59 protein-coding genes, 3 pseudogenes and 1 riboswitch (1 of these 63 cut by a window edge) are annotated in these 84,432 nt (G+C 71.2%); of the genes and pseudogenes, 18 read left to right on the top strand and 44 right to left on the bottom strand.

Translation table 11 applies throughout. The features are described 5' to 3' along the window. Positions 1–658, bottom strand: the 5' portion of a protein-coding gene (locus AC5P1B_RS25600) for a sulfurtransferase (protein ID WP_493890016.1). Its footprint begins 230 nt before the window's first position; 658 of the gene's 888 nt are visible here — the first part of the coding sequence; it begins with the start codon at positions 656–658; its stop codon lies beyond the left edge, outside the window. Positions 659–1,078: 420 nt separating this feature from the next. Between AC5P1B_RS25600 and AC5P1B_RS25605 the strand changes: the two genes are divergently transcribed. Continuing rightward, on the top strand, positions 1,079–1,810 hold the full coding sequence (locus AC5P1B_RS25605) for a VOC family protein (protein WP_493890087.1): 732 nt from the start codon (positions 1,079–1,081) through the stop codon (positions 1,808–1,810). 45 nt (positions 1,811–1,855) lie between these two features. Here the strand turns inward: AC5P1B_RS25605 and AC5P1B_RS25610 are convergent, their stop codons facing one another. From AC5P1B_RS25610 to AC5P1B_RS25625, 4 genes are all read right to left on the bottom strand, one after another. After that, positions 1,856–2,650, bottom strand: a complete 795-nt coding sequence (locus tag AC5P1B_RS25610) for a thymidine kinase (protein ID WP_493890017.1) — start codon at positions 2,648–2,650, stop codon at positions 1,856–1,858. A gap of 206 nt (positions 2,651–2,856) precedes the next feature. Beyond that, entirely contained in the window at positions 2,857–4,095 is a 1,239-nt protein-coding gene (locus AC5P1B_RS25615) for an alkaline phosphatase family protein (protein ID WP_493890018.1), read from the bottom strand. Continuing rightward, positions 4,095–4,682, bottom strand: a complete 588-nt coding sequence (locus AC5P1B_RS25620; protein ID WP_493890019.1) for a DUF5998 family protein — start codon at positions 4,680–4,682, stop codon at positions 4,095–4,097. The genes AC5P1B_RS25615 and AC5P1B_RS25620 overlap by 1 nt, the downstream gene beginning before the upstream one ends. A gap of 195 nt (positions 4,683–4,877) precedes the next feature. Then, a complete protein-coding gene (locus tag AC5P1B_RS25625; RefSeq protein ID WP_493890020.1) occupies positions 4,878–7,877 on the bottom strand; it encodes a bifunctional acetate--CoA ligase family protein/GNAT family N-acetyltransferase in 3,000 nt (999 codons plus the stop codon). 148 nt (positions 7,878–8,025) lie between these two features. Between AC5P1B_RS25625 and AC5P1B_RS25630 the strand changes: the two genes are divergently transcribed. Next, entirely contained in the window at positions 8,026–8,307 is a 282-nt protein-coding gene (locus AC5P1B_RS25630) for an HPr family phosphocarrier protein (RefSeq protein ID WP_493890021.1), read from the top strand. Between the two features lie 127 nt (positions 8,308–8,434). Here the strand turns inward: AC5P1B_RS25630 and AC5P1B_RS25635 are convergent, their stop codons facing one another. From AC5P1B_RS25635 to AC5P1B_RS25650, 4 genes are all read right to left on the bottom strand, one after another. Continuing rightward, positions 8,435–9,121, bottom strand: coding sequence for a GntR family transcriptional regulator (locus AC5P1B_RS25635; RefSeq protein ID WP_493890022.1), 687 nt, complete (start codon positions 9,119–9,121; stop codon positions 8,435–8,437). Positions 9,122–9,364: 243 nt separating this feature from the next. Then, positions 9,365–10,240 carry a M23 family metallopeptidase gene (locus tag AC5P1B_RS25640; RefSeq protein ID WP_493890023.1) on the bottom strand — a complete coding sequence of 292 codons (876 nt, stop codon included), beginning with the start codon at positions 10,238–10,240 and terminating at the stop codon, positions 9,365–9,367. Positions 10,241–10,254: 14 nt separating this feature from the next. After that, positions 10,255–10,417: riboswitch (cyclic di-AMP (ydaO/yuaA leader) on the bottom strand. A 348-nt stretch (positions 10,418–10,765) separates the two neighbouring features. Continuing rightward, positions 10,766–12,133 carry a M16 family metallopeptidase gene (locus AC5P1B_RS25645; RefSeq protein ID WP_493890088.1) on the bottom strand — a complete coding sequence of 456 codons (1,368 nt, stop codon included), beginning with the start codon at positions 12,131–12,133 and terminating at the stop codon, positions 10,766–10,768. A 77-nt stretch (positions 12,134–12,210) separates the two neighbouring features. After that, complete coding sequence (locus AC5P1B_RS25650) at positions 12,211–13,608, bottom strand: M16 family metallopeptidase (RefSeq protein ID WP_493890024.1); 1,398 nt, start codon at positions 13,606–13,608, stop codon at positions 12,211–12,213. Between the two features lie 226 nt (positions 13,609–13,834). Between AC5P1B_RS25650 and AC5P1B_RS25655 the strand changes: the two genes are divergently transcribed. Beyond that, positions 13,835–16,285, top strand: a complete 2,451-nt coding sequence (locus AC5P1B_RS25655) for a DNA gyrase/topoisomerase IV subunit A (protein WP_493890025.1) — start codon at positions 13,835–13,837, stop codon at positions 16,283–16,285. A gap of 140 nt (positions 16,286–16,425) precedes the next feature. Here the strand turns inward: AC5P1B_RS25655 and AC5P1B_RS25660 are convergent, their stop codons facing one another. Together AC5P1B_RS25660 and AC5P1B_RS25665 are read right to left on the bottom strand one after the other, a co-directional pair. Further along, complete coding sequence (locus tag AC5P1B_RS25660) at positions 16,426–17,496, bottom strand: CobW family GTP-binding protein (protein WP_493890026.1); 1,071 nt, start codon at positions 17,494–17,496, stop codon at positions 16,426–16,428. A gap of 11 nt (positions 17,497–17,507) precedes the next feature. Continuing rightward, entirely contained in the window at positions 17,508–18,668 is a 1,161-nt protein-coding gene (locus AC5P1B_RS25665; protein WP_493890027.1) for a citrate synthase/methylcitrate synthase, read from the bottom strand. A 116-nt stretch (positions 18,669–18,784) separates the two neighbouring features. On the opposite strand from AC5P1B_RS25665, the gene AC5P1B_RS25670 reads away from it, so the two are divergent. The 4 genes from AC5P1B_RS25670 to AC5P1B_RS25685 all read left to right on the top strand — a co-directional run bounded on the left by AC5P1B_RS25670 (position 18,785) and on the right by AC5P1B_RS25685 (position 24,411). Continuing rightward, the gene (locus AC5P1B_RS25670; RefSeq protein ID WP_493890028.1) at positions 18,785–20,194 is read left to right on the top strand and encodes a citrate/2-methylcitrate synthase; all 1,410 of its coding nucleotides are present in this window, start codon (positions 18,785–18,787) and stop codon (positions 20,192–20,194) included. Between the two features lie 216 nt (positions 20,195–20,410). Beyond that, positions 20,411–21,589, top strand: a complete 1,179-nt coding sequence (locus AC5P1B_RS25675; protein WP_493890029.1) for a ferredoxin family protein — start codon at positions 20,411–20,413, stop codon at positions 21,587–21,589. A gap of 540 nt (positions 21,590–22,129) precedes the next feature. Further along, a complete protein-coding gene (locus AC5P1B_RS25680; protein ID WP_493890090.1) occupies positions 22,130–23,722 on the top strand; it encodes an ATP-binding protein in 1,593 nt (530 codons plus the stop codon). Further along, positions 23,719–24,411 carry a response regulator gene (locus AC5P1B_RS25685; RefSeq protein ID WP_493890031.1) on the top strand — a complete coding sequence of 231 codons (693 nt, stop codon included), beginning with the start codon at positions 23,719–23,721 and terminating at the stop codon, positions 24,409–24,411. Before AC5P1B_RS25680 ends, AC5P1B_RS25685 begins: the two co-directional genes overlap by 4 nt. Before the next feature lie 94 nt (positions 24,412–24,505). Here the strand turns inward: AC5P1B_RS25685 and AC5P1B_RS25690 are convergent, their stop codons facing one another. Continuing rightward, positions 24,506–26,626, bottom strand: a complete 2,121-nt coding sequence (locus AC5P1B_RS25690) for a DNA gyrase/topoisomerase IV subunit B (protein ID WP_493890033.1) — start codon at positions 26,624–26,626, stop codon at positions 24,506–24,508. Between the two features lie 430 nt (positions 26,627–27,056). Here AC5P1B_RS25690 and AC5P1B_RS25695 point away from each other — a divergent pair, with 430 nt between their 5' ends. Beyond that, positions 27,057–27,293: a DUF7455 domain-containing protein gene (locus tag AC5P1B_RS25695; RefSeq protein ID WP_493890035.1), complete on the top strand. Its 237-nt coding sequence runs from the start codon at positions 27,057–27,059 to the stop codon at positions 27,291–27,293. 123 nt (positions 27,294–27,416) lie between these two features. On the opposite strand, the gene AC5P1B_RS25700 is transcribed toward AC5P1B_RS25695, so the two are convergent. The 7 genes from AC5P1B_RS25700 to AC5P1B_RS25730 all read right to left on the bottom strand — a co-directional run bounded on the left by AC5P1B_RS25700 (position 27,417) and on the right by AC5P1B_RS25730 (position 38,322). Beyond that, positions 27,417–28,235 (bottom strand): S1 family peptidase, encoded by an 819-nt coding sequence (locus tag AC5P1B_RS25700; protein ID WP_493890036.1) that lies wholly within the window; start codon positions 28,233–28,235, stop codon positions 27,417–27,419. 134 nt (positions 28,236–28,369) lie between these two features. Then, the gene (locus AC5P1B_RS25705; protein ID WP_493890037.1) at positions 28,370–29,932 is read right to left on the bottom strand and encodes an RNA polymerase sigma factor; all 1,563 of its coding nucleotides are present in this window, start codon (positions 29,930–29,932) and stop codon (positions 28,370–28,372) included. Positions 29,933–30,288: 356 nt separating this feature from the next. Further along, positions 30,289–31,176 carry a FadR/GntR family transcriptional regulator gene (locus AC5P1B_RS25710; protein WP_493890038.1) on the bottom strand — a complete coding sequence of 296 codons (888 nt, stop codon included), beginning with the start codon at positions 31,174–31,176 and terminating at the stop codon, positions 30,289–30,291. A gap of 203 nt (positions 31,177–31,379) precedes the next feature. Beyond that, complete coding sequence (locus AC5P1B_RS25715; protein WP_493890039.1) at positions 31,380–33,350, bottom strand: ATP-binding cassette domain-containing protein; 1,971 nt, start codon at positions 33,348–33,350, stop codon at positions 31,380–31,382. Between the two features lie 120 nt (positions 33,351–33,470). Beyond that, a complete protein-coding gene (locus tag AC5P1B_RS25720) occupies positions 33,471–34,232 on the bottom strand; it encodes an NUDIX hydrolase (protein WP_493890040.1) in 762 nt (253 codons plus the stop codon). 123 nt (positions 34,233–34,355) lie between these two features. Then, positions 34,356–36,347 (bottom strand): glycogen debranching N-terminal domain-containing protein, encoded by a 1,992-nt coding sequence (locus tag AC5P1B_RS25725; RefSeq protein WP_493890091.1) that lies wholly within the window; start codon positions 36,345–36,347, stop codon positions 34,356–34,358. A gap of 349 nt (positions 36,348–36,696) precedes the next feature. Further along, the gene (locus AC5P1B_RS25730; protein ID WP_493890041.1) at positions 36,697–38,322 is read right to left on the bottom strand and encodes a DUF4192 domain-containing protein; all 1,626 of its coding nucleotides are present in this window, start codon (positions 38,320–38,322) and stop codon (positions 36,697–36,699) included. 144 nt (positions 38,323–38,466) lie between these two features. Here AC5P1B_RS25730 and AC5P1B_RS25735 point away from each other — a divergent pair, with 144 nt between their 5' ends. Both AC5P1B_RS25735 and AC5P1B_RS25740 read left to right on the top strand, forming a co-directional pair. Next, positions 38,467–40,632, top strand: coding sequence for a RecQ family ATP-dependent DNA helicase (locus AC5P1B_RS25735; RefSeq protein ID WP_493890043.1), 2,166 nt, complete (start codon positions 38,467–38,469; stop codon positions 40,630–40,632). Positions 40,633–40,844: 212 nt separating this feature from the next. After that, a complete protein-coding gene (locus AC5P1B_RS25740; RefSeq protein ID WP_493890044.1) occupies positions 40,845–41,468 on the top strand; it encodes a hypothetical protein in 624 nt (207 codons plus the stop codon). A gap of 107 nt (positions 41,469–41,575) precedes the next feature. On the opposite strand, the gene AC5P1B_RS25745 is transcribed toward AC5P1B_RS25740, so the two are convergent. From AC5P1B_RS25745 to AC5P1B_RS25755, 3 genes are read right to left on the bottom strand one after another with little or no spacing between them, the layout of a single operon-like run. Continuing rightward, complete coding sequence (locus tag AC5P1B_RS25745; protein ID WP_493890045.1) at positions 41,576–42,214, bottom strand: hypothetical protein; 639 nt, start codon at positions 42,212–42,214, stop codon at positions 41,576–41,578. Between the two features lie 47 nt (positions 42,215–42,261). After that, positions 42,262–42,984 carry a ribonuclease HII gene (rnhB, locus tag AC5P1B_RS25750; RefSeq protein ID WP_493890046.1) on the bottom strand — a complete coding sequence of 241 codons (723 nt, stop codon included), beginning with the start codon at positions 42,982–42,984 and terminating at the stop codon, positions 42,262–42,264. A gap of 27 nt (positions 42,985–43,011) precedes the next feature. Then, positions 43,012–43,635, bottom strand: a complete 624-nt coding sequence (locus AC5P1B_RS25755) for a TetR/AcrR family transcriptional regulator (protein WP_493890047.1) — start codon at positions 43,633–43,635, stop codon at positions 43,012–43,014. A gap of 117 nt (positions 43,636–43,752) precedes the next feature. Between AC5P1B_RS25755 and AC5P1B_RS25760 the strand changes: the two genes are divergently transcribed. Then, positions 43,753–45,306, top strand: coding sequence for an MFS transporter (locus tag AC5P1B_RS25760; protein ID WP_493890048.1), 1,554 nt, complete (start codon positions 43,753–43,755; stop codon positions 45,304–45,306). Positions 45,307–45,456: 150 nt separating this feature from the next. On the opposite strand, the gene AC5P1B_RS25765 is transcribed toward AC5P1B_RS25760, so the two are convergent. The 3 genes from AC5P1B_RS25765 to abc-f form a co-directional block, all read right to left on the bottom strand. Further along, positions 45,457–46,350, bottom strand: coding sequence for an ADP-ribosylglycohydrolase family protein (locus AC5P1B_RS25765; RefSeq protein ID WP_493890049.1), 894 nt, complete (start codon positions 46,348–46,350; stop codon positions 45,457–45,459). Beyond that, positions 46,340–47,020, bottom strand: a complete 681-nt coding sequence (locus AC5P1B_RS25770) for a histidine phosphatase family protein (protein WP_493890050.1) — start codon at positions 47,018–47,020, stop codon at positions 46,340–46,342. Before AC5P1B_RS25770 ends, AC5P1B_RS25765 begins: the two co-directional genes overlap by 11 nt. Positions 47,021–47,163: 143 nt before the next feature. After that, a complete protein-coding gene (gene abc-f, locus AC5P1B_RS25775) occupies positions 47,164–48,795 on the bottom strand; it encodes a ribosomal protection-like ABC-F family protein (RefSeq protein WP_493890052.1) in 1,632 nt (543 codons plus the stop codon). A 44-nt stretch (positions 48,796–48,839) separates the two neighbouring features. On the opposite strand from abc-f, the gene AC5P1B_RS25780 reads away from it, so the two are divergent. Beyond that, positions 48,840–49,568, top strand: a complete 729-nt coding sequence (locus AC5P1B_RS25780; protein ID WP_493890093.1) for a TetR/AcrR family transcriptional regulator — start codon at positions 48,840–48,842, stop codon at positions 49,566–49,568. 338 nt (positions 49,569–49,906) lie between these two features. Here the strand turns inward: AC5P1B_RS25780 and AC5P1B_RS25785 are convergent, their stop codons facing one another. Together AC5P1B_RS25785 and AC5P1B_RS25790 are read right to left on the bottom strand one after the other, a co-directional pair. Then, the gene (locus AC5P1B_RS25785; protein ID WP_493890054.1) at positions 49,907–50,512 is read right to left on the bottom strand and encodes a YdbC family protein; all 606 of its coding nucleotides are present in this window, start codon (positions 50,510–50,512) and stop codon (positions 49,907–49,909) included. A gap of 33 nt (positions 50,513–50,545) precedes the next feature. Beyond that, positions 50,546–51,490, bottom strand: a complete 945-nt coding sequence (locus tag AC5P1B_RS25790) for an arylamine N-acetyltransferase family protein (RefSeq protein WP_493890056.1) — start codon at positions 51,488–51,490, stop codon at positions 50,546–50,548. Between the two features lie 370 nt (positions 51,491–51,860). Between AC5P1B_RS25790 and AC5P1B_RS25795 the strand changes: the two are divergent. Then, positions 51,861–52,222: pseudogene (locus tag AC5P1B_RS25795) on the top strand (response regulator transcription factor); the annotation flags it as partial. Positions 52,223–52,374: 152 nt separating this feature from the next. Here AC5P1B_RS25795 and AC5P1B_RS25800 read toward each other — a convergent pair. Further along, a complete protein-coding gene (locus AC5P1B_RS25800) occupies positions 52,375–55,236 on the bottom strand; it encodes a vitamin B12-dependent ribonucleotide reductase (protein WP_493890057.1) in 2,862 nt (953 codons plus the stop codon). A 136-nt stretch (positions 55,237–55,372) separates the two neighbouring features. Next, positions 55,373–55,810 (bottom strand): annotated as a pseudogene (gene nrdR / locus AC5P1B_RS25805) (transcriptional regulator NrdR); the annotation flags it as partial. 507 nt (positions 55,811–56,317) lie between these two features. Here nrdR and lexA point away from each other — a divergent pair. After that, complete coding sequence (lexA, locus tag AC5P1B_RS25810; protein ID WP_493890059.1) at positions 56,318–57,106, top strand: transcriptional repressor LexA; 789 nt, start codon at positions 56,318–56,320, stop codon at positions 57,104–57,106. A gap of 354 nt (positions 57,107–57,460) precedes the next feature. Here the strand turns inward: lexA and AC5P1B_RS25815 are convergent, their stop codons facing one another. The 4 genes from AC5P1B_RS25815 to AC5P1B_RS25830 all read right to left on the bottom strand — a co-directional run bounded on the left by AC5P1B_RS25815 (position 57,461) and on the right by AC5P1B_RS25830 (position 65,030). Next, a complete protein-coding gene (locus AC5P1B_RS25815) occupies positions 57,461–59,518 on the bottom strand; it encodes an ATP-dependent DNA helicase (protein ID WP_493890061.1) in 2,058 nt (685 codons plus the stop codon). 37 nt (positions 59,519–59,555) lie between these two features. Beyond that, the gene (locus AC5P1B_RS25820) at positions 59,556–61,631 is read right to left on the bottom strand and encodes an IucA/IucC family protein (RefSeq protein WP_493890063.1); all 2,076 of its coding nucleotides are present in this window, start codon (positions 61,629–61,631) and stop codon (positions 59,556–59,558) included. A 30-nt stretch (positions 61,632–61,661) separates the two neighbouring features. Then, the gene (locus AC5P1B_RS25825; RefSeq protein WP_493890094.1) at positions 61,662–62,504 is read right to left on the bottom strand and encodes a GNAT family N-acetyltransferase; all 843 of its coding nucleotides are present in this window, start codon (positions 62,502–62,504) and stop codon (positions 61,662–61,664) included. Between the two features lie 345 nt (positions 62,505–62,849). Beyond that, positions 62,850–65,030, bottom strand: coding sequence for an IucA/IucC family protein (locus AC5P1B_RS25830; protein ID WP_493890065.1), 2,181 nt, complete (start codon positions 65,028–65,030; stop codon positions 62,850–62,852). A gap of 214 nt (positions 65,031–65,244) precedes the next feature. On the opposite strand from AC5P1B_RS25830, the gene AC5P1B_RS25835 reads away from it, so the two are divergent. After that, positions 65,245–65,493: a hypothetical protein gene (locus AC5P1B_RS25835; RefSeq protein WP_493890066.1), complete on the top strand. Its 249-nt coding sequence runs from the start codon at positions 65,245–65,247 to the stop codon at positions 65,491–65,493. Here AC5P1B_RS25835 and AC5P1B_RS25840 read toward each other — a convergent pair. After that, positions 65,440–66,954, bottom strand: a complete 1,515-nt coding sequence (locus AC5P1B_RS25840) for a diaminobutyrate--2-oxoglutarate transaminase family protein (protein WP_493890068.1) — start codon at positions 66,952–66,954, stop codon at positions 65,440–65,442. The genes AC5P1B_RS25835 and AC5P1B_RS25840 overlap by 54 nt on opposite strands. Before the next feature lie 317 nt (positions 66,955–67,271). Here AC5P1B_RS25840 and AC5P1B_RS25845 point away from each other — a divergent pair, with 317 nt between their 5' ends. Further along, a complete protein-coding gene (locus AC5P1B_RS25845; RefSeq protein WP_493890069.1) occupies positions 67,272–68,498 on the top strand; it encodes a trypsin-like serine peptidase in 1,227 nt (408 codons plus the stop codon). Positions 68,499–69,011: 513 nt separating this feature from the next. Here AC5P1B_RS25845 and hflX read toward each other — a convergent pair. The 6 genes from hflX to miaA form a co-directional block, all read right to left on the bottom strand. After that, on the bottom strand, positions 69,012–70,529 hold the full coding sequence (gene hflX, locus AC5P1B_RS25850; RefSeq protein WP_493890070.1) for a GTPase HflX: 1,518 nt from the start codon (positions 70,527–70,529) through the stop codon (positions 69,012–69,014). Positions 70,530–71,009: 480 nt separating this feature from the next. Next, positions 71,010–72,614, bottom strand: coding sequence for a M1 family metallopeptidase (locus tag AC5P1B_RS25855; protein WP_493890071.1), 1,605 nt, complete (start codon positions 72,612–72,614; stop codon positions 71,010–71,012). A 264-nt stretch (positions 72,615–72,878) separates the two neighbouring features. Further along, positions 72,879–76,277 (bottom strand): HD domain-containing protein, encoded by a 3,399-nt coding sequence (locus AC5P1B_RS25860; protein ID WP_493890072.1) that lies wholly within the window; start codon positions 76,275–76,277, stop codon positions 72,879–72,881. A 217-nt stretch (positions 76,278–76,494) separates the two neighbouring features. Then, positions 76,495–77,418: a diaminopimelate epimerase gene (dapF, locus tag AC5P1B_RS25865; protein WP_493890073.1), complete on the bottom strand. Its 924-nt coding sequence runs from the start codon at positions 77,416–77,418 to the stop codon at positions 76,495–76,497. A 155-nt stretch (positions 77,419–77,573) separates the two neighbouring features. Further along, positions 77,574–78,068, bottom strand: a complete 495-nt coding sequence (locus AC5P1B_RS25870) for a hypothetical protein (RefSeq protein ID WP_493890075.1) — start codon at positions 78,066–78,068, stop codon at positions 77,574–77,576. Between the two features lie 108 nt (positions 78,069–78,176). Further along, positions 78,177–79,127, bottom strand: a complete 951-nt coding sequence (gene miaA, locus AC5P1B_RS25875) for a tRNA (adenosine(37)-N6)-dimethylallyltransferase MiaA (protein WP_493890076.1) — start codon at positions 79,125–79,127, stop codon at positions 78,177–78,179. Positions 79,128–79,444: 317 nt separating this feature from the next. Here miaA and AC5P1B_RS25880 point away from each other — a divergent pair, with 317 nt between their 5' ends. Both AC5P1B_RS25880 and AC5P1B_RS25885 read left to right on the top strand, forming a co-directional pair. Then, positions 79,445–79,648, top strand: a complete 204-nt coding sequence (locus AC5P1B_RS25880; protein WP_493890077.1) for a gliding motility protein — start codon at positions 79,445–79,447, stop codon at positions 79,646–79,648. 33 nt (positions 79,649–79,681) lie between these two features. Next, a complete protein-coding gene (locus AC5P1B_RS25885) occupies positions 79,682–79,924 on the top strand; it encodes an antitoxin (protein ID WP_493890079.1) in 243 nt (80 codons plus the stop codon). A gap of 320 nt (positions 79,925–80,244) precedes the next feature. On the opposite strand, the gene AC5P1B_RS25890 is transcribed toward AC5P1B_RS25885, so the two are convergent. The 4 genes and pseudogenes from AC5P1B_RS25890 to AC5P1B_RS25905 form a co-directional block, all read right to left on the bottom strand. After that, complete coding sequence (locus AC5P1B_RS25890; RefSeq protein ID WP_493890080.1) at positions 80,245–80,958, bottom strand: class III extradiol dioxygenase subunit B-like domain-containing protein; 714 nt, start codon at positions 80,956–80,958, stop codon at positions 80,245–80,247. 9 nt (positions 80,959–80,967) lie between these two features. Next, the gene (locus tag AC5P1B_RS25895; RefSeq protein WP_493890081.1) at positions 80,968–81,246 is read right to left on the bottom strand and encodes a hypothetical protein; all 279 of its coding nucleotides are present in this window, start codon (positions 81,244–81,246) and stop codon (positions 80,968–80,970) included. Positions 81,247–81,353: 107 nt separating this feature from the next. Continuing rightward, the gene (gene miaB / locus AC5P1B_RS25900; protein WP_493890095.1) at positions 81,354–82,874 is read right to left on the bottom strand and encodes a tRNA (N6-isopentenyl adenosine(37)-C2)-methylthiotransferase MiaB; all 1,521 of its coding nucleotides are present in this window, start codon (positions 82,872–82,874) and stop codon (positions 81,354–81,356) included. A 690-nt stretch (positions 82,875–83,564) separates the two neighbouring features. Continuing rightward, positions 83,565–84,029: pseudogene (locus AC5P1B_RS25905) on the bottom strand (recombinase family protein); the annotation flags it as partial. Positions 84,030–84,432: the final 403 nt, after the last annotated feature.

The raw sequence follows: 84,432 nt of genomic DNA on the forward strand, positions 1-84,432 counted from the left end.
CGACGTTCTCGCTGGTGGGAGCGGAGACCGCGCCGGGGATATGGCCGCCGACCCGGTCGATGGGCTCCACCTCACCCCGGTACCGCTGGCCCGCCCGCGCGTCCAGCAGCACACCGCGCCGCGCCAGTTGAGCGGCGCCGTCGGCGTCCAGCAGGGGAAGCGCCCCCGGGCGCGGGGTGAAGTCGCCCGCCGCCTGCTCGGGGATCTCGGTGGTGACCGGCCCGTCGGCGGCGATCCACTCGGTCAGCCCGCCGTCGAGGACCCGCACCGAGGGATGCCCGGCCCAGCGCAGCAGCCACCAGGCGCGCGCCGACGCCCAGCCGCCGGTCTGCGTCGGCAGACTGCCCGCCCCACCGTCGTACACGACGACCGGGCGGTCCTCGCTCACGCCGGCCCGCCGCATCGCCGCACCGAACGTGTCGGGAGCAGGAAGCGGATGGCGGCCTCCCGCTCCGGGCGGGCCCGCGAGTTCGGTGTCGAGGTCGACGAAGACGGCGCCCGGCAGATGGCCCGCCTCGTAGGCGGCGCGGCCCGGAGGCTCATCGCCGGTCTTCACCGCCCCTGGCTGCGTCAACTGCCAGCGGATGTCCAGGAGGAGCGGCGGCCGCGCACCGGCCAGCTCGGTCGCGAGTTCGGATGCGGTAATCGTGGCATGCATGCCGTCCATCCTTCCGTACGCGCGACTGCGCCGTCCGCACGGCGCGGAACCCGGCACCGGACTGATCAGCTCCGGAAGGCCCGGGCGCTGAGCGGGGTGGGGGATGTCAAACCGGGCATTCTCGAAGAGGAACCCCGTGAATTGCGGCGCGGCCGGGGAGCGCGCCGCGACAGGTGGTGCGAGCATCTGTGCGGACCCGCCCCGTTACACCCCCGCGTGCCGCCCGGCGGCCCGGGAAGTCAGGCCACACGACGACGCTCCGAGGAGACAGTGACGATGACCGAGGCACGGCGGTCGGCCCAGGGACACCTCCCTGGGAGCACCACCCGGGGGACGCTGCCCAGCCACGGGTTGGGGGAGGCGCCCGGAGGCGGCGGCCCCACCCGGCGCACCCCTGGCACGCCCTGCTGGACGAGCCTGATGGTGCGCGACCTCGCGGCGACACAGAAGTTCTACCAGGGCTTGTTCGGCTGGGAGTTCCGGCCTGGGCCGAGCCAGTTCGGCCCGTATGTGCGGGCGTTGCTCGGTGGGCGGCGGATCGCCGGGCTCGGCGAGCTGGCCCCCGGCGTTCATCTGCCGGTGGCCTGGACGACGTTCCTCGCCACGGATGACGCCGACGCCACGGCGGAGCAGATCCGCTGCTGCGGCGGGACGGTGGCGGTGGGTCCGCTGGACGCCGAGGACGAGGGCCGGATGGCCATCGCCTCCGATCCGCTGGGCGCGGTGTTCGGCGTGTGGCAGGCGCGCGGCCACTTCGGCGGCGAGGGGACCGGGGAGCCGGGCACACCGGTGTGGACGGAGCTGCTGACCCCGGACACCGGATACGTCGGCAAGTTCTACCAGACGGTCTTCCACTGCGAGATCGACCCGGTCGTGTCGGCCGACTCCGACTACATCACGCTGACGGTGCGCGACCAGCCGGTCGCCGCGATCCGCGGCGTGGGCAACACGCTCCCCCGCGACCTGGGCCCGCACTGGGTGACGTACTTCGCGACCGCGGACCCGGACGTGGCGGCGCGCCGGGTCACGGAGCTGGGCGGGCGGGTCGTGCACGGCCCCGAGGACACCCCGGCCGGACGCCGGGTGACGGTCGCCGACCCGGAGGGCGCCGTCTTCATGCTCGTACGGTCGCGGCCCGACGACGGCACCTGACTTGGCGTCACGGGTGCGGTCGGGCAGCGCGAAGGCGGCCTGGACTCACCGTTCCCCTCCTACCGGACTCGCGGACCGGCCCGCCGGGTGGTGCGGGCCGGGCCCGGCGTCCGCGCCAACCGGGGCCGTCCACCGCGGTCCCGCGTCCGCCGAGCGGCCCGCGAGGGTGTGGTCGACGGGCAGGACGTCGGGGGACAGCGCACTGGCGCGGGCGGTCGCGGCCGTCATCCGCCGCCGGTGATGGCGGCGGCACAGCACCTCGTAGCCGACCTCGGCGGTGCCGTCGTCCGCGGCGCCCCGCGAATCCGCCTTGCGCACGTCGCCGACGACGACCTGCGCGCCCTCGACCACCATGCTCCCGCCGAGGGTGCGCGCGTTGTGCGTGGCGCGGGAGCCGCACCAGCACAGCGCCTCGACCTGGAGCACCTCGATCCGGTCGGCCAGTTCGACCAGCCGCTGCGAGCCGGGGAAGAGCTTGCTGCGGAAGTCGGTGGTGATGCCGAACGCGAAGACGTCGAGTCCGAGGTCGTCCACAACGCGGGCGAGCTGGTCGATCTGCTCGGGCGCGAGGAACTGCGCCTCGTCGGCGATGACGTAGTCCGCCCGGCCGCCCGCGGTGAGCCTGCCGACGACGTACGCGTAGAAGTCGAAGCCCTCCCCCGCCTCTATGGCATCGGTGGCCAGCCCGAGCCGTGAGGACAACCGGCCCTCCCCCGCCCGATCGTCCCGCGTGAAGATCATCCCCTGGAGCCCGCGCGCCGAGCGGTTGTGCTCGATCTGCAGAGCGAGGGTGCTCTTTCCGCAGTCCATGGTTCCGGAGAAGAACACCAGCTCGGGCATGGGGAGGCACTGGCCTTTCGGTCGTGGCTGCGGGGGGGCGGCTGTGAGGAGCGTGGTGGTCGGGACGTACGGCGTGGACCAGCGTCGCATGGCGTGGTCCGGCGGCCGCGAGGTGGGCCGCGGTGCCGGTGCGCCCCGGCCGCGGGGAGTGGTCCGGCGTCCGGGGTGTCGTACCCCGTGGCGAACGCCGTACGCCACCGGTGGACTCAGGTGCGCACTTCGAGGAGCGGCACGAGCTGTTCGACGGGGGTCATCGAACCGTGCAGGCCGATCATCGAGGACTCGTTCGGCTCGGTCCGTGAGGCGACGATCGCCACGTCGTCGCAGGCCGCGGCGACGACATCGCCGATCCGCCCGTACACCCGGTCGTCCACACCGGCGCCGGGCGGCCCGAACCAGCCCGCCGCCACCGCCTCGTCCCTGCCGGCGACCCACATCCTGTCCCCCAGCACCTCACGCCAGACGGCCAGGACATCGGCTGCCGCGCCGGGGACCGCGTACACATGCCGGGCGCGCCCCTCTCCGCCGAGGAAGGCCACGCCCGCGCGCAGCTCCCAGTCGTCGTCGAAGTCGATCCGCGCGTCGGGGTCGAAGGGCAGGTCGATCATGCCGTGGTCGGCGGTGACGTAGAGGGCGGCGTCCGGCGGCAACTGCTCGGCCAGCCGCTGCGCGAGCCCGTCGACATACATCAACTGGCCACGCCATTCGTCGGAGTCCACGCCGAAGCGGTGACCCTTGCCGTCTACCTCGCTGTAGTACGTATAGACGAGGGTGCGGCTCGCGGCGCCGGTCTGGGCGGCGGCGAAGTCCATCCGCTCCTCGCCCGAGAGCCTGCCGTGGAAGGTGCCGCCGCTCAGGGCGACCTTCGTGAGCGGGGTGTGCTGGAAGGAGGGGGCTGAGACCTGGCAGGTGTGCACGCCTGCCGCGTCGGCCAGCTGGAAGACGGTCGGATACGGCTGCCAGGCGTGCGGGTCGGTCCACGGCTGCCAGCGCAGCTGGTTCATCAGCCGCCCGGTCGCCGGGTCGGCGACCGTATAGCCGGGCAGGCCGTGCGCGCCGGGCGGAAGGCCGGTCCCCACGGAGGCGAGCGAGGTCGCGGTCGTGGAGGGGAAACCGGCGGTCATCGGCCGGCCGGTGCCGTTCATGGACGTGCCGAGCAGCGACGTCAGGAACGGCGCCTCGGAGGGGTGCGCGCGCAGCATCTCCCAGCCGAGCCCGTCGATGAGGAAGACGCACACGCGGTCGGCGGGGGCCAGCGCGAAACCGCCGCCGCCGGAGAAGCCGGGGACTCCCTGCCCGGCGGCTATGGCGGGCAGCAGATCACTGAGCGAGCCCGTGCCGTAGCGGGGAGCCGGGGCGCTCGCCGGGTCGAGGAGCGGTCCCCCGGGCTCCGGCTCGGGCCAGGCGGAACTGGTGGCGGTGGGGCCCGCGCTGGAACCCGCCATCAGCGGGTGGCCGCGGTGGTCGCCTCGGACAGGGCCTGGGAGAACTCCAGGGTCTGCCGGACGCTGTCGGGGCCGTCACCCGCCTCGCTGACGCGCAGCGAGAGGTCGTCAGCGGTGGAGGAGCCGGTGTAGCCGTGGTCGGCCTCACAGTTGGGGTCGCCGCAGCTGGCGGGCTCCAGGTCGAGCCGGCTGACCGCGCCCCAGCCGATGGTGAGCACGACCTCGCGCGGCAGCGTGCCCGGTGTGTACGACTCGGGGTTGGCGACGACGCGGCTGAGCACGACGGAGGAGATCCGGTCCAGCTTCACCGACTCGGTGGAGGTCGTGGCATACGGCGTTGCGGAGCTGTCGTCGGCGGCCTGCTCGTCGGTGTGGCTCACGATGAAGCGGGTGGCGGTGAGCACGAGGACCGTCACATGCCGGCGGACCTCGTTGGAGTCGAACGTCGTCTCCTGGTGGACCAGGAAGGCCACGACTGGATCGCCGCCCACGGCGGCCTCAACCGCTTCGGCAACGAGGGCCGGGTAGTAGCCGCTGCGCTCGATTGCCGCGCGCAGCCCCTGGGTCGTCGTACCGGTCTTCGCCATGCCCCCCATCTTACGGGGCGGTGCGGGCCCTGATCCCCTCACCTGCCGCGCCCGGTGACGGGCGTTCGCCGCGAACGGGGCCGCGCGGGGGCCCGTAAAGATCATCCGCGACGCCCTTCCGGTCCGCGGGCCTGATGCCGTCTCCGCGGGCTCTCGGCGCTCACGCCCGTGCGGGTGCCCGGCCCGCGCGGCGCTTCAGTACGCGGGCAGATGGCGCGGGCCGAGGTCCGTGCGGACCGGGGGCGGCGCCAGCCGCAGGGACGCGCCCAGGACGGACAGCCCGCGCGGGGCGACGACCACGGGCTCCAGATGGACGGCCACCACCTCGGGGTGGTCGCCCACCAGGCGGGAGACCCGCAGCAGCAGTTCCTCAAGGGCCGGGGTGTCCACGGGCTGCGAGCCGCGCCAGCCGAACAGCAGCGGCGCGGTCCTGACCGAGCGGATCAGCTCGGCCACATCCCGGTCGGTGGCCGGGATCAGCCGGTGCGCGGTGTCGCCGAGCAGCTCGGAGGGGGCTCCGGCGAGGCCGAAGGAGAGCACGGCGCCCGCCGCCGGGTCGATCGCCGCCCGTACGACCGTGTCCGCGCCGCGCGGGGCCATCCGCTGCACGACCAGCCGCAGTTCCTCCGGCTTGCCGAGGAGGCTGGTCAGCTCCGCGTACGCACGGCGCAGCTCCGCCTCGCCGCCCAGGTCGAGCCGGAAGGCGCCCAGGTCGGCCCGGTGGCGCAGATGGGGCGCGGTGGGCTTGATGGCGACGGGGTAGCCGAGGCGATCGGCGGCTCGCACGGCGCTGTCGGGGTCGGGGGCGGGGAGGGCGGGCAGCACGCTGATGCCGTAGCGGGCCAGCAGGCGCTGGGCGTCCGGCGCGGAGAGCGCGAAGCTCCGCGCCGCGCGGCGGCCGGTGTCGCGCACACCGCCGGGGACGCGGCCGCCGACGGGCGCGGTGGGCGCCGCGGCCTCCTCCGTGGCCTGTTCGTGGGCGGCGAGGAGGATGTCGATGTCGGCACCGGCGCCGGGCTCGTCGATGTCGTCGTACTCGGGGACCCGGCCCGGCTCGGCGGCCTGCCGCCGCCAGTGCGCGTACCGCACGGCCTCGGCCAGCGCCCGCACCGCGCGCTCGGCGGCGGGGTAGGCGGGCACCCGGCACTCCTTCACCGGGCGGGCCCCCGGACCACCCGCCCCCTCGGCGCCTTCGGCACCCTCTGAGGTCTCTGCCGCACCGGGCGCGTCCATCGCGCCGGGGGCGTCCGTCGCACCGGGCGCGTCCATCGCGCCGGGACCCGGGGCGCACGGCGTACCTGACGCGTACGGCTGGGCCAGCGCGGCGGCGAGGCCGGGGATCTCCAGATGGACCACGGCCACCGGCTTCGCCGTGGGGCTCACGGCCGCCGCTTCCCTGATCGCGGCCGCGAGACCGGTGGCCGACTCGTCGCCGACCCAGGGGATGGCGGTCACGACGACGGCGTCGCACAGGTCGTCGTCCAGGGCCTCGGTCAGCGCCCGGCGGAAGTCGGCGGGCTCGGCGGCCGTCGTCAGATCGCGCGGCGGGAAGGGGCGCAGCCCGTCCGTGAGGCAGGCGTCGTACGTGAGCAGACCCAGCGACTCGGAGTTGCCCAGGATCGCCACGCGGGGCCCGCGCGGCAGTGGCTGGGACGCGAGGAGGAGGCCCACGTCCGCGAGTTCGGTGACGGTCCCTACCCGGATGACGCCCGCCTGCCGCAGCAGCGCCGAGACCGTGGCGTCGGGGATGCGGGTGGTGGGGACGGCGTGGCCCGCGGGCTCGCTGCCGCTGTGCCTGGCCCCCTTGACGACGACGACCGGCTTGACGGCGGCGGTCCGCTTCGCGAGGCGGGTGAACTTGCGCGGGTTGCCGATGGACTCCAGGTAGAGCAGGGCGACATCGGTGTCGGGGTCGTCGTGCCAGTACTGGAGGAGGTCGTTGCCGGAGACGTCGGCCCGGTTTCCGGCGGAGACGAAGGTCGAGACGCCGAAGAGCCCGGAGCCGCGCCGGTGGAGTCCGGACAGCAGGGCGATCCCGATGGCGCCGGACTGGGTGAACAGCCCGATCCGCCCGGCGGGCGGCATCTGCGGCGACAGCGACGCGTTGAGCTGGACCCGCGCCGCGGTGTTGATGACGCCGAGGGCGCCGGGGCCGATCAGCCGCATGCCGTACGAACGGGTCTGCCGTACGAGCTCGCGCTGCCGGTCCCTGCCCTCGGGGCCGCTCTCGGCGTAGCCGGAGGAGACGACGACCAGGCCCTGCACCCCGTGCTCGCCGCAGTCGGCGACCACGGCGGGCACCTGCTCGGCGGGGACGGCGACGACCGCGAGATCCACCGGGCCTTCGACGTCACGGATGGAGCGGTACGCGGCGACGCCCGCGGCCGTGCGGGGCGGGGGCGGCTCGGCGAGGTCGGGGCCGGTCAGGCGCGAGCGCCCCGGCGGGAACGCCTTGTTGACCGCGTGCACCTCGCCCGTGAAGCCGCCGCCCAGCAGGTCACGCAGCACGGCGCGGCCGACGCCGCCGGGCTCGCGCCCCACACCGATGACGGCCACCGAGCCCGGGGCGAGGAGGCGCTGGACGGAGCGCGCCTCGGCGCGCTGTTCGCGGGCGCGCATGACGGCGAGGGACCGCGCGGTGGGTTCGAGGTCGAATTCGAGTCGGACGACGCCGTCCTCGAAGCTGCGCTGCTGGGTGTAGCCCGCGTCCGTGAAGACCTTGATCATCTTGCTGTTGGCGGGCAGCACCTCGGCGACGAACCGGCGGATGCCGCGCTCGCGGGCCACGGCGGCGATGTGCTCCAGGAGGGCGGAGGCGACGCCGCGGCCCTGGTGGGCGTCCTGGACCAGGAAGGCCACCTCGGCCTCGTCGGCGGGCGCCGAGGAGGGCATCCCGCGCTCGTTGATCCGGTCGTAGCGGACCGTGGCGATGAACTCGTCGCCGACGGTCGCCGCGAGGCCCACCCGGTCCACGTAGTCGTGGTGGGTGAAGCGGTGCACATCGCGGTCGGAGAGGCGGGGGTAGGGCGCGAAGAACCGGTAGTACTTGGATTCGTCGGAGACCTGCTCGTAGAAGCTGACGAGGCGCCGCGCGTCGTCGGGAGTGATGGGGCGGATCTGCCCGGTGCCGCCGTCGCGGAGCACGACGTCCGCTTCCCAGTGGGTCGGATACGCGTGATCGGCGGACTTCTCCATGGGCCCCAGCGTAGGCGGGGGGACCGACAAGTGTCCGGCTCGCGCGCACCCTTGTGGCGGGGCAGGCTGTGGGGAGGTCCCGCCCGGGGCATTCCGCACGCCGTGAGAGACTGGTCTAGACAACAGTAACGACCTGAAGGGCAACACCATGGTTGAGCGCCGCGTCACCGTCGGCTGGGCCGAGGGCCTGCACGCCCGCCCCGCGTCGATCTTCGTCCGCGCCGCGACCGCCGCCGGCGTCCCCGTGACGATCGCCAAGACGGACGGCACCCCGGTCAACGCCGCGTCGATGCTCGCCGTGCTCGGGCTTGGCGCCCAGGGCGGCGAGGAGATCGTGCTGGCCTCCGAGGACGACGCCGCCGAGGCCGCGCTCGACCGCCTCGCGAAGCTGGTCTCCGAGGGACTTGAGGAGCTTCCGGAGACGGTCTGATTCGCTTTTCCACTCACGACACGGCCGCGGCGACCAGAATTCAGGTCACCGCGGCTTTGTTGTTTATTGGCGCGGAATGACCTGAGGCCGACGCGCGAATTACTGTGCGTTGTATACGGGACGGCCGTTAATGGTGAGCACTCGCGGTGTTGACAACATGTTTCGAATAACTCACCTGGACCGCGCTGCGAAGCCGGTACCCGGCCCGCGCGCGTTCCGCTTGCGCCGTGACGAGCGAGCGGGCCCGCTCCGGGTCGCTCCGTCCCACGGCGTCCACCAGCGCCCCGTACTCCGTCCACGACTGGGTGGCGCGCACCGGCGGCTGGACCGCGTACAACCAGGTGATCTTGCGGCGCAGCTGGGTCAGCAGCGCCGCGAGGCTGGGGCTGCCCGACGCCTGGGCGAGCGTCTCGTGGAACCACTCCCCCAGCGGCCTCAGCTCGCTCAGCTGCCCCCGCTGGGCGCGCTCCTGGCCGAGCCGGACCAGCCCCCGCAACACCTTGAGGTGCGCCTCGGTGCGGCGCTGCGCCGCACGGGCCGCGCCCAGCGGCTCCACCAGCGCCCGCAGTTCCAGCAGATCGGCGGCCTCCCGCTCGGTGGGCCGCGCGACGCACGCGCCCGCGTGCCTGCGCGTGGCCACGAAGCCCTCCGACTCCAGCGTGCGCAGCGCCTCGCGCACCGGGACCCGGGAGACTCCGTAGCGCCGGGCGAGCAGCTCCTCGGTCAGCCTGCTGCCGGGGGCGAAGGTCCCTGACACGATGTCGTCGCGGATCGCCACGCATACCACGTGCGCGGAAATCGTACGGTCCCCCATTGTCGAACCTCCGCTTTAATCCCCGCGAAACTCGCCCTTTTGATGTCTGTCCAGCAACTGTATTCGAAGGCGGCGGTATTTCCGACGGACCCGGGGATTTCATGGATATTTTTTGGCCATGGCGACGCCGAAGGCCCCGGCTGGGGAGCCGGGGCCTTCGGTGAGCGGAGCGGGTGGCGAGGGGGACGCCTCGCGGGTGGCTGCCGGCGGGACGGGCGCGTGCCGGACAGCCGCCTGGGCCGGTCAGACGCTGACGCCGTGCGACCGCAGGTACGCCACGGGGTCGATGTCCGAGCCGTACTCGGCGGAGGTGCGGGCCTCGAAGTGCAGGTGCGGGCCGCTGGAGTTGCCCGTGCTGCCGGAGAGGCCGATCTGCTGGCCCGGGGTGACCGTCTGGCCGACCGAGACGCCGACGGACGACAGGTGGCCGTACTGGGTGTACGTGCCGTCGTTCATCTTGATCACGATGTTGTTGCCGTACGCGCCGCCCCAGCCCGCCTCGACGACGGTGCCCGAGCCCACAGCGCGGACCGAGGTGCCGGAGGCGGCGTGGAAGTCCACACCGGTGTGGCTGCCGGAGGACCAGGCACCACCGGACGCCTGGTACTGGGTGGAGACGTAGCTGCCCGCGATCGGGGAGACGTACGAGCCGAGGGCCGGGCGCTCGGCGGAGCGGGCGGGACGTGCGGTGTCCTCGGAGCGCTCACTGGCGGCCTCGGCGGCGGCCTTCTTCGCCGCGGCCTTCTTCTTCGCGGCCTCGGCGGCGGCCTTGCGCTTGGACTCGTCGGCCTTCTTCTTGGCCTCGGCGGCGTACTCCTTGGCCTGCTCGCGCGCCTCTTCCTCGGCCTTCAGCTTGGCGGCGGCCTGCTCGGCGGCCGTGTACTGGGCGTCGGCCTGGGCGCCGATCTGGTCGGCGATGGCCTCGTCGACGGCGATCGCCTGGTGGAGGCCGGTGTCCTCGGCCTCGGTGGTGTCCGGTCCTGAGGCGGCCATCGCGGGGGCGGCGATACCGGCGACGACTCCGGTGGCGGCGAGGGTGGCTATGCCGGCGACGCTCGCGGTGTTACGGGACAAGCGGCTGGGACGGCGATGCCGACCGGGGGCACGGGTGAACGCCATGGGCAGGCGTACTCCTTTCCTTCCTTCTCGCCTACCGGGTTAGCTGACGGGTTCGGAGCAGGAAGGTCTCCTACGGGCACCACACCCTCGCGGGATGGTGACCGATTCACCCCAGGGGACATATGGGTCCCCGGCTCCCCTGGCTCGCGCCGTACGGGGACTCGGCGATGGCTGCCCGGCGCCACGGTTGTGACTGGTTTCTGACGGACAACCGGATTGACGCTAAGCGGGACGTCTTTCGAACGGCAAACAGAACAGGCTGTTTGTTGCGTACGCCACACGGCAGACAGGCAGCCTCTCCAGCAAACCGGACATACCGAAGGCCCTGGTGTCGCGTACGACACCAGGGCCTCCTCGCCCGCTTTGTCCCGCCGCCCACCCCGACTGCCGCTGAGCGCGCGCCGGTACGACACCTCCGGACCGGGTCGGAACGGAGCGCCGGACGGCCCGGAGGCGGCCCGCCGCGGCAGCCGGACAGGGCGAGAGAGGGCGGCCCGCCAGGAGCCGCCCCGGGCGGGCCAGGGGTCAGCCCGTGACCACCCGCACGTCGCCGATGCCCAGCGCCTTGACCGGCTCCTCGATGACCGAGGCGTCACCGACCAGCACCGTCACCAGGCGGTCCACCGGGAAGGCGTTGACGACAGCGGCCGTCGCCTCGACCGTGCCGGTCTGCGCGAGTCGCGCGTACAGCCGGGCCTGGTAGTCGTCCGGCAGATGCTGCTCGACCTGGTCGGCGAGGGTGCCCGCGACGGAGGCGGCGGTCTCGAACTTCAGCGGGGCGACGCCCACGAGGTTCTGCACGGCCACATCGCGCTCGTCGTCGGTCAGACCCTCGGCCGCCAGGGTGCGCAGCACCTTCCAGGCGTCGTCCAGGGCCGGTCCGGTGACCTCGGTGGCCACCGAACCGCTGAGGGCCAGCAGCGACGCCCCGGAGCCGTCCGGGGTGGAGCGCATGACCTGGGCGAACGCGCGGACGCCGTAGGTGTAGCCCTTCTCCTCCCGCAGCACCCGGTCGAGACGCGAGGTGAGCGTGCCGCCGAGGCAGTACGTGCCGAGCACCTGGGCGGGCCAGACCTGGTCGTGCCGGTCCGCGCCGACCCGGCCGATGAGCAGCTGCGTCTGGACGGCGCCGGGGCGGTCCACGATGACGACACGGCCGGTGTCGTCGGCGGACACGGCGGGCACGGGCCGGGGCTCGGCCATGTCCCCCGTCCAGGCGCCGAGGGTGTCGGCCAGCGCCTCGTCGAGGTCGACGCCGGTCAGGTCGCCGACGACCACGACGGTGGCCGTCGCCGGGCGCACGTGCGCCGCGTAGAAGGCGCGCACGGCGGCGGCGTCGATGTCCCGCACGGTGTCCTCGGTGCCCTGGCGGGGCCGGGACATCCGGGAGTCGGCCGCGAACAGCTCCTTGGACAGGGCCATCGCGGCACGGCGGGCCGGGTTGGCCAGCTCATGCGGGATCTCGTCGAGCCGGTTGCGGACCAGCCGCTCGATCTCGCCGTCGGGGAAGGCGGGGGCGCGCAGCGCGTCGGCGAGCAGGCCGAGCGCCTTGTGCAGCCGGGACGCCGGGACCTCCAGGGAGACGCGGATGCCGGGGTGGTCGGCGTACGCGTCGAGCGTCGCACCGCAGCGCTCCAGCTCGGCGGCGAAGTCCTCGGCCGCGTGCTTGTCGGTCCCCTCGGACAGCGCCCGGGCCATGATCGTGGCAACGCCGTCGAGCCCCTTCGGCTCGGCTTCGAGCGGCGCGGCGAGGTTGACCTCGACCGCGACGACCTGCTGGCCGGGGCGGTGGCAGCGGAGCACGGTGAGGCCGTTGGGCAGCCCGCCGCGCTCGGGGGCGGGGAAGGCCCATGGCCTGGCCTCGCCCGGCTGTGGCTGGGGGTGGAATTCCATGCTGGTCACGGCTGTGTCCGTCGCGTTGGTGGCGTTGGTCGCGTTCGTCTGGGTCGCGGTCGTGGCTGCGGCGTCGCTCACCGGTCGGCCCCTTCTTCGCTCGCTGCGTTGTCATCGGCCTCGACCACGTCGGTCGGCTCCGTCGGCTCGGCCGCCTCGGGTTCCTCGGCCGGTGTGATCGGCTCGTAGACCAGCACCGCGCGGTTGTCCGGGCGCAGCCGGGCCTGGGCGACCGCCCGTACCTCCTCGGCGGTGACGTCGAGCACCCGGCTCACGGCGCTCAGCGCCAGCTGCGGGTCGCCGAACAGCACCGCGTACCGGCACAGTTCGTCGGCGCGGCCGCCGACCGTGGCGAGCCGGTCCAGCCATTCGCGCTCCAACTGCGCCTGCGCGCGCTCCATCTCCTCTGGGGTGGGCCCCTCGGCGGCGAAGCGGGCCAGCTCCTCGTCGACGGCGGCCTCGATGCCGGGCACCTCCACTCCGCCGGAGGTCTTCACGTCGAGCCAGCCGAGCGAGGGCGCGCCCGCGAGGCGCAGCAGCCCGAAACCGGCGGCCACGGCGGTGCGGTCGCGGCGCACCAGGCGGTTGTGCAGCCGGGAGGACTCGCCGCCGCCGAGGACGGTGAGCGCCAGGTCGGCGGCGTCCGCCTCGCGGGTGCCGTCGTGCGGCAGGCGGTAGGCGGCCATCAGCGCGCGGGCGGGGACGTCCTCGCGCACCTCCTCGCGCAGCTGCTCGCCCATGATGTCGGGCAGGGACCCGTCGCGCGGCGGCTGCTTGCCGTCGTGCCCGGGGATGCTGCCGAAGTACTTCTCGATCCACGCCAGGGTCTGGTCGGTGTCGATGTCGCCGACGACCGAGAGGACCGCGTTGTTCGGCGCGTAGTACGTGCGGAAGAACTGGCGCGCGTCGTCCAGGGACGCGGCGTCCAGGTCGGCCATCGAACCGATCGGCGTGTGGTGGTACGGATGGCCCTCCGGGTAGGCCATGGCGGTCAGCCGCTCGAAGGCGGTGCCGTAGGGAACGTTGTCGTAGCGCTGGCGGCGCTCGTTCTTCACGACATCGCGCTGGTTCTCCATGCTCTCCTCGTCGAGAGCGGAGAGCAGCGACCCCATGCGGTCCGCCTCAAGCCACAGCGCCAGCTCCACCTGGTGGGTGGGCATGGTCTCGAAGTAGTTGGTCCGCTCGAAGCTGGTGGTGCCGTTGAGCGAGCCGCCCGCGCCCTGCACCAGCTCGAAGTGCCCATTGCCGGGAACCTGCTTCGAGCCCTGGAACATCAGGTGCTCGAAGAGGTGGGCGAGGCCTGTACGCCCCTTGACTTCGTGGCGGGAGCCGACGTCGTACCAGAGGCAGACCGCGGCGACCGGGGTCAGGTGGTCCTCGGAGAGCACCACTCGCAGGCCGTTCGCCAGGCGGTGCTCGGTCGCTGTCAGGCCGCCGGAACCGGCCTGTTGCGTGGCCGTGTGACCCATGGGCATGTACGTCCCTTCGATCGCGCGATCTATCGCGTGTTGAGCAGTCCTGTCACTGTATGCAAGCGCGCTGACATCTGGCGAAGTTCCCGGGCGAAGCCACCCGCACCGCGGGGGGCCGGCGAGCCGCTGACGGCCCCGGCAGCCAGGTCGTGGTCGGCGTTGTCAGTGCGGCGGTCCACAATGGTCCGCGTCAGCACCCGCATCCGCAGTTGAAGGAGCCGCAGCCGCGATGGCCCGCCGCAGCACGAAGACCCCGCCGCCGGAGGCTTTTGAGGAACGCATTCTCGATATCGACGTCGTCGACGAGATGCAGGGCTCCTTCCTCGAATACGCCTACTCGGTCATCTACTCGCGCGCCCTGCCCGACGCCAGGGACGGGCTCAAGCCCGTGCATCGCCGCATCCTCCATCAGATGAACGACATGGGCTTGCGCCCCGAGCGCGGTTACGTCAAGTGCGCCCGCGTCGTCGGCGAGGTGATGGGCAAGCTGCATCCGCACGGTGACGCGTCCATCTACGACGCCCTGGTGCGCATGGCGCAGCCGTTCTCGATGCGGCTCCCGCTGGTCGACGGACACGGCAACTTCGGCTCGCTCGGCAACGACGACCCGCCCGCGGCCATGCGGTACACCGAGTGCAAGATGGCGTCGGCGACCTCGCTGATGACCGAGTCGATCGACGAGGACACCGTCGATTTCGCGCCGAATTACGACGGCAGCGAGCAGGAGCCGGTCGCCCTGCCGGCCGCCTACCCGAATCTCCTGGTCAACGGCGCCTCCGGGATCGCCGTGGGCATGGCGACGAACATGCCGCCGCACAACCTGGGCGAGGTCATCGCGGCGGCCCGGCATCTGATCAAGCACCCGGCCGCGGATCTCGACACCCTGATGCGCTTCGTGCCAGGACCGGACCTGCCGACCGGGGGCCGCATCGTCGGCCTCACGGGCGTGCGTGACGCGTACGAGACCGGGCGCGGCACGTTCAAGATCCGCGCGACGGTCACCGTCGAGGACGTCTCCCCGCGCCGCAAGGGGCTCGTCGTCACGGAGCTGCCCTTCGCCGTCGGCCCCGAGAAGGTCATCGCCAAGATCAAGGACCTGGTCGGCTCGAAGAAGCTGCAGGGCATCGCCGACGTCAAGGACCTCACCGACCGCGAGCACGGCCTGCGTCTCGTCATCGAGGTGAAGAACGGCTTCAACCCGGAGGCCGTGCTGGAGCAGCTGTTCAAGCTGACGCCGATGGAGGAGTCCTTCGGCATCAACAACGTGGCGCTGGTGGACGGCCAGCCGCTGACGCTGGGCCTGAAGGAGCTGCTTGAGGTCTATCTCGACCACCGCTTCGAGGTGGTGCGGCGGCGCAGCGAGTTCCGGCGCGGCAAGCGGCAGGACCGGCTGCACCTGGTGGAGGGGCTGCTGACGGCCCTGCTCGACATCGACGAGGTCATCAGGATCATTCGATCGAGTGACAACGCCGCGCAGGCCAAGGAGTCGCTGATCGCGCGGTTCTCCCTCTCGGAGATCCAGACCCAGTACATCCTCGACACCCCGCTGCGCCGCCTGACCCGGTTCGACCGCATCGAGCTGGAGGCCGAGCGGGACAGGCTGACCTCGGAGATCGCGGAGCTGACCCGCATCCTCGACTCCGACGCGGAGCTGCGGAAGCTGGTCTCGGGCGAACTGGCGACGGTGGCGAAGAAGTTCGGGACCGACCGGCGGACGGTGCTGCTGGAGTCGGCGGGCTCCCTCGTGGCCTCGGTGCCGCTTGAGGTGCCGGATGACCCGTGCCGGGTGCTGCTGTCCTCGACCGGCCTGCTGGCCCGTACCGCGAACGGCGAGCCCGGGGACCACGGCTCGGAGAGGCGCGCCAAGCACGATGTGATCGTCTCCGCGGTCCCGGCGACGGCGCGCGCCGATGTGGGCGTGGTGACCTCGGCCGGGCGGCTGCTGCGGATGCCCGTGATCGACCTGCCCATGCTCCCGGACACGGCCTCGGCCCCCAGCCTGACCGGCGGGGCGCCGCTGTCGGAGTTCCTCACGCTGGCCGACGGGGAGCGGGTGGTGTCTCTCACCACGCTTGACGAGTCCTCGCCCGGCCTCGCCATCGGCACCGCGCAGGGCGTCGTGAAGCGGGTGGTGCCGGACTATCCGGCGAACAAGGAGGAGTTGGAGGTCATCAGCCTCCGGGGCCAGGACGAAGTCGTCGGCGCCGTGGAACTGCGGACCGGTGAGGAGGATCTGGTCTTCATCACCGACGAAGCGCAGCTCCTGCGGTATCCCGCGGCCCAGGTCCGCCCGCAGGGCCGGGCCGCCGGCGGTATGACGGGCGTGAAGCTCGGCGCGGGCGCGAAGGTGATCTCCTTCAGCGCGGTGGACCCGGCGGCTGACGCGGTGGTGTTCACCGTCGCCGGTTCGCACGGCACGCTCGATGACTCGGTGCAGACGGCGAAGCTCACGCCGTTCGACCAGTATCCGCGCAAGGGCAGGGCAACGGGCGGGGTGCGCTGTCAGCGCTTCCTGAAGGGCGAGGACTGCCTGGTCATGGCCTGGGCGGGGGCGTCGCCCGCCCGCGCGGCCTCGAAGACCGGGGCCCCGGTGCCGCTGCCGGAGATCGACCCGCGCAGGGACGGCTCGGGCCTGCCGCTGGAGAAGCCGGTCGCGGTGGTCGCCGGCCCGGCCTCGTGAGCCCGCTCACCGCGCCGGGGGTGAGCCCGGCGCGGTGAGCGAGCCTGGCGCGGTAAACGTCCCAGACGCGCGAGCGGGCCCGGCGCGGTGAATGACCCAGGCGCGGTGAGTGAGCCCGGCGTCGTGGGCTGAGGAGGGCGCTACTCCTCGTCCTGCTCGCGGTCCTGATGCTGTACGTAGCGCAGGACGCCCCACATGCTGTGCGTGTCGGCGGCGTCCCGCGGGGCGGGCTCGGCGTCCCGCTGCGCGGTCTCCTGGCAGGCGGCCAGCCGCCCGTGCAGCGCTGCCGCGTCGAGCCCGGAACCGATCAGGACGAGCTGCGTCAGCCTGGGCTCGCCGCGCGGCCAGGGCTCCGGGTAGAAGCGCAGGAACCGGCCGACCGCGTGGACGGTGTACCGGTTGCGCGGATCGGCGGCCCCGAAGTCGACAAATCCCTTGATGCGGTAGAGCCCTTCGGGCCTGGTGTCGAGGAAGTCCATGAGCGGGCGCGGCCGCATGGGCGCCTGACCGGTGAAGGCGACGCTCTCGTACGCGGCGTGCAGATGCCCCTGGTGATCGTCGTCGTCGCTGTGCAGGTCGTCGAAGGAGAGCTGGCGCACCGCCGCCTCCTCGCGGGGACGGCAGTCGAACAGCAACTCAGGGTCGACGCGCCCGTGTTCCGCCTCGATGACCGCGGTCCCCGCACTCAGTTCGGCGAGGGTGCCGAGGATCTCCTTCCGCTCGGGCCCCGGCACCCGGTCGGTCTTGTTGAGCACGATGAGATCGGCGATGGCCAGATGGCGGTCGATCTCCGGGTGCCGCTCGCGGGTCGCACCGAACTCGGCGGCGTCCACGACCTCGACCAGACCCCCGTAGACGACGCGCGGGTTGTCGCTGGCGAGGACCATGCGGACCAGTTCCTGCGGCTCGGCGAGTCCGCTCGCCTCGATGACGATGACATCGAGGCGAGCGGCGGGCGCGGTGAGCTTGTCCAGGTAGCCGTCGAGTTCGCTCACGTCGACGGCGCAGCACAGGCAGCCGTTGCCGAGCGAGACGGTCGAGCCGACCTGTCCCGCCACGCTCATGGCGTCGATCTCGATGGACCCGAAGTCGTTGACGATGACGCCGGTCCTGGTGCCTTTGCCGCGCCTGAGCAGATGGTTGAGCAAGGTCGTCTTGCCTGACCCCAGGAAGCCCGCGAGGACGACGACCGGGATCTGCTGCTCACTCAACGGGGGACCTCTCAGACGGCGGGCACTGGCTGCGGCGGTGGCGGACCGGCATAGCGGGCCGCCGGGCGGATGATCTTCGAGTCCTCCGCCTGCTCCAGGATATTGGCGCTCCAGCCGACGACGCGGGCGGCCGCGAAGGTCGGGGTGAACATGGTGCGCGGCAGCCCGCACAGCTCCATCACGACACCCGCGTAGAACTCGACGTTGGTGTGCAGCTCACGGCCGGGCTTGAGCTCGGCGAGTATGGCCTCGACCTGCGCCTCGACCTGGACGGCGAACTCCACGAGCGGGCCGCCGAACTCCTCGGCGACGCCGCGCAGCATCCGCGAACGCGGGTCCTCGGTGCGGTACACGGGGTGCCCGAAGCCCATGATCCGCTCCCCCGCCAGCACCCGTTCCCTGATCCACGGGTCGATGCGGTCCGGGGTTCCGATGGCGTCGAGTGTGTCGAGCGCCCGGCTCGGCGCCCCGCCGTGCAGCGGCCCTGACAGGGCGCCGATGGCGCCGACGAGACAGGCGGCGAGGTCGGCGCCGGTGGAGGCGATGACGCGGGCGGTGAACGTCGAGGCGTTGAATCCGTGGTCGATGGTGGAGATGAGGTACCTCTCGATGGCGCGGGCCCGCGCCGGTTCCGGCTCGGCGCCGGTGAGCATGTAGAGGTAGTTGGCGGCGTACGGCAGGTCATCGCGCGGCGCGATGGGCGAAAGCCCCTCGCCGAGCCGGTGCAGCGCGGTCAGCAGCGTGGGCACGGCCGCACAGGCGGCGAGGGCGTCCGCGCGGCGGCGCTCCACACCGATGTCGTACAGCGGCCGCAACCCCGCCGAGGCGCCGAACAGGGACAGCGCGGAGCGCAGGGCGGCGAGCGGGCCGGAGAGCGCGCTGGCGCGGGCGATGCCCGGCAGCGCGGCCCGTACGTCCTCGGGCAGGTGGCGCAGGGCGGCGGTCTCAGCGGTGAACGCGGCGCGCCCGGCCGCGTCGGGCAGCTCACCGTGGAACATCAGATGCCATACGTCCTCGAAGGTGCGGCTCTCGGCGAGCTCGACGGCCGAGTACTGGCGGTAGTGGTAGAAACCCTCGCCGCCGCGGACGTCACCGAGCGCGGTGCTGGTCACGACGACTCCCGCGAGGCCACGGGGGACGTCGACGGGGGCGTTCTTCTCCTGGGTCGGCATCTGGCTCTCCTCCTCGTATGTTGATTTGAATGTCCATGATTGACTCAATGACTGTCAACATTGATTGAATCAATGCCGATCTCGATGGATACACCTCTGCGGATACGGTGTTCGCCATGGCGGATTCGGGAGACGGGCAGCGGCTGACGACACGGGAGGCGGCCGAGCGGCTGGGGGTGAAACCGGAGACGGTCTACGCGTACGTGAGCCGGGGCCAGCTGACGAGCCACCGCGCACCGGGCGGCCGGGGCAGCACCTTCGACGCCAAGGAGGTCGATGCCCTGCTGCGGCGCGGCAGGCGCGAGTCCGCGCCGCAGAGCCCGGCGGACGCGGCCATCCACACGGGCATCACGCTCATCGACAAGGACCGCTACTACTACCGGGGCGTCGACGCGACCGCTCTCGCCGAGTGCCACGGTTACGAGGAGACGGCCGAGTGGCTGTGGACCGGGCGACTGCGGCCCGGAATCCGGTTCACCGCGCCGGAGGAGACCCACACGGCCGCGCGCCGGGCGGTGGCCGCGCTGCCCCCGCGCAGTGGCCCGATGGACCAGCTGCGCGTCGCCGCCATCGCGGCGGCCGCCGCCGACCCGCTCCGCTTCGACCTCAGCGAGGACACGGTCCTCGCCACGGCCCGCAGCCTCATCGCGACCCTCGTGGACGCGCTACCGGTCGTCACCCGACGCGACGGGGCGCCAGGCGCCGGGGAGGACGGGGCGCGAGGCACGGGGCAGGGCGGGGCACGGAGCACGGGGCGGGCCGGGGCCCCGGACGCCGGGGAAGACGGGGCACGGAGCGCGGAGCAGGCAGCGGGGCGGCAGGTCTCCGCGGGGCGACGCGGCACGGCGGGTGGCTCGGCCGCGGGCCAGGTGGACGCTCCGGATATCGCCCACCAGCTGTGGGCGCGGCTCTCGCCGCATCCGCCCGGCACCGCCTCGTTGCGGGCCCTGCAAACCGCCCTCGTGCTGCTCATCGACCACGACCTGGCCGCCTCCACGCTGGCCGTGCGGGTGGCCGCCTCGGCGCGGGCCCACCCGTACGCGGTGGTCTCAGCGGGGCTCGGCGCCATCGACGGCCCGCTGCACGGCGCGGCCAGCGGACTCGCCCACCGGATGTTGACGGAGGCGCTGGAGCGGGGCAGCGCGGCGGTCGTGGCCGACCAGCTGCGCGCGGGGAACCGGGTGCCCGGCCTCGGCCACCGGCTCTACCCGGCGGCCGATCCGCGCGCGCAGGCGCTGTTCACGCTGCTGAAGGACGTCCCGGAGGCAGCGGACACCCTCGCCGTCGCGCGCGAGGTGGCGGCGACGGCAGCCCGCCGGACCGAGCTGCACGCCAATGTCGATCTGGCGCTGGCGGTGCTGACCGTGTCGGCCGGGATGCCGAGCGAGGCTGGGGAGACGGTGTTCGCCGTCGCCCGAACGGCGGGCTGGATCGCGCACGCGCTGGAGGAGTACGGCGAGCGCCCCCTGCGCATGCGCCCCAGCGGCCACTACCGGGGACCTCGACCACCGCAGCCCGTCCCGTAACACCTGCACCGCCCCACCGCTCCACCCAGGCGACGGGGAAACAGCGGGGCTGTCCTGCGCGCTGGTGCCTCCACCCGGCTCCGCGCCCGCACCGACGCGCCCGTCGACCGAGCCCCGCGCGCCCTTTACCTCACCCCGCGAGCCCCATGGCCACAAAGCAGCCAGTCGCCTCAGCTCGCCCGTGACGAAGGCGTCGATCAGGTTAGGCTCACCTGTGTGAGCACCTGTGCCACCCGTTCACGGGAGCTGGCCGAACCCCTCGCGGGGACCGCGGCCACCGCCCGGACCTGGGTTCTGATCGAGCAGCCCGGCCCCTGGGGCGCCAAGGCCCTCACCGCCAGCCATCTCGGCCCGGGCGTGGGCGGCGCGCTGGAGCGGGCGGCCGAGGGCACCGGCGTCCGCGTCGCCCTCATCCGGCGCCCCGGTCGGCACGCCGACTGCCATGGCCGGACCCCGCAGCGGGTGTTCGTCGCACACACACTGCCCGGCCGCTCGTGGATGCGTACGACAGAGCTCACCGACCCCTCCGTCCTGCTCGGCATGGACTTCACGGCCCTGGGCGCGGGCGACCTACGCGGCCTGGAACCCGCGAAACACCTGGTGACGACCGTGCCGGACCCAGCGCACCAGCCCGTCGGGCGCGAGCGTCCCGGGCCCGGCGCTCGCCCATCAGCCGCTCCCGGGCCGCACTCCGGCGCGGGCCCGCGCTGGGTCCCGTATCAAGGCGAGCCGATCGCCTTCGTCTGCACCAACGGCAAGCGCGACCGCTGCTGCGCGCTGCTCGGCCGCCCGCTCGCCGCCGAACTGGCCAGCGGCGGAGCCGTGGTCTGGGAGATCACGCACATCGGTGGGCACCGCTTCTCCCCCACCCTGCTGGTGCTGCCGTACGGGTACGCCTACGGCCGCGCCTCAGCGCACGCTGTCAAGGACGTCCTCGCTTCGGCGCGGGGCGGCCGCATCACGACCGAGGGCTCGCGCGGCCGGTCCGCGTGGGACCGGCCGGGGCAAGCCGCCGACCTGGCCGTGCGGGAACTGACCGGCGAGAACCGGGCGGACGCGCTGACGATCTCCGACAGCGCCGGGGTCCCGGACTGCCTCTCCCCGGAGTGGCGGGGCCCCCATACCGCGCCGCCCACCCCGCAGGCGCACGCCCGGCCGCTGACCGCCGAGCAGGCGGAGACACCGGAGACACCGGGCAGGGCGGCAGCGCTGGCGCCGGAGGCGGCGGTGCCCGGCTGGACGGTGACGGTCACCCACCGGGACGGGCGCGCGTGGCGGGTGGTCGTCGCCCGGGCCGCTTCCGAGCCTCCTCGCCCCGAGAGCTGCGGGGCCGCGCTCGGCAGCCCGGCCCGGATGCGGGTCATCGCCGTCGATCCGGTGAGCCCGCCGGACTGACGGCGCGCGCCGGGCGGGAAAGCCCCACCGGGGGCGCGTAGGCGGGGAAACCCGAGGGGGCCCGGTAGTTGTGCCGACTGGCCCGGGCGTGCGCCCCAGTGCCGCTTCAGTCGCCGTGACGGCCGTGCCCAGCCGACCTCCACCACCCCGCACCTCGGCGGCCCCCGCATCCGTTGGCCACCGCGGGGGCATGTCACGCCGTACGTCCACACCGCGGACAGGGACGGCCTGGTACCCACCCGCGGCACAGCGCACGGGGACGGGGACAGGAACGGGTCTCCGCTGCCGCCGCCACAGGAAAGCCCCCAAAGCCGCCCCGGCCAGGCAGTACCGGTCAGGACTTCGGGGCCGAAACGGGCCTGGCCCCCTGTTGCGCGCCTTTTGCTCACGCTAGAACGGACATCAAAAACCTCACCGAGCGCGGCACGGGCACCATCACCCCTTACGTTCGTACCCATGAGCGAAACGGAAGGGCAGGCTCCGCCCGGCCGCACCGGGCGGCGCCCCAGCGGCGACGGGGGACGAAGCAGAGGGGGACGGATGCGGATCGGCTGGCCCCGGCGCGTCTTCTCACAGGTGCTGCTGATGCAGCTGGCCATCGCCACCGGCGTCACCGCGCTCGCCACCGGACTCTTCCTCGCTCCGCTCAGCTCACAGCTGGACGACCAGGCCATGCGCCGTGCGCTCGCCATCGCGCAGACCACCGCCGCACGGCCCCAGCTGGACAACGAGCTGCTGACCACGCGCCCCTCCCCGCACGGCCCGGTCCAGGCCGAGGCCGAACGCATCCGCCGCTCGACCGGCGCGGAATACATCGTGATCATGGACGAGCGCGGTGTGCGCTGGTCCCACACCTCGCCCGGCCAGATCGGCAAGCGCGTCTCCACCGACCCCAGCGAGGCCCTCGCCGGCCACGAGGTCATGCAGATCGACAAGGGCACCCTCGGCCGTTCGGCCCGGGGCAAGGTCCCGCTGCGCGACGAGCACGGGCGGATCGTGGGCGCCGTCTCCGTCGGCATCGCGTACGAGAACGTCCAGGACCGGCTGCTCGCCGCGGTACCCGGGCTGCTCGCCTACGCCGGTGGCGCGCTGGCCGTGGGCGCGCTCGCCGCCTACCTCGTCTCCCGCAGGCTCCAGCGCCGCACCCACGACCTGGCCTTCTCCGACATCTCGGCGCTGCTCGCCGAACGTGAGGCGATGCTGCACGGCATCCGCGAAGGCGTACTCGCCCTCGACGAGCGGGGACGCATCCGCCTCATCAACGACGAGGCTCAGCGCCTGCTCGACCTGCGCGCGGAGGACACCGGTCGCCCCCTGGACGACGCGCTGCCACCGGGCCGTACGACCGAGGTGCTCGCCGGCCGGGTCACCGGCGCCGACCTGCTGACCGTCAGCGGCGGCCGGGTCCTGGTCGCCAACCGCATGCCCACCGACGACGGCGGCGCGGTCGCCACCCTCAGGGACCGCACCGAACTGGAACGCCTCGGCCGCGAGCTGGACGGCACGCGCGGCCTGATCGACGCGCTGCGCGCCCAGGACCACGAACACGCCAACCGGCTGCACACCCTCCTGGGACTGCTCGAACTCGGCCTGTACGAGGAGGCGGGGGAGTTCATCACCGAGGTCGTCGGCGTGCACCGGGCCACCGCCGAGCAGGTCACCGAACGCGTCCACGACGCGCTGCTCGCCGCGCTGCTGGTCGGCAAGGCCACGGTCGCAGCCGAACGCGGGGTGTCCCTGCGCATCGCCGAAGGCACCTGGCTGCCCGACCGCGTCGTGGACCCCCCAGGGCTCGTCACGATCGTCGGGAACCTCGTCGACAACGCGCTGGACGCGGCACCGGCGGCGAGCAACGCCTGGGTGGAGATCGCACTGCACGCCCAGGGGCGCGAGCTGGTCCTGCGGGTCACTGACACCGGCCCGGGCGTCCCCGCTGACCAGCGGGAAATGGTCTTCACCGAGGGCTGGTCCACCAAAGAGCCACCGGCCCACGGCAAACGCGGCATCGGCCTCGCGCTCGTCCGCCGGCTCTCCGAACGCCAGGGCGGCAGCGCGCGGGTCGCCGAACACGTGGGCGGCGGAGCCGAATTCACCGTCGTCCTCCCCGACGCACTCACCGAGGAGCCGCGATGACCGACGCAGTGATCAACGTGCTGGTCGTGGACGATGACGTCCGCGTGGCCGAGATCAACGCCGCGTACGTCGCGAAGGTCCCCGGTTTCACGGTCGTGGGCCGCGCGCACACCGCCGCCGCCGCGCTGGCAGTCGTCGAAAGCACCCCGGTCGACCTCGTACTCCTGGATCACTACCTTCCGGATGAGACCGGGCTCGCCCTGGTCCGGCGGCTGCGCGAGCTGGGCCACCACACCGACGTGATCATGGTGACCGCCGCGCGCGACATCGCGACCGTGCAGGCGGCCATGCGGCACGGAGCGCTGCAGTACCTGGTCAAGCCGTTCACGTTCGCCGGACTGCGCGTCAAGCTCGACGGCTACGCGGCGCTACGGCGCGCCCTCGACAGCGGCGGCGAAGCCGGGCAGGACCGGGTGGACCGCATCTTCGGCGCCCTCGGTGGCGCCTCGGCTGGCCCCGCCGAGCTCCCCAAGGGCCACTCCGTGCTCACCGCCGATCTCGTACGCGAGGTGCTGCGCGGCGCTGAGGGCCCGCTGTCGGCCCAGGAGGTGGCCGAGCGGTCCCAGCTCAGCAGACAGACCGCGCAGCGCTATCTGAAGCTGCTGGAGAGGGCGGGCCGGGTGCGCCTGAGCCTGCGCTACGGCGAGACCGGCCGCCCCGAGCACCGGTACATCTGGCACACACCGTGACCCCGCTCCCCCACCGGCCCGCACGGTGCCCGGCGACCGGCCCGCTCCCGCTGGACCGGCCACTGGGCCACCCCCTGGACCGGCGGGAAAGCGCCTAGGCGTCGATCCGGGAGCGGTCCAGCGTCGCGGCCGAGCTCGTGATGAATTCCTTGCGGGGCGCGACCTCGTTCCCCATGAGGAGGTCGAAAGCCCGCTCGGCCGCTTCCAGATCGCTGATGTTGATCCGGCGCAGGGTACGGAAGCGCGGGTCCATGGTGGTCTCGGCGAGCTGGTCGGCGTCCATCTCGCCCAGGCCCTTGTAGCGCTGGATGCCGTCCTTGTAGCGGACCTTCTTGCGCTCCAGCTCCAGCAGCGTCTGCCGCAGCTCCTCGTCGGAGTAGGTGTAGATGTACTTGTCCTGGCCCTTCTTGGGCTGCGTCAGCTCCACCCGGTGCAGCGGCGGCACGGCGGAGAAGACCCGGCCCTGCTCGACCATGGGACGCATATAGCGCTGGAAGAGCGTGAGCAGGAGGCAGCGGATGTGCGCCCCGTCCACATCGGCGTCCGCGAGGAAGATGACCTTGCCGTAGCGCGCCTGGTCGATATCGAAGGTGCGGCCGGAGCCCGCCCCTATGACCTGGATGATGGCTCCGCACTCGGCGTTCTTCAGCATGTCCGTCACCGAGGACTTCTGGACATTGAGGATCTTGCCGCGAATCGGCAGCAGCGCCTGGAACTCCGAGTTCCGCGCGAGCTTGGCGGTCCCGAGCGCGGAGTCGCCCTCGACGATGAACAGCTCACTGCGGTCCACGGCGTCGCTGCGGCAGTCCGCGAGCTTCGCCGGCAGCGAGGAGGACTCCAGGGCGGTCTTCCGGCGCTGCGCGTCCTTGTGCTGCCGGGCCGCGATCCGCGTACGGGCCGCGGCGACCACCTTGTCCAGCACGGCCCTCGCCTGCTGCTTGGCATCCCGCTTGGTGGAGCCGAGGAACGCCTTGAGCTCCTTGGCGACGACATTGGCGACGATCCTGGAGGCCGCCGATGTGCCCAGCACCTCCTTGGTCTGGCCCTCGAACTGCGGCTCGGCCAGCCGGACCGTGACGACCGCTGTGAGCCCCTCCATGGCGTCGTCCTTGACCACGTCGTCCTCGGAGACCCGCAGCACCTTCGCCGAGCGCAGCGCCTCGTTGACGGTCTTGGCGAGGGACCGCTCGAAACCGGAGACGTGGGTCCCGCCCTTGGGGGTGGCGATGATGTTGACGAAGGACTTCACGGTGGCGTCGTAGCCGGTGCCCCAGCGCAGGGCGATGTCGACCGCCAGCTCCCGGGTGACCTCCGTGGGCGTCATGTGGCCCCGGTCGTCCAGCACGGGCACGGTCTCCTTGAAGGAGCCCTGACCGGTCAGTCGCAGCACATCGCAGACTGCCTTGTCCTGCGCGAGGTACTCGCAGAACTCGCTGATCCCGCCGTCGTAGCGGAAGGTCTCCTCGACCGGCTTCTCGTCATCCAGGCCCCGCTCGTCCCGGACGACGAGGGTCAGACCGGGCACGAGGAAGGCCGTCTGCCGGGCGCGGCCGTACAGGGTCTCCAGGGAGAGCTTGGCGTCCTTGAGGAAGATCTGCCGGTCCGCCCAGTACCGCACGCGGGTCCCGGTGCGGGCCTTGGGAACGCGCTTGACCTTGCGCAGCCCGTTCGCCGGGTCGAACGGGCTGTCCGGGCCCGATTCGGTGAAGATGCCGGGGACCCCGCGCCGGAAGCTGATGGCGTGGGTGGACCCGTTCCTGTCGACCTCGACGTCGAGCCGCGCGGACAGGGCGTTGACCACGGAGGCGCCGACGCCGTGGAGCCCGCCGGAAGCCGCGTACGAGCCGCCGCCGAACTTGCCGCCCGCGTGCAGCTTGGTCATCACGACCTCAACACCCGAGAGGCCGGTCTTGGGCTCGACATCGACGGGGATGCCGCGCCCGTTGTCCTTGACCTCCACCGAGCCGTCCTCATGCAGGACGACCTCGATGCGGTCGCAGTAGCCGCCGAGCGCCTCATCGACCGAATTGTCGATGATCTCCCACAGGCAGTGCAGCAGGCCGCGGCTGTCCGTCGAGCCGATATACATGCCCGGACGCTTGCGCACCGCTTCAAGCCCTTCAAGGACGAGCAGGTGCCGCGCGGTGTAGTTGGAGCCGCCCCGGTCTGCTCCGGTCAGCAGCGCAGTGGACGGCACAGACATCTCGGCGGTCACGCGGTTCGCTCCTCGCTGAATTTCAGGCTGGCCCTGGGACGGGCACAGGGTGGCTGGGTCGCCGCCAGAAGCGTACAGAGGCCTGGTAGAGCCTTTGTGCAGCCACCCGTGAGAACGCCCATGCTAGTCCAGGGTCGCTCGTACGTTCGATCCCTCGATGGGGTGACGCGTACATCACGTTCCCTTCGAGGCATGAACCATTTAGGCTCCGGGCACGTCCTGAAGAACAACCGGCAATCCAGCCGGCGGGACAAGACCGACAAGCGACGTGAATCCGTAAGCCAGCGCAATACGGCTCATTCGCCGCCAACCGTCATCATCCGGCCGACTCGGAAGAAAGTTTCGAGGAAAAGCCACCTGCGGGAACGTTTTCGGCCTGGTTGGATGTTGACCCTGGTACGACAGCTCGTCGAGCTAGAGAAGAGGCGACGTGACTACTGTTCTGACCCCCGCGAGCCCGCTGACGGCCGCTGACCGCTGCGACCGCTGCGGCGCCCAGGCATACCTGCGCGTCGTTCTGACGAGCGGTGGTGAACTGCTCTTCTGCGCCCACCACGGACGCAAGTTCGAGCCAGAACTCAAGAAGATCGCCGCGGAAATACAGGATGAGACGGAGCGGCTGACCGCTGCCCCGGCGTCCGCGTCCGCGTCCGAAGAGGAACGCTGACACGCGACGCATCCACGACGAGCGAGGACCGGCTAAGGCCGGCGATGGGCGGTCACCCCAGTTCAGGGGCGACCGCCCGCCTCGTATCCGCACGGCGCGATCTGGCGTGAGATCTGGCTGAAATCAGCCGTGCCGGTCCACCAGCGGCGCCACCGCCGAGACCCGGGTGTACACCCCGGGGCTGCCCGGCTGCGCGCATCCACTTCCCCACGAGACGAGTCCGACCAGACGGCCCCGGGCCACCAGAGGCCCGCCGCTGTCGCCCTGGCAGGCGTCCCGCCCGCCGCGCGGCTCCCCCGCGCACAGCATGGTGCGGGCCTCGTAGGTGCCCTCCGCGCTGCCCGGGTAGGCCCGCTCGCAGCGCTTGTCGTCGAGCACCTGGACCCCGGCCGCCATCAGCTTGGCCGAGTAGCTGCCCTTGCCGTCCGTGTCCCCCCAGCCGTACACCATCGCCTTGATCCCGGGCTGGTAGGCCCGGTCCCCCCTCTTCGCCATCGGGAGCACGCGCTCGGCGGGCACCGCCCGCTCCAGCGTCAGCACCGCGATGTCCCCGGCGTTCGTCTTCGGGTTGTATTCCGGGTTGGCCCACACCTTGCGCAGCGGGACCTCCTCGCCCTCGTTCCCGCCCAGGTCCCCGCGGCCGACGATCGCGCGCAGGTCCCCGACCGCGCTGCGGTCCACGCCGAGCACTTCACGGCTCATGCAGTGTGCTGCCGTGATCACCGTGGTGCGGGAGACCACCACCCCGCCACAGAACTGACCTGAGCGGGTGCCGCCGAACCGGTCACGGCTGCTCAGCGCCACTACCCATGGCGCGTCCTTGGCCTCTACGGGATGACCACCGATAACGATGCCGTCCGCGACCGCCGACCCTGGCACCACCAGCGCCCACGCGAGCGCCGCGAGCAACGGGGTGTACAGCCGAGAGAGCAGAGTACGCATGCGGCCTCCTGACCTAGCGGAGCGAGCTGTGCGCCAAGAGTCACCCAGACGGGCGCTCACCGCATCCGGACAGCACGGAGGCCGGGATCGCCCAGAGCGGCCCCGGCCTCCGAAGGCCCAACGTGCGGGGCCGGTCAGTCCAGGTAGTCCCGCAGCACCTGCGAACGGGAGGGATGGCGTAGCTTCGACATCGTCTTCGACTCGATCTGCCGGATGCGCTCACGCGTCACGCCGTAGACCTTGCCGATCTCGTCCAGTGTCTTCGGCTGGCCGTCCGTGAGACCGAAGCGCATGGAGACCACGCCCGCCTCACGCTCGCTGAGCGTGTCGAGGACAGAGTGCAGCTGCTCCTGCAGAAGCGTGAAGCTGACCGCGTCGGCGGGCACGACCGCCTCGGAGTCCTCGATCAGGTCACCGAACTCGCTGTCCCCGTCCTCGCCCAGCGGCGTGTGCAGGGAGATCGGCTCGCGACCGTACTTCTGGACCTCGATGACCTTCTCCGGGGTCATGTCGAGTTCCTTGGCCAGCTCCTCCGGGGTGGGCTCGCGGCCCAGATCCTGGAGCATCTGCCGCTGCACCCGCGCGAGCTTGTTGATGACCTCGACCATGTGCACCGGAATACGGATGGTGCGGGCCTGGTCGGCCATAGCGCGGGTGATCGCCTGGCGAATCCACCAGGTCGCGTACGTCGAGAACTTGTAACCCTTGGTGTAGTCGAACTTCTCGACCGCGCGGATCAGACCGAGGTTGCCCTCCTGGATGAGGTCCAGGAAGAGCATGCCGCGACCGGTGTAGCGCTTGGCGAGCGAGACGACGAGCCGGAGGTTGGCCTCAAGGAGGTGGTTCTTGGCGCGGCGACCGTCCTCAGCGATGATCTCCAGCTCGCGCTTGAGCTTCGGCGCCAGCTTGTCGGCGTTGGCCAGCTTGTCCTCGGCGAACAGGCCCGCCTCGATCCGCTTGGCGAGCTCGACCTCCTGCTCGGCGTTGAGGAGGGGGACCTTGCCGATCTGCTTGAGGTAGTCCTTGACCGGGTCGGCGGTGGCACCCGCGGCGGCGACCTGCTGGGCCGGGGCGTCATCCTCGTCATCGTCGGAGAGGACGAAGCCCTGGTTCTCGGGCTCTCCCTCTCCGCCTTCGGTCTTACCCGCCGCCGGGGTCTGCGGCTCATCGCCCGACTCATCGCCGTCGATCAGCTCGTCCGCGTCCTTCTTGGACGCGGTCTTCTTGGCGGTGGCCTTCTTCGCGGTGGCCTTCTTCGCCACCGTCTTCTTGGCCACGGTCTTCTTGGCGACGGCCCTCTTCGCGGGGGTGACCTCGTCGGTCATGCTCTCGTCGGCCTCGGCCGACGAGGCCGTCGCCGCGGCGGTGGCCTTCTTGGCCGCGACTGTCTTGGCGGCGACCGTCTTGGTGGCGGTGCGCTTCGCGGGGCTCTTCGCTGCGACGCTCTTGCGGGTGCGCTTGGGCGCCTCTGCGGCACTGACCATCAGCGTCACACCCTCCTCGTCGAGGACCTGGTTGAGGCTGCGCAGAACATTCTTCCACTGGGTTGGCGGAATCTGGTCAGCCTCGAAGGCCCGACGCACGTCGTCGCCGGCGATCTGCCCCTCAGCCTTTCCCCGCTCGATGAGCGCCATGACAGACTCGGATTCGGCGATCTCCGACGGGAGCGTACGGGATGTGCTGGCCGACACGAACAACCTCTCGGAACGATGGAAACGGCTTCCGGCTCCGTCCGTGGCGGACCGGAGCCGACGACCACCGGCAAGGATGAACCGGCGGCGCGGGTGGAAGTGCGAAGGGCAACAGCGTCGTGAACGACGTCCGTATTCCTTCAGCGGCTACCACCTCTTTAGTCATCGCGCTGCCTCAAAGAGTGTTACGCCCAATCCTCGTGGCCCGAGTCACACCCCATACCGGCCGCAAACCGCACCCAAGGGGACAGATCATGACGCGTCGCCGAACCCAGCGGTCGGTTTCGGTCGCCCGACCAGGGTTCGGCGACGCCGCCGCTCGCCCGAGGCGAGGTCAGCATCCGTTCCGTCTGCGGCCGAGCTCAGTGCTCGCGGGGCGCGGGGACCACGCGGTCGACCTCGGGGTGGACCGTGAGCAGTTGGCACATCGCCGCTTCCGCGCCCGCCCCGTCCCCCGACCCGACCGCGTCGATGATCCGGCGGTGCTGGCCGACACCCGCCTCGGTGGCCCGGTCACACCCGATGACCGGTCCGCCGGAGACATGGAGCGCGGCGGCGACGATGCCCGCCAGGTGCTCCAGCATCCGGTTGCCCGCGATCTGCAGCAGCACCGTGTGGAACTCCGCGTCGGCCCGGGAGAAGGTGAGGGCGTCCCCCTGCCCCAGGGCGTGGCTCATGATCTCGACGACCTCGGCGAGCCGCTGCTGGGCGTCCTCGCGGCCGTGTCCGGCGGCGAGCCGCGCGGCGAGGGGCTCGATGGTCCAGCGCAGCTGGCACAGCTCCCGGCGCTGGTCGTCTCGCTGCGGGCCGAAGGCCCGCCACTCGATGATGTCCGGGTCGAGAAGGTTCCAGTCGCTGACGGGCCGGACTCGCGTGCCGACGTTGGGCCGGGCGCTGACCAGGCCCTTGGCCTCCAGGACGCGAAGAGATTCCCGCACGACGGTGCGGGAGACCTCGAATCGCTGGCCGATCTCCTCCGGCACGAGTGGGCGATCGGCGCCCAGATCTCCTGAGACGATCATTTGTCCGAGCTGTTGGACGAGTTGGCCGTGCAGGCCGCGGCCGCGGCTGCTGGCCGAGCGCCGGCCCACTCGGCCCAGCTCCGCGTCGGCGGCGTCCCAGGACGGGGCGGCCACGCGATCGGCGCCGGGAGCCTCGGCGTAGGGGTAGCGGTCAAGCTCGCCCGAGCCTGCGAGGCCGGAATCGACGGGGCGAGCCGCGGTCGTGGTGGTGTGCGCAAGGGTACTCACGCATCCTTTGTCGGCGACGCCCCCAGAGCCCTTAAGGTCTTTGGTGAAAAGCACACGAAAGGGTGATCGCGCATTACCTCACAATTGACGTCCAATCGGACAGAAGTGAGCGGGCTGCGCGAAGTTGCGGCCACTTCCCACGCCCCCTACGCGCCCTCGTGGTCGCTGCCCACACCCGTACTCCGGCGCACCTTCTGACCGTGTCACTTCGCACGCTGGGCTCGTACGACCCGTCCCGGTCTCGGTCGGCCACGCAGCGCGGTGAGCGCGTAGGCGCACAGCAGCACGGCGATCGACAGCACCATCACCTGCCCGACGGGCTGAGCCACCAGCCGCACCGCGAGCGCCACACCCCGGTCCGATTCCGCCGGCCATTCGACCAGCGCGGCCGACCGCAGCCGCTCGGGCATCCCGATGACCGACCGCGCCGACGGCTCATCGAGCGCCCGCCGCACCAGCGGAAGCATCAGGATGGGCACGGCGAGCGCGGCGGCGAAGCCCGCGAGGGTGGACCGGAAGACCGCAGCGGCGAGCAGCCCGGCCCAGGTACACCCGGCCGCGAGCGCGCACCAGCCGGCCAGCAGTGCGGGCCAGCCGCTGGGCAGCGGAGCCGCGTCAGCGCCGAACAGCAGCCACAGCGCCGGGCCGTTGACGAAGACGACCAGCAGTGCGAGCAGCACAGCGACCCAGGACCAGACCAGCGCCTTCGCCGCCAGCAGGGCGAGCCGGCGCGGGGCCGCGCCCTGCGTCGGGGCCAGCGCCGGGTAGCGGTATTCCTGGCCGAAGGCGAGGGCGCCGAGCAGCCCGGCACCCACGGCGACCGGTGGCAGCGGCAGCGCGTCCGGCCACCCGGCCAGCAGTCTGGGCGCTCCCGCGCCGGTACGCGCGAGCAGCACGGCGGCGGCGAGGGAGGCCGCGAACGTCACGACGACCACGTACCAGGCGGTGCGAATCCCGCTGGCGCGGCGGAGTTCGTAGCGCACGGGCCAGGCCGGGCCCGGCGGCGGAAACCGGGGCAGCGCGAGGGCCCGCGAGGCGGGCACCGTCTGGGGCTCCGGGGCTGGCTCGTCCGCCGGTGTCGGCCACGGGCTGCCGTCCGCTTCCCGCGACGCGTGGACCGGGCCGTCCCGGCCGAGGGAAGCGCCCCAGCCGGCCGCACCGACGGGGAGGGGCAGGCCACCGCCCTGACCGTTCTCGTGCTGCGGCGGCGCGACCCCGGCTTGGGTCAGCTGGGCCGGCTGGCCGGGAGGCGGCGCAGGGGTGTGGCGACGCCCGTCGGCCCGGTTGAGCGGGGCCACTGGTCCCGAGTCGACGACCTCGTCAGCGAGCCGGTGCACGAGGATGCCGTGGCGGTAGGCGATCTCGCCCACGGCCGCGCAGCTGCTGCCGTAGACCGAGATACGGCCGCCCTCTTCCCGCACCACCTCGACGTGCTCGCCCGCCGACCGCGCCTCCTGAGTGAGGAGAACGCTGAGACGGTCCGCCAGCGGGGAGCGCACGGCGACGCGCGGCCGCAGGCGAGTGCGGACGAAGTCGGCGGCCGGCTGGTCGGCGACCAGCCGGCCGCTCTCGATGGCCACGACCCGGTCGGCCAGCTTGTCGATCCCCTTGGGGTCGCTCGCAGTGACGAGTACGGCGCCGCCCTGCGCCACGTAGCCCCGCAACAGCCCGTTCAGCCAGGCGGTCTCGCGAGGCGACAGCCCGCGGGCGGGCTCGTCGAGGACGAGCGAGTGCGGGTCGCCCAAGAGGGCCGCCGCCAGGCCGAGCCGCCGGTCCATGCCGCGCGAGTAGTCGCCGAGCCGCTGGTCGGCGAGGCCACTGAGGCCCACCAGTTCGAGCACCTCATCAGCGCGGGCGGCAGGCACCCCGGCTGCCGCGGAAAGCATCCGGAGGTGGCTCCGCGCGGTGCGGCCGGGATGCCCCGGGACGTCACCGAGCAGCACACCGACCTCACGGGCGGGGTGCGGCACGCTGTGGAGCGGGCGCCCCCGGAAGAGGGCGAGACCGCGGCCGGACTCCAGTTGCAGCAGCAGACGCAGCGCGCCGCTCTTCCCCGCGCCCGGGGCACCGAGCAGGGCGGTGACATGGCCGGGACGGGCTTCGAAGGTGAGGTCGTCGACGGCGGGCGGCTGGTTACGGCGGGGGGCGCTGGTCAGCCCGATGGCCTGGATCATGACTTCTCTCGCGGGGGCGTGAGACCGCTCAGCGGAGCGTGAGGGACAGGGGCTACCGCAGAAAGGTAACCCGATCTGTCCTATTTTCAGCGCACATATGATGCGCGTGCCGCCGCCGTGTCATACCTCGGGGCGCAGCATCGGCGGGTTGAGCACCGTCGCTCCCCCAGCCCGGAACAGCTGCGCGGGCCGACCGCCCTGCCGCGTCGTCGTTCCTCCCGTGGGCACCAGGAAGCCCGGCGTGCCGGTCACCTTGCGGTGGAAGTTGCGGGGGTCCAACGCCACCCCCCACACCGCCTCGTACACCCGGCGCAGCTCGCCGACGGTGAACTCCTGCGGGCAGAAGGCGGTGGCGAGCGAGGAGTATTCGATCTTCGAACGGGCTCGCTCCACGCCGTCCGCGAGGATGCGCGCGTGATCGAAGGCGAGGGGGTCGGCCTGCCCCTCCTCACGTCCGAACGCCGCGTCCTGGTCCAGCAGCGAGTCCACAGGGGCCCAGCGCGCGCTGTGCGCGTCACCGCCCGCACGCGGGGCGGGCAGGTCGGGGGCGAGGACGAGATGCGCGACGCTGACCACGCGCATCCTGGGGTCACGCTTCGGGTCTCCGTACGTCGCCAGCTGTTCGAGGTGCGCGCAGTTGGGCGGCGCGGGAACCGTCGGCTCCTGAGCGAGCAGGCCCGTCTCCTCCACCAGCTCGCGCGCGGCGGCCACCGCCAGGTCCTCGTCGGCCCGTACGAAGCCACCAGGTAGCGCCCAACGTCCCTGGAAGGGCGGCTCACCGCGACGGACGGCGAGGGCGCACAGCGCGTGCCGCCGCACGGTGAGCACGACCAGATCGACAGTGACGGCGAAGGGCGGAAAGGCCGACGGGTCGTAGGGCATGAGGGGATCATAGTCGTCTGCTTGACGATAAAAAGGCTCTTGCGCAGCCCCGTCAGCGTCCATCTCAGCACCGCTGAGATCGCCGCCCTCAGCCCACGCGCCCCATCGGCCCATCCCCCCACGTCACACCCCCAACTGCAGTCCGTCGGCGGCTTCCTCAACCATGCCGAGGCCGAGCTTGCTGACCCGGACGGAAAACGGCTGCTCCGCCACGCGCAGTCCGGTGAACTGCGACGGTCCGAGAGGCGCGGTGGGCAGGGGCCGCACGGCGACGGTCCCTGCCGGCACATCGGGCCTGACACCCGCGAGTGAGGTGAGGAGCTGCACGCCGCTCGCCGCGGCGACAGCGGCCGGGCGGCAGGCCGCGGGGTGCGGCGCCGGTACACCGCCCGCGCGGCGCTGCTCCCCCGCGTACATCTCCGGCAGGCGATAGCCGAACGCCTCCGCGGCGCCGAGGACGCCGAGCAGCAGCGCGCCCGCCTCACGCGCGTGCCCCGCGGCGGCGAGCCCGCCGACGGCCACCGCCGTCTCATGCACCCGCACCGCGCCGCTGCGGTGTCCGAACGGGTTGTACTCCGGTTCCTTGATGCCGAGGCCGCGCAGCCCCCAGCCGGAGTCGAGAGCCGGCTCGGCCAGGCGCCGGGCCAGTTCCCCGGTCAGTTCAGGGTCCAGCAACCCGGGGGCGAACTCCCCGTCCCCGAGCAGACCGGTGTCGAGGAGATGGGCGCTGGAGCTGCCCAGATACGGAACCGGCCGCCCTTCGGGCGTGATTGCCGCCGCCGGGCGCCCACCAGCGTGGTCCTCCACCCAGAAGTCCGCTGGGAAGCCGCCCCGCAGCCGCTGTGCCCATTCCTCCCAGCGATCGGTCTCCGCGTGGCCGAACGCCCGCAGGAGATCAGCGCCGAGCACCGCGGCCCGGTGAGCGTGCGCCTGCGTCTCACAGCGGTACGGGCCGCCCGGCGCCGGGTCCGGCAGATACCCGTTGGGCCCCGCACTCTTCAGCAGCCACCGCAGGCAGCGCTCCGCCGCCGGCATCAGTGGCTCCACTTCTCGCTCGGGCAGACCCCAGCGGCGTGCTTCGGCGAGCACTACGGGAAACAGGAGGGTGGCCTCCACTCCCGTACAACCGGGCGGGAGTCGGGGCCCCGAGTGGCGCAGCGCACCAGCGATCCGCCCCGTATCCGTGCTTCCGTCGGTGAGGTGGCGACGGGCGAGGGTGCGGAGGGTGCCCGCGGCGAGCCCGGTGCCCAGCGGCAGCGTCATACGGGCCGCCCACAGGGATTCGGCGGGAGCGAGGCCGCAACGCCACGGCACTCCCGCCGCGAGATGGCAGTCAGCCGGCTGGTCGGGATCGCGCACCAGCAGCGCCCCCAAATCATCAAGGCTGGTGCGCAGCAAGGTCTCGGCCCTGGGGTCATCGCACTCGGCTCGCGCTGTCCGCCAGGACTGGCCCGTACTGTCCGCGCGCGGGCCGGGCACGAGGAGGCTGGGCGATGGCCGCAGGAGTGCGGGCCGTTCGTGCCGGACCCGCACCGGCCGCCGCTGCCCCGCTGTCGCCGACCGCTCCAGCCGGACCCGCAGCTCGACGGTCTTGGAAGCGCCGGGGCCCAGCTCCATCTCCCACCGCAGCAGCCCGGTGGCGGCCAGCAAGTCCTGCGGTGCGGGGTCCGCCGCGACGACGGCATGGACGGTGTCCGCGGACCATCGCAGCCCCAAGCCGCAGACGCTGGCCTTGAGTTCCCGACCGGCTCGGCCGGTGGCGGCCGCCGCCAGCTCGGCGAGGTCCGTCCCCAGGACCAGCTCCAACGGCAGCCGTACGGAGCGGACGGCGTGACTGCGCACGGTGACGCGCTCGCGGCCGTCGGCGGACCGCAGCCGCTCGACACTGACCGCGGGGTCCGGCCCGTGGTCCCCCAGGCCGCGGACCGTGGCGACGAAGCGGGCGGAGTGCGCCGAGAGCAGCCGCCCCTGCACGGGAAGTGGTTCCCGCCCGCCGATCCGTAACAGACAGCGGGCCAGCACTCGCCGCCCGTCGCGGTAGAACCCGTTTATGCCGTGCCCGGTCAGCTGTCCGTGCTCTTCCGAGATCACGAGTCCGGGCAGCGCCACACACATCAGCGCTGTGTGCACCGGCTGCGGTTCGGGCGGCGGCCCGTCGTCGGTTCGCCGGGCGGGGAATCCGCTACGGCCCGGCTGGCCTGCGGGGTAGCGCCGACCAGCGGGCGCGCCGGGACCCGGCGGCAGGTCGTGGCCGACGATGGCCTCGGCACCGGCGAAGCCTGTCTGCCTGGTCGAGCCCTGGGCACCGCTCGGGGTGCCGGGCCCGGTCTGGGCGTCGCCTTGCATCCTCTGACCTCCTTCGAGAGTGCTGGGGCGGGAACGGTCTCGCCAGAGGGTGAACGGCGCCGTCACGGTCCAGGTCACGTGCACGGCCGCCCGGGCTGCCGGCCGGGCGGCCCAGCGGTCACGTCCTGCCGTCTGCTCCCCGTGACCCGCCACGGCGGCGGGACCGGGGCTTGTCAGCCGGGCCGCGGCTGTCCGCGACACCGCGCCCGGTGCCCGGTCGGCTCTGAGTACCGGACTGCGGCCGGGCGCGCCGCCGCTGGCGCGGCACCGCCACCGGCGCACCGGGCGCAGGCGGCGTCTTCCGCGCTCCGGCTGCCAGGCGCGGAGTCCCCTCTTCGCCACGCTCACGGCGCGTGTCGTCCTGCCGGGCCGACTGGGGCTCCCGCGCGGGCCACGCTGCCTCCGGCGGCCGCGTCTCGGTTTCCCTCCGTCGCTCAGGCGGCGTCGGCGAGGTCCGCGCCCTCAGTTTCTTCGTCAGCTTCAGCGGCCTCAGTGCCTGGGGAGTCATACGGGCGGAGCCGAGGCGCTCCAGTTCGTCGTGGACGGCGATGTGCAGCGCGCTGTCCGCGGCGCGGCCGGTGCGTTCATGCCGAAGGCAGCGGCGCAGCTGCTCCGGGTCGATGCCTTCGTTGCACGCCTGGTGCAGCAGCTGCGCGAAGACATACCCAGGGTCCGCGTGCAGGGCTCGGCTGAGCGCGACCCTGGCCTCCGGCTCATCGCCCAGCGACCACGCGACCCACCCCGCCAGCGTGAGCGGAGCCGCCGCGTGATCCTCGTAGGAGCCCACGCAGCGGCGGGCGAGCGCGCGCCACAAGCGGAGGGCGGGCTCCGCCTCCGGGCCTTCCATCCACCCCGCTGCCCGGTCACGCGTGGCGCGGTCCTGAAGCCCGAGGATGATCGCCGCGGCCTCGTCGAGCGCGAGGAGGTCGTCGTCTCGTACGTCGGCAGCCGACCGTCCCGCGGCCGACGGGGACTTCGCGAAGCGGACGAGGACCCTGCCCGCGAGATCCAGGGTGTCAGCCCGCACCCCGGCGCAGTCGGTGTCGCCGAGCATGCGCGGCACGAGATCCATGGCGGCCGCGTCCAGGGCTTGCTCCTGCTCGGCGGCGCGTGCCGTGGTCAGTGGCATCAGCCGGTCCTCCATCTGACGCAGCGAACCCCGCACCTGGATTCCGGCGTACGCGGCTGCCGCGGCCATCACTGACGTGCCGGACGGTACAAGTGGTGTGCCTTCTGGCGGGCAACAGCGCTGGTCAGGGCAGCAGTATGACCAGAAGCTCCCTTCGGAGACGCACAGCGCTTCGTAGATGGGCGCCTGCAGCGTCCCGCACGACAGGCGCAGACGCTGGGCGAGGGGGCGCAGCCGCTCCATGACATCGCGCCCGGTCTCTCCCTGCTTCGGCTCCTGGCAGAGGAAGAGGACGATGCCGCTGGGCCGGTGACCACGCTTACGACTGCCCGCGACCAGACATTCAGCGAGCTGGTCGCAGACCTCCGGCCAGTCCTGGCTGGCGGGGGGAATGCCCAGTCGGAGGCGGCCGCCGAAGCGGCCGCGCTCGCCGTGCAGCGCGATCATCACGATGCTGTCGGTGGGGTGGAAGCCCAGAAGGTAGGGCAGGGCGTCGGCGAGTTCGGCCGGACTGCGGAGGGTGATCTGCTCGATCGCGGCCGGGTCGGAGGCGCCGGCCGGGCGCGGCGATCCGGAGGTGCCGGACGGGCTGAATGGTTCGTTGCGGTTCGTCATGGCCCGACGATCCCGCGGTCCGTCCAGCCGCCACCAGGCCTGTGGATAACCCGCAGATTGTCGTACTAATGCTGTGGACGGCGGTTATCCACAGGCCGCCCGGCCCATTCGCGCAATGTCAGTGGCATCGGGTTGCATGGGGGCATGACCAACGAAGAACTCCGCGTCTCAGCTGATCGCGTCTTGGCCCGCCTCGTCGGCGACCCGACGGGCGCCGCACAGTTGCGGGAGGACCAGTGGCGCGCCATCGAGGCGCTGGTCGCCGACCACCGCCGAGCGCTGGTCGTGCAGCGCACGGGCTGGGGCAAGTCCGCGGTGTACTTCGTGGCCACGGCTCTGCTGCGTGAGCGCGGCAGTGGACCCACGGTGATCGTCTCGCCGCTGCTCGCGCTGATGCGCAACCAGGTGGAGGCCGCCGCGCGCGCCGGTATCCGCGCGCGCACCATCAATTCCGCCAACACGGAGGAATGGGACACCGTCCAGGCCGAGGTCGCCGCCGGTGAGGTGGATGTGCTGCTCGTGAGCCCGGAGCGGCTGAACAATCCCGATTTCCGTGACCAGGTGCTGCCCAAGCTCGCCGCGGCGACCGGCCTGCTCGTCGTGGACGAGGCGCACTGCATCTCCGACTGGGGTCACGACTTCCGGCCGGACTACCGCCGCCTGCGGACGATGCTCGCCGACCTGCCGCCGGATGTGCCCGTGCTCGCCACCACGGCGACGGCCAACGCGCGGGTCACCGCCGATGTCGCCGAGCAGTTGGGGACCGGGGAGGGCCTGGCGGAGACGCTGGTACTGCGTGGGCCGCTGGACCGGGAGAGCCTGAGCCTGGGCGTGCTCAACCTGCCCGACGCGGCGCACCGCCTGGCCTGGCTCGCCGACCATCTGGGCGAGCTGCCGGGCTCCGGCATCATCTACACCCTCACCGTCGCGGCGGCTGAAGAGGTCACGGCTTATCTGCGCCGGTGCGGACACACCGTGGCCTCCTACTCGGGCAAGACGGAAGACGCGGACCGGCGGGTGGCCGAGGCGGATCTCCTGGCCAACCGGGTCAAGGCGGTGGTCGCCACCTCCGCGCTGGGCATGGGGTTCGACAAGCCCGACCTCGGATTCGTCGTCCACCTCGGCTCCCCCTCCTCGCCCATCGCCTACTACCAGCAGGTCGGCCGTGCGGGGCGCGGAGTGGAGCACGCCGAGGTGCTGTTGCTGCCAGGCCCCGAGGATGAGGCGATCTGGCGCTACTTCGCCTCGCTCGCCTTCCCGCCGGAAGAGCAGGTGCGCCGCACGCTGGATGTGCTGGCGGCGGCTGGCCGGCCGCTCTCCCTGCCCGCGCTCGAACCGCAGGTGGAACTGCGCCGCTCCCGCCTGGAGATCATGCTCAAGGTGCTCGATGTGGACGGTGCCGTACACCGGGTGCGCGGTGGCTGGACGGCCACCGGGCAGCCCTGGGCGTATGACGCCGAGCGGTATGCCTGGGTGGCCCGCCAGCGTGAGGCCGAGCAGGAGGCGATGCGCACGTACGCCGCGACGACGGAATGCCGGATGGAGTTCCTGCGCCGCCAGCTCGACGACGAGGCGGCGGCCCCGTGCGGGCGCTGTGACAACTGTGCGGGGCCCCGGTTCACGGCGGAGGTCTCCCCGGCCGCGCTGGACGCGGCGCGCGGTGAGCTGGGCAGGCCGGGCGTGGAGGTGGAGCCACGCCGCATGTGGCCCACGGGACTTCCCTCCGTGGGCGTCAACCTCAAGGGCCGGATTCCGGCCGACGAGCAGGCCTCGCCAGGACGGGCCCTCGGCCGCCTGTCCGACATCGGCTGGGGCAACCGGCTGCGGCCCCTGCTCGCGCCGCAGTCGCCGGACGGTGAGGTGTCCGGCGAAGTGGCGGACGCTGTGGTCACGGTGCTCGCCGACTGGGCCAGGGGGCCAGGCGGTTGGGCCTCGGGGGAGCCCGGCGCACCGGCCCGCCCCGTGGGCGTCGTCACGCTGTCCTCGCGCACCCGGCCCCGGCTGATCCAGTCATTGGGCGAGCGGATCGCCACCATTGGCCGGATGCCACTGCTCGGCTCCATCGAGCACCAGGACGACGGGGTCGACACCCGCGTACCCCGCACCAACAGCGCTCAACGGCTCAGGGCACTGCACGGGGCCCTGACTGTGCCTCCGGCCCTGGCTGACGCGCTCTCGGCGACGGACGGCCCGGTGCTGCTGGTGGACGATCTCACCGACACTGGCTGGACCCTCGCGGTCGCCGCCAGGCTGCTGCGGCACGCAGGCGCGCGGGAGGTGTTTCCCCTGGTCCTCGCGATGCAGGGATGACAAGGACGGTCAGACGGCGGCAACGAGCAGAAATATAAGGGATATACAGCCCAGGAGTGGCCAAATTCGGCAGCTGTTCATTGCCGCCCGCCAGTGTGGCCGCGAGAATTGCAGGAGTTCCCCGGCCTGCCCAGCACACAACTGGGCGCTTCCGTGGTGTGCGCCACGCCTGGCGCCGTCTCCGGCTCAGGCGTTGACACGAAGGGAGGACCGTGACCTTCGGCTTCGCCTCGCCTCCTCCGGCCGACCCCGCTCCCCGTCTCGGCCGCGTACTTGAGCCCGCCGAGTGGGCAGCCGCCAACATCCCCTTACTGCCCAACCCCCGTGAACTGGTCAACGGCCTCCACGAGCGCCATCGCCCCGCGCCGTCGACGGCGGTCGTGGGGGTGCTGGACCAGAAGGGACGGCTTACCGCGAGCGCCTCGTTCCGGCAGCACGACGGGGACGCGGACGGCTGGGAGCTGCGCAACGGCCTGCTGGCGCGGCTGCGCCGGATCATCCCGCACGACCTGCGGCTGCGTACACCAGTCCGTACGGCGGTGCTGCTCTACTGCCGTGAGGGCGACGGGCGGTGGACGGAGGAAGACGGCGCGTGGATGTGGGGCCTGCGGGACGCGTGCACACTGCACGGCTTGCGCTGCGGGGCGTACATCACCCTCACCCGAGGAGGCTGGCAGGTCCTCGGGGAAGGCAGGAGCGGTCGGCGGCCGTGTTCCCTCTCGCGGCAGGAAACCGCGATCCCGGAAGAGCGGAAAGCGGCCGGAGAGGAGACGACCGTACGGCGGGCGGGCGGTGGGCCCACGACAGGCGGGCTGCGCCACTCGGCCGCTTGCTGACCGGCTGACCGGAAACCGGAAGCGCCGATAGCCGGACGACCCCTCAGTGCTGGGGACGTCCGGCTGGGAGCACCAAAACGATCGCGCTCTGTGGCTATGGGAGCGGGTTAAACGCCCACGCCGAGCATGCTGTTGATGCGCTGAGGGTCGCCACAGACGATCAGCAGAGCACCAGCGCGGCTCATCGCCGCGGGCAGCAGACGGGCCACGGCTTCGTCGTCGCCACCGTTCACCGCCACGACGACGACCGGACGGCCGGCAGCGCGACCCGCGTCAGCGGCGGCGTAGAAGACATCGTCTGCCGCATCGTGCTGCGCCCAGTACGACGCCTCACCGAAGGACAGCTCATGCGCTGCCCAGGGGTGCGGGTCGCCGGTCGTGAGCACCAGCACCTCGCCGGGCGCACGGCCGGATTCGAGCAACAGGTCGACGGCCTCGTCAGCGGCGTCCAGCGAACCCTGCTCGGAGGCGGGGATCAACTGGACTTGCGGAGCGGCCGCCGCGTTGGAGGAGGCGGGCGGGGCAGCGGGGGCGGACGCGGACCGCGCCGCGTCACCCGGGGTGCGCTGCGCGGGGGTCGTGGCCGACCCTCGGTTCGGGCCGGGGCGTGCGGGCCGCATGGGGCCGGGCCGGGGGCCAGGGCCTGGGACAGGACGAGGGGTCGACGCGGTACGGCCGGGGGCCGGCGCTACGCGGGGACCCGGGACACTCTCGTGAATCTGAGGCTCCTCGGGGATGAGAGGCATGTGCTGATGTCTATCAAACGCCGACGCGAGGCGCGTCGGCGGGTGGCCTATTGGGTGGCCTGGACCGCTGAGAAGTCGAAACCGAGCTGGCCTTCGTCCTCCAAGTCGGGGATTTCGGGAGCGACACGGGGCCGCTTGAGGTGCTGCCAGCGAGGCAGCGAGTCCAGGTAGGCCCAGGACATCCGGTGGTGCGGAGTCGGGCCCAGCTCTCCCAGGGCGGCGCGGTGCGCGGGCGAGGGATAGCCCGCGTTGTCCTCGAAGCAGAAGTCGGCACACCCGGAACCGAGTTCGGCCATCATCGCGTCACGCCGCACCTTGGCGAGCACGGAGGCGGCGGCCACCGCCACACAGGACTGGTCGCCCTTGATGACCGTGCGGACCTGCCAAGGGTCACCGAGGTAGTCGTGCTTACCGTCGAGGATGACCGCGTCAGGCCGTACGGGCAGCGCGTCGAGGGCACGCGACGCGGCCAGCCGCAGCGCCGCGGTCATGCCGAGTTCGTCGATCTCGCCCGGTGAGGCATGACCGAGGGCGTGGGCGGTGACCCAGGGCGCCAGCTCCGCGGCGAGCGCCGTCCGGCGAGCCCGGGTCAGCAGCTTGGAGTCAGTGAGCCCGACCGGCGGGCGGCGAAGCCCGGTGACGGCGGCGCAGACGGTGACAGGCCCGGCCCACGCTCCGCGTCCGACTTCATCGACGCCAGCGACGATCTTGGCTCCGGTCGTGGCACGCAGTGAGCGTTCGACGCTGTGAGTGGGCGGTTCGTAGGCCATGGCGTTGCCAAGACTACGCCGACCGGGTCAGCGGGTGTGCACCCGGAGCAGGGGAAGCATGATGCCATCGACGATGGCCTCGGTGTCTTGCCGGGTCAGGCTGCCCGGACGCATCTTCGAGCGGTACATCATGAGGGCCGGTATGACTTCGGAGACGACGTCCTCGATGGCGTCCGCACGCACCTCACCGCGCTCGATCCCACGCCGCACAATCTCCCGGAACAGCAGCTTGCCGGGGCGCAGGACCTCGTTCTGGATGAGATCGGTGAACCGTTCGGCCTCGGCGTCGTCGCATTCGTGTATGACGGCGCGGAGCGCCACGCCGGACGGCGAATACATCGCGGCGAGGGTGCCCTGGCAGAGACTGAGCAGGTCCTCGCGCAGAGTGCCGAGATCGGGCGTTTCGAGAGGAGCGGGCAGCCCGGCGCGCAGCGCGTCGATGACGAGATCTCCCTTCGAGGGCCAGCGGCGGTACACGGCGGCTTTGCCGGTGCGGGCCCGGGCAGCGATCCCCTCCATGGTGAGCCCCTTCCACCCGACCGCGGTCAGTTGCTGCACGGCGGCATCGAGAATGGCGCGCTCCAGTACGGGGCCGCGACGACGCAGCGGTTCGGGGGGCGGGGTGTGCGCCGAGGAGCACGAACTGGCCATGGCCAACTCTCCGTTGAGTCGTTAAAGGAGCGCGTGGGCTTGCGCTCCGCTATCCGAAATCACTACCGTCATCCAAACAGTGAACGCCATCGTTCACTAACCCTCTGGGGACAGATTGTGACAACCTCTCCTCTGACAACCGACAGGAAGCCGGGCGCCGCCCGGCGCGAGGGGCGTCCCAATGTCGCCCTCGTCATCATCGCCCTGTGCCAGCTCATGGTGGTGCTCGACGCCACAATTGTGAACATCGCCCTGCCGCACATCCAGCGGGCGCTCAGCTTCTCCACCACCGATCTCTCATGGGTGGTCACCGCCTATACGCTCGCCTTCGGCGGGCTTCTGCTTCTCGGCGGCCGGGCCGGCGACATCCTCGGCCGCAGGCGGGTCTTCGTCTTCGGCATCGTGCTCTTCACACTCGCCTCGCTGCTCGGCGGATTCGCCCAAGAGCCCTGGCAACTGCTCGCCGCACGCGCCATGCAGGGTGTCGGCGGGGCCATCGCCTCGCCAACTTCCCTCGCCCTGATCGCGACAACGTTCCCCGAGGGACCGGAGCGCAACCGGGCCTTCGGCGTCTTCGCGGCCGTGTCAGCGGGCGGAGGTGCCATCGGGCTGCTGGCGGGCGGAATGCTCACCGAGTGGCTCAACTGGCGCTGGGTGCTCTTCGTCAACGTCCCGATCGGCATCCTCATCGCCCTCCTGGCACCGCTGTACATCAGCGAGTCGCAACGGCACACGGGACGCTTCGACGCCGTCGGCGCGCTCACCTCCACGGGCGGCATGGTGGCACTCGTCTACGGGTTCATCCGGGCCTCCGAGGACGGCTGGGGCGACAACGTCACCCTGGCGTCATTCGGCGTCTCCCTGGTGCTTCTCGTCATCTTCACGCTGATCGAGCGGCGGGCAGCCGAACCGATCACTCCCCTGAAGATGTTCGCCGACCGCAACCGCTCGGGCACATACGTGATCATGCTGTCGCTCGCGGCGGCCATGTTCGGCATGTTCTTCTTCATCGTGATCTTCGTGCAGAACGTGCTGGACTACAGCCCCATCAAGGCTGGTCTCGCGTTCCTGCCGGTCAGCGCGGCGATCGTGGTGGGTGCGGGGCTCTCCCAGCGGCTGCTCCCGGTCCTGGGGCCCAAGCCGTTCCTCATCGCCGGTACGGCTATCGCCGGCATCGGCATGGCCTGGCAGATCGCGATCACTCCCGACAGCTCGTACGTCGGGAGCATTCTGGGCCCGATGGTCCTCTTCGGCGTCGGCATGGGGCTGAACTTCGTGACGGTCACACTGACCGCTGTCTCCGGTGTCGGACAGCATGAAGCGGGCGCGGCGTCCGGCCTGCTGAACGCGACACAACAGGTGGGCGGTGCGCTCGGGCTCTCCCTCCTCATGACGGTCTTCACGTCCGCCAGCCGGGACGAGGCGAAGGAACAACTCCCGTCCTTCATGGCCGAAGCGACCCGCGAGCAGAAGGCCGAGATGGCCAAGACGCACGACCTGCCCGCGCCCTGGGGTCATGAGGTGCTCACCCATGGCATCTCGCACACGTTCATCGCGGCCACCGCGCTGGTGGCCGCGGCGCTGGTCGTCGCGCTTCTTGTGATCAAGGTGCGCAAAAGCGACCTGGACGCCCTCAGCGGCACGGCGGCCGCCGCCGGACCGGCGGCTTGATCAGCAGCGGCAACGTCAGCGGTGTGGTGGTCCCCCAGCCTGGCACCACGGGACCACCACAGGCACGACCAGCACAGGAGCCACGGCGCGCGACAGCGACCGGCGACCGCTCTGGGCCCGGGCGGGCACCGGCGGGCATTCCGTAACGCGTCAGCCCGTGGCCACAGGAATCCAGGTCGGAAGTGCCTCCGTGCTGTCGCACCACTCGCTGGGCGGGGTACCCGCCGGGCCAGCCGCGACGACGCCTCCGGCGATCGCGCACGTGGTGTCCACGTCACCGCCCACCTGGGCCGTCGTCCAGAACGCCTGCTCGAAGGAGCCGAGGTTGCGCGCCGCGGCCCACAAGGCGAACGGCACCGTGTCGTGCGCGCTCGTACGGCGGCCGCAGCCGAGCACGGCGGCGACGGTGACCGGGTCCGCGAAGTCGAGCATGTCGCGGGCACGGCGCAGCCCCGCCTGTACGGCGCTGCGCGGCACAAGCGCCACGACGTCGTCCAGCAACTGCTCCGGGCTCCCGGTGCCGGCGGGGTCGGCGACGAGCGCTGCGGCTGCCGCGACCGCCATCGCCCCGGCCACCGCCTCCCGGTGCTGGTGCGTGGTGTAGGCGGAGATCTCCGCCTGGTGTGTCGCCTGCTCCGCGTCACCCGCGTACCAGGCGCCCAGCGGGGCGATTCGCATCGCGGCGCCATTGCCCCAGGAGCCCTGGCCATTGAAGAGAGCGGATGCCAGTTCGCGCCAGTCGGCTCCCTCTCTGACCAGACGGAGCATCCGGTTCACCGCGGGCCCGTAACCGCGGTCGAAGTCGTGGTGAGCGGCGAACGAAGCAGCGAGTGCGTCCTGGTCGATCCGGCCGTGGGTCACGAGGACGGCCAGCACGGAGGAGGCCATCTCCGTGTCGTCGGTCCACTGCCAAGGGCCGGGCGGCAGCTCACACGCTTTGAGGGAGGGATAGTTGGCGGGGACGAAGAACTGGGAACCGAGGGCGTCGCCCACGGCCAGACCACGCAAGCTCGCGTGGGCACGGCGGAATCGGTCAGCGGTCATCGCAGCGAACTCTAACGGGTAGCGGGTACGGCTCAGGAGTGCACCAGCGCTCGAATGGCCGGTCAAGGCGGTACCGCCCGTCGGCGCCGAGCACCAGCGCCCGGTGCTCCGCGTTGCCAGGGTTCGACAGGGACTCGAACTCGGCGACGCTCCAGTGGAACCACCGCATGCAGAACAGCCGCATGGTCAGGCCGTGGGTGACCAGCAGGACGTTCGGCGGGTGACCCGGGTCTTCGAAGCTCCGCCACAGGCTCTCCAGGAACGCGCCCACCCGGTCATACACGTCCGCGCCCGACTCGCCCTGGGCGAACCGGTAGAAGAAGTGGCCGTACGCGTCGCGGTACGCCTTCTGCTTGCGTACATCATCGCGGTCCTGCCAGTTGCCCCAGTCCTGTTCCCGCAGCCTCGGCTCCTCTCGCACCCGGGTCCGGGAGGGATTCAGCCCCAGCAGATGAAAGGTCTCGTGCGTGCGGCGGTACGGGGAGACGTAGGCGGAGACCGGTTCACCCGCGAACGTCTTCCGCAGCGCGGCACCCGCCTCCGCCGCCTGCTGCTGCCCCCGCCCCGTCAAGCTCAACGCATGATCAGGCTCCCTCTCATAGACAGTGTCATCGACGTTCCCCTCGGATTCGCCGTGCCGGACAAGGACGATGCGCTGGGGTCGTGCCATATAGCCCACCCTAGATCGGCCATCCGGGTAACGCCTCGGGCCCAGTGCCCCAAGTACCGCCTGCGCCTCACCGCCCCGTAACCCGTGGTCCCTCTCTCCCCCGCCTCTCCCCCCACCCCCCCGCTCCCGCTTCGTTCGCCGGATCAGTCGGCCGTCAGCCGCCCGTCGCGTAGCTCGCGGTGCTGACCGGCGAAGCGGCTGCGCAGCAACCGGTCGTGGGAGACCACGACGAGGGCGCCAGGCCACTCGGCGAGGGCCTGCTCCAGCTGTTCGACCAGGCCGAGCGCGAGGTGATTCGTTGGCTCGTCGAGCAGTAGCAGGTCAGCGGGCCTGGCCAGCAGGCGGGCGAGCGCCAGGCGGCGGCGCTGCCCGACGGAGAGCGCGCCCACGGGCACATGCAGGTCGCGCGCGCGGAACAACCCGTACGACAGGAGCAGCTGGGTGTGCTCCTCGGGCACCCCGGGCAGGCCGCGGCCGAACGCCGGCAGCAACCGTTCCTCGGGGTGGTCCGCCGGGATCTCCTGGGCGAGGTAGCCGATTCGGCCCCGGCGTATGACCTGCCCCTCGTCGGGTGGGAGCACCCCGGCCATGACCCGTAGCAGGGTGGACTTCCCGGCGCCGTTGGCTCCGTGGATGAGCAGCCGCTCCCCTGCGCCGACCGTGAGGGAGTCGACCGCGAGCCGGTCCCCGACGCGGACACCGTCGAGGCCCACGAGGACGCCGCCCGTGTCTCCCAGCGCCGGGCGGGCGGCGAACCGCAGCGGATCTGGCGGGCGGGGCACCGGATGCTCCCGCAGCCTGCGCAGCCGTTCCTGTGCGTTGCGGACCCTGCTGGACACCGAGGACTGCACGCGGCCCTTGTCCCGGTCGTACGCGACCTTGTTGCCGTCTTTCCTGGCCCGGCCGGGGGCGACCCGCGGGGCCACGGTCGCCGCGGTTTCGGCCAGCGCGGCGGTGTCCGCGCACCACTGCTCGTAGGCCTGCTCCCAGCGGTGGCGGGCCACGGCCTGCTCCTCGGTGAATCCCGCGTAGCCGCCGCCGTAGCGCACGAGGGTGCGGCGGTCACCGTCCACCTCCAGGATCGCGGTGGCCACCCGTTCCAGGAACACCCGGTCGTGCGAGACGGCGAGCACCGTGCCCGGATGCGCGCGCAACGCCTCCTCCAGCCAGCTGAGGGCCGTGGCGTCGAGGTGGTTGGTCGGTTCGTCGAGCAGCATCACCTCGGGCGCCGCGGCGATCAGGCAGGCCAGCCCGAGCCGTGCCTGCTCACCGCCGGAGAGGCTGCCCAGGCTCCGGTCGCGAGCGATGTGCGCGAGACCCAGGCCGTGCAGGGCTTTGTCGACTCGGGCATCGGCCTCATAGCCGCCGCGCGCCTCGAAGGCGGTGAGCAGCTCACCGTATGCGTCAAGCTCCTCGGGCCCGGCGTCGCCGAGGGTCGGCTCCAACGCGCGCAGCCGTCGCTCCATGCCCCGCAACTCCTCCAGGGCCTGGTCTATCGCGTCACTGACCGTCCGGTCCTGGGGGAGCTCGGGGGCCTGCCCGAGATGAACGGCGCCGCCTTCGGCGACGGTGACGACCACTCCTTCGTCAGGCTGGTCGGCTCCCGCCAGCAAGCGCAGGAGGGTGGACTTTCCCGCACCGTTCTCCCCCACGATGCCGATCCGTTCGTCGGGCCGTACGGAGAAGGACACGTCGTCGAGCAGCAACCGGTCCCCACGGGAGACGGTGACACCGCGCAGTGAGAGCTGAGTGGGCAAACGGATACCTCCAAGCATCAGCGGCGAGCTTCAAAGGCAACCCGAGTCGCGTTACGATGAGCATGGCACACCCGGCCGATCTAACGCAACAGGAGTTGCAATTGAACGATGAGACCGCCGACCAGGCCCCTGGCACCGTGCGCCCCGGCGGGCGCACCGCCCGCACCCGTGCCGCCGTCCGTGACGCCGTGCTCACCGGCCTCGCCGACTACGGCTATCCGGGGCTGACCGTCGACTATGTCGCCGAGCGATCGGGGGTGCACAAAACCACGCTCTACCGGCGCTGGGGCAGCGTCGACGGGCTCCTCGTGGACGCCCTCGACCTGGCGGGCGAGGACTCCTGGACGCCGCCCGACACCGGCACACTCGAAGGGGATCTGCACGCCCTCGCGGACGAGGTCGCCACCACCTTCGGCGACCCGGAGACGGCCGCGGCGCCCGCCGCCTTCATCGCGGCGGCCTTCCAGTCGGAGCGCGCCGCCGAGGCGCTCCACGACTTCTACCGCGAGCGGTTCGCCCGCTGCGGGCCTGTCGTCAGCCGGGCCGTCGAGCGCGGTGAGGCGCCGCCGGGCACCGACGCGGGCGCGGTCTCGCGAGCCGTCTCCGCTCCGCTGTTCTTCCGCGTGTTCATCACCCGCGAGCCACTCGAAGCGACGCACGCGGAGCAAGCCGCCGCGGCCGCCCTCGCCGCCACGCGCGCCGGGGTCTACGCCGGAAAAGCCGCGGCCCCCACCGCCGACCCGGGCGGCCGCACACACACCCTCGATCCCGGTGACCAGCCCGTCGCGTGACACGGCGGCCCACCGCCACGCGGCTCCGGCCCGAGCCCGACGAGGCAAGCCGCCCACCCCCGTGCCGGCCCATGTCCGTATGGCCTACGCCGTGCGGCCGACGCCCGTGCGCCCAGCACCCGCACGCCCCGTATCCGTACGACATGCCCGTACGACATCTGCCCGTACGAGGTTCATCAGGCCACGCACGGCAGCGTCAAGCCGGGCCGCCGCGCCGCAGACCTCGCCGTGGAGAGCTCGCGACCGGTGCGTCGCTCGTTCCCGGACCGGACGCACGCCCCGCCGGTTTGGTTTCAGCACACCCCGGTCCAGGCCGTCGCGGTTCAGGACACCGCTGTTCAGACCGTCCAGGACGGCTCAATGGCCACGACATCGCCCGCCAGCGCCGCCAGGTCGGTGTCGACCTCGGCGCGGGAGCCGAGCCGCTGCACGCGCTCCGCCCGGTACTTGCCGCGCTCGGCCGCGGAATCCCACATCGACAGGACAAGGAACTCATCGCCAGGTGCCCGGCCGAACACCCCGCGCAGCATGCCCGGCGAGCCTGCCATCGCCGGGTTCCACACCTTCTCCTGCATGAGCGTGAAGTGCTCCACCCGGTCCTCGTGCACCTGGCAGTGCGCCACACGCACGACGTCCACATCGGTGAATTTGGGCTGAAATCCCACCTTCACATCGAACTGCCGCTCAAAGAGGAGCACTTGGTTGTCCCTGTACGTGCCCGCCTGCGCGGCCGCGAGCCGGTCGTGCGACCGCGCCATGAAGGAGTCGTAGAACGCCCGGCTCTCCCAGAAACCGAAGATATGCGCGACGTCCGGGCGCCCCCGGCTCCACCCGCCGCCCTGTCCGCGGAAACCCGGTTCGCCGAGCAACCCCGCCCATTTCCGCTGTCCGCGTTCAAACCCTGGACGGTCCACGACCCCGCAGCGAATCCACTTGACCAGCACCGCGCCATCGTACGGCCAGGGCGATGGCCGCCGTCACGAACCGGAGAGGTACCCCTGGGCGAGCTTCTCGACCTCTGCCTCGCCCAGTTCGATGCCGAAGCCCTCCCGCAGCACGTCAGCCAACTCTTCGGCGCTGATCTCGCGTGTGTCCTCCGTGCCATCGGGGCGTGCGTGCGTGAGCCGCGCGCCCACCAGGTTGCGGCGGGCGCCGGGCTCGGTCTGCTGCACCACCGGCCGGGAGACGAAGGGGGAACGCTCGTGCGTGGAGATGTAGTAGTTCCGCACCATGTAGTCGACCGGATAGCGCTTCTCCAGCGTGAACGCGTACAGATCGAACCAACCGTCCGGATGCAGCGACCGCAGCGACCACACCCCGTCCGGCTCGGCCGCGACGCCGAACGTCCAGTCGCCCTGCTGCGCCCGCAAACCCTCCACGAACGGCAACGGCTCCAGCAGCCCCTCGCCGCCGAAACCCACGTCCGCGATCCACTCCTTGCCGTCCAGTGAGACCCGCAGCAGCATGTGGGTCTCCGGGAGCAGCTTGTCCGAGCCCATGCGCACCCGCGCCCCCAGCCCGGTGAAGCTGAAGCCGATCCGTTCCAGCACGGCGGCGAAGAGCAGGTTCTGCTCGTAGCAGTAGCCCCCGCGCCGTTGGCGCACCATCTTGTCCTGCAATGCCTCGATGTCCAGCAGAACCGGGCGGCCCAGCAGGACCTCCAGGTTCTCGAACGGGATCGCCGCCACATGTGCCCGGTGCAGGGCCCGCAGCGTCGCCAGGTCCGCCGGCAGCCGCTCGCCGGCACCGGCGGTCGGCGACCGCTCTCCGTCGCCGACCGCCTGGCCCGGCGCCGTCCCGGCCCCGCCCGGCGAACCGGCGGAGTCCGCCGTCCCCTCGGCGTTCTTCGCCTCAGCGAAGCCGATACGGGTCAGGTACGCGTCCAGATCCAGCCGGTCGCCGCCCCACATGGACTCGCTCATGCGTCTTCCCTCTCCCCGTTTCCTTACATCTTGCCCAGCGCCCTGACCCACACGGCCACCGTGGGCACCTCACACGTCCCACGCCTACTCGGCGCACGCCCGTCCAGCGCACCCGTGCGCCCGCGCGTGGAGGTGCCGGTCGGGTCTGCATCCGTACGAGACTCAGCATCTTGTCAAACACGCAAGCCCCGCTACACACCGAGAGCCACCGCCCCGCCAGGAGCGCGCCGAGACGGGCGTCGGCCACCGTCACGCGCGGGGCGGTGGCATCGGAAGACCCGACTCCACCGCCTGAACAGCGCTTGTGCGCAATGCGGTACGTGGGGCTGGTTCCGGAGGACCCGTGCCACGGCCAAGGCCGGTGATGGAGAGCGGCTTCCTCCGCAAGGACGTCTCCGCCGACGCACTCCTCGACGGCATCCACACCGTGGCCTCCAGTGACGCGCTCCTGTCCCCCGCGGCCACGCGCTCCCCCATCGCCCGCTTCCTCGCCACCTCCGAGCCCGGCGCCGACACGGCGCTCCCCGGGCGCCTGGCCGCCCTCACCGCCCGCGAGCGCGAGGTGGTGGCCCTGGCCGCGGACGGCGAGTCCGACATCGAGATCGCCGAGGAGCTGTTCGTCAGCCCGCTGACCGTACGCACCCACATCCAGCGCGAAAGGTGAAGCTGGGCGACCGCGCCCAACTGGTCGTCTTCGCCTACCAGTCCGGTCTCGTGCGGCCCCCGCGCTGACGGGGTGAGCGCACTCCGTTCCGCACGCCGGGAGGCGGCTTGAGACGGACCCAAGAGCCAGGCCGGACGCCACCAACGCCGAAGGCGGTGGCGCCGGGGAACCCAGCACCACCGCCTTGAACAGCGCTTTTACGCCCGGATGGCGCCCGGGATCAGCTGCACCCGCTCGTCGAGCCGCAGCCCTCGCACAGGTAGCAGCTGCCCGCGCGGCGCATCTTCGTGCCACAGGAGAAGCACAGCGGAGCGTCGGCGTTCAGCCCCAGCTGCATCTCCACCAGCTCGGTGGAGTTGTGGGCCTGCTTGGGCGCCGGTACGGCGGCCACCTCCGGTCCGGGGGTGGTCTGCTGGGGCGCCGCGAACTGACGGGGCGCGGACTGGGCCAGGCCCTCGACGTCCACGTCGTCCTCGTTCGTCTCGTACGAACCGGTGTCCAGGTGCCGCTGACGCTCCTCGGCGGAGTGGATGCCGAGCGCGGACCGGGTCTCGAAGGGCAGGAAGTCCAGCGCCAGGCGGCGGAAGATGTAGTCGACGATCGACTGCGCCATCCGCAGGTCCGGGTCGTCCGTCATGCCCGCGGGCTCGAAGCGCATGTTGGTGAACTTCGAGACGTAGGTCTCCAGCGGCACGCCGTACTGGAGGCCGACCGAGACCGCGATCGAGAAGGCGTCCATCATGCCCGCGAGGGTGGAACCCTGCTTGGACATCTTCAGGAACACCTCGCCGAGACCGTCGTCCGGGTAGGAGTTCGCGGTCATGTACCCCTCGGCGCCACCGACCGTGAAGGACGTGGTGATGCCGGGGCGGCCCTTGGGGAGACGGTTGCGGACCGGGCGGTACTCGATGACCTTCTCGGTCTCCACCGGAGCCTTGGCCTTCTCCTTCTTCTTGGCGGAGAGCGGCTGGCCGACCTTGCAGTTGTCGCGGTAGATCGCGAGCGCCTTCAGGCCGAGCTTCCAACCCTCGAAGTAGACCTCTTCGACCTCTTCGACGGTGGCCGACTCGGGCAGGTTCACGGTCTTGGAGATCGCGCCGGACAGGAAGGGCTGCGCCGCCGCCATCATCCGTACGTGGCCCATGGCCGAGATCGCCCGCTCGCCCATCGCGCAGTCGAACACCTCGTAGTGCTCCTGCCGCAGCCCGGGGGCGTCGATCACATTGCCGTGGTCGGCGATGTGGGCGACGATCGCCTCGACCTGCTCCGGCTGGTAACCGAGCCGCTTCAGCGCCTTGGGGACCGTGTTGTTCACGATCTGCATGGAGCCGCCGCCGACCAGCTTCTTGAACTTGACCAGGGCGAGGTCGGGCTCGACGCCGGTGGTGTCGCAGTCCATCATCAGGCCGATGGTGCCGGTCGGCGCGAGCACCGACGCCTGGGCGTTGCGGAAGCCGTTCTTCTCGCCGAGCCGGATGACGTCCTGCCACGCCTCGGTGGCCGCGGCCCACACCGGGGTGTCGAGGTCGTCCACGCGCTTGGCCACGCCGTTGGCGTCGGAGTGCTGCTTCATGACGCGCTTGTGGGCGTCGGCGTTGCGGGCGTAGCCCTCGTACGGGCCGACGACGGCTGCCAGCTCGGCCGAGCGCTTGTAGGAGGTGCCGGTCATCAGCGAGGTGATGGCACCGGCGAGCGCGCGGCCGCCGTCGCTGTCGTACGCGTGGCCGGTGGCCATCAGCAGGGCGCCGAGGTTGGCGTAGCCGATGCCCAGCTGACGGAAGGCGCGGGTGGTCTCGCCGATCTTCTCGGTGGGGAAGTCGGCGAAGCAGATCGAGATGTCCATCGCGGTGATGACCAGCTCGACGGTCTTCGCGAAGCGCTCCGCGTCGAACGCCTGGTGGCCCTGGTCGTCGTCGCGGAGGAACTTCATGAGGTTGAGCGACGCGAGGTTGCACGAGGAGTTGTCCAGGTGCATGTACTCGCTGCACGGGTTGGACGCGGTGATGCGGCCCGACTCCGGCGAGGTGTGCCAGTGGTTGATGGTGTCGTCGTACTGGATGCCGGGATCGGCGCAGGCCCAGGCGGCCTCGGCCATCTTGCGGAACAGGCCCTTGGCGTCGACCTCGTCGATGACGTCGCCGGTCATCCGGCCGCGCAGGCCGAAGGAGGAGCCCGCCTCGACGGCCTTCATGAACGCGTCGTTCACGCGGACCGAGTTGTTGGCGTTCTGGTACTGGACGGACGTGATGTCGTCGCCGCCCAGGTCCATGTCGAAGCCCGCGTCACGCAGCGCGCGGACCTTCTCCTCTTCCTTCACCTTGGTCTCGATGAAGGCTTCGACGTCCGGGTGGTCCACGTCGAGGACGACCATCTTGGCCGCGCGCCGGGTGGCGCCGCCCGACTTGATCGTTCCGGCGGAGGCGTCCGCTCCGCGCATGAAGGAGACGGGGCCCGAGGCGTTGCCGCCGGAGGAGAGGAGTTCCTTGCTGGAGCGGATGCGCGAGAGGTTCAGACCGGCGCCCGAGCCACCCTTGAAGATCATCCCCTCTTCCTTGTACCAGTCGAGGATCGACTCCATGGAGTCGTCGACGGAAAGGATGAAACAGGCGCTGACCTGCTGCGGCTGCTTCGTTCCGACGTTGAACCAGACCGGCGAGTTGAACGAGAAGACCTGGTGGAGCAGCGCGTACGTCAGCTCGTGGTCGAAGATCTCGGCGTCTGCCGGAGAGGCGAAGTAACCGTTGTCCTCGCCTGCCGCGCGGTACGTACGCACCACGCGGTCGATGAGCTGCTTCAGGCTGGACTCGCGGCCGGGAGCCCCGACCGCGCCACGGAAATACTTGCTGGTGACGATGTTGACCGCGTTCACCGACCAGAAGTCGGGGAACTCGACGCCACGCTGCTCGAAGTTGACCGAGCCGTCGCGCCAGTTGGTCATGACGACGTCCCGGCGCTCCCATACCACCTCGTCGTACGGATGCACGCCGGGGACGGTGTGAACACGCTCGATGCGCAGACCCTTGCTCGACTTGTTTCCCTTGGAGCGGGAACCTCGTGCCGGGCCGCTCGTCGTCTCTGTCATTCCGCCTCCCTGTGCGGGCGAAAACGCCCTATTGCGCCTATTTGTTCCGTGGCGCGATGCCTGTCTGTTGCCCGAGTGCGCGGCGCGCCCCGGGCAGATCTTGCGTGACCGCTCAGTCGGCGGCGAGGGCCGCTTCGTCGCGCAGTTCCGCGACCGCCGCCTCGAAGTCCTCAAGCGACTCGAAGGCCTGGTACACCGAGGCGAACCGCAGGTAGGCGACGAGGTCCAGCTCGCGCAGCGGCCCGAGTATGGCCAGTCCGACGTCGTGCGTGGACAGCTCGGCGCTGCCGGTGGCGCGGACGGCCTCTTCGACGCGCTGACCCAGCTGGGCGAGGGCGTCCTCGGTGACCGGCCGGCCCTGGCACGCCTTGCGTACGCCCGAGATGACCTTGTCGCGGCTGAAGGGCTCGGTGACCCCGCTCCGCTTGATCACCATGAGTGACGCCGTTTCCACGGTGGTGAACCGGCGGGAGCAGTCAGGACACTGCCGTCGCCTGCGGATCGAACAGCCGTCGTCTGTGGTGCGGCTGTCGACCACGCGGCTGTCGGAGTGCCTGCAGAAGGGGCAGTGCATGGCTTCCTACCCTTCTCGCCTTGAAAACGGCGTACGACTCCCAGCGTGAACGGCCTCGACAGGCCCGCTGACGGACCCCTCGAAGCAGCCACAATCATAGGCGAAGACCTGGGCGAGGAATCACCCGGGAACACAACCTGTAGGTGGCTGACGCCAATCAAACCACTAGATCTGGTGCCCGGCGGTCAACAACAGCGAGGGCGTGTCGTGGCGCGGCGGCAGCCATGAGAGTACGGGAAGCGGTGCGATCGCGAAGCCACCGGGGCGGGAGTGACAGACTGGGCGGCACTCCGGAGATCACCGGTGGCGCCTCGCGCGCACCCCCGGCGGCCGCCGCCCGCACGGCCAGGGGTACCGTAATGCACCGAATTGATCTTCGGCCTATACACCTGGCTCGGCGCTCGCGTCAGCTAATCTGCGAATTTTCACTCGAACGTGTGTTTGGCGCAACCTTTCGAAAGCAACTACCGTTGGCTAACTAGGGAGAACATATCGAGAGGGGCCGACGTGACCACCACCGCAGACAGCGCCACCATCACCGCCCAGGACCGCTCCCGGACCCGAGTCGAACCGGCACACACGATGAGTGAAGCAGTCACAAACCCCGAAGGGCAGCGGCCCGCCCGCTCCCTACCAGGTCGGCCCCCAGGCATCCGCGCGGACAGCTCGGGCCTGACAGATCGGCAGCGGCGCGTCATCGAGGTGATCCGGGACTCCGTGCAGCGGCGGGGATATCCACCGTCCATGCGGGAGATCGGGCAGGCCGTGGGCCTCTCCAGCACCTCGTCCGTCGCCCATCAGCTGATGGCGCTGGAGCGCAAGGGCTTCCTGCGCCGGGACCCTCACCGCCCCCGGGCGTACGAGGTCCGCGGCTCCGACCAGCCGAGCAGCGCCCAGCCCGCGGACACCGCGGGGAAGCCCGCCGCTTCCTACGTCCCGCTCGTCGGCAGGATCGCCGCCGGAGGGCCGATCCTCGCCGAGGAATCGGTCGAGGACGTCTTCCCGCTCCCCCGCCAGCTGGTGGGAGACGGCGAACTGTTCTGCCTCAAGGTGGTCGGCGACTCCATGGTCGAGGCCGCCATCTGCGACGGCGACTGGGTCACCGTCCGTCGGCAGCCGGTCGCGGAGAACGGCGACATCGTCGCCGCGATGCTCGACGGTGAGGCGACGGTCAAGCGCTTCAAGCGCGAGGACGGTCACGTGTGGCTGCTGCCGCACAACGCCTCGTATCAGCCGATCCCCGGCGATGAGGCGACCATCCTCGGCAAGGTGGTGGCAGTGCTGCGCCGCGTCTGACGCACCCTCCTGACGCCTGGCCCCGGGACCACCGCACCGGTTTCCGGGGTCGCGTCATGCACGGGTCCTGACGTGATCGGACACTTCTCGCGGCGGGGGCGAGCCGCCCGGCCCAACCGGCCAGGCGGGGGCTGGGCGCACGTTTTCGCCCGGCTGCCCCAGTACCGACCGTCTGCCGGTGGTGGCCCTTGGTGGCCGCCGCCCATGCTGCTGACTCCGCCCGCCTACGCCACGTACGTACGTACCGCCGACGAGGAGGCCGGGGCGCCCCTCGGCCAGCCCGCCGCACGCCGGGGCGGGGCAGCGCTCAGCTCCTTCGGCCGCTGTGCGGCGGCGACCTCGTCTGGTACTCGTCTAGCCCTCCGCCGCCCGGGCGGCGGCGTCGATCGCCGCCAGCGAGCGGCGCGCCTGGTTCCGGTCGGTCGTGTACCAGAAGCCCGGCATGGAGGCCCGCAGGAAGCTGCCGTACCGGGCCTTCGCCAGGCGGGGATCGAGAACGGCGACGACTCCGCGGTCTCCCATCGCCCGTACGAGGCGGCCCGCGCCCTGGGCCATCAGCAGCGCGGCGTGTGTCGCGGCGACCGCCATGAACCCGTTGCCGCCGCCCTCTTCCACCGCCTTCTGCCGGGCGCTCATCAGCGGGTCGTCGGGCCGCGGGAACGGAATCCGGTCCATCACCACCAGCTGGCAGCTCGCGCCCGGCACATCGACGCCCTGCCACAGCGACAGCGTGCCGAACAGGCAGGTCCGCGGGTCGGCGGCGAAGGCGCGGATCAGCTCGCCGAGCGTCTCCTCACCCTGGAGCAGAATCGGCGTGTCGAGCCGCCCGCGCAGCTCCTCGGCAGCGGCCTGCGCGGCACGCATCGACGAGAAAAGCCCCAGCGTCCGGCCACCGGCGGCCTCGACCAGTTCGGTGAGCTCGTCGAGCATGTCGGTGCGGCTGCCCTCCCGGCCGGGCTGGGCCAGGTGCTGGGCGACGTACAGAATGCCCTGCTTGCGGTAGTCGAACGGGGAGCCGACGTCGAGGCCCTTCCAACGCGGCATCGCCGGGTCGTCGCCGCCCGACTTCTCGGCCATGCCCTCGGGGGCGAGACCGAGGGACGCGCCGACACCGTTGAAGTCGCCACCGAGCTTCAGCGTCGCCGACGTCAGCACCACCGAGCGCTCGGCGAACAGCTTCTCGCGCAGCAGCCCGGAGACCGACATCGGTGCGACGCGGAGCGAGGCGCCGAACCGGTCATGCCGCTCATACCAGACCACGTCGTACTCGGAGCCCTCCACGATGCGCTCCGCGACCGCGTGCACGTTCTCCACGGCGGCCAGCGCCTGCTTGCGGACCGCGTCCTCGTCCTGCACGGACTTGTCGCGGGTGCTGCCAAGAGCGGAGATGACCGTACGGGAAGCGTCACGCAGCGCCATCAGGGCGTAGCCGAGGTCTTCCGGGATCTCTTCGAGGCGGCCGGGCAGCGCGAGCTCCATCAACCGCTCGAAGCTCTCCGCGGCCGTCTGCAGCGCGTCGGCGGCTTTCTCGTTGACGAGCTTCGCCGCACGGCGCACGGCGCGGTTGACCTGGCCGGGAGTGAGCTCACCAGTCGCGACGCCGGTGACCCGGGAGACCAGTTCATGCGCCTCGTCGATGATCAGGACCTCGTGGCCCGGCAGCACCGGGGCGCCCTCGATGGCGTCGATGGCGAGCAGCGCGTGGTTGGTGACGATGACGTCGGAGAGCTTGGCGCGCTCGCGGGCGGCCTCGGCGAAGCACTCGGCTCCGTAAGCGCACTTCGAGGCGCCGAGGCACTCCCTGGAGGAGACGGACACCTGCGCCCAGGCGCGGTCGGAGACGCCCGGCGTCAGGTCGTCGCGGTCGCCGGTCTCCGTCTCGTCCGCCCAGTCGCGCATACGCAGCAGATCCTTGCCCAGCTTGCTGCTGGCCTGGGCGGGCTGGGCGGCGGCCTCGAACTGGTCGAAGAGCCCGTCCTCCTCTTCCTGCGGGACGCCCTCATGCAGCCGGTGCAGGCACAGGTAGTTCGAACGGCCCTTGAGCATCGCGAACTCGGGGCGGCGGCGCAGCAGCGGATGCAGCGCCTCGACCGTGCGCGGCAGGTCACGCTCGACGAGCTGGCGCTGCAGGGCGAGCGTCGCGGTGGCGATCACGACCCGCTCGCCGTGCGCGATGGCGGGCACCAGGTAGCCGAGGGACTTCCCGGTGCCCGTGCCGGCTTGGACGAGCAGGTGAGAGCGGCCTTCTATCGCCTCGCCCCCGCCCCCTTCCCGGCCTGTGGGCGCGGCGCCGCCGATCGCCTCGGCGACGGCTTGGGCCATGCTGACCTGCCCGGGGCGCTCGGTGCCGCCGACGGCGGAGACGGCGGCGTGCAGCAGGTCGGTGAGCGACGGTGAAGGCGAATGAGTCATAGGAAGGCCAGCCTACGACGCACCACTGACAACGCCGTCACGGACCGTGCAGAGGGTTGGGCACCCTGCCGTGCACGGCGGCGTGCGGGCGGGTGGGGCGGTCGCGGTATCCGTCGAGGTGCAGCCGGTTCCGGTTCAGGCACAGCCGCTCGATGCTGGGCTTCAGCAGATCGAAGAGATCGAAACGCTCCTTGAGGGTGGGGAAACGCTGGTGGTGGCGGAGGATCTCGGCGCGCACCAGGGACCAGAATCTCGCCTCGGGCACGCCCAGTTGTGTCTCGCAGAGCGGCGCGAGGTAGCGGAAGACGCCGACGAAGAGGCCGGAGTGGATGAACTGGGTGAGGAAGTCCGGCGGCTCGGTGAGCAGGACGGCGCGTACGTCGTCCGGCATCGCGGCGAGCTCGGGCAGGGGGCGCGCGCTGACGTTGATGTCATCGACGAAGTCCTTGACGGCGAGGCGTACGGGGATGTCGTTCTCGTCGAAGACGACGATGGCGTTCTCTCCGTGCGGCGAGAAGACGGTGCCGTAGCGGTAGAGGAAGTGGAGTAAGGGAGGGAGCAGGGCGGCGAAGAGGCCGCGCAGCCAGGTCGCCGGGGCGAGTCCGGAGCGCGCCACGAGTTCGGCGGTGAACGCGCGCCCCTCCGGGTCGGTGTGCAGCAGAGCGGCCAGGGTGCGGGCGCGCTCCCCCGGGGCCAGCTGGGGGACCAGCGGCTCGCGCCAGATGCAGCCGAGCAGTTCTTTGTACTGGTAGGGGACACCGGCCAGCCGGTCGTACAGCGGGTGCTCGACGGTGACGGAGGCGGTCTCCCCCAGCAGGATCACCCGCGTCTCGTCGCGGAGGAACGGGTCGCTGTCGCGCAGCGAGTGCACCCATGAGGTGACGGCGGGCGCGGCGAGCGTGCGCTCGGTGGGGAGCCCGCGCCAGACGAGGGTGTTGAGCACGGACAGCGGGAGCTTGACCGTGCGGGCGTGCGGACGGCTGGCGTTGAGGAAGGTACGGATGGACTGCTGCGGCAGTCGCAGGGCGTTGTCAGTGGGGAGGGGGATGATGGTGGCGTCGGCGAGCTGCGGCGCGAAGAGGGGGGCGATGACCTCGTCCCATTGCCAGGGGTGGACGGGGAGCCAGAGGTAGTCGGCGGGGTCGCGGCCGTGGTCGGTGATGGTGTGGGTGAAGGCGGTGCGGGTGACGTCGTCGAGTTCGTCGCTGTAGAGCCGGTCGGGGGTGGCGAGCGCGGGCACCCCCCGGTAGTGGGCGAGGTCGCGGTGGACGGCCAGCCAGGGAAGGAGGTGCGTACGGCGGGCTTCGGGAGCCCAGCGTTCGGTGTCGGCCGCGGAGAAGCCGAGCCGGCCCTTGTTGGCCACTAACCAGGGGTGGCCGATCTGGTGGCCTTCGAGTTCGGCGTAGCCGAGGTCGGCCAGTTCGGCGGCGGTCAGCGCGGTCCCGTCCAGCCGTACGTCGGCGGCCAGCGTCGCGGTCAGCTCGCGGATGAGGTGCCCGGTGGTGTCGCCGCTCAGACCGAGCAGGGTGTCGTGGGCCCGGGCGAGGAAGCGCAGCGGGTCTCCGGAGGGGGTGATGGACGCGGGGTCGACGTGCCAGTGTCCGTACGCGCCCCGGCGTGCGCGGAACCGATACGTCACGCCGTCGACAGCCGGCAGGCGGTAGGAGAGCTCTTCCCCCGTTCGCCACAGGTCCGGGGTGTCGGCGGCGTCTGTGGGTTCCGGGCGGTGAGCGGCCTCCGCAGGAGCGGCGGGGGCCGCGGCGTCTGGGAGGGGAGCGGAGTCGGGAGCTGGAGGCGGGGCGGCGGAGCCGCGCGCTGTGGGGGGAACGGCGGAGTCGTGAGCCGCTGTATGGGGGATGGGGTGGTCGGCGGAGGGGGTGGTGGTGGAGCTGGAGTGAGGGGCCGGGGTGGAGTGGGGCGTGGGGCTGGAGTGGGAGGTGGTGTGGTCGGCGGGTGTGGTGGCGGAACCGGGGTGGGGGGCTGAGGCTGAGGCGGGAGTCTCTCGCTCAGGTGTCAGCGCGCCTTCGTAGCTGAACTCGGCGAGCATCTTGGCCAGCATGCGGCGTGCGGCGTGTTGCCAGGCCGTCTGCTGGGGCTGCGGTGAGGGACGCAAGGGTGGACTCCTTGATGCCAGGGGTGGTGGTCAGAGGAGGTTGCGCAGCGCCCGGTCCCGGATCATCAGGGCCGCGCGTTTGTCCGGCAGGTCGACCTCGGCAGCGAAGCGGAAGCCCGCGCTCAGGAAGGCCGCCACGGAGGGGGTGTTGCGGAGATCCGGTTCGGCGATGACCCGGCCACAGCCCGGTCGGCGGTCGAGAACGAGGTCCGCGGCGGCTCGGAGCAGGGCCGTGCCCAGGCCACGGCCCCGGTCGGCCACGCCGCCGATCAGGAGGTGCAGACCGGTGTCGTGCGGGCGCGCCGGGTAGTACCGGGCGACCGGGTCAAGATCGGCGCGGTAGATCTCCCAGTAGCTCATCGGTACGCCATCGAGTACGCCGAGGCAGGGCACACTGCGGCCGTCTCCGCCGAGTTGGTCGCGCAGATGGCGTTCCGTGACCTGCTGGGAGCCGGCCAGCTCCCAGAACGTGTCGACGGCGGGATCGTTCATCCAGCGGGTGATGAGCGGTACGTCCCGCTCGATGCGGACCGGGACGAGCTGAAAGGTGCCCGCCGGTGTCTCGGCGGAGCCCCAGCAGGCGACATCGTCGAGCAGGTCACTTCCGCCGAGCGGGGCGGAGGCTGTGTCCTGTTCGTCGGCGAGATGCTCCTCCAGCCCCTCGGACAGCCACCAGTCATCGGGGAGCCGCAGATCAACGGTGTCCTCGGGGCTGGGCTCGGGGCTGAGCTCGGAGTCGGGTGCTGAGTCGGGTTCGGAGCCGGGTTGAGGTTGCTCTCCGGGGGCGGGCTCCAGGGCGGGGGCGTCGCCGGTGGTTGTGGGGGTGCTGGTGGTTGTGGGGGCGGTCGTGGGGGTGTCGGTGGTCGTGGGGATGTCGGTGGTCGTGGGGGTGTCGGTGGTCGTAGGGGTGTCGGTGATTGGGTTCGTGCTGGTGCTTGTGCTGGTGGCTGTAGGTGTGTCGGCGCCGGGGGTCGTCTCCGTATCGGTGCTGGGGGTCGTCTCCGTATCAGTGGCGGGAGTCGTCTCCGTGGGCGTGATGGTGGGGGTACTGGTGGTCGTGTTCGGGGTCGTGCCGGTGGGCGTGTCGATGCCGGAGGCCGTGTCCGGGGTGGTGTCGGCGCTGGTGGCCGTGTCTGTGGTGGTGTTGCTGCTGGTTCCGGGGTCGGTGGGCTGCATGTGTGTCTCTCGGCTGACAGGGTTTCTCTCGGCTGGTGCGGCTCAAGTCGCGGGCTCGGCCAGGGGGTTGTCGATGGCGACGTAGACGGACTGGGTGTCGACGGGACCCACCAGCTCGTCCAGCCCCCGCAACCGGGTCAGCAGGTTGGCCTTGCAGCGCAGGGTGGGCGTTTCGAGCAGGCGTGCGGCGAGCGAGGAACGGAAGGGCGCGGGACCGCGAGCCGCCTCACCGAGGAAGCGGCGGAAGGCGGCCAGCAACAGGCGTTCATCCCCCAGCCGTTGTGCGCCGAGCGCCCCGATGACGCCGAGGACGTTGTTGACGCCCAGGTAGTACGCGAAGCGTTCGTCGGTGACCTCGTCGGAGACGAAGGTGTCGCTTCGTACGCCGATGCCCGGCAACCTCCGGTCGAGTGCCGCGCGCCGGGACTCACGAAAGTAGTAGCCCTGGTTGTCGCGGTAGCGCCCTCCTACGGGCCAGCCCGCGGGGTCGAGCAGCACCAGAGTGTTCTGCTGGTGCGCCTCCAGGGCGATCCCGGCTGCGGCGTCGAGCCAGAGCAGGGGCCGTACGACCGCGTTCAGATAGCGAAGGAACCACTCGGTGGACACCGCTCCGAGGGGGCGTCCCGTGCGGGCCGCGAGCCGGGCGACGAGGTACGCGAGACGTGAGCGCATCGCCGGATGGCCAGGCCACGGCCGGGGGGAGACCAGCCCCGCGACGCACACGGCGTCGTCCTCCGGGTTGAACGGGTTGTGCCGGATGACCGCGTCGAGGCCCGTCAGCGGCTCGCCGTCCGCCCCGTCGACCGCGAGCCACGCCGGATCGCGGACGATGTCGAAGCCGGGCACCCCCGGGCAAGCCGCCTGCCACTCCTTCGCCAGCCCGCTCCTCAGCAGCCGATGCACCTCGACTCCGCGCTGGAGCTCCTTACGGAGGTTCTCCCGCCGGGAATTGGTGATGCGCACACCGAGGGAAAGCTTGAGCATCGCTGTCGCGCCGGGCCGGTAGACGGTCCGTACGGACGAGGTGGGGTACCACGGCTCACCGAACGAGCCGAGATCGTGCAGCAGGCCCGCGTCGAGCAGCGCCGTGACGGCGGGGCGGAGCCGGACCTCGCGCGCCTGCCACGGGTGCAGGGGCAACGGCACCGTATCCGCGGGCAGCCGCAGCCCGGCACCGGCGAGTGTGGCGGTGAGCCGGTCAGCGGGTACGCAGCGGCCGCGCTCGGTCCACGCCGAGTCGGAAGACAGTACGGACTGGTCGACGGCGAACCAGTGCAGTGCGAACGAGCCGCGCAGCTCAGGGGAATACGCCCGCACTTCGCCGTCCGACAGTCCCTGGCGGCTCTTCGCCGTGGGATGAAAGGCATGACCGAGCACCAGCGACTGTTCACCGGTCAGGAACGGCCCATCGGTGCCAGGGTCGACGGCCGCGAGGCGACGAGCTGTAAGAAACACAGCGGTACAGCGCACTGAGTCCGCCACACGCCCGACGAGCTCGGCCCCGTCAGCGTCGCTCTCCAGGTCCTGCGCCCCGGCCATGCTGTCCACGTCGGCCGTGGCGCTGTCCGCGCCGTCCGCGCCGTCCGCGCCGTCCGCGCCGTCCAGCCTGTCCGGCCTGTCCGTGCTCTTCGCCGTCTTCGCGCTCTCCGCGGTCACGTGTGCTTCCGCTACGCGCCCCGCGCCCTGTGGCCCCTCCGCGCTCGCCGAAGCCACTGCGCTGTCTGCCCCGCGTAAGGCGATGCCGCCGGACCCCGCCTCGTGGCGGTGGTGGCCGGTAGGCCCCGGATACGCGGCCCCGGATCGCCCGGCCGCGGCGTATGCCGCTTCCCGGCTGAGCAGGGAAGCGAGGGTGACCGCGTCCACGGTGGGTGCGTCGGACGGGGCGCTTTCCAGGACGGGGCGGCCGAAGCGATGCCAACCCGTCGCTGACCAGTAGCGCACTGGGACGCGTAGGGCGGTCCCGCTGGCCGTGAGGACGAGGCGTAACGAGTCGCTGCCGGGTCGCGCCGTGTTGTTCTCACGTACCCAGCAGCGCAGCAGGTTCTCACTGGTCGCGGTGTCCGCCGCCGCGCGGGGGTCCGGGTCATCGAGCGGGTCCGGCCCGTCTGGCAGACCACGGCCGGCGGCTGATGACTCGATGGACGCCTCACCGCGACGGCCCTGCTCGGGAACTGTCGGTGAGGCGGTGCCTGGCGGCGCGTCGGCTCCGGAAGTTGCGTTCATGCGGTGTACGGCGCACGCCTCGCGGCGGTCAGGCCGGGACGAAGGCGCCTTCCTCCTTCGTCGGCTGTCCGTGCGGCTCTACGCCAACTGAGAAGGCGCCGCAGGCGTGCTGATGTGACTGAGAGAGCTGCGGGTACTGCTTGGCACTGCTGGCACTGCTGGCACTGGGGCGCGGCTGCCGCTGCTGGGGCGGTCGTCCATGACGGTGCTTCCGGTGTCATCGCTCGTGCTGTGGGAGCCGCTACTGACGGTGCTGCTGGCGGGTTTGCTGGGTCTGGTGGGTCTGGTGGGTCTGGTGGGCCAGATGGCTCTGGTGGTTCTGCTGGCTCGCACGCGGGCTGCCGTCCTCGCGCCTTGGCAGGTCGCGCGTTCGCTCGCCGTCTCGTCGGAGCGGCGGCACACTGGGGTCTCACGTCTGCCGCCCTCCCGTCAGTGGGCCGACCGGCTGACGGTCCGGCAGTGACCGCGCCGCCTCCAGCGCGTCGGCGAGGCGGTCGAGAATGGCCTCAGCCTGTTCGTCGCTGATGGTCAGCGGCGGCAGGAGGCGCAGCACGCTGCCGTGGCGTCCACCGAGTTCGACGATCAGTCCACGGCGCAGGCACTCCTGCCGGACGGCTGCGGCGAACTCGGGAGCCGCGGCCGCCCCGTCGCTCCAGCCGCCCCCGGCGCCCAGCCCCGCACCGTCGCCCTCGCCCCCTCCATCACAGCCGTCGGCTCCGTCCGCTCCGTGGCCGAGCTTGGCTCCGTTGGTGGCATTGGTGGCATTGGTGGCGATGGTGGCGTCGGCCCGGGCGGGACTGACGAGTTCGAGGCCGATCATCAGCCCTCGTCCGCGCACCTCCCCCACGTACGGGTGCCGCTCGGTGAAGCGACGGAGCCGCGCGAGCATGCTCTCGCCGAGCGTCGCCGCCCGCTCCGCCAGCCCGTTGCGCCGCACGTAGGCGAGGGTCGCCGTGCCCGCCGCCATCGCCAGCTGGTTCCCGCGGAACGTGCCCGCGTGGGCGCCGGGCTCCCATACGTCGAGGTCCTGGTGGTAGACGATGACGGCGAGCGGCAGGCTGCCGCCGATGGCCTTGGACAGCACCATGACGTCGGGCGTGATGCCGCTGTGCTCCACGGCCCAGAACGCGCCGGTCCGCCCCACACCCGTCTGCACCTCATCGACGATGAGCGGGATGTTCCTGGCCGCGGTGATCTCGCGCATGCGCCGCACCCAGCTGTCCGGCGCGGGGATCACCCCGCCCTCGCCCTGCACCGGTTCGAGGATCATGCCCGAGGGCGCCGGTACACCGCTTTTTGCGTCGTCGAGCAGGCTCTCTGTCCAGCGGGCGGAGAGACGTGCGCCTGCCTCGCCGCCGACACCGAACGGGCAGCGGTAGTCGTACGGGTAGGGAAGCCGCGCGACTCCGGGGCCGCGGGCGCCGCCGGACGCGGCCAACGCGCCCGCCGTCATCCCGTGGTACGCGCCGGTGAACGCGAGCAGTCCCGTACGGCCTGTCGCGGCGCGTACGAGAGTGAAGGCCGCTTCGACGGCGTCGGTGCCCGCCGGTCCGCAGAACTGGATTTTGGCTTGCTCGGCGAAGGCGCGCGGCAGGGTGGCGAAGAGTTCGGTGGTGAACGCGTCCTTGACGGGAGTGGCGAGGTCGAGGACGTGCAATGGGGCGCCTGAGTCGAGGACGGATCTGATCGCCTCAAGCACCACGGGGTGGTTGTGGCCGAGGGCCAGGGTGCCCGCGCCGGACAGGCAGTCGAGATAGCGCCGTCCGTCAGCGCCTTCGATGGTCAGGCCACGGGCGCGTACGGGAACGACCGGAAGGGAGCGGGCGTAGGTGCGGGCCGCCGATTCACGCAGGGTCTGGCGCCGCAGGATGCCGTTGTGTGTCACGTCGGCGGAGGTCTGCTGCGGGAGCTGGGTCACGGCCACGGGCGTCCGGCCTCCTCGTTCATGACCATCTGTCTCCCTTACCACCTGCCGCTTGCCGCCGCGGCTTGCTGCGTGCCGCGAGCTGCTGAATCCTGCTGCTGAACACCGGTTGGGCGCCCCCCGTACGTACCAACGACGCCGTGGGCGGCGAATCACGGCCCAGCGGCAGATCGCCGTGGCAGATCCATGGCGCGTGGGAACCGGGGACCCGCGTGAGGCCGTCGTACGCGGCACCGGCATAGTGGGGGACCGCCCTCCGCCAGGGCGGTGCATGACAAGTTCAGAACAAACCGAACATTTCAGGGGGAGTTCCACCCATGCCATCGAATCGCCCATCCACTGCTCGCCGACGTGCCAAGTGGCAGGGCCTGCGCGCGCGGAACTCCTCGTCCGCGATGGCTGCGGCCGCCATCACCGCCGTCCTGGCGCTGACCGTCACCGCTTGCGGCCCCTCGGACGACGAGGGCAGCGCTGACCCCACCACGTCCGCTGACCAGCAGGGGTCGAACGACCTCGCCCTGCCGAGTGACCTCAACGACAAGCTGAAGGACCTCGGGCTGGACCTGGACAAGTGGAAGGACGGAGCCTGGCGGGACTTCGAGAAGGACTGGCTCCGCGAGGCGGGCGACTTCATCAACCCGATCATCGAGGACCTGTGGGACCCGGACCGGATGAAGGACGCCGAGGAGCCGGACCAGCCGGTCGAGGAAGATGACATCTCCGACGACCAGGGCACGACCGACCCCGAGCCGCAGCCGGTGGACGCGCAGCAGGTGAAGACCCCGTACAGCACGAGCGTGCCCGAGGCGGGCAAGGTCTTCTTCGACGGCCCGGACGGCTCGATGGTCTGCTCGGCGACCGTGGTGAAGGACCCCGCGAACCCGGGCAAGTCCAACATGGTCTGGACGGCGGGCCACTGCGTGCACGCGGGCAAGGGCGGCGGCTGGTATCGCAACGTCATGTTCGTGCCGTCGTACAACGACAGCGGCCTGTCGGCGGCGGAGCTGGAGAACGCGCCCAAGGAGAGGGTGGCCCCCAAGGGCCTGTGGTGGGCCGAGTGGGCGCAGACCTCTGACCAGTGGATCGCGGACGGCGCCAACGTCGGTGGCAAGGGCGCTCCGTACGACTTCGCCGTACTGAAGGTCAAGCCGGAGGGCGGCAGTGGCAAGTCGCTGGAGGAGACGGTCGGCGGGGCGCTGCCGGTCGAGTTCGACGCTCCGGCCACGAAGTCCATCAAGGACATGACGGCCACCGGCTACCCGGCGGCGGCACCGTTCGACGGGCAGTCGATGCACCAGTGCACCGACAAGCCGGGGCGGCTCTCGCTCGACGCCGCGCAGCCGACGATGTACCGCATCGGGTGCCGCATGACGGCCGGTTCGTCCGGTGGCGGCTGGGTCGCCAAGGGTCGGGACGGCCAGCCCGCGCTGGTCTCCAACACCTCGATCGGCCCGGTCACCGCTACCTGGCTGGCCGGTCCGCACCTCGGCAAGGAAGCGAAGGGCGTCTACGAAGCGGTGAGCAAGAAGTTCGCCAACAACTGAGCGCCGGACGCTCGCCCGCTCGACGGGCGGACGCCTGAGGCGCGTGCGTGACGACGCGAGCGTGACGACGCGTGATGAGAGGGCCCGGTCCCACCGGCGTGGTAGGGGCGGGCCCTCTCGTCAGCTCCGCGCTGCGGATTGGCTGGGGGGTGGGTCGGGGCGGCGCGGCGCGGGCCGCGCTGGGTTTGGTCTGGTTTGCTCTGGCTTGAACTGACCTGGTTTGGCTTAGCTCTGCACTGCCGCTGCCGCCGCAGGGGTCTGGTGGCCTGGCGCCGTGCCGACGCGGTTGGCTTCCCGCGTCGGGGGCGGTTGGCTCCGTGCCGCCGGGCTCTGTCCACGAACCGGCAAGCTGGCACTCCGAGGACGACCGAAGCCGCCCTCAGTTGACCGCAGACGACCGAAGCCGCCCGCCCGATGTGGGCGGGCGACTTCGATGCCGTCCGTTTCGCCTTCAGCGTCGGCGTACGTGCGCTGTGGTGCTGGTGTGGTGCCTCTGCTTCGGCGGCCGCTGGCTCAGGCGGGGACCGCTGGGCCGCTGCCCACCGCGCTGTACGGGTGCAGCTCGGCCGCCAGCTCGGCGTGCACGCGCGCCTTCAGCAGGGTGCCCTCCGCGGTGTGCTCCTCGGAGATCACCTCGCCCTCGGCATGCGTACGCGAGACCAGGCCGCCCCGCGTGTACGGCACCAGCGCCTCAATCTCGACGCTGGGCCGCGGGAGGTCCACGTCGATCAACGTGAGCAGCTCGTCGATCCCCTGACCGGTACGCGCCGACACGGCGATGGCGTGCCGCTCCGCGCGCATCAGCCGCTGGAGGACGAGCGGATCGGCCGCGTCCGCCTTGTTGATGACGACGATCTCCGGCACGTCCACGGCGCCCACCTCGCGGATCACCTCGCGCACCGCGGCCAACTGCTCCTCCGGCACCGGATGCGAGCCATCCACCACGTGCAGGATCAGGTCGGAGTCACCGACCTCCTCCATGGTGGAGCGGAACGCCTCGACGAGGTGGTGGGGCAGGTGGCGCACGAAGCCGACGGTGTCGGCCAGGGTGTAGAGCCGACCGCTGGGCGTCTCCGCCCGGCGCACGGTCGGGTCCAGCGTGGCGAACAACGCGTTCTCCACCAGGACGCCCGCGCCCGTAAGGCGGTTGAGCAGGGACGACTTTCCCGCGTTGGTGTATCCGGCGATCGCGACCGACGGCACCTTGTGGCGCTTGCGCTCCTGCCGCTTGATGTCGCGGCCGGTCTTCATCTCCGCGATCTCCCGGCGCATCTTCGCCATCTTCTCGCGGATACGGCGCCGGTCCGTCTCGATCTTGGTCTCACCGGGACCACGCGTGGCCATGCCGCCACCGCCGCCGCCACCCATCTGCCGGGACAGCGACTGGCCCCAGCCGCGCAGTCGCGGCAGCATGTACTGCATCTGCGCGAGCGCCACCTGCGCCTTGCCCTCTCGGGACTTGGCGTGCTGGGCGAAGATGTCGAGGATCAGAGCCGTCCGGTCGACGACCTTGACCTTGACCACGTCTTCGAGGTGGATGAGCTGACCGGGGCTGAGCTCACCGTCGCAGACGACGGTGTCCGCACCGGACTCAAGCACCATGTCGCGCAGTTCCTGCGCCTTACCCGAGCCGATGTACGTGGCCGGGTCGGGCTTCGGGCGACGCTGGATGACTCCGTCGAGAACGAGGGCGCCCGCCGTCTCGGCGAGGGCGGCCAGCTCAGCGAGTGAGTTGTCCGCGTCTTCCGCCGTACCGGACGTCCAGACGCCGACCAGCACCACGCGCTCAAGGCGCAGCTGCCGGTACTCGACTTCGGTGACGTCCTCCAGCTCGGTGGACAGTCCCGCGACGCGGCGCAGTGCGGCACGCTCGGAGCGGTCGTACTGGTCGCCGTCGCGCTCCTCATCGATCTCGTAGCTCCAGGTGACGTCCTCTTCCATCAGGGCGTCGGCCCGAAGGCTCTCGGGGAGGCGCTGCTTGTCCGAGGTATCCGCGGCGGGGAACGACTGCTGCTGGGAAGGGGTTGTCATTGGTTCCTTACGTCGTATGAGAAGAGTCAACGTCGATAACGCTCGGCTGCCCCGAAACATTCCCGGGCGCCGCGCCGACGACCCCTTGATGGTCGCATGGTGCGCCGCGGCGGTCACTCGGGTTTTCGGCGGGTCGCCGACCTGCACTCCGCCTTACGAACGATTCCCGGCGACGGGGGGCGGGCGGTTGCGCTCCGTATCCGCCCGTGCCCCGCGGCTCCGCAGCTCCGCAGGGGCAGTCCCGGCGCCCCGTAGGAGGCAGCCCCGGCGCCCCCGTGCCCCGTGCCCCATAGAGGGCAGTCCCGGCGCCCCGTGCCCCGTCCGGCTCCGATACCGCATGACCCTATGGGCACGGGGCACGGGGCACAGAGAACAGAGAACGGAGCACGGGGCAGGAGCCACCTGGCCACGCGCGCGGCACCGTCATGCCAGACACCGGCTCCCCCAGCCCGGGGCTCCCTACCGCGGCGCGCCATCGGCCTATGTGGCTTTGGCCGCTCCGTGCTTCGTCTCGGGCCTGTCACCGGCGGTGGGCTTCCAGTCGGGGTGGCCGGGCATGGGTGGGGGCTTCTTGCCGTAGAGCCACGGGCGCAGGAAGCCGGTGAGGTCGCGACCGGCGGTGTCGCTGGCGAGCTTGATGAAATCCTTGGTGGAGGCCGTACCGTCACGGTGCGTGGTCACCCAGGCCCGCTGAAGGCGTTCGAAGGCGCGTGGGCCGATCTTCTGCCGCAGCGCGTAGAGGACGAGAGCTCCGCCGTCGTAGACGACGGGCCGGAAGATGCCGGTCTTGTCGTTCGCCGCGGCCCGCTTGGGAGCGGCGGGCGGGCCGCCGTCCCCCCGCATGCGGGGGGAATCCTCGTACGCCTGGCGCATCCGAGCCTTGAGTTTTCCGTACCCGCGCTGTTCCGCGTACAGCATTTCGTACCAGGTGGCGTGGGCTTCGTTGAGCCACAGGTCGGACCAGCGGCGCGGGCTGACGCTGTCGCCGAACCACTGATGGGCCAGCTCGTGCACCATGAGCGATTCGACGTAGGCCTTGGGGAACTCACGCCCCGTGAAAACGCGCCGTTCGAAGAGTGAGAGTGTCTGCGTCTCCAGCTCGAAGCCGGTCTCCGCGTCGGCTACGAGGACGCCGTACGTCTCGAAGGGGTACCGGCCTACCCGGCGTTCAAGCCAGGTGATCTGGGCGGGGGTCAGCGCGAGCCACTTCTCCAGCCGCTTACGGTCGGCGGCGGGCACGACGTCACGTACCGGCAGACCATGCGGCCCTCGTCGGTGCACGACGGCGGAACGGCCGATGGACACCTGGGCCAGCTCGGTGGCCATCGGATGGCCCACACGGTAGGACCAGGTCTTCCGGCCATCGGGGCGGGTGCGCGGCCGTTCCAGGGGAAGGCCGCTGGCGACGACGGTGAGCTTCTTCGGCGCGGTGACCCGGAAGGTGAATCCGGCCTTGTCCGACGGGTGGTCATTGCTGGGGAAGACGCGGTGCGCGGCATCCGCCTGGTTGGCCATGACGAGCCCGTCCCGGGTCCGCACCCATCCCTTGCCGGTGCCGCGGCGCGGGTCACTGGTGTGCCGGACGGTGACCCGGAAAGAGGCCCCGTGGGCAACAGCGGCGGGCGGGGTGATCACCAGGTCCTGCCCGGCCTTGGCGAACTTGGCGCGGTGGCCGTTGACTTCCACGGACCGCACGGTGCCCGCCGCGAAGTCGAGATTGAAGCGGTCGAGCGCGTCGGTGGCGCGAGCGTTGATCGTCGTAACGGCGTCCAGGGGCCGGTTGTTCCGGTGGTAGTCGAAGGCGATGTCGTACGCGGTGACGTCGTAACCGGGATTGCCGAGATGCGGGAACAGCCGGTCTCCGATCCCCGTCGGCTTGGCGGACGGCGCTGGAGCCGCCGCGATGAGGGCCGCGAGCGCTGTCGAGATCAACGCGGCCTGGCGCGCCTTTCCCGTCCCGCGCACGGCAGCACGCCGCGACGCCGGAGGGCACGGGACGGCCGAGGCCTGCGTGACCGGCGAGGACTGTGGTGCCTGGGGGGCCTGGGGGCGGTTCGGCGGGTGTGCTTCGGATGAGCGCTGCATGAGGTACGGCTACCAGCGAGCCTCGGGAAGTCGCCGTGACGCGGCGGGAGTGCACTCGAACGGGGCTCTCCGGTACGTCCTGGCGGCGTCCGCGCCCCTCCCCCGGCACACCCACAGCAAGCCCACCCCAGGCCAGACCCGGCGGGCTTACGGCTGCGGCGAGGACTCTTGTCCGCTCCAGCGACTCGCGGCAAGAAACGACGACGAGCCTGACGACTGGGGCCGCCCAGCCACAGCAGCGATCAGCAGCGACCGAGGGGGCTCCTACACGGCGCCCGCCGCCGCCATCTCGTGCCCCGCGCGCGTGACGTCGTAGACGCTCGGAACCTGCCGCATGGCGCGCATCAGTGCAGGCAGACGCCCCGCGTCGGGCAGTTGCAACGTGTAGGTGTGCCGGACGCGCTGTTCGTACGGCGGCTCAACGGCTGCGGAGATGACTGCCGCGCCCTGGGCCGCGATGGCTTCGGTCAGGTCAGCGAGCAGATGGGGCCTGCTGAACGCCTCCGCGCACAGGGTTACGCGGTAGTCGACCGTCGGCGCGTCACCGTCCTCCTGCCAGCGCACCTCGACCGGCTGGCGCCCGGCGTCGGTCATGCGCGTCACAACGGGGCACGGCGCCCGGTGCACGGTGACCACCCCGCCCCGTACGGCGAAACCGGTGACCGCGTCCGGCGGCACGGGGGTGCAGCACCCAGCCAACCGGACGGCCGCACCGGGCACGCCCGCGATCACTCCCGAACCCCGGCGCTGACCGGCCGCAGAGACGGGCGCCGCGCCGGGCGCTAAGGCTTCCCGCACCGCTCCGTCCGCCGGGCCCGGGGCTCCGTCCGCTCCCCGCGTCCGGTGCGCTCCGGCTGCTTCACGTGCTGGCGGTGCTCCGGGCGCCCCCTCAGCTCCGCCCGCCCCCTCTGCTCCGTCCTCCGACGTGCTGGGCGACAAGCCCTTGCCTCCGTGACCACCCCGCTCCGCAGCGGCGTCTGCGCTGTCGGCAGCCGCACCGCTGCCATCCGTCATGGGGGAAGGCCGCGCTACGCCGCCGCTCTCCTTGCCACCTTTTACGCCCCGTCCACGGCCGCCCCTGGTCTCGGTTCCGCGGTCGCCGCCACCTTGGGTTTCCGCATCACGGCCATCACCATCGCCGCCAGGAGCCTCATCCTCCGGAGCGTGGGCGGCAGAACCGGCAGGACCGTCGGCGCTACGGCTGTCACCACGATGACCGGCAGCGTCGTCACGGCCGGACTGCCCTGTGTCGGCGGTCGGCCGGGCGGCTCCCGAACTCTCGGTTGCCCAACCACTGGCGGTGCCTGCCGGGGACTGGCCTTGGCGGGCTTCCGAGGCGCCGGACGCGGCTGGAAACGGAGCCGGGGGCGGGGGCGGGTCGGCGGTCACGGCCGTCGGCGGGGTCGGTGTGCGGTCGCATGGTGTTACAGCGCCTCGTACGTCCCGCTCCGTGGCTTCACGGTCAGCGGGGACGGAGCCGGACGCCTCCGGGGGCGGGGCGGCTCGACGGGAAGCGGAACCGTCAGTGCGGCCGTGATCCGGTGCGGCCTGGAGAGACGAGAAGCGGCGAGCCGCGTCCCCTTCCGCCGCGTCAGTGCCCCGGGCGCCGCGCCCCGTGTCCGCCGCGTGAGCGCCCTCGTCCCCGTGCCCCGTGTCCGCCGCCCCGTGGCCCCGTGCCCTGTGCCCCGTCTCGGATCGTTTCTCCGACTGCTTCTCGGGCTGCTTCTTCGACTGCCGTGGCGAGCGCTTCGCCGGCTGCTTCGCTGACTGCTTCGCCGACTTCGTTCTTGGCTGCGGCTGGGGCCGGCTCGCTGCCCCTGGCTGCGCCTCTGGTCCTGTTTCTGTTTCTGGCTGTGCCCGCGTCACGTCGTGTTCTGTCACGCCATGCTCCGCAGCCGCGAGGTCATCGGGGAAGGGCGCATGAGGCGGATGAGCCGGGTCTGTGGGGTGGGCGCTCAGCCAGCGGGTGATCGCGATCCGTGCCGCCGGCGTGCGGGCGTGGGTCAGCCACTCTGGTGACGGCCCGGAAGAGGCTGCGTCGCGCCCGCGTGCCATCAGGAGTTCCACGCTGTCACCATCCCGCAGCGCCGTACTGAGCGTCACCAAGCGGCCGTTGACGCGTGCGCCGACGCAGGAGTGCGCTGCCTCGCCGTGCCGTGCGTAGACGGCGTCCACGCAGCTGGCACCGTCAGGGAGGCTCAACACGCGGCCGTCGGTGGAGTAGACGGTGATCTCACGGTCCTGGGCGAGATCGTCACGCAGCGATGACCAGAACGTTTCTGTGTCGGGTGTGGCTTGCTGCCAGTCGAGCAGCCGGGACAGCCAGCCGGGTCGTGTCGGGTCGGCCCGCTCGCCGTCCGCGCTCTCCCCCGCTGTCTCCGCCGCGCCGGAGGACTTCCCGCCCGCCGCGCTGTCCGTTCCCGCCGCACCGTCGGAGCCGCCAGGTGCGCTCGCATCACCGGGGTCGCCGGAACCACCAGGCCCAGTGAAGGCGCTGGAGTCGTCGGAGTTGGTGACGTACGGGTTGCCGAGCGCGACCACTCCGGCCTCGGCGACCTGATGCATCTGGTGCGTGCGGATGAGTACTTCCGCGACCGCGCCGCTCTCGCTCGCCACAGCGGTGTGCAGCGACTGGTACAGGTTGAACTTCGGTACCGCGATGAAGTCCTTGAACTCCGAGATGACCGGCGTGAAGCATGTATGCAGCTCACCGAGGACCGCGTAGCAGTCGGCGTCCTCGTTGACGAGGACGAGCAGGCGGCCGAGGCCGGAGTCGGTGAGTTCGCCGCGCTTGAGGCGGACCCGGTAGACGGAGACGATGTGCCGTGGCCGTACGTGGACCTCCGCGGCGATGCCCGCCTCCTGGAGCACCGTTCGTACGCTCTGCGCGGTGCGGGCGAGCGGGTCGGGGCGCTTGGAGTGTTCGATAATCAGTTCTCGCGTGCGCGCGTACTCTTCCGGATGCAGGATCGCGAAAACCAGGTCTTCGAGTTCGGTCTTGAGTGCCTGTACGCCAAGCCGTTCAGCGAGCGGGATCAGCACGTCGCGGGTGACCTTGGCGATCCGGACCTGCTTCTCGGGGCGCATCACGCCCAGGGTGCGCATGTTGTGCAGCCGGTCGGCGAGCTTGATCGACATCACGCGTACGTCATTGCCGGTCGCGACGAGCATTTTGCGGAACGTCTCGGGCTCGGCCGCCGCCCCGTAGTCCACCTTCTCCAGTTTGGTGACGCCGTCGACGAGATAGCAGACCTCCGCGCCGAACTCCTCCCGCACCTGGTCCAGGGTCACCTCCGTGTCCTCGACGGTGTCGTGCAGCAGCGACGCGGTCAAGGTCGTGGTCTCCGCGCCGAGTTCGGCGAGAATCAGGGTCACGGCCAGCGGGTGAGTGATGTACGGCTCACCGCTCTTGCGCATCTGCCCGCGGTGTGAGGACTCGGCGAGGACATACGCCCGGCGCAGCACGTCCAGATCGGCGCCGGGGTGGTGGCCGCGGTGCACCTTCGCCACATGCTCGATGGCGTCGGGGAACCGGCCCCGCGATGTCGGCCCCAGGAGCGCCGCCTTCCCGAATCTGCGCAGGTTTCGCAGGTCGATGAGAGGGCGGCCGCGCCTGCGGCCGAGCGAACCCTGTTCTGCGGGGTTTGTGGCCTCTGCGCTCATGGGCACCTCCGGCGGCATCGACCGGCGATGGCAGCGACTGCCGGGGGACGACCGCCCCCCGAGGCCCAAACGGGCGCCCGTGCCGGTGCTTGATGCTACCGAGCCCATCACGTGCCACTGAACTGCTCTCGCCGAGCGTGAAACAGATCACCCATTCGAGCGAGCTACTCAGCCACATGTTTTGAAAGCGGGCGACCGTGGCAAAAGCCTGTACTGCCTAGTTGAGTGCCGCCCGCAACCAGGCCGGGTCCAGCACTCCTTCGGCGACGATCACAGCGGGGCCGGTCATCTCCACGATGCCGTCCGGCCGCTCGCTGATCACCAGACGACCGCCGAGGACGTCCACGGTGTACGTCACGGGGCGGCCGATGACCGCCGGGTCGAGACCGTCGCGGCGGGCGGCGGCCACCATGACGGCGCATGCGCCGGTACCGCAGGAACGCGTCTCCCCGGCGCCCCGTTCGTGTACGCGCATGGCGACATGGTGCGGGCCCCTGTCCACGACGAACTCGATGTTCGTACCGTCCGGGTACGCGGACGCCGGCCGCACCCCCGGCTGGGTCAGCAGGTCACCCGCGTCGGCGAGATCGGCCACGAAGGACACCGCGTGCGGGTTGCCCATGTTGACGTGGAGCGCGGGCCAACTGCGATCGCCGACCGAGACAGTGACGTCGGCTTCGGGACCGGAAGGCAGCACGGCCTCGCCCATCAGCACGGTGATGTCCCCAGAGGTCTCACCCCCGGGCGCTGAGCCGCCGGGCGCCCCAGGCTTGGCGATGTGGACGTGGCGCACACCCGACCGGGTCGCGACGGCGAGATCGCCCTCCGCGGCGAGTCCCGCGTGCAGCAGGTAGCGCGCGAAGACGCGCACACCGTTGCCGCACATCTCGGCGATGCTGCCGTCACCGTTGCGGTAGTCCATGAACCATTCCGCTTCGCCGGCCATCGCCCGCGCCTCAGGGTGCGCGGCAGAGCGTACGGCGCGCAGCAGACCGTCGCCCCCGACGCCCTCGCGGCGGTCACAGATCCGCGCCACGGCGAACGGAGACAGCTCCAGGCGGCCATCCGGGTCAGGGATGATCACGAAGTCGTTCTCGGTGCCGTGTCCCTTGAGGAAGGACAGCTGCTCTGTGGCGCTCATTCCTCGATCTTACGGGCTGCCGCGGACAAACCCCGAGGCGAGCGGAGCTCGGCCCCGCCAGGGGCGCGGGGAACTGCGCGACCAGCCACGACGCACCCGCGGTCCGCCACGCGCAGGCAGGGGCTCCCCCGCCCCGCATGATCCGCAGGAACGGCCTAGCGGAGGCGGGCGACGCGCAAGATGGCCAGGGCCGCGAGCAGGCCGACGATGCCGACGTACGCCAGCACGTAGCGCCAGTCCGGCTTGCGGCCCGAGCCACGGGGCGGCAGGCCCGGCCACGTGTAGCCGACCCGGCGTGCGGCCATCAGCCCCCAGCCCGCCGCGCAGCAGCTCAGCAGCAGGCCGAGCATGGAGACGACCGCACCGCCGTCGCCGAACTCGAAGGCGAGCGGGAAGGCGAACATCAGTGAGCCGAGAATGGCGAGCCCGACGATCGGCGCGACCTGCCAGATCCGCAGCCGCCGGGGCGGGCGCAGATCGCGGAAGGACTCCGCGGGCTCGCTGAGGGGGACGTCGGTGCCCTCCTGCGCGTCCGGGCCGTCAGGAGTCAGCGGCTCCGAGTCGTTCAGCGGTTCGGAGTCGTCCAGGGCCAGTGGTTCCGCATCGTCTCGCGACGGCGTCCCTGATCTGTCGCGAGGGCTGGCCTCCATCGCCGTACGCCCTCCCCACTTTCGACATTCCGGCACGATCGAAGCTCGATGATGGCACGCCTGGAGGGCCCTCCAGGGCGCACGGAGCGTCCCGATGCCATCACGTGATCAGGCTGTGACCGCTCGTTCGACCAACGTCAGCGCGTGCGCCGGGAGTTCCCCGTGGTGCTCGGCGGCTCCGCTGAGCCAGTGCACGCGGGCGTCGCGGCGGAACCAGGAATCCTGCCGCCGTGCGAAGCGTTTCGTGGCGCGCACGGTCTCGGCCCGTGCCTCATCCTCGCTGCGCTCCCCCGCCAGCATCGCCAGGACCTGCTGGTACCCCAGGGCGCGCGAAGCGGTGCGGCCCTCGCGCAGCCCGGCGAGCTCCAGTCGGCGCACCTCGTCCACGAGCCCCGCCTCCCACATGCGGTCCACGCGTCGGGCGATTCGCTCGTCGAGCTCGGGGCGCGCCACGTCGACGCCGATCTGCACCGTGTCGTAGACGGCGCCCCGTCCGGAGTCGGCCTCGGGCAGATTGGCCGTGAAGGGGCGGCCGGTGATCTCGATGACCTCCAGGGCGCGGACGATGCGGCGGCCGTTGCTGGGCAGGATGGCCTCCGCCGCCCGGGGGTCGGCCGCGGCGAGCCGGGCATGCAGCGGCCCACTGCCGTGCTCCGCCAGCTCCGCCTCAAGCCGGGCCCGGATGGCAGGGTCGGTGCCGGGGAACTCCAGGGCGTCGATCGCGCCCCGTACGTACAGGCCGGAGCCTCCAACGAGCACCGGAGTGCGGCCTTCGGCGAGCAGCCGGTCGATCTCGGCGCGAGCCAGCCGCTGGTATTCGGCAACGCTCGCGGCCTCCGTGACGTCCCAGATGTCCAGCAGATGGTGCGGTACGCCCTGCCGCTCGGCCGGTGGGAGTTTGGCGGTGCCGATGTCCATGCCTCGGTAGAGCTGCATCGAGTCGGCGTTGATGACCTCCCCGCCGAGATGCCGGGCCAGAGCGGCCCCCAGATCGGACTTGCCCGCCGCGGTGGGACCGACGACGGCGATGACCCGCGGAGCGGGAACTGCGCTGTTCACCGGGTCAGTCTCGCAAATTTTGGGCGCAGTCCTCGAATGAGCGACGTGACGGGGGGCTGTGCGGTTCGTTGCTGTTGCGAGGTTCCGGCGGCCGGTCACGAGGCCGGGGGCTGTGAGCGGTGCGCTGGGTCGCTCCTCTCCGCCCGGTACATCGCCTTCACGAAAGACGACAGGGAGACGATATGCGCGTTTTTTCCATGTTTCGCCGTGCCCCAGGTGCGGTGAGCGGTTCGTCCGTAACGCCGGATGAGATGGCCAAGAGCGGTAGCCTGGCGACGGGATCAGTCACAGGGACCACCCAGGTCGCAGGGGCCGCTGTGGCAACGCAAGCCGCTGAGACCACGGTGACCGCACCTACGGAGCGCCATGAGCGTGACGGTGCGGCGGTGGACCCGGAGGCGGCCACGCCCACGACCACGGCGCAACAGGAGGCCAAGGCGGTGGACGGGGCCGGGATTCCCAAGCAACAGTCCGCGGCTCAGGCAGCGGACAGCGAGGCAGGGGAGGGCTCCCGTCGGTAGTCCTCCGCAAAGGGCGTAAAGGGAAGGTGGCTCATGGGTCTGCTGGACAATCTCAAGGCGAAGGCCGGTCTGCTCAAGGGCAAGGCCGGAGACCTCGCGAATCAGCACGGAGACAAGATCGAACGGGGTCTGGACAAGGCCGCGCAGAAGGCCGATGCCAAGACCAAGGGCAAGTACAGCAGCCAGATCCAGAACGGCACGGGCAAGGCCAAGGGCACCCTGGACCGGCTCGCCCAGAAGAACGACGACGGCAAGGGGCCGCAGCCGCCCCGCTGACCGCGCTGAGGGCCGCGGGGCACCGCTCCGCGGCCGCAGCCGCCCTCCCCCGGCCGGCCCGGCGGCTGCGGCTTTCCCGCGCGCCGAGCGATCAGCGATCAGCGATCAGCGATCAGCGATCAGCGATCAGCGATCAGCGATCAGCGATCAGCGATGATCCGCGCGAGCGCGGCGGCCCAGCGGGGCGGTCCGCAGCAGTGGCTCCTCACGGCCCGGCCGCGGCAGGAGCTTCCTGGCTAGGGGTCCCTTACTGCGGGGTCCCTCACTGCGGCTCGCTGACCGGAACTCCCCGCCCTGGGAATCAGCCCGGAGGCGTGGCCTCAGGACCAGGTGGCGACGAAGTAGCCGACGCCGTAGGGCGCCTCCTCGTACAGCAGCTCGCCGCGCAGGCCCGCCCCGTCCGCCGCGCCCGCGAGCACCTGCCACGGGGCGCGGCCCGCCGCTTTGAGCTCGTACGCCAGTTCCTGGTCGAGGGCGGCCAGCGCCTTCGTGTCGGCCGCCCCAAGGGCTCGCGCGACCGCGGCGTCGAACCCGGCCGCACGCTCATCGAGATACCCGGGTGCCTTGAGCGTCCGGCACGCGCTGCCGTCGCCCATCACCAGGAGCGCGACGCGCACGGCGGACAGCGCCAGTTCCCGCCCCGTCTCCGCGCACCGGTCACCGCTCAGGGGCTCACCGACGCCAAGGCCCTCCACTGGGGCGGCGCCCCAGTTGCCGCGCTCCAGCAGCCACGCACCCACCGCCAAGGACAGCGGCAGCTCGCGCTCCGTCGCTACCGCTTCGCCCGGCCCGAGCCGCACCGTGACGTCCACACCGAAGCCGTGGAAGGAACCGGCGGCGCCTTGCGGGTGTGAGCCGCGTCCCGCCTGTTCCGCTGGGCCGAGGACGACCAACAGGTCCGGCCGGGAGGCGGCTAGCACGCTGACGGCGTCCGTGCAGGCCTCGCGTAGGGAGTTCAGCTCGGGCGCGGCCCCGGCGGCGACCTTGGGAACGAGCAGCGGCGGACAGGGGCAGACGGCGGCGGCGACGAGCATGATCAAACCCTACCGGGGTGTACCAGCAGCCGGATCGGAGTCCCACAGGAGTTCAGCGATCCTGAACCGGTAGTGGTAGCTCACCGTCAGTCCCTCGCAGGCAAGAAGGAACTCGTCCCCGTCCCTGTAGACCAGCCGACGCATCAGGTTCGCCGGGTGTCGCGGCTCATATCTCATCGCGTGCCGCTGGAGCTCCGCCAGCGCCTGCTCGCGCGTGCCGCGCATGTGCGTCAGCACCGACGCTTCGCGCGTCTGGGTCTCCACGAACAGCCCCCACCACGTCGTCACGGCTCTCCCCCGTCGTCGTCAACCGGCTCGCCGGGCCAGTCCCGGGCGTGCCGGATCAGCCGTCGTCGGCCCCAGCCGGTCGTGTCACCGACCGGACGGGGCCGCGTTCAGTCGCAGCCGCAGCCGGGCGCCGAAGCGGGCTGCGGGGCGGGGGCGCCCACGGTGGGCAGCCCCAGCATCACGCCCGCGGGCTTCGTCTCCTTCACCGCGTTCCGCTTCTCCCAGGCGTCGCCCGCGCGCGTACGGCGCACGCCGCGCGCCGGTCCCTCGGCGAGCAGATGGTGCGGCGCGGCGTAGGTGATGCCGACCGTGACGACGTCACCTGGCCGCACCGGCCCCTCGGGGCGGGCGAAGTGCACGAGCCGGTTGTCGGGGGCGCGGCCGGAGAGCCGGTGGGTCGCGTCGTCCTTGCGGCCCTCTCCCTCGGCGACCAGCACGTCCAGCGTGCGGCCGATCTGCTTCTTGTTCTCCGACCAGCTGATCTCCTCCTGGAGGGCGACCAGGCGCTCGTAGCGCTCCTGCACGACCGCCTTGGGGATCTGGTCGTCCATGTCGGCGGCGGGCGTGCCGGGCCGCTTGGAGTACTGGAAGGTGAAGGCCTGCGCGAAGCGCGCCTCGCGCACCACGTGCAGCGTCTGCTCGAAGTCCGCCTCGGTCTCGCCGGGGAACCCCACGATGATGTCGGTGGAGATCGCCGCTTCGGGCATGGCGGCGCGGACCTTCTCGATGATTCCGAGGAAACGCTCCTGCCGGTACGAGCGGCGCATCGCCTTCAGCACCGTGTCCGAACCGGACTGGAGCGGCATGTGCAGCTGCGGCATGACGTTGGGCGTCTCCGCCATGGCGGCGATCACGTCGTCCGTGAAGTCACGCGGATGGGGCGAGGTGAACCGGACCCGCTCCAGACCGTCGATCTTGCCGCAGGCACGGAGCAGCTTGCTGAACGACTCCCGGTCGCCGATGTCCGAGCCGTACGCGTTGACGTTCTGCCCGAGCAGGGTGATCTCTGTGACGCCTTCGGCGACCAGCGCCTCGACCTCGGCGAGGATGTCACCGGGGCGGCGGTCCTTCTCCTTGCCGCGGAGCGCGGGGACGATGCAGAACGTGCAGGTGTTGTTGCAGCCGACGGAGATGGACACCCACGCCGCGTACGCGGACTCACGCCGGGTGGGCAGCGTCGACGGGAACGCCTCCAGCGACTCGGCGATCTCGACCTGCGCCTCTTCCTGGATGCGCGCACGCTCCAGCAGTACCGGCAGGCTGCCGATGTTGTGCGTACCGAAGACCACGTCCACCCACGGGGCCTTCTTGACGATCATGTCGCGGTCCTTCTGGGCGAGACAGCCGCCGACGGCGATCTGCATGCCGGGCCGTTTCACCTTCATCGGGGCGAGCCGACCGAGATTGCCGTACAACCGGTTGTCGGCGTTCTCCCGCACCGCGCAGGTGTTGAAGACGACAATGTCGGCTTCGCCCTCGGGATGCCCTTCAGGCGCCCGGACATAGCCGGCGCCTTCCAGGAGGCCGGAGAGCCGCTCGGAGTCGTGGACGTTCATCTGGCACCCGTAGGTGCGCACCTCGTATGTTCGATTAACATCCACTGCACTGCTCCGGTCGCCGCTGCTCATGTCCACCAGGGTAGACGGGTCCACAGGCACAGCCCGACCGCCCAACCGGTTGGCCAGATGCGGCCCCGGGGCCATCAGCACTCGCAACTCTCCCTTACCTGAGGCTCCACCCCTACCGGACTTGGGCCGGTAGGCCACGACGGTGAAGACCCCTTCTATAAGCAACCTGCGGCGGTCCTCCCAGTCCGATCGCCTCCACAGGTCTGCATACGATTCGCCGGTACCCACCCAAATCCACTCGTCGGGCCGCTGTGGCAGCAATTCCAATTCGTTGACGGCCTTCGCGTGCCCACTCATGGCGTTCAGTACCGCGTCCATCGCTGGCCCTTCGGGCACTTTGGCCAGACGATCGGTGAGGACGCCAAGCGCTTCCCTTCTTTCTTTGATCTCCTCCGTATGGTTTTCGCCGGGCATGAGAACGCTACGCTGCACCTCAATAGTCCCTAGAATTGATGGCCAGCAGACGTAAGCGGAGACGAGAGCTTCCAGTTCTTCGGCCTTCAACGCCGCTGCATCACACTGCTTCTTATTGGAGAACTCGCAGCGGTAGTACCGATACGTCTTCTCTTCTCCGTTGGCGAGCTTTTGCCGACTGCGCCACAAATGATACTTTCCCCCACAGTCACAGTAAGCGACGTCGAGCAATGGGGCAGCACCCTCAGTGCGAGTACGCGTCGCCTTCTGCATAATGACCTGGAGTCGCGACCACTCTTCCTTGGTGACCATGGCTGGCCCAACCCGAATCGGAGTACCATCGTCACCGTAAACCACCTTCCCCTCATGAGACATGAGGCCCCGCAGGGTATGGGAAGTCAGGATGTTCCTGATGGTCTCCGTGCACCATTGGGCCCGCCTTTTCCGTGGCGGCTTTTTCCGTTGCACCCTTCGATAGTCCAATGGAGCAAGCACCCCGCTACGCTCAAACTCGATGCAGATGCTATTCATCGAATCGCCGCGCAGGATGCGCTTAATCATTTCACGAACGTAGGCGTAGGCAGAAGCCTGGGCATCACCGATAGGCGCGCTGTCGAAATCTATTTGCAACCCCTCACGAGGTGGGCAGTCACAAGCATGCCAATCACATGACTCCACATGGCGCCGCGCCGACACGGTCTTGTACCCGTAGACCGGATCTCCTCCAGTCCAACGCCCCATGAGCCGCTTCTCTGCCGTCCCATTCAGAACGCGCAAACGAGTAGTCGCGGCCTCCAGTTCAGCGAACACAACGATAATTTGGGCCAAAGCCCGACCAATGGGCGTACTCAGATCGACGGCCTCGTGGCGTGTCTGCCTGCGATCACGCCCGGAGCACCCAACTACCCATCACCCGTTGATGAGATGATGAGTAGTTTCTCTGTGGTGCCGGACACATCTTGTCCCAGAGGGCACCAGAGGACATGTACATAATTAATGGCGGGGGTTTTATATACCCCCGCCAGACTGACTTCTGGTAGCTCCCAGGCCGCCTGCAAGCGGCCTAGTACTCCAGTCGCAGTTCGGTATCACCGCTGGTCAGGGCCGGGTTTCTGAGTGTACTCGGCTGATGTGCCGTCATGTT

It is taken from the genome of Streptomyces sp. A01 (assembly GCF_059026195.1).

Excerpts from the sequence above, each read along its gene's own strand:
- AC5P1B_RS25860 (WP_493890072.1), bottom strand. The coding sequence starts at position 76,277 with ATGAGCGCAGAGGCCACAAACCCCGCAGAACAGGGTTCGCTCGGCCGC.
- AC5P1B_RS25720 (WP_493890040.1), bottom strand. The coding sequence starts at position 34,232 with ATGCCCTACGACCCGTCGGCCTTTCCGCCCTTCGCCGTCACTGTCGAT.
- AC5P1B_RS25685 (WP_493890031.1), top strand. The coding sequence starts at position 23,719 with ATGACCGACGCAGTGATCAACGTGCTGGTCGTGGACGATGACGTCCGC.
- AC5P1B_RS25755 (WP_493890047.1), bottom strand. The coding sequence starts at position 43,635 with ATGGCCAGTTCGTGCTCCTCGGCGCACACCCCGCCCCCCGAACCGCTG.
- AC5P1B_RS25800 (WP_493890057.1), bottom strand. The coding sequence starts at position 55,236 with ATGACAGAGACGACGAGCGGCCCGGCACGAGGTTCCCGCTCCAAGGGA.
- dapF (WP_493890073.1), bottom strand. The coding sequence starts at position 77,418 with ATGAGCGCCACAGAGCAGCTGTCCTTCCTCAAGGGACACGGCACCGAG.
- AC5P1B_RS25665 (WP_493890027.1), bottom strand. The coding sequence starts at position 18,668 with ATGCCGACCCAGGAGAAGAACGCCCCCGTCGACGTCCCCCGTGGCCTC.
- AC5P1B_RS25830 (WP_493890065.1), bottom strand. The coding sequence starts at position 65,030 with ATGAACGCAACTTCCGGAGCCGACGCGCCGCCAGGCACCGCCTCACCG.
- AC5P1B_RS25635 (WP_493890022.1), bottom strand. The coding sequence starts at position 9,121 with ATGGGGGACCGTACGATTTCCGCGCACGTGGTATGCGTGGCGATCCGC.
- AC5P1B_RS25765 (WP_493890049.1), bottom strand. The coding sequence starts at position 46,350 with ATGACCGCTGACCGATTCCGCCGTGCCCACGCGAGCTTGCGTGGTCTG.
- AC5P1B_RS25885 (WP_493890079.1), top strand. The coding sequence starts at position 79,682 with ATGGGTCTGCTGGACAATCTCAAGGCGAAGGCCGGTCTGCTCAAGGGC.
- AC5P1B_RS25745 (WP_493890045.1), bottom strand. The coding sequence starts at position 42,214 with ATGCCTCTCATCCCCGAGGAGCCTCAGATTCACGAGAGTGTCCCGGGT.
- AC5P1B_RS25645 (WP_493890088.1), bottom strand. The coding sequence starts at position 12,133 with ATGGAATTCCACCCCCAGCCACAGCCGGGCGAGGCCAGGCCATGGGCC.
- AC5P1B_RS25640 (WP_493890023.1), bottom strand. The coding sequence starts at position 10,240 with ATGGCGTTCACCCGTGCCCCCGGTCGGCATCGCCGTCCCAGCCGCTTG.
- AC5P1B_RS25715 (WP_493890039.1), bottom strand. The coding sequence starts at position 33,350 with ATGATCCAGGCCATCGGGCTGACCAGCGCCCCCCGCCGTAACCAGCCG.
- AC5P1B_RS25655 (WP_493890025.1), top strand. The coding sequence starts at position 13,835 with ATGGCCCGCCGCAGCACGAAGACCCCGCCGCCGGAGGCTTTTGAGGAA.
- AC5P1B_RS25730 (WP_493890041.1), bottom strand. The coding sequence starts at position 38,322 with ATGACGAACCGCAACGAACCATTCAGCCCGTCCGGCACCTCCGGATCG.
- rnhB (WP_493890046.1), bottom strand. The coding sequence starts at position 42,984 with ATGGCCTACGAACCGCCCACTCACAGCGTCGAACGCTCACTGCGTGCC.
- AC5P1B_RS25845 (WP_493890069.1), top strand. The coding sequence starts at position 67,272 with ATGCCATCGAATCGCCCATCCACTGCTCGCCGACGTGCCAAGTGGCAG.
- AC5P1B_RS25670 (WP_493890028.1), top strand. The coding sequence starts at position 18,785 with ATGGCGGATTCGGGAGACGGGCAGCGGCTGACGACACGGGAGGCGGCC.
- abc-f (WP_493890052.1), bottom strand. The coding sequence starts at position 48,795 with ATGCTTGGAGGTATCCGTTTGCCCACTCAGCTCTCACTGCGCGGTGTC.
- AC5P1B_RS25855 (WP_493890071.1), bottom strand. The coding sequence starts at position 72,614 with ATGCAGCGCTCATCCGAAGCACACCCGCCGAACCGCCCCCAGGCCCCC.
- AC5P1B_RS25870 (WP_493890075.1), bottom strand. The coding sequence starts at position 78,068 with ATGGAGGCCAGCCCTCGCGACAGATCAGGGACGCCGTCGCGAGACGAT.
- AC5P1B_RS25815 (WP_493890061.1), bottom strand. The coding sequence starts at position 59,518 with ATGACTCATTCGCCTTCACCGTCGCTCACCGACCTGCTGCACGCCGCC.
- miaB (WP_493890095.1), bottom strand. The coding sequence starts at position 82,874 with ATGAGCAGCGGCGACCGGAGCAGTGCAGTGGATGTTAATCGAACATAC.
- AC5P1B_RS25630 (WP_493890021.1), top strand. The coding sequence starts at position 8,026 with ATGGTTGAGCGCCGCGTCACCGTCGGCTGGGCCGAGGGCCTGCACGCC.
- AC5P1B_RS25615 (WP_493890018.1), bottom strand. The coding sequence starts at position 4,095 with ATGGCGGGTTCCAGCGCGGGCCCCACCGCCACCAGTTCCGCCTGGCCC.
- AC5P1B_RS25735 (WP_493890043.1), top strand. The coding sequence starts at position 38,467 with ATGACCAACGAAGAACTCCGCGTCTCAGCTGATCGCGTCTTGGCCCGC.
- AC5P1B_RS25790 (WP_493890056.1), bottom strand. The coding sequence starts at position 51,490 with ATGAGCGAGTCCATGTGGGGCGGCGACCGGCTGGATCTGGACGCGTAC.
- AC5P1B_RS25650 (WP_493890024.1), bottom strand. The coding sequence starts at position 13,608 with ATGCCCATGGGTCACACGGCCACGCAACAGGCCGGTTCCGGCGGCCTG.
- AC5P1B_RS25770 (WP_493890050.1), bottom strand. The coding sequence starts at position 47,020 with ATGGCACGACCCCAGCGCATCGTCCTTGTCCGGCACGGCGAATCCGAG.
- AC5P1B_RS25725 (WP_493890091.1), bottom strand. The coding sequence starts at position 36,347 with ATGTGTGTGGCGCTGCCCGGACTCGTGATCTCGGAAGAGCACGGACAG.
- hflX (WP_493890070.1), bottom strand. The coding sequence starts at position 70,529 with ATGACAACCCCTTCCCAGCAGCAGTCGTTCCCCGCCGCGGATACCTCG.
- AC5P1B_RS25620 (WP_493890019.1), bottom strand. The coding sequence starts at position 4,682 with ATGGCGAAGACCGGTACGACGACCCAGGGGCTGCGCGCGGCAATCGAG.
- AC5P1B_RS25700 (WP_493890036.1), bottom strand. The coding sequence starts at position 28,235 with ATGCGTACTCTGCTCTCTCGGCTGTACACCCCGTTGCTCGCGGCGCTC.
- AC5P1B_RS25605 (WP_493890087.1), top strand. The coding sequence starts at position 1,079 with ATGGTGCGCGACCTCGCGGCGACACAGAAGTTCTACCAGGGCTTGTTC.
- AC5P1B_RS25890 (WP_493890080.1), bottom strand. The coding sequence starts at position 80,958 with ATGCTCGTCGCCGCCGCCGTCTGCCCCTGTCCGCCGCTGCTCGTTCCC.
- AC5P1B_RS25625 (WP_493890020.1), bottom strand. The coding sequence starts at position 7,877 with ATGGAGAAGTCCGCCGATCACGCGTATCCGACCCACTGGGAAGCGGAC.
- AC5P1B_RS25610 (WP_493890017.1), bottom strand. The coding sequence starts at position 2,650 with ATGCCCGAGCTGGTGTTCTTCTCCGGAACCATGGACTGCGGAAAGAGC.
- AC5P1B_RS25680 (WP_493890090.1), top strand. The coding sequence starts at position 22,130 with ATGCGGATCGGCTGGCCCCGGCGCGTCTTCTCACAGGTGCTGCTGATG.
- AC5P1B_RS25780 (WP_493890093.1), top strand. The coding sequence starts at position 48,840 with ATGGCACACCCGGCCGATCTAACGCAACAGGAGTTGCAATTGAACGAT.